Source organism: Coprococcus sp. AF102-57 (assembly GCF_027686195.1).
Taxonomy (GTDB): domain Bacteria; phylum Bacillota; class Clostridia; order Lachnospirales; family Lachnospiraceae; genus Allocoprococcus; species Allocoprococcus comes.
This window is the reverse complement of record NZ_JAQCSY010000005.1, coordinates 1-115,343: the sequence shown is the minus strand read 5'-3', so window position 1 is coordinate 115,343 and position 115,343 is coordinate 1. Positions and strand designations below refer to the sequence as shown.

General features: G+C 42.5%; 94 protein-coding genes, 1 tRNA gene, 7 pseudogenes and 1 riboswitch (1 of these 103 running past the window's edge). Of the genes and pseudogenes, 28 read left to right on the top strand and 74 right to left on the bottom strand.

Annotation, left to right across the window (positions count from 1 at the left end):
* Together PGZ10_RS04940 and PGZ10_RS04935 are read right to left on the bottom strand one after the other, a co-directional pair.
* Positions 1–134 carry the beginning of an acyl-CoA dehydratase activase gene (locus PGZ10_RS04940; protein ID WP_117836348.1) on the bottom strand. It extends 1,558 nt beyond the left edge of the window, so 134 of the gene's 1,692 nt are visible here — the first part of the coding sequence; the start codon lies at positions 132–134; its stop codon lies beyond the left edge, outside the window.
* The gene (locus PGZ10_RS04935; RefSeq protein WP_008368701.1) at positions 115–1,440 is read right to left on the bottom strand and encodes a 2-hydroxyacyl-CoA dehydratase subunit D; all 1,326 of its coding nucleotides are present in this window, start codon (positions 1,438–1,440) and stop codon (positions 115–117) included. The genes PGZ10_RS04940 and PGZ10_RS04935 overlap by 20 nt, the downstream gene beginning before the upstream one ends.
* Positions 1,441–1,765: 325 nt before the next feature.
* On the opposite strand from PGZ10_RS04935, the gene PGZ10_RS04930 reads away from it, so the two are divergent.
* On the top strand, positions 1,766–2,686 hold the full coding sequence (locus tag PGZ10_RS04930; protein ID WP_270540834.1) for an aldo/keto reductase: 921 nt from the start codon (positions 1,766–1,768) through the stop codon (positions 2,684–2,686).
* Positions 2,687–2,786: 100 nt separating this feature from the next.
* On the opposite strand, the gene PGZ10_RS04925 is transcribed toward PGZ10_RS04930, so the two are convergent.
* The 4 genes from PGZ10_RS04925 to ilvD form a co-directional block, all read right to left on the bottom strand.
* Complete coding sequence (locus tag PGZ10_RS04925; protein ID WP_270540833.1) at positions 2,787–4,130, bottom strand: MATE family efflux transporter; 1,344 nt, start codon at positions 4,128–4,130, stop codon at positions 2,787–2,789.
* Positions 4,131–4,143: 13 nt separating this feature from the next.
* Positions 4,144–5,529 (bottom strand): alanine/glycine:cation symporter family protein, encoded by a 1,386-nt coding sequence (locus PGZ10_RS04920; protein WP_270540831.1) that lies wholly within the window; start codon positions 5,527–5,529, stop codon positions 4,144–4,146.
* Between the two features lie 120 nt (positions 5,530–5,649).
* Positions 5,650–6,636 (bottom strand): ornithine cyclodeaminase family protein, encoded by a 987-nt coding sequence (locus PGZ10_RS04915; RefSeq protein ID WP_270540829.1) that lies wholly within the window; start codon positions 6,634–6,636, stop codon positions 5,650–5,652.
* A 31-nt stretch (positions 6,637–6,667) separates the two neighbouring features.
* A complete protein-coding gene (gene ilvD, locus PGZ10_RS04910; RefSeq protein ID WP_008368759.1) occupies positions 6,668–8,350 on the bottom strand; it encodes a dihydroxy-acid dehydratase in 1,683 nt (560 codons plus the stop codon).
* Positions 8,351–8,697: 347 nt separating this feature from the next.
* Here ilvD and PGZ10_RS04905 point away from each other — a divergent pair, with 347 nt between their 5' ends.
* On the top strand, positions 8,698–9,573 hold the full coding sequence (locus PGZ10_RS04905; RefSeq protein ID WP_117557860.1) for a LysR family transcriptional regulator: 876 nt from the start codon (positions 8,698–8,700) through the stop codon (positions 9,571–9,573).
* A 108-nt stretch (positions 9,574–9,681) separates the two neighbouring features.
* On the opposite strand, the gene PGZ10_RS04900 is transcribed toward PGZ10_RS04905, so the two are convergent.
* The 19 genes and pseudogenes from PGZ10_RS04900 to PGZ10_RS04810 all read right to left on the bottom strand — a co-directional run.
* Positions 9,682–10,932, bottom strand: coding sequence for a saccharopine dehydrogenase family protein (locus tag PGZ10_RS04900; RefSeq protein ID WP_118198688.1), 1,251 nt, complete (start codon positions 10,930–10,932; stop codon positions 9,682–9,684).
* 411 nt (positions 10,933–11,343) lie between these two features.
* Positions 11,344–12,264: a TDT family transporter gene (locus PGZ10_RS04895; protein WP_270540826.1), complete on the bottom strand. Its 921-nt coding sequence runs from the start codon at positions 12,262–12,264 to the stop codon at positions 11,344–11,346.
* Between the two features lie 47 nt (positions 12,265–12,311).
* Positions 12,312–12,836 carry a C-GCAxxG-C-C family protein gene (locus PGZ10_RS04890; RefSeq protein WP_022220060.1) on the bottom strand — a complete coding sequence of 175 codons (525 nt, stop codon included), beginning with the start codon at positions 12,834–12,836 and terminating at the stop codon, positions 12,312–12,314.
* Positions 12,837–13,095: 259 nt separating this feature from the next.
* A complete protein-coding gene (locus PGZ10_RS04885; protein ID WP_270540823.1) occupies positions 13,096–14,004 on the bottom strand; it encodes a LysR family transcriptional regulator in 909 nt (302 codons plus the stop codon).
* A gap of 88 nt (positions 14,005–14,092) precedes the next feature.
* Positions 14,093–14,362 carry a hypothetical protein gene (locus tag PGZ10_RS04880; RefSeq protein WP_270540821.1) on the bottom strand — a complete coding sequence of 90 codons (270 nt, stop codon included), beginning with the start codon at positions 14,360–14,362 and terminating at the stop codon, positions 14,093–14,095.
* Positions 14,363–14,547: 185 nt separating this feature from the next.
* Positions 14,548–15,078, bottom strand: coding sequence for a hypothetical protein (locus tag PGZ10_RS04875; RefSeq protein WP_270540819.1), 531 nt, complete (start codon positions 15,076–15,078; stop codon positions 14,548–14,550).
* A gap of 23 nt (positions 15,079–15,101) precedes the next feature.
* Positions 15,102–16,301 (bottom strand): sirohydrochlorin cobaltochelatase, encoded by a 1,200-nt coding sequence (locus PGZ10_RS04870; protein WP_270540818.1) that lies wholly within the window; start codon positions 16,299–16,301, stop codon positions 15,102–15,104.
* Positions 16,302–16,509: 208 nt separating this feature from the next.
* Positions 16,510–16,702: riboswitch (cobalamin riboswitch) on the bottom strand.
* A gap of 43 nt (positions 16,703–16,745) precedes the next feature.
* Positions 16,746–18,083, bottom strand: a complete 1,338-nt coding sequence (locus PGZ10_RS04865) for an MATE family efflux transporter (protein ID WP_270540815.1) — start codon at positions 18,081–18,083, stop codon at positions 16,746–16,748.
* A 19-nt stretch (positions 18,084–18,102) separates the two neighbouring features.
* On the bottom strand, positions 18,103–19,410 hold the full coding sequence (locus tag PGZ10_RS04860; protein WP_270540814.1) for a Na+/H+ antiporter NhaC family protein: 1,308 nt from the start codon (positions 19,408–19,410) through the stop codon (positions 18,103–18,105).
* Positions 19,411–19,436: 26 nt separating this feature from the next.
* The gene (locus PGZ10_RS04855; RefSeq protein WP_270540813.1) at positions 19,437–20,624 is read right to left on the bottom strand and encodes a MalY/PatB family protein; all 1,188 of its coding nucleotides are present in this window, start codon (positions 20,622–20,624) and stop codon (positions 19,437–19,439) included.
* Positions 20,625–20,837: 213 nt separating this feature from the next.
* Positions 20,838–21,812, bottom strand: coding sequence for a calcium/sodium antiporter (locus tag PGZ10_RS04850; protein ID WP_022220053.1), 975 nt, complete (start codon positions 21,810–21,812; stop codon positions 20,838–20,840).
* 127 nt (positions 21,813–21,939) lie between these two features.
* Positions 21,940–22,569 carry a flavodoxin family protein gene (locus PGZ10_RS04845; protein WP_117824198.1) on the bottom strand — a complete coding sequence of 210 codons (630 nt, stop codon included), beginning with the start codon at positions 22,567–22,569 and terminating at the stop codon, positions 21,940–21,942.
* Positions 22,570–22,820: 251 nt separating this feature from the next.
* Complete coding sequence (locus tag PGZ10_RS04840) at positions 22,821–23,381, bottom strand: GtrA family protein (RefSeq protein ID WP_117835221.1); 561 nt, start codon at positions 23,379–23,381, stop codon at positions 22,821–22,823.
* A 23-nt stretch (positions 23,382–23,404) separates the two neighbouring features.
* A complete protein-coding gene (locus tag PGZ10_RS04835; protein ID WP_270540812.1) occupies positions 23,405–26,173 on the bottom strand; it encodes a glycoside hydrolase family 3 C-terminal domain-containing protein in 2,769 nt (922 codons plus the stop codon).
* A 189-nt stretch (positions 26,174–26,362) separates the two neighbouring features.
* The gene (locus PGZ10_RS04830) at positions 26,363–27,685 is read right to left on the bottom strand and encodes an ATP-binding protein (RefSeq protein ID WP_173825934.1); all 1,323 of its coding nucleotides are present in this window, start codon (positions 27,683–27,685) and stop codon (positions 26,363–26,365) included.
* Positions 27,682–28,392 (bottom strand): LytR/AlgR family response regulator transcription factor, encoded by a 711-nt coding sequence (locus PGZ10_RS04825; RefSeq protein WP_117557884.1) that lies wholly within the window; start codon positions 28,390–28,392, stop codon positions 27,682–27,684. The genes PGZ10_RS04830 and PGZ10_RS04825 overlap by 4 nt, the downstream gene beginning before the upstream one ends.
* A gap of 96 nt (positions 28,393–28,488) precedes the next feature.
* Positions 28,489–30,885, bottom strand: a complete 2,397-nt coding sequence (locus PGZ10_RS04820; protein WP_270540811.1) for a glycoside hydrolase family 3 C-terminal domain-containing protein — start codon at positions 30,883–30,885, stop codon at positions 28,489–28,491.
* 528 nt (positions 30,886–31,413) lie between these two features.
* Positions 31,414–31,486: transfer RNA gene (locus PGZ10_RS04815), tRNA-Ala, on the bottom strand.
* Positions 31,487–31,677: 191 nt separating this feature from the next.
* A pseudogene (locus PGZ10_RS04810) lies at positions 31,678–32,340 on the bottom strand (transposase); the annotation flags it as partial.
* 51 nt (positions 32,341–32,391) lie between these two features.
* On the opposite strand from PGZ10_RS04810, the gene PGZ10_RS04805 reads away from it, so the two are divergent.
* The 12 genes and pseudogenes from PGZ10_RS04805 (at position 32,392) to PGZ10_RS04750 (ending at position 44,624) form a co-directional block, all read left to right on the top strand.
* Positions 32,392–32,766 carry a TnpV protein gene (locus PGZ10_RS04805; protein WP_001129922.1) on the top strand — a complete coding sequence of 125 codons (375 nt, stop codon included), beginning with the start codon at positions 32,392–32,394 and terminating at the stop codon, positions 32,764–32,766.
* A gap of 383 nt (positions 32,767–33,149) precedes the next feature.
* Entirely contained in the window at positions 33,150–35,069 is a 1,920-nt protein-coding gene (gene tet(O) / locus PGZ10_RS04800; RefSeq protein ID WP_270540810.1) for a tetracycline resistance ribosomal protection protein Tet(O), read from the top strand.
* A gap of 50 nt (positions 35,070–35,119) precedes the next feature.
* Positions 35,120–36,340: a tetracycline efflux MFS transporter Tet(40) gene (tet(40), locus tag PGZ10_RS04795; RefSeq protein WP_109215034.1), complete on the top strand. Its 1,221-nt coding sequence runs from the start codon at positions 35,120–35,122 to the stop codon at positions 36,338–36,340.
* Positions 36,341–36,939: 599 nt separating this feature from the next.
* Positions 36,940–37,449, top strand: coding sequence for a sigma-70 family RNA polymerase sigma factor (locus tag PGZ10_RS04790; RefSeq protein ID WP_105116765.1), 510 nt, complete (start codon positions 36,940–36,942; stop codon positions 37,447–37,449).
* Positions 37,450–37,543: 94 nt separating this feature from the next.
* On the top strand, positions 37,544–37,969 hold the full coding sequence (locus PGZ10_RS04785) for a sigma-70 family RNA polymerase sigma factor (RefSeq protein WP_000323895.1): 426 nt from the start codon (positions 37,544–37,546) through the stop codon (positions 37,967–37,969).
* Positions 37,970–38,052: 83 nt separating this feature from the next.
* Positions 38,053–38,527: pseudogene (locus PGZ10_RS04780) on the top strand (RNA polymerase sigma factor).
* Between the two features lie 154 nt (positions 38,528–38,681).
* A pseudogene (locus PGZ10_RS04775) lies at positions 38,682–39,714 on the top strand (AAA family ATPase).
* 517 nt (positions 39,715–40,231) lie between these two features.
* Positions 40,232–41,197: a MobV family relaxase gene (gene mobV, locus PGZ10_RS04770; protein ID WP_001820668.1), complete on the top strand. Its 966-nt coding sequence runs from the start codon at positions 40,232–40,234 to the stop codon at positions 41,195–41,197.
* A gap of 8 nt (positions 41,198–41,205) precedes the next feature.
* The gene (locus PGZ10_RS04765) at positions 41,206–42,060 is read left to right on the top strand and encodes a ParB/RepB/Spo0J family partition protein (RefSeq protein WP_000743700.1); all 855 of its coding nucleotides are present in this window, start codon (positions 41,206–41,208) and stop codon (positions 42,058–42,060) included.
* Between the two features lie 45 nt (positions 42,061–42,105).
* Positions 42,106–42,336, top strand: a complete 231-nt coding sequence (locus PGZ10_RS04760; RefSeq protein ID WP_001206986.1) for a YdbC family protein — start codon at positions 42,106–42,108, stop codon at positions 42,334–42,336.
* A 71-nt stretch (positions 42,337–42,407) separates the two neighbouring features.
* Positions 42,408–42,599 carry a hypothetical protein gene (locus tag PGZ10_RS04755; RefSeq protein WP_001820669.1) on the top strand — a complete coding sequence of 64 codons (192 nt, stop codon included), beginning with the start codon at positions 42,408–42,410 and terminating at the stop codon, positions 42,597–42,599.
* A gap of 54 nt (positions 42,600–42,653) precedes the next feature.
* On the top strand, positions 42,654–44,624 hold the full coding sequence (locus PGZ10_RS04750) for a recombinase family protein (protein ID WP_270540808.1): 1,971 nt from the start codon (positions 42,654–42,656) through the stop codon (positions 44,622–44,624).
* On the opposite strand, the pseudogene PGZ10_RS16925 reads toward PGZ10_RS04750, so the two are convergent.
* The 3 genes and pseudogenes from PGZ10_RS16925 to PGZ10_RS04735 all read right to left on the bottom strand — a co-directional run.
* A pseudogene (locus tag PGZ10_RS16925) lies at positions 44,511–45,428 on the bottom strand (transposase); the annotation flags it as partial. The gene PGZ10_RS04750 and the pseudogene PGZ10_RS16925 sit on opposite strands and share 114 nt — an antisense overlap.
* A 117-nt stretch (positions 45,429–45,545) precedes the next feature.
* Positions 45,546–47,627: a polyphosphate kinase 1 gene (gene ppk1, locus PGZ10_RS04740; RefSeq protein ID WP_270540807.1), complete on the bottom strand. Its 2,082-nt coding sequence runs from the start codon at positions 47,625–47,627 to the stop codon at positions 45,546–45,548.
* A gap of 182 nt (positions 47,628–47,809) precedes the next feature.
* Positions 47,810–48,316, bottom strand: coding sequence for a phosphatase PAP2 family protein (locus tag PGZ10_RS04735; RefSeq protein WP_270540806.1), 507 nt, complete (start codon positions 48,314–48,316; stop codon positions 47,810–47,812).
* Positions 48,317–48,428: 112 nt separating this feature from the next.
* Between PGZ10_RS04735 and PGZ10_RS04730 the strand changes: the two are divergent.
* Positions 48,429–48,725: pseudogene (locus PGZ10_RS04730) on the top strand (recombinase family protein); the annotation flags it as partial.
* Positions 48,726–49,260: 535 nt separating this feature from the next.
* On the opposite strand, the gene PGZ10_RS04720 reads toward PGZ10_RS04730, so the two are convergent.
* From PGZ10_RS04720 to PGZ10_RS04690, 7 genes are all read right to left on the bottom strand, one after another.
* Positions 49,261–50,892: a glycoside hydrolase family 13 protein gene (locus PGZ10_RS04720; protein WP_270540804.1), complete on the bottom strand. Its 1,632-nt coding sequence runs from the start codon at positions 50,890–50,892 to the stop codon at positions 49,261–49,263.
* 72 nt (positions 50,893–50,964) lie between these two features.
* Positions 50,965–52,719, bottom strand: a complete 1,755-nt coding sequence (locus tag PGZ10_RS04715) for a glycoside hydrolase family 13 protein (RefSeq protein ID WP_117824204.1) — start codon at positions 52,717–52,719, stop codon at positions 50,965–50,967.
* Position 52,720: 1 nt separating this feature from the next.
* The gene (locus PGZ10_RS04710) at positions 52,721–54,676 is read right to left on the bottom strand and encodes an amylo-alpha-1,6-glucosidase (RefSeq protein WP_270540803.1); all 1,956 of its coding nucleotides are present in this window, start codon (positions 54,674–54,676) and stop codon (positions 52,721–52,723) included.
* Positions 54,677–54,696: 20 nt separating this feature from the next.
* Positions 54,697–56,634, bottom strand: coding sequence for a type I pullulanase (gene pulA, locus PGZ10_RS04705; protein WP_270540859.1), 1,938 nt, complete (start codon positions 56,632–56,634; stop codon positions 54,697–54,699).
* 8 nt (positions 56,635–56,642) lie between these two features.
* Positions 56,643–57,515: a sugar ABC transporter permease gene (locus PGZ10_RS04700; protein WP_270540802.1), complete on the bottom strand. Its 873-nt coding sequence runs from the start codon at positions 57,513–57,515 to the stop codon at positions 56,643–56,645.
* Between the two features lie 2 nt (positions 57,516–57,517).
* Positions 57,518–58,897, bottom strand: a complete 1,380-nt coding sequence (locus PGZ10_RS04695; protein ID WP_117824206.1) for a carbohydrate ABC transporter permease — start codon at positions 58,895–58,897, stop codon at positions 57,518–57,520.
* Positions 58,898–58,909: 12 nt separating this feature from the next.
* Positions 58,910–60,151, bottom strand: coding sequence for an extracellular solute-binding protein (locus PGZ10_RS04690; protein WP_117824207.1), 1,242 nt, complete (start codon positions 60,149–60,151; stop codon positions 58,910–58,912).
* 272 nt (positions 60,152–60,423) lie between these two features.
* Here PGZ10_RS04690 and PGZ10_RS04685 point away from each other — a divergent pair, with 272 nt between their 5' ends.
* Positions 60,424–61,428: a LacI family DNA-binding transcriptional regulator gene (locus tag PGZ10_RS04685; RefSeq protein ID WP_117557908.1), complete on the top strand. Its 1,005-nt coding sequence runs from the start codon at positions 60,424–60,426 to the stop codon at positions 61,426–61,428.
* A gap of 117 nt (positions 61,429–61,545) precedes the next feature.
* On the opposite strand, the gene PGZ10_RS04680 is transcribed toward PGZ10_RS04685, so the two are convergent.
* From PGZ10_RS04680 to PGZ10_RS04615, 14 genes and pseudogenes are all read right to left on the bottom strand, one after another.
* Complete coding sequence (locus PGZ10_RS04680) at positions 61,546–62,397, bottom strand: AraC family transcriptional regulator (RefSeq protein WP_270540801.1); 852 nt, start codon at positions 62,395–62,397, stop codon at positions 61,546–61,548.
* 8 nt (positions 62,398–62,405) lie between these two features.
* On the bottom strand, positions 62,406–63,728 hold the full coding sequence (locus tag PGZ10_RS04675) for an MATE family efflux transporter (RefSeq protein WP_117824209.1): 1,323 nt from the start codon (positions 63,726–63,728) through the stop codon (positions 62,406–62,408).
* Between the two features lie 189 nt (positions 63,729–63,917).
* A pseudogene (locus PGZ10_RS16775) lies at positions 63,918–64,031 on the bottom strand (helix-turn-helix transcriptional regulator); the annotation flags it as partial.
* A gap of 119 nt (positions 64,032–64,150) precedes the next feature.
* A pseudogene (locus PGZ10_RS16770) lies at positions 64,151–64,270 on the bottom strand (recombinase family protein); the annotation flags it as partial.
* Between the two features lie 17 nt (positions 64,271–64,287).
* On the bottom strand, positions 64,288–65,133 hold the full coding sequence (gene dinD / locus PGZ10_RS04660) for a DNA damage-inducible protein D (protein WP_055247963.1): 846 nt from the start codon (positions 65,131–65,133) through the stop codon (positions 64,288–64,290).
* 53 nt (positions 65,134–65,186) lie between these two features.
* On the bottom strand, positions 65,187–65,465 hold the full coding sequence (locus PGZ10_RS04655) for a helix-turn-helix domain-containing protein (RefSeq protein WP_008368854.1): 279 nt from the start codon (positions 65,463–65,465) through the stop codon (positions 65,187–65,189).
* Positions 65,466–65,886: 421 nt separating this feature from the next.
* Entirely contained in the window at positions 65,887–66,123 is a 237-nt protein-coding gene (locus PGZ10_RS04650; RefSeq protein ID WP_044998564.1) for a hypothetical protein, read from the bottom strand.
* A 237-nt stretch (positions 66,124–66,360) separates the two neighbouring features.
* Entirely contained in the window at positions 66,361–68,790 is a 2,430-nt protein-coding gene (locus tag PGZ10_RS04645; RefSeq protein ID WP_270540799.1) for an ABC transporter permease, read from the bottom strand.
* Complete coding sequence (locus tag PGZ10_RS04640; RefSeq protein WP_006426335.1) at positions 68,787–69,461, bottom strand: ABC transporter ATP-binding protein; 675 nt, start codon at positions 69,459–69,461, stop codon at positions 68,787–68,789. Before PGZ10_RS04640 ends, PGZ10_RS04645 begins: the two co-directional genes overlap by 4 nt.
* A 172-nt stretch (positions 69,462–69,633) precedes the next feature.
* Positions 69,634–70,899, bottom strand: a complete 1,266-nt coding sequence (locus PGZ10_RS04635; RefSeq protein WP_270540797.1) for a sensor histidine kinase — start codon at positions 70,897–70,899, stop codon at positions 69,634–69,636.
* The gene (locus PGZ10_RS04630) at positions 70,875–71,564 is read right to left on the bottom strand and encodes a response regulator transcription factor (protein ID WP_008120506.1); all 690 of its coding nucleotides are present in this window, start codon (positions 71,562–71,564) and stop codon (positions 70,875–70,877) included. Before PGZ10_RS04630 ends, PGZ10_RS04635 begins: the two co-directional genes overlap by 25 nt.
* Before the next feature lie 117 nt (positions 71,565–71,681).
* Positions 71,682–73,085: a 23S rRNA (uracil(1939)-C(5))-methyltransferase RlmD gene (rlmD, locus tag PGZ10_RS04625; protein WP_330672590.1), complete on the bottom strand. Its 1,404-nt coding sequence runs from the start codon at positions 73,083–73,085 to the stop codon at positions 71,682–71,684.
* Positions 73,086–73,116: 31 nt separating this feature from the next.
* A complete protein-coding gene (locus PGZ10_RS04620; protein ID WP_055297414.1) occupies positions 73,117–74,058 on the bottom strand; it encodes a 3'-5' exoribonuclease YhaM family protein in 942 nt (313 codons plus the stop codon).
* A gap of 56 nt (positions 74,059–74,114) precedes the next feature.
* The gene (locus PGZ10_RS04615) at positions 74,115–75,398 is read right to left on the bottom strand and encodes a S1C family serine protease (protein ID WP_270202946.1); all 1,284 of its coding nucleotides are present in this window, start codon (positions 75,396–75,398) and stop codon (positions 74,115–74,117) included.
* 158 nt (positions 75,399–75,556) lie between these two features.
* Here PGZ10_RS04615 and PGZ10_RS04610 point away from each other — a divergent pair, with 158 nt between their 5' ends.
* Genes PGZ10_RS04610 through PGZ10_RS04600 form a run of 3 tightly spaced genes read left to right on the top strand, consistent with a single transcriptional unit; the run spans position 75,557 to position 80,063 of the window.
* Entirely contained in the window at positions 75,557–77,932 is a 2,376-nt protein-coding gene (locus PGZ10_RS04610) for an endonuclease MutS2 (RefSeq protein ID WP_270540795.1), read from the top strand.
* A 17-nt stretch (positions 77,933–77,949) separates the two neighbouring features.
* On the top strand, positions 77,950–78,651 hold the full coding sequence (locus PGZ10_RS04605) for a response regulator transcription factor (RefSeq protein ID WP_008368880.1): 702 nt from the start codon (positions 77,950–77,952) through the stop codon (positions 78,649–78,651).
* The gene (locus PGZ10_RS04600; protein WP_195251402.1) at positions 78,651–80,063 is read left to right on the top strand and encodes a sensor histidine kinase; all 1,413 of its coding nucleotides are present in this window, start codon (positions 78,651–78,653) and stop codon (positions 80,061–80,063) included. Before PGZ10_RS04605 ends, PGZ10_RS04600 begins: the two co-directional genes overlap by 1 nt.
* 106 nt (positions 80,064–80,169) lie before the next feature.
* Here PGZ10_RS04600 and PGZ10_RS04595 read toward each other — a convergent pair whose 3' ends face one another.
* Positions 80,170–81,390, bottom strand: coding sequence for a substrate-binding domain-containing protein (locus PGZ10_RS04595; RefSeq protein WP_270540791.1), 1,221 nt, complete (start codon positions 81,388–81,390; stop codon positions 80,170–80,172).
* Between the two features lie 346 nt (positions 81,391–81,736).
* On the opposite strand from PGZ10_RS04595, the gene PGZ10_RS04590 reads away from it, so the two are divergent.
* A complete protein-coding gene (locus PGZ10_RS04590; protein WP_008368888.1) occupies positions 81,737–81,907 on the top strand; it encodes a DUF362 domain-containing protein in 171 nt (56 codons plus the stop codon).
* A gap of 234 nt (positions 81,908–82,141) precedes the next feature.
* Positions 82,142–82,753: a helix-turn-helix domain-containing protein gene (locus PGZ10_RS04585; RefSeq protein ID WP_117557964.1), complete on the top strand. Its 612-nt coding sequence runs from the start codon at positions 82,142–82,144 to the stop codon at positions 82,751–82,753.
* Between the two features lie 60 nt (positions 82,754–82,813).
* On the opposite strand, the gene dnaB is transcribed toward PGZ10_RS04585, so the two are convergent.
* The 10 genes from dnaB to srtB form a co-directional block, all read right to left on the bottom strand.
* Positions 82,814–84,169 (bottom strand): replicative DNA helicase, encoded by a 1,356-nt coding sequence (gene dnaB, locus PGZ10_RS04580; RefSeq protein WP_117824222.1) that lies wholly within the window; start codon positions 84,167–84,169, stop codon positions 82,814–82,816.
* 13 nt (positions 84,170–84,182) lie between these two features.
* A complete protein-coding gene (gene rplI / locus PGZ10_RS04575) occupies positions 84,183–84,629 on the bottom strand; it encodes a 50S ribosomal protein L9 (RefSeq protein WP_270540789.1) in 447 nt (148 codons plus the stop codon).
* A 1-nt stretch (position 84,630) separates the two neighbouring features.
* On the bottom strand, positions 84,631–86,679 hold the full coding sequence (locus PGZ10_RS04570; RefSeq protein ID WP_022221099.1) for a DHH family phosphoesterase: 2,049 nt from the start codon (positions 86,677–86,679) through the stop codon (positions 84,631–84,633).
* 113 nt (positions 86,680–86,792) lie between these two features.
* A complete protein-coding gene (galE, locus tag PGZ10_RS04565) occupies positions 86,793–87,809 on the bottom strand; it encodes a UDP-glucose 4-epimerase GalE (RefSeq protein WP_022221100.1) in 1,017 nt (338 codons plus the stop codon).
* A 142-nt stretch (positions 87,810–87,951) separates the two neighbouring features.
* Positions 87,952–88,875 (bottom strand): sugar phosphate nucleotidyltransferase, encoded by a 924-nt coding sequence (locus PGZ10_RS04560; RefSeq protein WP_270540788.1) that lies wholly within the window; start codon positions 88,873–88,875, stop codon positions 87,952–87,954.
* A 148-nt stretch (positions 88,876–89,023) separates the two neighbouring features.
* The gene (rpsR, locus tag PGZ10_RS04555) at positions 89,024–89,287 is read right to left on the bottom strand and encodes a 30S ribosomal protein S18 (RefSeq protein WP_008368909.1); all 264 of its coding nucleotides are present in this window, start codon (positions 89,285–89,287) and stop codon (positions 89,024–89,026) included.
* A gap of 21 nt (positions 89,288–89,308) precedes the next feature.
* Entirely contained in the window at positions 89,309–89,749 is a 441-nt protein-coding gene (locus PGZ10_RS04550) for a single-stranded DNA-binding protein (RefSeq protein WP_055155542.1), read from the bottom strand.
* Between the two features lie 13 nt (positions 89,750–89,762).
* A complete protein-coding gene (gene rpsF / locus PGZ10_RS04545) occupies positions 89,763–90,050 on the bottom strand; it encodes a 30S ribosomal protein S6 (RefSeq protein ID WP_008368913.1) in 288 nt (95 codons plus the stop codon).
* Between the two features lie 100 nt (positions 90,051–90,150).
* Positions 90,151–90,345 carry a DUF951 domain-containing protein gene (locus tag PGZ10_RS04540; protein ID WP_022221102.1) on the bottom strand — a complete coding sequence of 65 codons (195 nt, stop codon included), beginning with the start codon at positions 90,343–90,345 and terminating at the stop codon, positions 90,151–90,153.
* A 15-nt stretch (positions 90,346–90,360) separates the two neighbouring features.
* The gene (srtB, locus tag PGZ10_RS04535; protein WP_055262095.1) at positions 90,361–91,191 is read right to left on the bottom strand and encodes a class B sortase; all 831 of its coding nucleotides are present in this window, start codon (positions 91,189–91,191) and stop codon (positions 90,361–90,363) included.
* Between the two features lie 221 nt (positions 91,192–91,412).
* Here srtB and PGZ10_RS04530 point away from each other — a divergent pair, with 221 nt between their 5' ends.
* The 5 genes from PGZ10_RS04530 (at position 91,413) to PGZ10_RS04510 (ending at position 95,632) form a co-directional block, all read left to right on the top strand.
* Positions 91,413–91,808, top strand: a complete 396-nt coding sequence (locus PGZ10_RS04530; RefSeq protein WP_022221103.1) for a hypothetical protein — start codon at positions 91,413–91,415, stop codon at positions 91,806–91,808.
* A 21-nt stretch (positions 91,809–91,829) separates the two neighbouring features.
* A complete protein-coding gene (locus tag PGZ10_RS04525; RefSeq protein WP_270540786.1) occupies positions 91,830–92,549 on the top strand; it encodes a J domain-containing protein in 720 nt (239 codons plus the stop codon).
* A gap of 20 nt (positions 92,550–92,569) precedes the next feature.
* Positions 92,570–93,100 carry a flavodoxin family protein BilS gene (gene bilS, locus PGZ10_RS04520; protein ID WP_173825982.1) on the top strand — a complete coding sequence of 177 codons (531 nt, stop codon included), beginning with the start codon at positions 92,570–92,572 and terminating at the stop codon, positions 93,098–93,100.
* A 182-nt stretch (positions 93,101–93,282) separates the two neighbouring features.
* Positions 93,283–95,118 carry a Na/Pi cotransporter family protein gene (locus tag PGZ10_RS04515; protein WP_270540784.1) on the top strand — a complete coding sequence of 612 codons (1,836 nt, stop codon included), beginning with the start codon at positions 93,283–93,285 and terminating at the stop codon, positions 95,116–95,118.
* 28 nt (positions 95,119–95,146) lie between these two features.
* Positions 95,147–95,632 carry a gamma carbonic anhydrase family protein gene (locus tag PGZ10_RS04510; protein WP_270540782.1) on the top strand — a complete coding sequence of 162 codons (486 nt, stop codon included), beginning with the start codon at positions 95,147–95,149 and terminating at the stop codon, positions 95,630–95,632.
* 92 nt (positions 95,633–95,724) lie between these two features.
* Here PGZ10_RS04510 and PGZ10_RS04505 read toward each other — a convergent pair whose 3' ends face one another.
* Both PGZ10_RS04505 and PGZ10_RS04500 read right to left on the bottom strand, forming a co-directional pair.
* Entirely contained in the window at positions 95,725–96,927 is a 1,203-nt protein-coding gene (locus PGZ10_RS04505; RefSeq protein WP_270540781.1) for a class I SAM-dependent rRNA methyltransferase, read from the bottom strand.
* Between the two features lie 42 nt (positions 96,928–96,969).
* Complete coding sequence (locus PGZ10_RS04500) at positions 96,970–97,437, bottom strand: HAD family hydrolase (protein WP_022221108.1); 468 nt, start codon at positions 97,435–97,437, stop codon at positions 96,970–96,972.
* A 116-nt stretch (positions 97,438–97,553) separates the two neighbouring features.
* On the opposite strand from PGZ10_RS04500, the gene PGZ10_RS04495 reads away from it, so the two are divergent.
* Entirely contained in the window at positions 97,554–98,264 is a 711-nt protein-coding gene (locus PGZ10_RS04495; RefSeq protein WP_270247477.1) for a gamma-glutamyl-gamma-aminobutyrate hydrolase family protein, read from the top strand.
* Between the two features lie 232 nt (positions 98,265–98,496).
* Here PGZ10_RS04495 and PGZ10_RS04490 read toward each other — a convergent pair whose 3' ends face one another.
* Both PGZ10_RS04490 and tig read right to left on the bottom strand, forming a co-directional pair.
* Entirely contained in the window at positions 98,497–99,138 is a 642-nt protein-coding gene (locus PGZ10_RS04490) for an HAD family hydrolase (RefSeq protein WP_118219474.1), read from the bottom strand.
* A gap of 120 nt (positions 99,139–99,258) precedes the next feature.
* Entirely contained in the window at positions 99,259–100,383 is a 1,125-nt protein-coding gene (gene tig, locus PGZ10_RS04485; RefSeq protein WP_270540779.1) for a trigger factor, read from the bottom strand.
* A gap of 237 nt (positions 100,384–100,620) precedes the next feature.
* On the opposite strand from tig, the gene PGZ10_RS04480 reads away from it, so the two are divergent.
* Entirely contained in the window at positions 100,621–101,061 is a 441-nt protein-coding gene (locus tag PGZ10_RS04480) for a hypothetical protein (RefSeq protein ID WP_117557988.1), read from the top strand.
* Between the two features lie 52 nt (positions 101,062–101,113).
* Here the strand turns inward: PGZ10_RS04480 and PGZ10_RS04475 are convergent, their stop codons facing one another.
* From PGZ10_RS04475 to PGZ10_RS04430, 10 genes are all read right to left on the bottom strand, one after another.
* Positions 101,114–101,587 (bottom strand): DUF1934 domain-containing protein, encoded by a 474-nt coding sequence (locus PGZ10_RS04475; protein WP_055247913.1) that lies wholly within the window; start codon positions 101,585–101,587, stop codon positions 101,114–101,116.
* Positions 101,588–101,611: 24 nt separating this feature from the next.
* Complete coding sequence (gene pfkA / locus PGZ10_RS04470; protein ID WP_055247911.1) at positions 101,612–102,589, bottom strand: 6-phosphofructokinase; 978 nt, start codon at positions 102,587–102,589, stop codon at positions 101,612–101,614.
* Between the two features lie 85 nt (positions 102,590–102,674).
* On the bottom strand, positions 102,675–106,154 hold the full coding sequence (locus PGZ10_RS04465; protein WP_270540777.1) for a DNA polymerase III subunit alpha: 3,480 nt from the start codon (positions 106,152–106,154) through the stop codon (positions 102,675–102,677).
* Between the two features lie 411 nt (positions 106,155–106,565).
* The gene (locus tag PGZ10_RS04460) at positions 106,566–107,534 is read right to left on the bottom strand and encodes a glycoside hydrolase family 43 protein (protein ID WP_118199551.1); all 969 of its coding nucleotides are present in this window, start codon (positions 107,532–107,534) and stop codon (positions 106,566–106,568) included.
* A 140-nt stretch (positions 107,535–107,674) separates the two neighbouring features.
* The gene (locus PGZ10_RS04455) at positions 107,675–108,664 is read right to left on the bottom strand and encodes a LacI family DNA-binding transcriptional regulator (protein WP_270540775.1); all 990 of its coding nucleotides are present in this window, start codon (positions 108,662–108,664) and stop codon (positions 107,675–107,677) included.
* 100 nt (positions 108,665–108,764) lie between these two features.
* Entirely contained in the window at positions 108,765–110,273 is a 1,509-nt protein-coding gene (arfA, locus tag PGZ10_RS04450) for an arabinosylfuranosidase ArfA (RefSeq protein WP_270540773.1), read from the bottom strand.
* 14 nt (positions 110,274–110,287) lie between these two features.
* On the bottom strand, positions 110,288–111,133 hold the full coding sequence (locus PGZ10_RS04445) for a carbohydrate ABC transporter permease (protein WP_117558001.1): 846 nt from the start codon (positions 111,131–111,133) through the stop codon (positions 110,288–110,290).
* A 4-nt stretch (positions 111,134–111,137) separates the two neighbouring features.
* The gene (locus PGZ10_RS04440) at positions 111,138–112,022 is read right to left on the bottom strand and encodes a carbohydrate ABC transporter permease (protein ID WP_173825988.1); all 885 of its coding nucleotides are present in this window, start codon (positions 112,020–112,022) and stop codon (positions 111,138–111,140) included.
* A gap of 68 nt (positions 112,023–112,090) precedes the next feature.
* Positions 112,091–113,392 carry an extracellular solute-binding protein gene (locus tag PGZ10_RS04435; RefSeq protein WP_118199742.1) on the bottom strand — a complete coding sequence of 434 codons (1,302 nt, stop codon included), beginning with the start codon at positions 113,390–113,392 and terminating at the stop codon, positions 112,091–112,093.
* Between the two features lie 480 nt (positions 113,393–113,872).
* Positions 113,873–115,276, bottom strand: coding sequence for an alanine/glycine:cation symporter family protein (locus PGZ10_RS04430; protein ID WP_117824798.1), 1,404 nt, complete (start codon positions 115,274–115,276; stop codon positions 113,873–113,875).
* Positions 115,277–115,343: the final 67 nt, after the last annotated feature.

Here is a 115,343-nt window from a genome sequence, read left to right as displayed (position 1 = left end):
AAGCCGCACAGATTTGCGTGTGCGATCTGATCCGACATTTCAAAGTTCTCCGGCATTTCCTCCAGTACGGCACACTCTTCTCCAAATGCATTCAATAACTCTACCGGCGTATATTTACAGACATAATGTATCATCTGACCCAGCCCCCTTTCCGTGATTTGCGGCATATTTTTCTGCTTTATTTACCTTCAGCATCTCCATATAAGCCTGAAGTCTTGTAGAAATCTGTCCATCACTGCTGTTTGCCGGATTACATCCATCTCCATCAAGGATCATGGTCGGGATCCCTGCTTCCTCAAGCGATCCTTTGATCAGACTGGAAGCTCCGATCGTACCTTTGCATCCCCAATGTGTAAAAAGGATTCCTCCATCCACATTTGTCTGCGCCGCAAGCTCTTTTGCCTTCTGGATTCTCTGCTTGACGCTTCCATTGTAAATGCAGTTCACCATCTTTTCTGCCATGGACTCATACGGATCTTCATAATGTGTCTTCTGAAATCCGTCTGCCACAAAGTCACAGGCACTGATATGAATCTGGTCACTGTAATTGAAAATATCCTTTACCGGTTCCTGCAAAAATGGCATCATATGCATCCAGAGAATATGCAGACCTTCGCTCTTCGGTGCCTTTTTCACATCTTCCAGAAGCAATTTCGTATACTTGACTGCCTCCTGCGAACCCGCCATGAGGTGGCACATGAAAATCGCGTACAGCTCATTGGTCAGGCTCGTGACCGGATCATGTTCTTTGCGCAGTGCCAGCTGTTCATGATAATATGCGGCTGCCTGGTTGCTGTTATTGACCGCCTGCCGTACTGCCTCTTCGGAAATCTTCTTTCCAGTAACATCTTCTAAAAATGCTTTCAACTCCCGGAGCTGATCTGCCACATATTTTACAGAATCTTCGTTCTTGTCATACGGTACATCTATAAAAAATCCCGGAAGCATATTTTTCTGCTTCAGATACGGGAAGGTCATCATATTGCTGTCACATGCCAGATTTGTGTAGATCATACATTTTGGCTTTGGCACAAGTCCGGATAGTGCCGCTCCAAGGAAAACTCTGTGATAGGAGCACATCGTTTCCGGAAATCCCTCTTCTTCTGTTTTTCTCAAAAATGTCTGCTCACATCTTGTTCCTGCGATAAAGCAGGACATTGCTTCTACCGAATACGGAGTCAGCCCTGCCGCCGTCAAAAGCTCTCCCGGAACAAAGATGCTGACCATCGCTGAATTTTCAGGCTTTGAAAGTGCCTGGATGATATTTTTCATAACAATTCTTGCTACATACTGTCCCGACTTGGGCAGCTTTTTATCTGAAAAAAAGAGCAGTCGTTTCTCCTGAAGTCGATATCCTGTAAGAAGAAGCCTGCGCGCCTTCCCGGGATCCTCCAGAGACATACTGCTCACTGCGTTACCAAATTTTTGTATAATGTCCATTATAGAATTCCTCTCTGTTTTGCCTTTACTTGCTGTCTGATATATTATAGCAGTTGTGTCGGGAAAGTAAAGAGGAATCTATTGACTTCAACGGAACCAATGGAACGTACTTTTTTCAAGATATAATATCTGCTCTTCTATCTCTTACTCAAATTTAATAGCTATCTCAAGAAATTTTCATTGACCCTCGAGTGCGCTTCTATGATATGATGATACCATGGTCAAAAGTATAACAATTATTATTTCTTTACTTCCGGACTTCTTCCATACTTGCTTTACGGAAAAATTCCGCGAATATCAAATCATTACAAAGGAGATTTTTATCATGAGAGAAACTATTTTAGGCAATCATCTGCAAAAAATTCCTTCCATTGCAGTCGGATGCATGCGACTTTCTGAAAAATCGAAGAAGGAAATGAACCATTTCATTCACTCTGCATTGGAACAGGGCGCATATTTCTTCGATCATGCGGATATCTATGGCGGCGGTATGAGCGAGACTGTGTTCGGCGAAGCCTTTGCCGGCGATCCATCCCTGAAACGGGAAGATATTTACCTGCAGTCAAAATGCGGCATCCGGCAAGGTTATTATGATCTCTCAAAAGAGCACATTTTGAAATCCGTCGATGGTATTTTAAAACGGCTTCAGACAGATTATCTCGATCTTCTGCTGCTTCACCGTCCGGATGCACTCGTAGAACCGGAAGAGGTTGCTGCCGCATTTGATGTTCTGTTTGAGAGCGGAAAGGTCCGCCATTTTGGTGTTTCAAACCACAAACCGATGCAGATTGCACTGCTGCAGAAGTATGTCTGCCAACCGCTCGTTGTCAACCAGGTTCAATTCAGCATTCCGGTTTCCAATCTTGTTGCAAATGGTATGGAAGTCAATATGGAAACCCCCGGTTCAATTGACCACGACGGAAGTCTGCTCGACTACTGCCGCCTCCACGATATCACCCTCCAGGCCTGGTCACCATTTCAGATGCCGGCATGGAAAGGATGCTTTCTCGGAAGTGACGAATACCCGGAGCTGAATCAAAAGATTCATGTACTGGCTGAAAAATATAATGTCAGCGACACTACCATTGCGGCTGCGTGGATTTTACGCCACCCGGCAAATATGCAAATCATTACCGGAACTGCAAGCGAAAGCCGCCTGAAAGAAATTATCGCAGCATGTGAGATAACACTGACTCGCGAAGAATGGTATGAGCTGTACCTGGCTGCAGGTCATCCGCTTCCATAAGGATTTTCGGCATTATATTTCTGATTTTATATTCTTGCTGACTTATGCTATTACCCGCACCGTTGGTGCGGGTAATTCTATTTCCGGAATAAACAGACAGTTAGCAAACTGAAGCTGCTTTATCAGTTGGCCACGATTTTCTAAGTGCCACATAGGAAATCACAAAATTGGCAAACCAGCCAGCCGGTACGGCAAGCCAGACAAATTCGATACCAAAACGAGGTGCAAAAATCAAAGCAACTGTCAGGCGGATTGCAAGGTTTACCATATTGGCAACGAGAAACGGGCGCATAACACCAAGTCCACGGAGGACTCCATCTGTTGCCATCTTGATACCCATAAAAATGAAAAAATAACCAAGCCATCTCATATAATCCCCGGACACCTGATATGCCAGGGCAGTTCCGTCTTTTCCCAGGAATAACGAGGAAATCTGGGTATGCAGCGTTTCAATGACTATAAAAGCAAGAACTGCAAAACATAAATCCAACACCAGTGCCGCATGATATCCTTTTTTGATACGTTCCATTTTCTTTGCGCCAAAATTCTGGGAAACATACGGTGAAACTGCATTTCCAATGGATACAAAGATCAGTGAAAAAACGTTCTCTACCCGCATCGTTGCCGAATAACCGGCAAGTGCCTGTGTACCGAATGGATTTACAACTGCCTGTACGATCATCATGCCAATTGACACTGTAGACTGCTGAAGAACAGATGGCACAGCGATCCGAAGCATGGAATGCAATTCCTTCCCGTCAAACCAGTCAAAATGACTTTTATATCGACGCATCCGGCTAAAGAAAATCAAAAGTGAAAACACTGCCGAAATCCCCTGCGCAATGAGGGTTGCAAGAGCTGCACCAAATACCCCCAAACCAAGTCCGGCCACCATCCAGAGATCCATAAAAATATTCAAAATAGAAGAAAATATCAACAGTCCCAATGGAATCTTTGATTCACCGATCGAGGTAAACATCGTTGAAAGGATGTTATACATAAACAGAAACGGAAATCCCACAAAATAAACACGAAGGTACAGTACTGCTTCATCCAGTATATCAGCAGGTGTATGTAATAAACTCATCATCGAATGGGAAAAACAAAAGCCAAATACACCCAGAAGTACGCTTAGAATCAGGAAGCTGATCAATGATGTTGACACGATTGTTTTCATTTTACTATAATCTCTGGCTCCAAAATAACGGCTCACGAGCACTCCTGCACCTACACCGGCACCCAATGCTATACAAATGAAGACATTCGTAAGTGCAGCGCAGGCACCGACTGCCGCCAGTGCAGACGAACCAACAAACTGACCTACGATAATAGAATCAGCCATATTATATACTTGTTGAAAAAAGCTGCCTAAAATCATAGGCATTGCAAAAACAGTTAATGCTTTAAGAGGCGCATCTGTAATTAAATATTCATCTTTTGACATTCTCCAGTTCCTCCTACTGTTTATTTTTTTCGTACTTCCTCAATTCCTCCAGTGCCTCTCCACCCATAGGATACAAAGTCACAATATTAAAAATCGTCATAAGTCCGATTCCCACATCGCCAAGATCCCATACAATATGATAAGCCGCAATTCCTCCGATAAAGAGCATCACAAGTGCGAGGATTTTATATGCTGTCTGCCAGCACCACTTATCCCCTAAAAGATATGCCACATTTCCTCTTGCATAAAACAGGATTCCAAGAAACGTTGAAAAGCTGAAAAGGAACAACGTAACCGCAATAAAGATCACGCCAAATTTACCGAGATGATAATTCATTGCTGTCTGCAAAAGCTCCATTCCTTCCAGTCCTGCTATCATCTTTTCTGGTACAAGAAGCATGATCATCGCCGTACAGCTGCAGATCACAATTGTATCTATAAATACACCCAATGCCTGTATAAATCCTGCTTTTACAGGCGTATCACATTCTGCAGCCGCAGCTGCGCATGGTGCTGATCCCGAACCCGCTTCATTGGAAAATAACCCTCTTTTTACACCATTCATAAGAACTGCTCCGAACCCTCCGGCTGCTGCCTGACGGATCCCAAACGCTTCCTGGATAATCCGCTCAAATACACCCGGAAGGCTTCGGATATTCAACAAGATAATGACTATCGTAATCACAAAATAGCAGACTGCCATAATTGGAACCAGAATATCCAACACCTTTACTGTGGCATTTTTTCGCAGTACGATCACTGTCGCAACGGCTACCAGAATCACCGTCGTAAAAATTGGTGGAATCTCAAATGCATTTTCAAAAGAAGATGCAACCGAATTACTGATCACCTGACTGATCCCGGCCCAGCAGATAATCCCTGAGATTGCAAAGAGCACCGCAATACAGACATGTTTCTTTGTCTTTCCTGTCCGTCTCTCTACATAATGATGCATATAATATGCCGGACCTCCGCGGTAGCCTCCGTAAAGCGGATCTTTCTCTTTATAAAGCTGTGCCAGCGTTGCCTCGATAAATGCGGTTGAAGAACCGATGACTGCTGTGATCCACATCCAGAATACCGCACCGGCACCGCCTGCGGAAACGGCAGCGACTACTCCAACCAGATTTCCCATTCCGACTCTTGTTGCAGTTGAGACGATCAGTGTCTGAAAAGTCGACAGACTGCCATCTTCCTTCTTTTTCCCGGTAAGCGCGCGAACCATATCTCCAAAAAGACGAACCGGCAAAAATCTTGTTCTGATCGTAAAATAGATTCCTGTGGGAATCAGTAAAATAATAAGCAGTGACACACCAAAAGAGGAGCCTCCCGGAAGTGGTATCCTGAAAAGATCTCCCCATAAAAATTGGTATACTGCCTGAATCCATGTAGTTATCATTTCTCTTGTTTCCTTTTCTTTAAATTATTGTTCTCGTTTATCTTATCACAAAGCTATTCTTTAAAATACAAAAAACACGGAAATATTCCGTGTTTTTTGTATTTACATCCTCTTTTTAGATTATTCTCCCCAGCGAAGTCCTTTTCCGGCTTCTACCGCCTTATCATAAATCACTTTTGCTGCTACCAGATCCTGCGCAGCAACTCCTACAGTTTCATATACGATAATTTCTTCGTCATTTTCACGTCCTTTGATCTTTCCATTGATCACATCTCCAAGACTTCCAAGCACATCCTCTTCTGTAATGATTCCGTCTGCGATCGGAATCAGAAGATCCCCCGTCTCTGAAAGCGCCGCCTCTTTTGAATCACAGATAATCTTAGATGCTCTCGGTAAAACTGCCGGATCCAGCTCATGCTTATGGGACTCATAAGTACCTACGCAGCTGATGGTTGCACCGGCTTTTACCTTTGTTCCGTCAAATACCGGTTTTGCCGAAGGCGTCACTGTGATGATCAGATCTGCATCTTCGATACAGTCATCCGAATCCTTTGCCGGTATGATTGTTGCACCGTATTTAGCCTGTTCCTTCTGCATTTCTTCGGCAAATGCTTTGCATCTTTCTTCATTCAGGTCAAAGATCTTTACTTCTTCCAGCTTTCTTGCTGCGAGCATTGCCTCAAGCTGAGCTGCTGCCTGTCCCCCTGTACCGATCATTGCACCTTTTTTACATTCCTTTTTTCCAAGCAGATCAAATGCTGCACCGGAAGAAGCCCCCGTACGAAGCTGTGTCACATAAGTTCCATCCAGCATCGCGATCACATATCCTGTCTTTCCGTCGATCAGCATGGTCTGCGCCGGTGATGTCATCAGATTGTTATCGATATTGTGTGGAAAAATGTTGATCACCTTCATGGCTGCTGCATCTAATTCCGGAGCATAGGCCGGCATAAACAGAAATGCGCCGTCATATTTTCCATTGATGACTGTACGAAGCGGTGTATCTACCGTACCATCGACAACCATCTTAAATGCCTGCTTATCCGCTTCGATCATATCTTTCATTGTAATTACACTTTTAATATCCTCTTTTGAAAGCAATAACATACCCGTTCTCTCCTTATCCATACCAATACTTTTATTCGTGATGATATCCGTAGTCTGCATCCAGTGCCCATGGCTGCATTGCACCGCCTTCTTCTGCCGGTCTGCAGTTCTGTGCGTAAATATTTAAAACACCCTTCTGCTGCTTAAGCGGCGGACGTACCCAGGATTTTCTTCTTTCTGCTAAAATCTCATCGGATACGAGAAGATTCACGGTTCCCCCTGCAATGTCCATCTCAATTTCATCACCATTTTCGATCAAAGCGATCACACCGCCGTCATAAGCTTCCGGAGAAACATGTCCGACGATTGCTCCGTAGTTGAATCCAGAGAAACGCGCGTCTGTGATAAGCCCGACCTTTTTATCAAGTCCAAGTCCGATCAGCGCATCGATACTAAGCATCAGCTCTTTCATACCCGGTGCTCCTTTACAGCCTTCATAGCGAATAACAAGAATGTCCCCCGCAACAATCTCGCCTGCCATAATGGCTCTATATGCATCCTGATCGCATTCATACACTTTTGCCGCACCTTTGATGTATTTTACTTCTTCATATACTGCTGTCGGACGTACGATCGCTCCTGCCGGAGAAATATTTCCCCGCATGATTTTAAGTCCCGGTTCTTTTGCTACAGGATCTTCCAGCGAATGAATGACTTTATTTGGCGCGCTTTTCACAGAATCGAGGAGTTCACCCCAAGTTGTATCCCCGTAAATCGTCGGCGCATCGGTATGGATTTTACCGGCAAGCTGCTTCATGACCTGCTTTACACCGCCGGCATAATGAAAATCTACAACTGTATACGGTCCGCTTGGAATCACTGCATTGATGCAGTAAATTTCCTTCGCATACTTTTCAAAATCTGCCAGTGTAAGCTTGATACCAAGTTCATATGCGTATGCCAGGATATGCAGTACCGCATTGGTTGATCCTGCAACTGCCATATCAAACATGATCGCATTTTCCAGAACATCTTTGGTGATCAGATCTTTTGGTGTCTTTCCGGACCTGGCAAGCTGTACCATGTATTTTCCTGCTGTTCTTGCAGCACGAAGTCTTGCATTATCTGATGCAGGAATCGTAGATGTTCCCGGCATAACAAGGTTCAATACCTCACCTAACATCTGCATCGTATTGGCTGTTCCCATAGAAGGGCATGCACCGAAAGACGGGCAGACGCTTTCTTCCATTTCAAATAACTCAGCTTCGGAAGCACCTGAGAATCTTGCCGCATCCAGATCTGCCTCTACAACTGTCTTACCACAGTAATTTCCGGCCTGCATTGATCCCCCGGTCACTACCAGAGCCGGAATATCCAGTCTGCACGCTGCCAGATAACATCCGGCAATGATCAGATCACAGGATGCCACACAGCAGATCGCATCGAAATTATGTATTCTGGATACAAATTCGATGGACATTGCCACGATATCTCTTCCTACCTGCTCATACTTCATCTCATCCGCACCATTTGCCACATTTCCGCAAGTAGCCGGGATTCCGAATTCTACCGGGATCCCTCCTGCTGCCCAGATTCCCTCTTTTACAGCTTCTGTCACCTGGCGAAGATGTGCAGTTCCGGGAGAACCTGCCATGTAAGAATTCGGTATTCCGATATGCGGTTTCTGACGGATATCTTCATCCGAATATCCTGCCGCCTTCATCATAACACGGCGGTGTGCCGCTTCTGTTCCGTTCCAGTAATTGTATCCCATTATTCTTCTCCTTTAATTCATGATACACTTAAACTCCTTTGAATTTCATTCCCCTGCTTCTATGCTATTCCAGTTTCCGGTCATTGAAAAGTCTGTAAAACTGATATCAGACTTCACTTTTTCTTAATACATTGTTAACTCTTTGATTTGCGCTTATATTTTCACTTTTTCTTATGTTTGATTTTAAAAAAATTTATGTAACTGTTCAGAGCCAACCTCCAAAATGCTACGCATTTCGTCGGTGTGGCGTATCCGCCAAATAAAATCCCGCGGATATTGATTATCTTCCTTATATTAAGTAAGATAGTAAAAGAGCATTGTTTATCAACACCACGGGAGGTTTCATCATGTCTAAATACGATGTGATTCTTGATGTCTATGAGAATCAGAGCATCTCTAAAGCTGCTCAAAAACACAACTACACACAATCAGCTGTCAGCCAGACCATTCGCAATTATGAAAAAGAGATTGGTCTCAAGCTGTTCAAGCGTTCAAAAAACGGAATGGAAGCGCTTCCCGGGACAGAACCCATCTTTGAAGAACTTATGCATATCCGCTCCGCCAATACACGGATCAATCAGATTGTCTCAAATATCAACAATCTGGACAGTGGTTTTATCCGCATCGGAACGGTGCAGAGCATTGCCTATAACTGGCTCCCCGGAGTACTGAAAAATTTTTCTGCCGAATACCCGAATATCACCTTTCGGCTCTATGTTGACGGATTTCAGAACCTGACGGAAAAGCTTCGCAAAAAAGAACTGGACTGTATCTTTGTTTCGCAATATGTCGCAAAGGATTTCCCAAATCTGCCTGTCGGCACCGACGAACTGGTTCTGGTTACTTCCCTGGACCATCCTCTTGCCGATCAGCTGACGGTATCTTTTGCCGATATTGACGGACAGGATTTTGTTCTCTCCGCCGATGATTTTGATTATGAAACCGGAAAATTATTCCGATTAAACCATATCACGCCTAACGTAAGATTTCGGATCAATGAAGACTATACCGCGATTAAAATGGTGGAACAGGGCTTTGGCATCACTGTACTTCCCAAACTTCTGCTTCATAATATTCCATTCAACGTCTGTGTCCGTTCCTTTACCGAACACTTCCGCAGGAATCTGTCCGTAGCCTATCTGGATACACCTGAACTCTCTCCTGCACTTGATAAGTTTCTTACCTTTGTCACCAAATGGGCCAAAGAATGTAAGCTGATCTGATTTCCTGTCACGTACAAAACGGCACAAAGTTCTTCTATGACTTTGTACCGTTTCTGTGCGTAACTTTATTTTGTTTATTTTCTCAGACCATCTCTGAGCGCATCCAGATTATTTCTCTATAATTCCGTATTTATAACCACTTTCTTTCATTAATTCAAGGTATGGTTTCGGATCAAAATATTCCGGTGCATAGACTCCAGCTTCTTTCCAGATTCCTCTTCCGATCAACTCCAGTGCAAGTGCTGCTCCAAATCCTGTCTGGGCGGTAACAGCCTGGGTTCCCCATCTTTCGATAGACTCCTGATTATCAAATGGCTGATACAGGAAGTATTCTTTTTCCTTTCCGTCTTTCTTTCCGATACACTGTACTCCGACCAGCATTTTTCCGGTCATCTCATCTCCGATATCTTTTGGCTGTGGTGCACACGCTGCAACCACATCTCGTGGAACTACTTTCACATCCCCTACCTGCACTGGCTTGATACTGCGAAGTCCCAGCTTATCCAGCACCTTAAGTGCCGTGATCAGATTCTCATCAAGACTGATCTTGAAGGTTGCCTTTTTCAATCCATACTGGCTTAAGTAGCGTGCCATCGTCACAACTTCCTCATGCTCTACCTTTACCAGGGTATTTTTTCCTACTCCTTCCGGCATCTCATAGACTTCCTGCCCTGCAAATGCTTTTTCTACGATAAATCCGCCCTTCTCCTTATCATACTCAACATTCGGGTTCATTACCTCATCCAGCACGGTCCACACGTTGAATCCAAACATAATGTCATCCGGATCTGCACCCGGAACAGACAGATTTCCGCCGTCTTTTACATGAACTTCTGTTATTTCATCCAAAAGCTCTGTCGCCGCGTATTTTGCAAATACATTTACAACACCCGGATCGATTCCCATACAGATCACAGCCATATTCCCCTGCTTCTTCCAGGCTTCATGACGGTCAAAATTGTATTTTGTCATCGGTTCAGTATAGCTGTTCTCAATACCAAGTCCGTAAGCCGGATCTTCCATCGGAACCGACCAGGTTCCCATGCTTCCGTAATCTGCACCCGTTTTAAATGCAGCGTCAAAAATCATATTACTTGCAAAAGGTGGTGCTGCATCCATCACAAAATCAATCTTATGCTCCCGGATCAGTTCTGCCATTTTCTCTGTATTTGTCGCGTCGATCTTAGAGGCTTCAAAACGGGAATCCCCCTTCAGCATACCGACAACTTCCTCTGCTCTTTTCAAATCATAGTCACAGACCAGCACATATTTCAGCCATTCTCCCTTTGGGTCTCTCCACTGCATTACTTTTAAAATACTTTCACCGACAGCACCGGCTCCTACAAGCATCATTCTCATCTTTTTTTCCTCCTGCTTTTTCTTTTCTTCTGTCAAATTTTATTCAAAAAATGCCCTTTCCCTTCTTCCTCGGATATTACTTTTGTATGCCACCACGTACCCCTGCTAACAATCCCATCTCATATAAGTGCCCATATAAAAAGGACAGAAAAACAGACGCACGAAATAAATCGTTCATCTGTTTTCTCTGTCCTTTTACCAGTTGGTTCTAGCCTCGTAGGTGGTGCTCTCTTTGCACACTCTCCAAAGATTCGTCAGGTCGCCTTCCTTTTTGCCTGTCAGTTTCCACGAAAGGAAGATGTTACCTTACGCTTTGCTTCTTCGGCCCCTTGCGGTGTCTAGGGCGTCCCTCATCCGACATATTCTTGATAAATTTAAGTTTACCCTTTTTTATCTGTCCGGTCAAATCTTTTATTTCTTTCCTCCGAAAATAGCCCCCATAAAGCGGATATAAGTATATACCACCAGTACCACTGCAATGATTGTCTCAATCAAAACAATATATTTGAGGAATGGCATCGGATGTCCCATATTTGCTGCACAGGCCATCGTCTGTTTCGTTGCGATCGCACTGATAACAAACGGGAATGTGAAAGCTGCATAGCTTGGGAAGAATGGCATCTTCAGATAGCCTGCTGCTTTTATCAGGGCAAAAATATAAATAACCGTTGCAACTACGAACATTGCCATCAGGAAACCGTATGATTTCGGTGTTACGGACTGTACATAACCTGCAATACACAGGCTGGTCGGTGCTGCGTAGATACAGATCAGCGGTTTTGCCGGATCCGGTACTTCTTTGAACTTTACATAACGATAGGTTACAAATACAAGAAGTACGATCAGTGTTACAAATCCAAACCAGAATGCTGCGGTTCCGATTCCAAGCTGCTCATAAGCCGGTGCTGTAACAGCCGCTACAGCGATTCCTACATATACAATATAATAGCTTGCAAATACTTTCGGCATCTGAAGTTTCAGAACAAACTTCACCGTAAAGTATATGATCAGAATGATGTGAAGAATGATTGCCAGAAGCCATATGTAATAAGCTGCCTTTCCGATAAACGGTTTTACATAAGTGCTGAGAATCATGAGTGCCATCGGAAATGTTCCTGATACGCTTGCCATGATCGGATTTCCCATATCTTCTTTCACTGCTCCCGGGAACATGATCAGCTTCAAAAGCACCAGTATCAGAAGAAATGCTGCGAATATACCGCATACATAACGGATTCCTTCTGAATAGCTCTGAAGTAAATTTCCAAGTGCTGCCGCGCCAAGCATGACTCCACAAAGCGGAATCGGTACTTTCTTAATTACGTCTTTCATTGTTTCTTTCCCTTTCTCTCATCAAGCGGCTGTCGTTACCACTTCATTTAAATATCTGCAATTTTTCTTCTTTCGCATGGTTCATCAATTTCATCTAAGTTTTTGATGCCAAGTTCACGACAGACAATCTGTGCGACCTTCCATGCACAAAGTCCTGTAAAATATATACACTGCTCTTTATGTTCACCTTGTCCCATATTAAATTCTTTCGTAAGAACTCTGCAGCAGATCGCATTTTTACCATTTGCCTTCTTGAACCAGTCATGAAGTTCGTGTGTAAGCTCCATACATTTGATACTCTTCGGGTTAGTCGGTCCATCCTGCTCGGTACGTCCAAAGAACATTCCAAGTGCAAGAATTCCTCCGTTAAATGCACCGCAGACACATCCTGATTTTCCTGCTCCTACTGCCATTCCGGATGCCATAGCTACAACTTCTTTCGGTACATCCAGTTTAAATTCATCACGAATCGTACTTACCAAAGCTTCACAGCAATAGTATCCGTCTTTAAAACACTTTTCTGCCTTTCTCTGCACTTCTCTTGGACTGATTTCTGTTACTCCGATATTCATTTTCAAAACCTCCTGTAAAATTGTATTTGTGCCGGCGCGATTATTTGTATATTCCGCCAACATCCATGTATTACTATTATATTCTTTTGTGCATTTTATTCAAATTCATTATTTCTATAAATATTCCATTATTATAGTTATTCTCTATTTTTATATAATTGTCGACAAAAAAGTCACAAGCTATACTCTGCTTTTTCATGCATTCTGTATAGTTTGTGACTCGCCTGCAACTTTTCGTTACTTCTTAGCAACTTTTTTCTTATCGTGTAATCTCTCCCGAGCGGATCTTTTGCAGCCATTCCTGCACGTGTTTCCGGAAACACTGCACGCCTTCATTCTCTTCTTCATCCCGTCTTGTGATCATGCAGGCTTTCCATTCATATCTTCCATCAGAAAACGGGATCAGCTTCATTCCGTCTTCCCGCATGTCATCATAAATAAAATCTACTGCCACAGAAATCCCTTTATTTGCCTTTACCATCTTGTGACACAGACTGAAACCGCTGGTCTGAAAAATAATATCCGGCTCAAAACCGGCTTTCTCACATTTTTCTACGATCAGATGATAGATATGAAACTGACTGCTCTCAATAAACATCGGCTCTCCCTGCAAATCTTCAATCGTAACACTTTCTTTCTGTGCAAGCGGATGCTTTTCATTTACCAGAAGCCTAATTGGAAATGTTTCCAGCGGCACAACCTGATATAAATGCTCATCAAAATCTCCGATGGAAAATGCCACATTTCCTTCATTACCGGCAAAAAGCTGTTCGACTGGAAGATCCGGATATTCTCGGTAATGGAACTCAATATCCGGATACTTTTCCTTGAATGCCACAAGACAGTCCGGCGTAAGCAGACGCAAGATTCCATATGCTGACAAAAGATCTACAACCTTCTTCTGTCTCTGCTCAATATGCAGAATATCTTTCTTTACCTGATAATAATCGTCTACATCCTTCAGCGCATACTCGCGGAATCTCTCTCCGCTTTCCGTAAGTTGCATCCCGGACTTATCCCGGATAAACAACTGACATCCCATCTCTGTCTCAAGGTTCTTCAGTACCTTACTTGTTCCCTGCGGTGTCATATAAAGGATTTTGGATGCTTTGGAAACACTGCCTTCCTGCGCGATTGTCAGAAATATTTTCAAATCATGAATATCCATCTATTTTCTCCCTCTTTTACTCATATTTCTATTATAATATACTCTGTTTGTTCATCCTGACCACCAGTGAACAATTTTACCTGAAAAATTAAATCCAATTGCAATCTCCACCGGTAATCGCAAGACTGAGAAGTCCGTCCATCTTCTCAACCTCTTCTTCACCAACGATCTTTTCCAGTAATTCTGCTGTATCAAAAACGTCTTCCATGGATTCGTCCGGTCCGATCTCATAGTCGATCTCTGCCTCACATTCCGGACAAGGGATCCGGTTCATTGTCTGTAAGGATAAGAAACGGTTCCCACATTTTTTACATTCATAAAATCCACACTCTTTTGTGCCATCTGGTACGTAGTACATCGTATTTTAACTTCCTCTCCACATTTTAGTTTTTATATACAAAACATTCTCTCTTTTGTATGATCTTCCACTGCCTAGTATACACTATTTGACATATAAAAGTATAGTGTTATCCAGTTCATGCCCAAGCAAAAAAAGGACCATTTCCCATTTCTCAGGGAAACAGTCCTTTCACTTATCTTCAATTATTCTTCGACTTTCACCGGATTGGTCACACTTACCTTATGATCATACCAGACTCCTTTTTTTCCGATAAGAGCAACATCAAACTCTTTGTCCAGCTCCGGAACCGGAATATCAAATCCATAAACTTCTTCTGTTGCACCGTCGCTATAGGTTACCGTATCTGTTGTAGGTTCCAGAAGTTCTGCACCATCTTTCTGTGCATCTTCGGATGTTCCTTCAAACAGGTTGACGATATTCTTAGAAACCAGACTGACATGAATCGTCATCTTTCCGTCTTTTACGGTAAGTGTTCCTTTTCCGTCATTCGCTTCATTTACATGAAACATTCCGCTGTCGGTATTGAATTCTGCCATATAGGTTCCATCTTCAAGTTCACATTCTACAGTTTCCTGTTCTTGATCTTCTACAACTGAAACATCTTTTGTTGCCTCTGCTTTTGAATCGGACGCCTCATCTTTTGCACCGCATCCGCTCATCATTCCCACTGCCATTACAGCAGATAATACCAATACTAACAGTTTCTTTTTCATCTTATAAATCCCTCTTTTTTTATTTATTCTGCATCAATTGCAGCCTGTGTATGTGCCACATAAAGCTGCTGGATCGCATCGATCTCACCAAGACCTGCAATCTGTGTATCAATACTGTCAAATACTCCGGATGCTTCAAACTGGCTCTTCCAAGAATCGTCATCATCGCCTGCCATATCGTTGTTTGCATGATCTCCTGCTACAACCATCAGTGGACGAAGGATTACTTTCTTGTATCCTGCATCTTTCAGCTTTTCAATTACTGCTTCACAAGCGGTATCTTCCGGTTCGCCTTCTACGGTTCCGATAAATACATTCTCATAACCAAGCTGTTCCATCTGTGCCTGCATCTGAGAATAGCTGATCTTTGCTGTATGAGAAGTTCCATGTCCCATAAATACAAATGCGGTTCCCTCTTCTTTTGCCGCATCCAGGCTGTCAAATCCAGCTGTCTTTACAGCTTCTGCTGTAATTGCTTCTGCAACAGCTGCTTTATCCTCATTGATCGCTGTTTCATCCGCTCCGACTTCACCGAGAAGTGGTTCTGCAATTTTTACAGATTCAAATTTATCTTTGTAGTTCTCAACTGCTTCTGTCAGTTCATCATACTCGGCACCATGCATCAGATGTGTCGGCTGTACGACCAGGTTCTTAACCCCGTTGTCGACTGCTCTTTCCAGTGCCTGATCCATGTTGTCGATCTTCTCATCATCACGGGCCTGTACATGGTTGATGATGATCTGTGCTGTAAATGCTCTTCTTACAGACCAGTCCGGATATGCTGCCTGAAGTGCTTTTTCCACACCACCGATATCCTCTGCACGGCTGTCATTGAAAGATGTACCAAAGCTTACAACCAGAATTTCTTTTTCTCCGATGTTATCTTCGTTCAGCGGATCATCTTTCGATGCATCGCCTGTATCCCTTCCAAAATAATCCGGATCAGCGTTCTCGCCTTCTACCAGTTCTTTCTGTGCATCAGTAAGCTTATCCCAGGCTTCTTTTGCAGCCTTACACTGTTCATCTGTCTTGTCTGTTCTTTCCTGTACATAAATGTCATCGATCAGCTTTGCCACTTTGTCTGCTGCCTCCTGATCGCTGTCTTCGGATGTTTCTTCTGTCTTTGTAGAAGAAGTGTCCTCTGTCTTCTTGCTTCCACATCCAGTCATCATAGACACCGTAAGTGCTGTTGCCAATAATGCTACTAATACTCGTTTCTTCATCTTGATCCTCCCTGACTTTTTTGTCATACTTTCAGGAATCGGAATGATATTCATTACACTTTACAGCATATTTTTTGTAAGCAAAAAAATCCCCCGTATCTAAATTTAACGAGGGCGTACAAAAAAGAAACTGACATTTTGCCCTCTGCAAAATCAGTCTGAAGTTTCTATCTTTCGTACTGCCAGTTACTCGTGGCATGAACTTTCCGTTCCTGTACTGCGAAAGGCAGGTCTCCCGACTGATTGCTCAGACGCTTGTGGCTTTCCTTCCCGGTCTCCCAGTGGTATGACAGCCTAAGCTTGCAAATTACGGTGACGAGTTCATACAGGACTTGCACCTGTTTCCCTTTTCACCAATCCAGACGTTCCGTCTGATTGACACCTTACGCATCTGTATTTATTTTTCTGAAACAAGCCTATTCTAGCACAGGCGTATGAATAGTGTCAAGAAAGGCTTGTCTGCTTCAGCACCGGCATCCGGAAAATCTGCACGATCAGCGGAATCACCATCACAAACCACACAATCGGCTCCGCAATGATAACCCCCGTGTATCCAAGATGTGGAACCAGTGTAAATGCGATCACAATTTTTCCAAGCATCTCAAGTGTACTTGATACGATCGGTGTAATATGGTCATCCAGTCCCTGCATGGCATTTCGCACAATGCAGATTACTGCTGTTACATAATAAAACAATGTATCAAATTTCAGATATCTGGTCGCATTTAAGATCACATTTTCATTATGTGTACCTGTTACCAGATAGACCAGTTTATCTCCAATCGTGTAGCTTGCCACGATCACAAGTGTACACCAGATACAAGTATAGAAAATCGCAAGCCAGATCCCTTTTTTGATCCGGTCGATCTTTCCTGCTCCAAGGTTCTGTCCACAATAGGTCGCCATTGTATTTCCAAATACTGTAAACATGATCATGAACATTTCGGTCAGCTTCCGGGCCGCTGTCTGTGCTACGATATAATCATTTCCAAGTTTATTGATCGCTGTCTGAAGCGTCAGGGAACCGATATTGATCAGAGAACTCATGAATCCCATGGACATTCCCGCACCCAGCATATTTTTCACCATAACCGGATTCGGATCTTTGAAATCTTCCCGGCTAAGTCTTAACAGTTCATATCTCTTTACCATATAAATCCAGCACACAACAAAGGCGATTGCCTGCGCCAGTACCGTTGCGATCGCAGCTCCCCGCACTCCGCTTTTCAGCACTACGACAAAAAGCAGATCCCCAACAATATTCAGTGCAACTGAGATTGCCAGGATCACAAGAGGCGTCACGGTATCTCCGAGTGACCGGAGTGCTGCCGCACATGCATCATAGAGAAATGTCGCCACAAGCCCTGCGATGATCACGAAAATATAGCTTTTCGCCGTCGCCATCAGATCTGCCGGAACATTCAGTATATTTAAGATCGGTTGTAAAAATAACAATCCGAACACCGTAAAAAATATTGCAATTCCTGTACCCATGGTCAGCGACATTGCGAATGATTTCTTCACATTTTTATAATCTTTTGCGCCAAATTTCTGTGCGATGATAATGGCGAATCCACCGGAAAGTCCCTGCAGAAATCCTACGATCAGATTACTTAAGGTTGTGGTCGCGCCGACAGCCGCCAGCGCGTCCTCTCCCAGGAAAGTTCCGACAATTCTGGTATCCACAAGACTGTATGTAAGCTGCAGAAGATTTGCGAAAAAGATCGGCAGCGCAAAAGCCAATATCAGTGTGGATGGTTTTCCTTTTGTTAGATCTTTCATATTTTAAATTTCATCCTGTCTAATTTTCCTTGTCCATCAATCCGAACTGTATCGTAACGCAGGTCGCAATAATCAGTCCAAACATATAGAACGAATATTTCAGTACATTAAGCGGTGATACATCAGCAAGTGCCGTAATCATCAGCATGCCACCATCATGTGGCATCAGTGCAATAAATGCGCAGGCAAAGATATCCACCAGACTGGCAAGTCTCTTCGGTGCGATCTTATATTTTTCCCCGATTTCTTTTGCAATCGGACAGGTAACAATGATTGCGATCGTATTATTTACCATAGCTGCGGAAAGGATACCTGACATCAGTCCGATTCCATATTCCGCACCACGTCTGTTCTTGATCTTGCTGCTGATCGTACCCACCAGCCATTCAACACCGCCATATTCACGTACAAGACCGATGATACCGGATACAAGAATGGCAACGATACTGATACTGAACATATCACTCATACCACTTCCAATTGCCTGGATCCATTCAAAAAATCCACAGCTTCCGACACAAAGTCCAATGATACCGGATGCAAGTATTCCGACAAAAAGGACTACCGCAACATTAACTCCCATAAGTGCCGCAATGAGAACTATGAAATACGGAAGAACTTCAATAATATTGTAACTTCCTGCTTCAATCGCCCCACTTCCTACTCCGCCAAAAATCGAGTACAGGATTATTGCCACAATTGCCGCCGGAAGAGCAATGAAAAAGTTCATTTTAAATTTGTCTTTCATCTCAGAACCACATCCTTCTGCTGCGGAAATAGTTGTATCTGAAATCATGGAAAGATTATCACCAAAATATGAGCCTCCGATCACTGCCGCACCGACTACCGCAACATTTAAATGCGCTCCCTGTGCCACATTGATCGCAATTGGAGCCATCGCTGCAATCGTTCCCATGGATGTTCCGATCGATGTAGAAATAAAGCAGCACATCAAAAATACACCCGGAACCAAAAGCTTCACCGGAATAAAATGCAGACAGAGATTTACAACTGAGTCTTTTCCTCCCATTGCCGCCGCTGCTCCCTGGAATCCGCCGGCCATCAGATAGATCAGAACAATCATCATAACTCCTGAATTTCCCATATTTGTCGTCATAATATTCAGTTTATCTGCCACATTCATTTTTCTGTTCAACAGCAATGCTACTGCACAGCCTGCCAAAAGGGCCACGTGACGCGGAAATTTTCCAAATGGTTCCGTGACTCCCATTAGTGTAAATGTAATTCCACACCCTACATAACATGCAAGAAATACAATCAGCGGAAGAAATGCTGCTGCTCCAAGATTTTTCTTTTGTTTATCCATCTTACTTGTCCTCTCATCCTTTTTTTCTAATTTGCCAAATGTTTATCCAATGCATCCTTAAGCTGAGTCAGTGCCTGTTCCAAAGTCACACGCGGGCAGGCAACATTGAATCTCTCGAACTGAGCGGTCTCCGGTCCGAAGATAATTCCCGAATCCAGCCACAGTTTTGCCTCTTCAAGCATCAGATGTTCCAGTTCTTCATTACTAAAACCATAACCAGAGAAATCAACCCATACCAGATAGGTTCCTTCCGGCTCTACCATCTTCGCTTTCGGGAAATTCTCTTTCACGAACTTGCTCATATATTTTACATTTTCATAAATATACTGCACCAGTTCATCTACCCACTCAGCACCTTTGGTGTAACATACCTTGACTGCAAGCTGTCCCATCAGACTTCCCTGACTGTAAGCTGCCTGTGTATTTGCCCACTGGTATTTCTTCCGCAGCTCTTCATTTGGAATGATGATATTTGCCGGCTGAAATCCTGCTACATTGAATGTCTTTCCAGGGGAGCTGTAAAGCGCAAGGATCTGACGGTACTTTTCGTCCAGATTCATACAGCTTGTGAAGGTATGTCCCGGGAAAATGAAATCACAATGCATTTCATCCACCATCCAGATTACATTGTATTTCAGACAGATTTCTGCAACTCTTTCCAGTTCTTCTCTTGTCCAGACCCTGCCGACCGGGTTGTGCGGATTACAGAAGATCAGCGCTTTTACGCCTTCCTCCTGAATCATTTTTTCCATCTTTTCAAAATCAATTGAATAATGATTATTCTCATAGCGAAGCTGGCAGTTTACCAATCTTCTTCCGTCATTTTTTATTACTTCACTGAATGGATAGTAAACCGGCTGCATAACCATCATGGCATCTCCCTCTTCGGTAAATGCTCTTACGCTGGTTCCAAGTGCATAGACAATCCCAGCACCAAGTGTTACCCACTCCGGTTCGATCGTATATCCATAACGTGTGGAGAACCAATGGTTCATTGCTGCAAAATATTCATCCAGCGGATCCGTATAACCAAAGATTCCATGGTCAATTCTCTTGTGGAATTCATCCAGAATTTCATCCGGCAGACGGAAATCCATGTCTGCCACCCAGAGCGGAAGCAGATCATCTCTTCCCTTTCGTTTCATTTCAAAATCATATTTCAGGCAGTCCGTTCCATGTCTGTCGATTACTTCATCAAAATTGTACTTTCCCATCTTATGCCTTTCTCCTTGTCGCAAAATTCTCTCGTTTTTTATACCTCTTTTTGTTAGACATGTCAATGTTTTTTCTATAGAAGTATAAAATAGAATGTACACTGACCCAATAAAAATAGCTGTGGATTGAACCGACTTCCAATCGTTAGAATTTAGGTCTAACTTTTGGGGCAGGTTTCATCCACAGCCATTTTTCCTTATGATTCTTTTATTTTATCGTATGCAAATATATGCCATATACACTGCATACATTCCAAGCATCGTAGCGCCTTCTCTTCGGTCGATCATTTTTGAAGTCCATGCAAACACCAGAACAACAAGACTCATCGCAATCAGTACAACCGTATCAATGATATTATCGGTAAGAAATTTCACTGGACTGATGGCAGCTGCAACTCCAAGTACCAACAGGATATTGAAAATATTAGAACCGATCACATTTCCGAGTGCCATATCCACTTCATTCTTTCTTGCCGCAACAATCGATGTTACAAGTTCCGGAAGACTGGTTCCCATCGCAACGATGGTAAGTCCGATAAGTGTCTGACTGAGTCCGAATGCGCTTGCAAGTGCTGAAGCACTGTCTACAACAAAATCACCGCCAAACTTGATTGCGATCATGCCGCCAACAATAAATAATGCACATTTCCAAAGTGGCAGGATCTGAATTTCTTCGTCTACTAATTCTCCCTCTTCGAGCATCATCTGACTCTCTTTGTGTGCTGCTCTTGCTTTCTTGGCAGAACCAATCATCCAGATCAGATAAGCTGCAAAAATAAGGAGAAATACACCGCCATCTAAATGTCCTAAAAGCATCCCGACATATCCAAGCACCATCAGCAAGGCCGCACAGATAATTGATAATGGAAACTCTTTTTTCAATGTATCTTTTTTTATCGTAAGAGGTGCAAATAACGCACAGGCTCCACAAACAACCATCAAGTTGAAAATATTCGATCCGACAACATTACTTACCGCAAGTGAGTTATTTCCTGTCAGGGATGCCGTTACACTGACCGCACATTCCGGAAGGCTGGTTCCCATTGCAACGATGGTCATACCGATGATCATCGATGGAACATGAAGCTGCTTCGCAACAGAAGAACTTCCTTCTACAAAATAATCTGCTCCTTTCATCAATAGAGCAAACCCTATAATTAAAATAATGATTGATTTTATAAGTGCCATGACCAAAACCTCTCTTTTAAATACTTCCTACCAAATTGCAACTTCCACTATAAAACAAGAAAATTTGGCTGTCAACTCTAAAGGCAGGGATTCGTGATATTTCACAAATCCCTGCCTTTTACTTGTTCTACCGAATAAAATTTGTCGGAATCTTTGCTTCTTTTTCCGGAAGTCCAAACTGCTCTTTTCCAAGTGCAATACTCTTCATAAGGAAAGTCATATTTCTTGCAAGTGTACGCATCGTCTGCCTTCCTTCCTCATCCTTTTCGGCCTCTCCCGGTGCTGCTCCATGGATGCTGTTCCAGTACTGGCTGGATGCAACCGGCATTCCGGAAATGGTAAAATATTTGTTCAGCTCATCAAATGTCGCAGAACATCCGCCACGTCTTGCACAGGCAACGCTTGCTCCCACTTTCATCGTTTTATCAAAATGACTGCTGTAGAACAGTCTGTCAAGACAGGCGATCAGAGTTGCATTTGCAGACGCATAGTACACCGGACTTGCGATTACAAGACCATCTGCTTCTTCAAACTTCGGAGCTAACTCATTCACTACATCGTCAAAAACACATTGTCCTTTTTCGTAGCAAGAACCACAGGCGATACAGCCGCGGACTGCTTTGTTACCGATAACAACTGTCTCAACTTCTACTCCGTTTTCTTTGAAAATATTCTCCATCTCTTTTAATGCAATGGCTGTGTTTCCGTTTGCTTTCGGGCTTCCGTTGATCATAAGTACTTTTAAATTTTCTTTCATGATAATGATTCTCCTTTTCTGACAATTTACTACTTCTATTCTATCACTTTTTTTGGGTTTTGCAGAAAATGTTGTCAGGCGAATAAGAAAATAAAACGAGACAAATCCAATTGTTGTGCAATGGAGAGAAGACTCAGAAATTGTGGAAGCCTTTGCTGACACAATTTTCACTCTCAGAGGCTTCTCGGAATGCCCTGCGCAACGGATTTGTCCCGTTTTATTTTCTTATTCGCCGTCAATCCTGACAACGCTTACTTTCCTTCCCCTTCCGGGAAAATAATCTTATTTACGAAGAAGAATACCACCATCGATACCCCTCCATTCAACACTGTCGTTCCAATATTGTATAACCATCCCGGCACAAACATCCCGGCTACCGCAACCCAGATACAGTTGATCGAGTTTACGATACAGGTAACAATACAGAATGCGATCAGATACCAGAATGCCTGATACCATACTTTTCCTTTACTGCGAAATACAAAATTTCTCTGGATCGGAAAGTTAATACACTCTCCGACTACCATCGCGATCATGTACGCACAAAAATAAGGAAGTCCGCCATGTGCGGCGTCATATCCGATGATGTTCCACTTGAAAGTCTCACCGAATAAAGTAATGTCAATTCCCGGAAATCCGAAATCTACTTTTGGAAGTCCTGCAAATGCCAACGGCAGGAACAACAAGAGTAAATATTTGAGCACTGTGATCAGGTTGCTGACGATCACGAACAGACCGCCCTCCCGGATCCATTTGGAGGCTCCGGGATGCTTGTCTGCGAAGTGCTGCCATGAATTTTTAATACTGTCTATCATATTGCTGCCCTTTCACTTTTCTACTTTTCTACTTCTTCTTTCTGCTTCTGTGAAGCTTTCCATTTTGTCATTTTTTTATGACGTTTTACATAGTAAAGCACAAATAATGCTGCAATAATTATATCAACCACAATCAAAACTTTTTCAATAGTCGGCATAGATGTGCTTATATAATTCAAAGAATCACCATTTACAATCATGTAGAAAATATTTTTTGTTGCTCTGCGAAGTGCCTGTTTCTGAACTGGTGTATCTGTTAAAATCTTAAGCTGTCCAAGAACAGTAAGCTGCAGATCATTTCCGGCAAGTAAAGACTGGTTTACATCCTCTGTCGTACAAGCCATAACACAGTCTGTAATTACACACCCTTTGAATCCCCATTCATTTCTGAGAACGGTAGTTAAAAGTGGATAACTTTCTGCTGTCGGTACTGTACCAATTCGGTTAAATGAAGACATGATTCCCATTGCTTCGCCTTCCTTAACAGCAACTTCAAATCCCTTAAGGTAGATTTCTCTCATTGCCTGTTCATTTACCCACGTAACCAGACCGCCTGCATCACGATTCGTTTCCTGATCATTTACTGCAAAATGTTTATTATAACAATTTACGCCTTTTGACTGGATTCCGATAACTTCTGCTGCTGCCATTTTTCCGGAAAGAAAACCATCCTCTGAATAATATTCATAGTTTCGACCACTGAATGGGCTTCTGTGGATATTCATAGCCGGTCCATAAAGACCTGCAATATTGTATTCGACACATTCCTGTCCAATGCTCTCTCCCATTGTTGTAGCCAGACTTGTATTCCAGGTCTGTCCTAATACACACTGTCCAGTAAAGTTATTTCCGTTTACACCGGAGAATTTGTTTGCCATCAGGTTATTGATACCATTCGGTCCATCACATTCTGTCATAAACTGCTTTCCAACACTCTTAACCGGCATTGTTTCCCATCCACCATTTCCGATAAGAAGTTTCATTTCTTTGACAGATACCTGTTCCATCAATTCATCCCATTTAGGGTCATCATAATCAAGACCTTTCATATCTTTCAACTTAAGTCCATGATTCTTTACTACAATATCATCTACATCATCATCAATATCAAACTGCGTGCCATTCTCCAGTGCTGCCACCTGTTCTTTGGTTGCTTCTTTACTCTGTACTGCACGTTCTTTTGGCATTGTTCCTTCCCAGTCCGCTCTGCTGACATAAGTCAGATTATCCCCAAAGCTTACATCATCAAACTGATTGGTAGCTGCAATTTCATCTGAGCTTCTCGCACCGTCATTTGCCTCATTGTAAATATAATCCCGGTCGACTTTCATCTTTCTGCTATCAATCACATTATGACTGTCTTTCTGCAAGTTAATCTGATATTCTCCGGCTTCCAGTACATACGCACCTCCATCTGCCTTAATACCAGAATAATCATAGCTTGCCATATCTTCATAATTCCATGAAACAGTTACGGTCTGACTCTTTCCCGGCTCTAACGAATCTGTCTTTGTAAATCCACCTAAAATAACCTGTGATTTTTCAATACCACCTTTGTTATATGGTGCAGAATAATATAATTCTACTACGTCTTTTCCTGCTACATCTCCTGTATTCGTAACTTTTACATCTACAGAAACGGTCTTTCCATCTGCTTTAAAATCTGTAATTTCTTCTGAAAAATCAGTATAACTGAGTCCATATCCAAACGGATACTGAACCGTCTCATCATAATTGATATATCCATCAGCAGCCGCTGTCTCATAATATCTGTATCCTACATAGATTCCTTCTACATATTCTACATAATGATATGGATTATCACCGGTTGCAGCCGTTCCTGTTCCTGCAAACATAGAAGCATTTGCATATTTTACATTTGTGTAATCATATCCACCAAAATTATAATAGCTTGGTGCACTTTCCACTTCATATGCAAAAATATCCGTTGTACGTCCACTGGGATTTACTACTCCACTAAGCACTTCTCCGATTGCATTACATCCGACACTTCCCGGAAGTCCTACCCAAAGAGCTGCATCAATCGCTTCATCTTCAAGGAATCCAAGTTCCATCGCATTTGGGCTGTTTAAGAGTACGACAACATTTTTAAAATTATCTTCTACCATCTGAAGCATCTCAATCTCATCATTCTGAAGCTCCAGATAATGTTTATCTGCGTCCCCGCCATAATCTTCCATGCTCATCGGACAGTCATCGCCTTCTCCACCGCTTCGTGAAATAACTACGACTGCTGTATCACTAAACTCTTTCGCATCTTTCAAAAGTTCATCAGAATAATCCTTTACAGGAATTTCATTGATTGCGAAATCATTTCCGACCATACCTTTGTCTTCTCTGGCAATACTTTTCTCTGCCGTAAATTGTTCCAGATCTTCATTTACCTGAAATCCGGCATTCTTAAGTCCATCATAAATAGAAACATTTGCACTTGTATCGCCTGAACCAGAACCGGTTCCACCGAACGTAAAATTAGCTGCTCCATTTCCAAATACATTGATTTTTTCATCTTTCAGCGGAAGCGAACCATTATTTTTCAATAATACAATTCCCTCTTCTTCGATTGTCTTTGTTACTTCTGCTGATGCAGCAGTTGCTTCTTTTGCTTCATTGCTTTTCGGTGCTTCTGTAAGGAAATTCTGGATGAATCCAAAATACGGTGACACCACATTTGTTATTACCACATTGAGCACCATAAATATGATGAGCAAAAATGATACAAAACAAAATGCAATTCTATTAGGTCTGCGAATCTTTTTTTCCTTCATAAGTTTTCTCTCCTCCATATGATTTATCTTATGTTCCTATCCTATCACATCATTTCTCCCCTGGTAAAAATCTGCATAATCTGCACTTTTTCCGCACAAACGGTTTCTGTGCTATAACTTTTCCACAAAATAAGCGCCATGTTTTTATGCATTTTCACATAACCATGACGCTTTTTTACAAAATCTTTTTTAATTCTCTTTTTTATTTTCTTTCATCGGAATCAGAATTTTCAGGTCAAACCAATGATCCTTCGTATCAATACTGACCGCACCTTCATATTTATTGACCGTATACTTAATACTCTTCAGTCCATATCCATGAGATGATTTTTCTTTTTTGGTTGTGATCAGCGAACCTTCTTTATACTGCAATTCCTCTTCATAATAATTCTCAAACCGGAGAATCAGAAAACTTTTCTGCCTTGATACCGTCACATGAATCAGGCGTTTCTCCTTTTCCGGGATCTTCATTTCGCACTCGATCGCATTGTCAAGTGCATTCCCGAAAATGCTGCAGATATCCATGACATCCATAAAATCCAGAAGTGTTCCGTCTGCCACACAGGTGAATATAATCCCATGCTTGTTGCAGTACAGGCTTTTCGTTGTAAGTACCGTATCCAGAACTTTATTTCCCGTCTTGTTCTGCGCTTCATACTGGCGGATTTCCTCCTCCATCCGGTTCAGGAATTCTTCTCTTTTCTTCGGATCTTCCTCACTTCTGAGTACTGCGATCTGGTGTTTCAGATCATGATATTTGTAATTGATCAGGTCAATGCTTTCTCTGGACTGCTTATACTGCACATACTGGTTCTGAAGGACATTCTGCACTGCTTCCAGCTCCTTTTTCACACGCAGTTCCCCACACTGGATCAGATGCGCATACAGAATCGCAATTCCTCCGATATCGACTAAAGTTCGGATATTTCCGATTTCAAAAGAATACGTTCCGGAAAATGGTGTATTACTTGTCAGGAAACTCAAATTACTCACTGCAAATACCGCAATAGCAATCAGCTGTGCAGAAAATAATTCTTTCGGACTGATATTCATTTTCCCGTCTTTCGGCAGATGTGTCTGCATGATTTTCAGCAAAACAAATGCAATGCATCCATAAATTCCAATCAACAGTAATGCCCTGATCCAAAGTGCCGGCATCTGTCCCTTCCAGATAAAACACACGACCTGCCATTCGATTGATGCCAGGAACTCCGCCACTACAAACGCGATCATCCCAAAGTAAATTGCATCTGTACTGCCAATATCACAGCATCCATAAATAAATCCGATCATCAAAATTACCGCAATGACCATACACGGAATCCAGAAATAAATCATCAGATTCCCTGTCACAACAAGGAACACGCTCTGAACCACCAGTGCCCCTGCCATCAGCGGAATCGTCTTCTTAGCCATTCTTTTCTTCAGTGGCAGAATGAAAATCATACATGCCAGCCACTCCGCAAGTGCCGTATAAAACCGTGGGATATCCGGCATTATCGTATCCATCATTTTACAATCTCTCCCCAGTATTTTGTCAGTTCTTCCATAAATTCTTTTTTCCGGGCACGGCTCAGCACCAGCTGTTCCCCTTTTACCGTCGCACATCCATCCTGGATCCCGTCCACATGCTGCAGGTTGATCAGATAGCCTTTATTTCCACGGCAGAAATTCATCCCCTTCAGTTTTTCTTCCATTTCCTTCATCGTTCCGCTGGTCTCATAATCTCCCAGGATCGTATGCAAGATCAGAGTATGTCCCTGACTTTCGATATAGTAAATATTAGCGATATTGACGCGCACGGCACCGCCTTTGATATTCACCATGATCACTTTCTGTTCTCTCTTCTTCATTCGTCCGATCGCCCGGTTCAGGCGCTGGGAAAAGGCAAAATAAGAAACCGGCTTCAACACGTAATCCAGGGCATCCACTGCATATCCACGGATCGCATACTGTGCCATGTTCGTGATAAAAATAATGACAACCTCGGTATCCATCTTGCGGATTTCTTCTGCCGCAGACATACCATCCATGAATTTCATTTCCACATCCATCAGGATCAGGTCGTACTGTGACTGATATTTGTGTACGATCTGGTCTCCATCTGTGTAAACTGTAATATCAAACAATTCTCCGTTCTCTTTTTCATACTGATGCAGAAAACCCTGTAACTGCTGCGCATACAGTGCTTCATCTTCTACGATTGCAATCTTTATCATTGGTTTCCCTTCTCCTTTCCCATTAAATACGCCAAAGGGGGACTTGCACTTAAAATTATTTTAGTACAAGTCCCTGTCTATTTCTACTTTTTTCTTTTAGTCTCGCTTTACTGCTGCCCGGATCAGATGCCCTGTTCCCTTAATCCGGTGTCCGTTCGCCATTTCGGTCAACGCTTCTGCCATTTCCATCGTCACAAATCCACCGGTCATCTTTGCGTATCCACGGATCGGCATATTATAGTTAAACAGTACATTTAAGTTTGGTTTACCCTGCCATTCGCTGATCTTCAGCAGGATTCTCAGTACACCATAGAACAGCTTTCCAAAAATCCCTTTTCCATAATACAGTTGGCACACAGCATCGTTCATTCGGATCTCGCCGCTCCAGCTTCCATCCGGAATCTCTCTTCCGTAAAGACGGGTAAATTCTTCATCCGAAATGTCTTTGATCTGTCCACTGAAATATTCCGGCATTTCTTCTTTTTTGTAGCCGCCATTTTCTACAGTTCCCACTACATCCAAAGTATCTTCCAGAAGCATATGTTCAGCGTTCTCACCGATCATGATCTGATAAGTTCCGGATTCAATTTCCCAACTGTCCGTTCTGGTATCATAGAACCGGAAGCTATTATCATCAAATAAAATCTGGACTTCTTTTTCCTCTCCCGGTTCCAGTTCCACTCGCTTGAAACCTTTCAGCTCGCGGACCGGACGGAAAATGGTATCGGATTGCTTTCCTACATAAAGTTGTGTGATCTCAGTTCCTGCCACATTTCCTGTATTCTTAACAATAAATTTCACGCCTTCGGAAGATACCTTCAGATCCTTATACTCAAAATTCGTGTAGCTGAGTCCAAATCCAAATGGGAACCGTGTCATTTTTCCAACCGTTGTATAATAACGGTATCCCACATAAAGGGATTCTCTGTATTCACTGCTCCGTTCCTTGCTCGGATAATAAGCATATGCCGGCGTATCTTTGTAATGAAGCGGATAAGTCTCATTCAGCTTTCCGGACGGATTTACCTTACCTGTCAGCACATTCATCATCGCAGAGGCGCCTGCCTGTCCACCCAGATATCCATGTACGATTCCTTTTACATATGAGTACCATGGCATTTCAATTGCAGATCCTGCGGAAAGAACAACAATTACATTAGAATTGACCGTCGTTATTTCATCCAGAAGCGTATCCTGCGCATATGGCATATCCATATGAGTACGGTCAAGTCCTTCCGATTCACTGATCTCATCCAATCCACCGAAGAAGAGAACCACATCTGCCTTTCTTGCCGCTTCAATTGCTGCTTTCATCAGCTTTTTATTCGGTTTCCTATTACGGATATACCCCTGCTCGTAAGCAATGACATCCACGCCGCTCTCACCGATCACGTCCATGATTGCCTCCGGCTGTTTGGTCGGATTCACAAGGGAAGAACCTGCTCCCTGATATCTTGGTGTCTTTGCAAAATCTCCGATCACGGCAACTTTTGTCCCCGGTTTTAATGGAAGGATCTGATCCTCATTTTTCAGAAGAACAATGCTTTCCTCCGCTGCTTTTCTTGCGAGCTTATGATGTGCTTCTATATCAAACTGCTTTCCTTTTGCATCCTCAGTTGCCTGATGGGTTGCAAAGATTACATTTAACAGCTCATCCAGTCTCTGGTCCAGCACAGATTCTTCCAGATCTCCGTTCTCCACTGCACGGATAATGTCACGCATACCGGATTTCCCGGTTCCCGGCATTTCCAGATGACTTCCGTTCTTTACACCCAGCGCATGATCGTTGCTTCCACCCCAGTCAGAAACTACAAAGCCATCAAATCCCCATTCATCCACAAGGATTTCCTGTAGCATATGGCTGTTTTCATTTGCATAAATACCATTCACTTCATTATAAGAAGACATGATCGATTTTGATTTTCCTTCTTTGACTGCAATCTCAAATCCGGTGGTATAGATTTCACGGAATGTTCTTTCATCAACTACAGAATTATTCGCCATACGGCGAAGCTCCTGGCTGTTTGCCGCAAAGTGCTTTGGACATGCGGCGATTCCTTTACTCTGGATTCCACGCACATAGGCTGCTGCCATCTTTCCTGCGTGATACGGATCCTCTGAAAAATATTCAAAGTTTCTTCCGCACAGTGGACTTCTCTTGATATTCAGTCCCGGTCCAAGGATCACATTGACTCCCATGGTAACTGCTTCTTCCGCAAGTGCCTCTCCGATTTCTTCTCCAAGTGCCTCATCCCAGCTGTTTGCAACGCCTGCTGCCGTCGGGAAACAGGTCGCCGGAAGGCTGGCGTTTAATCCAAGATGATCCCCTGCTCCTGCCTGCCTTCTCAGCCCGTGAGGCCCGTCTGACATTGTCATCGATGGAATTCCATATTTTTCAAAATCTACCGTCTCCCATGTATTTTTACCTGACATCATCCGTGCTTTTTCTGCTAATGTCATTTGTTTTATGATATTCTCATACTTCATTTTCATTTTGAAACCACCTTATTTATTCTATCTCTGTTTCTTTTCCTGCTGAAAATAGCATAACACAGAAAGCAGGCTGTAAAAGCCTGCTTGCATAAATGGTTGAAAATTCTTCACGAACTGCATTTTTAATTACATTTTTCAGTTATAACTTTTTTATATTTTGCTTTACTGCGCAGTTGAAAAATGATAATATTTATCAACATAATACATTTAACCGGGAAGCCGGGGGACGTGCTGCACCCGCTCCGAGCCTGTCGGAGGTGGTGCTAATGAGTACATATGAAGAATTACAACTCATCGTATCCGTTGCGGTACTTATTGTTGCAATACTTAATTATACACATAAAAAGTAGCCGTCCTAAACTTTTGGCGAGTTGACGACTACTTTCTAAACTAGATTATTTTCGCCGGAGTGGGTAAATTGCGGTTACCTTCCGACTTTCCTGTTAAGTGTATTATAAAGCACATATATAAATTTGTCAAATACACAAAAATAGTGCAATAGCAATGCTACTACACTATACACTAAAGTGGAGAATACGAGATTCGAACTCGTGACCTCCTGCTTGCAAGGCAGGCGCTCTCCCAACTGAGCTAATCCCCCATATGACGTTTGCGACTTAATTAAAATATCACAAACGTCCCTCTTTGTCAACTGTATCTGCTGATTTTATAGGGCGTGTGAAAAAACGAGAGTTTTTTCATGCGTCCTTTTGCTTATGGTTATAATAATAGTTATATTGCATAAAAAAGGGTATAATTCCCCTTACCCCATAAGAATGCTATTATGAACTCCTATGCGGCAGCTGTAACTTTTTTCTGTTTGTTGTGATATTTATAAAGATTGTGTCCGATAGAAACGAGAAATACTTCAAGCAATACAGATTTTATTCCTCTTCGGACAATTCTTTTGTACCACCGGTCGTTTTTCATGATACCAAAGGTACCTTCTGCCTGAATGGATCTGTTCATCCTTAGAAGCGCTCCCTGGATACTTTCGAGATTTTCTATCACTTCCTGATGCATCGCTGTAAGTTCGCGGTTGATCCGAACAGTACGGTTTTTGTCTGTCTTTTTACATTGTTCTGCGTATGGACAGCCGGAGCAGTCTTCACACTGATACACTTCTTCCTGTCGCCCATACTTGTTCCCTTTTACGTTTTTTCGATACTGAAGATAAAAGTTTTTCCCGTTTGGGCAACGCATGATTCCGTCTTCCCCGATTGGAAAATTTACTGCACGAAATGGATCTTCATGGTATTTCTTGTCAGTAGTCTCTTTCTTGAACATGGGAAACTTCATATATTTTTCTATTCCTTGCTGTTCACAGAAGATGTAATTGTTGTAAGAACCATATCCGGCATCTGCTACTGGGTACTTCGGATAGAAGCCATATGTAGTATAAAACTTATTCATTAATGGAATAAAACAATCCATATCTGAGCGATACTGATGTAGGACGGATTTTGCGGACATTCAAAATAAAAAAGAATGTGGAGGTAACAGACAATGGCAAAATCATTATTTGAGGAACTGGGCGGCAAATACGAAAGGCAAGGGGATTATTTGATACCGTGCTTAACTGTACCCGCCGAAGAAGAACAGGCAATAGGCATCTGGGGGCAACGGCATTTAGATTATCTAAAACAGTACCGTAAAGTTACATACACCAATCTTCTTACAAGCGGCAGGCTAAACGCCTACCTTGCCGACATCAACAGACAGGCACAGGAACGCTTTGAAAGGCTCATAGAGGGTATGAAACAGGCACAGGGCATAACGGAACAGCTAAAGGCAGAAAACGCCTTAGAATGGACAGGATGCCTCAATAACATAAGGGCTTGTGCGAGGGAGATTGTGGAAAAGGAAATTATTTTTGCATAAACAGATGATTAGTGGCAGGGGGAAATCCTGCCGCTTTTTCTGCTTTAGTTTGTCAGCTTGACAAATAAAGGGTCTTGACAAATAAAGGGTTAAGGAATATAATTAGATTCAGTATTATACAAGGAGTTAATAAATATGCGGCAAGGTATTCTTAAATAAACTGTCAATTTGATAGTGGGAACAAAAAGTAGCAGTCTCGTTTCACTTTTAATATGGGGCTTAGTTTTTTGTACCCAGTTTAAGAATACTTTTATCATGTAATTTTATATGCCCGAAAACATATAAGTGTTTTGGGGCTATTGGAGTTATTTACCCAGTGATAGGAGTATTTATCACTGGGTATTTTTATGCCCTTTTTTGGGTGTTGATAGGAGGAAAATCACATGAAAATAATTAACATAGGCATTCTGGCTCACGTTGACGCAGGAAAGACAACATTAACGGAAAGTTTATTGTATACCAGTGGTGCAATTGCAGAACTAGGGAGCGTAGATGAAGGCACAACAAGGACAGATACAATGAATTTGGAGCGTCAAAGGGGAATCACTATCCAGACAGCAGTGACATCTTTTCAGTGGGAGGATGTAAAAGTCAACATTATAGATACGCCAGGCCATATGGATTTTTTGGCGGAAGTATACCGTTCTTTATCCGTATTAGACGGAGCAGTATTATTAGTTTCTGCAAAGGATGGCATACAGGCACAGACCCGTATACTGTTTCATGCACTACAGATAATGAAGATTCCGACAATTTTTTTCATCAATAAAATTGACCAAGAGGGGATTGATTTGCCAATGGTATATCGGGAAATGAAAGCAAAGCTTTCTTCGGAAATTATAGTGAAGCAAAAGGTTGGGCAGCATCCCCATATAAATGTAACGGACAATGACGATATGGAACAGTGGGATGCGGTAATTATGGGAAACGATGAACTATTAGAGAAATATATGTCAGGGAAACCGTTTAAAATGTCAGAACTGGAACAGGAAGAAAACAGGAGATTCCAAAACGGAACGTTATTTCCCGTTTATCACGGAAGCGCTAAAAACAATCTGGGGATTCGGCAGCTTATAGAAGTAATTGCCAGTAAATTTTATTCATCAACGCCTGAAGGTCAATCTGAACTATGCGGGCAGGTTTTTAAGATTGAATATTCAGAGAAAAGGCGGCGTTTTGTTTATGTGCGTATATATAGCGGAACATTGCATTTGAGGGATGTTATTAGAATATCTGAAAAAGAGAAAATAAAAATCACAGAGATGTGTGTTCCGACAAACGGTGAAATCGTCCCGGCTGACCATGCCTGTCCGGGAGAAATTGTTATTTTAGCTGATGATACTTTGAAACTGAACGATATCCTGGGAAATGAAAAACTCCTGCCTCACAAAACACGGATTGATAATCCCATGCCATTACTTCGGACAACGGTAGAGCCGCAAAAGCCGGAGCAAAGGGAAGCCCTGTTAAATGCCCTCGCAGAGATTGCTGATACAGACCCTCTTTTGCATTTTGACATTGATACTGTTACCCATGAGATTATGTTATCTTTTTTGGGGAATGTGCAGATGGAAGTCATTTGTGCCATCCTTGAGGAAAAATATCATGTGGAGGCAGAAATAAAAGAGCCTACTGTTATATATATGGAAAGACCGCTTAGAAAAGCAGAATATACCATCCACATAGAAGTCCCGCCAAATCCTTTCTGGGCTTCTGTCGGGTTGTCCATAGAGCCGCTCCCTATTGGAAGCGGAGTGCAGTATGAAAGCAGAGTTTCACTTGGATATTTAAATCAATCGTTCCAAAATGCGGTTATGGAGGGGGTTCTTTATGGCTGCGAGCAGGGGCTGTATGGATGGAAAGTGACAGACTGTAAAATCTGTTTTGAATATGGATTGTATTATAGTCCTGTAAGTACCCCCGCAGACTTTCGGCTGCTTTCCCCTATCGTATTGGAGCAGGCTTTAAAAAAAGCAGGGACAGAACTATTAGAGCCATATCTCCACTTTGAAATTTATGCACCGCAGGAATATCTCTCACGGGCGTATCATGATGCTCCAAGGTATTGTGCAGATATTGTAAGTACTCAGATAAAGAATGACGAGGTCATTCTGAAAGGAGAAATCCCTGCTAGATGTATTCAAGAATACAGGAACGATTTAACTTATTTCACAAATGGGCAGGGAGTCTGCTTGACAGAGTTAAAAGGATACCAGCCAGCTATTGGTAAATTTATTTGCCAACCCCGCCGCCCGAATAGCCGTATAGATAAGGTTCGGCATATGTTCCACAAGTTAGCTTAACAGCTTGCAAAAGTCATATAAAATGAGATTTGAAAGGAGAATGTAACTTCATGTTTGCTAAAAATTCAAAGGCATATTCTGTCTACCTGCTGTTCCGATTTGTCTGTTCCCTGGCGGTTTCTATGTCCACAGTGCTTTCCATCGTGTACCACCTGGAGGTGGTGCAGCTGGATGCTTTCCAGCTTGTCCTGGTAGGGACGGTTCAGGAGACCTCCTGCTTTCTGTTCGAGATGCCCACCGGTGTGGTGGCGGATTTGTATAGCCGTCGGCGCTCGGTGCTGATTGGAATGTTCCTCTACGGCCTGGGCTTTCTGATGGAGGGTGCGCTACCGTGGTTCGCGCCGGTTCTGCTGGCCCAGGTTGTCTGGGGTTGCGGTGATACCTTCATCACCGGCGCTCTGGAGGCGTGGATTGCCTCGGAGGAAGAGGACAAACCCATAGACAAGGTGTTCCTGCGGGGCAGTCAAATGGGGCAAATCGGCGGCGTTCTGGGCGTGGTGCTGGGCACACTGCTGGGAAACATAAACCTGCAAATGCCTCTCATCTTGGGGGGCAGTTTGTGCTTGTTGTTGGGGCTGGTGATGGTTCGCATCATGCCAGAAACCAACTTCTCCCCTGCTATTGAGGAACGGCAGGGCTTGCTTAAAGACTTTGTCTGCCTGTTCAAGCTCAACCTGGGCTTTGTGAAAGGCGCACCTGTGTTGCTGGCGCTCTTAGCAATCACACTATGCGGGGGACTTGCCAGTGAAGGCTTTGACCGGCTCTCCACCGCTCATTTTCTGGATGACACGGTAATACCCGTTATCGGGCCGCTGAACAGCGTCACTTGGTTCGGTGTTATCAGTCTTATCGGCAACGGCTTAGGTATTCTGGCTTCTCAGTTGCTCATCGCCCGCATGGAGAAAAAAGGGACTGTCAGCCGAACCAGTGTGGTCATGTCCACCAGCGCCGGGTATATCCTGTTCCTGGTTCTCTTCGCGGTGGGGCGGAGCTTTTGGTTCATGTTGTTGGTGTTCCTGCTGGCGGGGCTTATGCGCACCATCAAGGAGCCTGTGCTGGCCGCCTGGATGAACGACCAAGTGGATGAGAAAATGCGCGCCACAGTCTTTTCCACCAGCGGACAGCTGGACTCTTTCGGGCAGATCATCGGCGGGCCTATTGTGGGGCTGGTAGCCCAGCAGGTGTCCATACCCTGGGGGCTGGTCTGTACCGCTTTCCTGCTGTTGCCCGCGCTGTTCTTAGTGCCGGTGGCGGGAAAGAAGCGGGATTGATATGGCATAGTTAAGTTTACTGACGAGCGGGAGATTACTTCCGCTCGTCTTCATTTAGTAGCGCAAAATTTGAGGACTCTTTATTTCCTTATTCGGTATAGCGGAGGCGGCTGTCAATTCGACATAATTTTCTTGTGATACTTTACCGTACATGAGCATTTGTTTCGTATTTGAAAGAACAAACTCACCAAATAAAAAAAACGATATTCGGGTGGGTTATTTTGTTATACCCTAAATTACCCTCTGAATTTGTTTTTAAATTTGGAGGGATTTTTTTATGTCCTTTTTTCGGGCAGTTATCTATCTGCTCATACGAAGCAAAATTTATCAATACATAGCATATCAGAGAACGGCAGGAAACCAGTTAAAAAAATTTCTGCCAGTGCAACGGTACTTCTCACCTTGAAAGTAGAAGTACAATCTCCATACAATAGAATTACTATTTCCTATAACCGTAAAGGTCACAGAGCCTTTGCGGTTTTTCTTTTGTCGATTTTTGTTGGAAAGTGCCGTAGGGCTGTTTCTGATATGCGGTGTCGTTCTCCGCCTCTCCATCTGGATTTTTTACATTTCAAAAATTCAGATGGGAGGTATTTATGGTGAAATATGCACCAAGAAAGGTATATATCAGAGAAAGTGGCGGCTATGTGGAATTATCCTACACGGAGTTCTGCCGTTGCAGGGAATCCGACCAGACCTATATGGACAAGCTGTTTATCCCCATTCAAGGCTGTCTGCTTGAAGTCGTGAGGGAGCAATACACAGACTTCTACCGTGACAAGGAACGGTGGCGTTATCTGCAAAAATTAGATACAAAGAATAGACTGCTATCTCTCGACGGATTTACGGACAGCGAGGGGAATCCTCTGGACTTTATCACTGATGAAGCGGTGGACATTGCAGAAACCGTTGTCAATGCGGTCATGGTGGACAGGCTGAAAGCCGCCCTGCCTTTGCTGTCGGATAGTGAACAGGAGCTGATACAGGCAATCTTTTTTGACGGACTTTCCGAGCGTGAAGTCGGGGCGAGGTTGGGCATAACCCAGAGCGTTGTAAACAAACGCAAAGCCAGAATCCTAATAAAACTAAGAAAGATAATAGAAAATTAAAATTTAAGGCGTTCAGCCCCCTTGTTTTTTCCTTTGGGAAGATGAGGGGGCTTTTCTCTGCCCTCTCAATCAATTCTGATTGGAGGAAGTAAGAATGGCATACAACCACGGACGGGAGGACAGGAAATGGCGTATCTGGAAAGAAGCGGAGGAAAAGCTGCTGCGTGAGTGCGGCGTTGATGAAGCGACCATTGAGCAGATACGCATGGCGGACAGGGCAGACTTCAATTCCAACAGGCGGTTTTACCGATGGACGAATGACGTTGCGGAATATCTTGAGGACATGGCAGGCAGGGAGCGGCAGGCGGAAGTGGGTACGGTTGCGGAGTTACTGGAAGAGATTGAGAGCGAAAATCTCTATCAAGTATTAGTCACGGTGGACGGGCGTACCTTGAAAATCGTCCTGCTGAAAATGCAGGGGTATTCCACAAAGGAGATTGCCCCGCTTGTGCATTTGACGACTGGTGCCATCTATGCGAGGTTAGACCATCTGCGGAAGAAGCTGCGGAAAATTTTATAGCTTCTAAAACAGCCTGCCATCCTGCGGGCTACTGGGTGAGGGATGGAAATCCCCTCACTCATTTTTTGCAGGAGGACAACAGGATGGCATACAGGGTTAAGGCATACACGCTTCGGGAGGAATCCACGGAAAGCGGCACAAGGTATTTTATCAGCTTTAAGGACGGGCAGGGCAAATCCCACGAGTTGGAAGTGTCGGAACAGTTCTTTATGGAGTTTCGGCAGATGGAGCGCAGGAACAGGAATCTTTTCTAATGGGACGAGCGGCACAGGGAGTTTAACGAGGTATGGGACGAAACCCTTTACAGACGGGCGTTGCGTGTGCCTAAGAGCCTTGATGAACGCATGGTTGAGGAAGAACGGAATGAAACGCTCTATAAGGCGGTTGGGAGCCTTCCAGAGATACAAAGGCGGCGTTTCCTGCTCTACTACGAGTATGAGTTCAATTTTTACCAAATCGCCGCTATGGAGCATTGCACCGCTTCGGCAATACAGAAATCTGTTGCGATTGCAAAGGAGAAAGTAAAGGCGGAAATTGAAGAAATATCTCCAACCGTGACCGACACCGCCCGAAAAAGAAATCTGTTTTTTATTTGTGTGGGATTGGCGGCATTACATACTCTCACTTTTTTCCGTGGGAGTAAATCTATTTTTAAGGAGGTCAACGCCTATGTGCAACGAAAACAAAGACACCGCCCGAAAGGAGGAAAGCCATGCAGAAGTTACAGACAGTCAACGCCGAAACGCTCCTTTATGAACCGCTTGAGAAACCATCCTTTGTGGTGGACAGCCTTATCCCGACAGGCTTATCGCTGTTCTGCGGCTCACAGAAGATAGGCAAAAGCTGGCTCATGCTGAAGCTATGCTTATGCGTGTCGCAGGGAATCCCTTTATGGGATATGCCGACAATGGAGGGCGATGTGCTTTACCTCTGCCTTGAGGACACGTTCTGCCGCATACAGGACAGGTTATTTCGTTTGACGGACGAAGCAAGCGGGCGGCTCCACTTTGCCGTGGCAAGCTGCAAGCTGTCAGACGGTCTTATCGTGCAGCTTGAAGATTATCTGAAAGATTACCCAGACAGCAGGCTCATTGTCATTGATACCTTGCAGAAAGTCCGTACAGCTTCAAAAGACAATGCCTATGCAAGCGACTATGGGGACATCTCCCTCATCAAAGACTTTGCCGACAGGCACTCTCTGGCGGTCATTGTCGTACACCACATCCGAAAGCAGAATGACAGCGACGTGTTCAACAAGGTGTCTGGGACGACAGGATTAACGGGGAGTGCGGACGCTACCTTTGTTCTGGAAAAGGAGAAACGTGCGTCTGACACCGCCAAGCTGTATGTGACGGGCAGGGACACGCCTTATCAGGAATACACGCTGCGTTTCCGTGATTGCCGTTGGGAGCTTGTGGAGCGGAAAACGCAGGAGCAGCTTGCGAAAGAAACGATACCAGATGTCCTTTTTCGGTTGGTGGATTTTATGAGGGATAAGGAAGAATGGATAGGCACGGCAACGGAACTGTTAGCCGCTATGGGGGAAACGGAAACCATACCCACGGTGATTACGAAATGGCTGAATGAATACCGCACCACATTTTTAAGCGAGAACCGTATCTGCTACCAGTACAGCCGCAGGAAAGACGGCAGGCGGATTGCCCTTGCAAGGAGGGCGGGTGACAGCGGTGATGGTGGTGACAGCGATATTAGGATGCCCCCCTGTTACTGTCATTGACGCTTAAAGCCATGTAAAGCTGGCGGCTCTGCCCTGCGGGTGACAGCAGTGACGGTGGTGACAGTGATTTTAGGATACCCTGCCGCTGTCATCCCTACGGGAGAACACCCCGTAAACGCAAAATGCAGGCGTGAGATTTACTCGCCCTTTTCGGTCGTGTAAAACCACCCCTGCGGTCAGAAAAATCATTCCGATTTTTCCGACTGCGTTTACAGGGTGTAACACACTACACTTTGCCCTGCAAAGTCGTGTGCCAGACGTTCCCTCTGGACTCCCTTAAGGCAGGGCTGTGCCCTGCTATCCTACGCCTTACGGCTTCGGATAAAAGAATGGCGGCATGACGGTGACGGCTCTTGCGAGGGGGGTATCCCAAAAACACCGTCATCATCGACATGACCGTCATGCAGGGGGTGAGGGTGACAGTTGCGGCAGTCGGCAGGGGGTATCCCAAAACTGCTGTCACCACCGTCACCGCTGTCACCCCAAAGGACGGTCACCCGCCGAAAGAAAGGAGGAATCCGCCTATGCCTTATGCAATCCTGCGTTTCCAGAAACGAAAAGCGGGCGGCGTTGCGGCTTGTGAACGCCACAACGAGCGGAAGAAAGAAGCCTACAAAAGCAACCCAGATATAGATATGGAACGCTCTAAAAACAATTACCATCTCATAGCACCACCAAAGTACACCTACAAGAAAGAGATTAACCGCATGGTAGCCGAAGCGGGGTGCAGGACAAGGAAAGACAGCGTGATGATGGTGGAAACGCTCATCACAGCTTCACCAGAATTTATGAACCAGTTACCGCCCGAAGAACAAAAAGCGTATTTCCAGACGGCTCTTGACTTCATTTCGGAGCGTGTTGGAAAGCAGAATATCCTCTCCGCTGTCGTCCATATGGACGAGAGAACGCCCCATATGCACCTCTGCTTTGTGCCGATTACGCCAGACAATAAGCTGTCAGCGAAAGCTATCTTAGGCAACCAGAAATCATTATCCGAGTGGCAGACCGCCTACCATGAGCGGATGTCCTCACGGTGGAATCAGCTTGAACGGGGGCAGTCCTCAATGGAAACCAAGCGGAAACACGTCCCCACATGGCTCTATAAATTAGGCGGCAGGCTTGATAAACAGTATGAAGAAATCGTGTCTGCCCTATCCGACATCAACGCCTTTAACGCAGGGAAGAAAAGGGATAAAGCGTTAGATTTACTCTCTGCATGGCTGCCAGACGTGGAGAAATTCTCTAAGGAAATCGGGAAACAGCAGGCGTATATCGACAGTTTGAAAGAGAGAATTGGGCAGGAATCAGACTATGCGGGGCGTATGCGTGATGAAAAGTACGAGCAGGAACTAAAGGTGCAGAAAGCGAATCAGAAGATATTTGAATTGCAGAGAACCAACGAGCAGATGGGGCGGCTGCTGTCAAAAATACCGCCCGAAGTGTTGGAAGAATTGCAGAAAAATCATAGAAGCAGAGCGAAAGAAAGGTAGATATGTGAATGAAGAAACAGGATTTTAAGGTGTTAAAGACCAAAGACTTGTACCCGTTCCCCGACAATCCGTTTCATGTGGCAGAAGATGAAACACTGTCAGAGTTAGCGGAAAGCATCAAGGAATTTGGCATTGTCACGCCGATAATCACACGCCCGAAAGAGGACGGGGACGGTTATGAAGTGATTGCAGGACAGCGGCGTGTCCGTGCTTCTGAACTTGCAGGGATAAATACCGTGCCTGCGTTTGTCCTGCCCTTAGACCGTGACCGAGCCATCATCACCCTTGTAGACAGCAATTTGCAGCGTGAGAATATCCTGCCATCGGAGCGGGCGTTTGCTTACAAGATGAAATCCGAAGCCATGAAGCGGCAGGGTTTCCGCACAGACTTAACCTCGTCACAAGTTGTGACGAAGTTGCGGACGGACGACAAGGTGGCACAGGGCTTCGGCGTGGGCAGGATGACCGTGCAGCGTTTTATCCGCCTGACGGAACTGATACCGCCGATTTTGCAGATGGTGGACGAGGGGAAAATCGCCCTCACGCCTGCGGTGGAACTGTCCTTCTTGAAGAAAGACGAGCAGGAAAACCTCTTTGCCACGATGGAGAGCGAAGAAGCAACGCCCTCACTCTCACAGGCACAGCGGATGAAACAGTTAAGCCAGAGCGGGCGGCTTGACATGGATACGATATTTGCGATTATGACGGAGGAAAAGGGCAACCAGAAAGAAACCTTGAAAATCAACACAAGCAAGCTGAAAAAATACTTTCCGAAGAACACAACGCCGAAGCAGATGGAGGAAACCATCATCAAACTTTTGGAGCGTGAGTTGCAGAGGAAACGCAACCGTGACAGCCGCTAATCTTCTTTTTTCGGGAAGTAAATACAGAGAGTTGAGGTATGGAGAATGAGAGAAATCCAGTATGAAATCGTAAAGGAAATCGCAGTATTGTCTACGGGCGACAGTGGCTACACAAAGGAAATCAATCTCATTTCATGGAATGGGAAAGAGCCGAAGTATGACATCCGCAGCTTTTCCCCGAACCGTGAAAAGTGCGGCAAGGGAATCACGCTGAACGCTGATGAAGCGGCGGCACTCCTTAAAGCATTACAGAAAGAATTAAACAGCGAGGATTAATGGTATCTGATTGGCAGGGCGGGGACATTTCCAAACTCTTCCCTGCCCTGTCTGGAAAGGAAGATTTAAGTATGGGCGAGGATAAGAAAGCAGATAAAAAGAGAAAGCGTATCGTGCCAAAAGCACCAGTGCAGATGATAATCAGCCGTGAATATGTCGGCACACAGACCGTTACAGAAGCGTTTGTCCCGATTATCTCCGAGGATATTCGGAAGAAGATTGCCGAGGGCGACACCTTCGACAATGAGGGGCTGTCCGCTTAGAATGTACGCAATGGGACATGAAAACAGATAGGACAGATACGGAGGTTTTACAGTATGGCAGGAATCAAAGAAGAAAAGAAAATCTATTTAGTCGGCATTTATTGCCGCTTATCTAAAGACGATGGTACGGATAACGAGAGTGCGAGCATTGCGACACAGAAATCCATCCTCACGGATTATGTGAAAAAGCAGGGATGGCACATAGCAAAAACGTATGTGGACGATGGTTATTCTGGTACAAATTTCCAAAGACCAAGTTTCCAGAATATGATAAAAGACATTGAAAGCGGTCTGATAAACTGCGTGATTACGAAAGATTTATCCCGTCTGGGGAGAAACTATCTTGATTGTGGACTGTATCTGGAAGTGTTTTTCCCAGAGCATAATGTGAGGTATATAGCGGTCAATGACGGCGTGGACACGCTCAATAAATCCGCTATGGACATCACGCCTTTCCGCAACATCCTAAACGAAATGTATTCCGCCGATGTGTCGGTCAAGATAAAATCGGCGTACCGAGCGAGGTTTCAGCAGGGGAAATTCATGGGGACGACAGCACCATACGGTTACGTCAAAGACCCCGCCGACCACAACCATCTGCTGATAGATGACAAAGTTGCCCATGTGGTAAGGGAAATATTTGACCTTGCGTTAGCGGGCAACGGAATCGCCAAAATCCGCAAGCACATCAACAAACAGCATATCTTACGCCCCGCCGCTTATGCGGCGGAGCAGGGGGCAACAGGCTATGAGAGGTATTTTGAGGAGAATGAGGAGAACCGTTATATTTGGAGCGAGAACAGCGTAAGGGGCATTTTAAGAAGCCCGATATATGCGGGAAACCTTGCAGGCTACAAGCGGATTGCCGCCAACATGAAAAGCAAGAAACGCCCCTCTAAGCTGCCCGAAGAATGGGAAGTGATACCAGACACCCATGAGGGGATAGTCACGCAGGAGGAATTTGATACCGTACAGCAGCTTATTACAAGCCGCAGATTACCAGAAAACAAGGGCGGCTTTGAGAACATCTTTGCAGGCGTTATTAAGTGTGCGGACTGCGGCTATGCGATGCGGGCTATGAGTGCCAACAGGAGGAAACGCCCCGACATCATCGACTGCGTACAATATTCCTGCAATAATTATGGCAGATACGGTAATATCATGTGTACCGCACACAGCATTGAAGCGAGGGACTTGTTCAACGCTGTCCTCACCGACATCAACCGATTTGCGGATATGGCAGTCAATGATGAAAAGGCAGTGAGGGCGATTGAAAAGCGGCTCACGGAAACAGACCAGAGCAAGGCAAAGGCACTGGAAAAGGAGCAAAGAAAACTGAACAAACGCCTTGCAGAACTGGACAGGCTGTTTTCCTCACTCTATGAAGATAAGGTGATGGAGCGTATTACCGAGCGGAATTTTGAGATGATGTCGGGAAAATACCAGAAAGAACAGCTTGAAATTGAAGCAAGGCTGAAAGAGGTAACGGAAACGCTCAGCGACAGCTATGAGAAGACGCAGGGTGTCCGTGATTTCCTCTCCCTAATCCGCAACTATCAAGGCATTAAGGAACTGGACGCAACCATCATAAACGCACTTATAGACAAGATACTTGTTTCGGAACGTGAGAAACTTACAGACGGAATGGTGCGGCAGGAAATCAAGATTTATTATAAATTCATCGGCTTTGTCGGTGAATTACATATCACACCGACAAAGCGGTGGACTGCGTTAAAGCCTAAGAATTGTACGGTGTGCGGTGTTGAATATGTTCCCCGCTCTGGCATATCGAAGTATTGTCCTGCTTGTGCCAAGAAGATACAGAGGGAGAAATCAAACGAGAGCAAACGCAGGAGCAGGGAGCGAAACAGACAGGCATGTATTGAACTGTCCGCAAAAAATGACCGACTGATTTACATCAACAACAGCAATGTATTCATCTGCAACACCAACCTGTACATTATAAGCTGGAAGCAACTGGTCATTTCCCATGTAGTCTGTCTTGATTCGCATAAAAGTGGCTGAATGATCTGTTCTCGAGTAGCTGTTGCGATCTTCTCCACAGATTTTGATTTTTTCCACGTATTCTTCCAACTTAACAGCATACTCTTTGAGTTTCTCATAATGACGTTGTTGTGTAGTTTTGCGATGTCCCCTGCCATGAACAAACATTGCTTCATTAATCTGCCAGACTTCTGCATACTGTTCAGCAGCTTCCTTCAGATACTCTGGTGCGTACTCACTATTGATACAAAGTTTCATACCTGTACATGAAAGTTCCTCATTGATTTCCTCAAATAGTGTAGTGATCTTACCAAAGAGACGGTATCTGGATTTTTCGGTTGCTTTTTTCCATACCCAGGAGTATTTATTCGCATTTGCTTCAAACTTGGATCCATCAATGTATAGATGTTGAAGATCCACATGCTCTGTCTCGAAGATTTTTTTGTTTATATCTTGAAATATTTCTTCAATGGAATCAGCAAGTACTTCGTTGATGAAGTAGCCGAAAGTACGATAAGAAGGTGCTTGATGATCCATAAGATACATGAAACGGAGATTGACTTTACATTGATCCTCCAGTTCACGTAATGATATATAGCCATTCGCCATAAATCCAAACAAAACTGTTTTCAGCATGCTGACCGGGTCATACCTGAGTCTTCCTGTATCATGTTGAGGAATATTTTTCAGATATTTCTCCAGTTCGATTTCTCCCATAAATCTATCAAAAGTCAGCACTGGATCACAGATGTCCAAATAATCTTGAATTAGCATTGGCAAAACTACCTGTTTTGGGTTAGAATAGATTATGTTATTAATTTTCATTGCAAGTTAATTATAACAGAAAGAAAGACCTTGAGTTCATTATAAACTCTTGGTCTTTCTTTTTTGGGGGAGTATTCTTTTTTCACAGCCCCGTTTATTTTGCTCAAATATTCTCTACTATTTCTTTTCCGTATTTTTATACGCCGTCTCATAGAATACTTCCTGTGAATCCAGCTTTTCTTCATTGATATCACGATCTACATAATCGCCATCTGCAGTCAGTTCTTTTCCTTTTTCATCATCCTTCATCATGGTGTCAAACATCCAGTCCAGTCTTTCACGCAACGTATCATCCAGAACCGGAGCTGCAACCTCCACACGTCGGAGCGTATTTCTCGTCATATAATCGGCCGATGCAATATACACTTTTTCTCTGTCCGGCGTTCCGAAACGATAAATACGGGAATGCTCCAGAAATCTTCCGACAATGCTGATTACTTTAATATTTTCTGTGTATCCTTTGATACCAGGAATCATACAGCAGATTCCACGGACGATCATTTCAATCTTCACACCCACCTGTGATGCTTCCACAAGCTTCTCAATGATCACTTTATCAGTCAGTGAATTGATCTTGATTCCGACATACGCATCTTTCCCGTTCTTTGCGTGACGTATTTCCTCATCGATCATATCGAGTACTTTATTCTGGAGACATTTCGGTGCAACCAGCAGGATGTGCGTTTCCTCTATCGTCTCACCGCGCAGCAGACATGCAAATACTTCTGCCGCTTCTTTTCCGATTTCCTGCTTTGCTGTGATCAGTGACAGGTCTGTATATAAAGTAGAAGTCTTTTCATTATAGTTACCGGTTCCGATCTGAGTAATATATTCCAGACCTTTATCTGTCTTTCTGGTGATCAGGCAAAGTTTTGAATGTACCTTGAATCCATTCAGACCATAAATTACACGGCATCCGGCTTCTTCCAGCTTTCTGGAGTATTCAATATTGCTTTCCTCATCAAATCTTGCTCGAAGTTCTACAAGTACCACAACTTCTTTTCCATTTTCTGCCGCTTCAACCAGTGCATCCACAACCTGACTACGGACAGCCAGACGGTACAAGGTCATCTTGATGGACACTACAGAATCGTCTCTTGCCGCTTCATAAAGCAGGTTGGTAAATGATTTAATATTTTCAAATGGATAAGATAACAGAACATCTTTCTGCTCAATCTGTGCGATCAGACTTTCTTTTTCTTTCAGCTGCGGTGTCATTCGCGGACTCCTCTTCTGATAGAACAGCTTTTCCTTTTCTGCTCCTTGCATTCTCAGATAATTCTGGATTGCAAATACAAATGATAAATCAAGTGGTACTCTCGACATAAATACGTGGTTTTTATCCATATGAATATATTTGCAGATCTCTGCGATCAGCTTTTTGTTGATCTTTCTGGAGAATTCCATGCGGACAGGATTCATACGTTTTCTCTGCTTTACCAGATTTTCCATGGCATCTCTGTAATCCATATCTTCATCATAAATGGTTTCTGTATCAATATCCGCATTTCTCGTAATTCTCAGGAGAGATTTTTCTTTGATTTCATATTTTTTAAATAATTTCGGCAAAAAATGAAGAATCAGTTCTTCCGAGAGCATAAAGGTTCCCGGTCTGGTCGGAATGTCGATCAGACGCTTAAATACATTGTTACTGCACGGAATGATCGCCGTTTTTGTCTTTCCACCCTTCGTTGCAAGCAGTGCAACCGCATAGATCTCTTTATTCTGTAAGAATGGAAACGGCTGCTGTTTGCTGATGATATTCGCAGACAGATATGGTGCAATTTCATTATCAAAGTAAGTTTCCAGTAATTCCCCTTCTTTTCCTGAAAGCTTGTTGAAATTGATAACCCGGATTCCCTGCGGCTCTAGTTCTCCCATTAACTGCTCGTAAATAACTGCTTTCTTTATATCAAGCTCTCTTGTTGCATCAATGATCGCTTTTACCTGCTCTTTGCTGGTCATATTGGTTTTATTCTCACGGACTACTTCCGATGATTCCATCTGATCCATCAGTGTACCTACCCGCACCATATAAAATTCATCCAGATTAGATTGATAAATAGACGCAAAAGTAAGTCGTTCTGCTAAAGGTACTCTCGGATTCCCTGCTTCATTTAATACTCTCTCATTAAATTTTAACCATGACAGTTCCCTGTTCATCATATATGGTTCTGGTTTTAACTGCTTCTTTTTCATTTGTCTACTTATCTCCTTTTGCTAATTTGAATATTTTATAGCTACGCTTAAGAATTAATTATACATCTGAATACACTTTCATATCTACCTTCTTAAAGAACTGTTTTTGTAAAATCCATGTAAAATGATGCTTATACCAACTGACTTCCATATAATTCTCGGTCGGTAATCTTTGGTCATCTTCATTTCAATACTTTGCGATATCCTAAATATCCTGAAATCACACCGAACAGAATTCCTCCAAGAACATCTGTCGGATAGTGTACATACAGATATAACCTCGATATTGCAATCAGACATGCCAGCACAAGCGCAAATTTCCAAAGCTTTTTTTCACCTGCCAGGTACAAAGCTGTTACCGAAGCAAACGAAGCTGCCGTATGTCCGGACGGAAAAGAATAATCATGAAGCTTTGCTACCAGAAGGTGTACACCTGTATTCACATCATATGGTCTTGTCCGTGCTACAAGATTTTTCAAGACAATATTGCAAAGTAATACATCTACTACTAAAGCAACCACCATAACCGCACCGCTTTTTCTCGTTTTAGGAATCAGAAGCAATACTATGCTCAACACAATCCATATAATTCCTGCATCCCCAAATCTTGTGATAAATACCATGATTTTATCCAGAAAAGGCGTATGCAACGTCTGGATCCAATCCAAAATACTTAATTCAATGTTCATAAATTTCCTCCTGCTTTCTTCATCAGTATTTTTACTTTTCTATAGAATAACATAGATTACAGTTTATATGAATTTTTAGAATTACAAATTTTTTACAAACAATCTTTTGAAAAATGACGGTTACACAGGGCGTAACTTCAATCGTCCCGGATTTCAGGCAATGCTTGCAGAAGCCGAAGCCTGGAAAATCGGCACAATTATCGTCAAGGATATGAGCCGTTTCTGCAGAAACTATCTTGAGGTCGGCTTTTATACTGAGATTCTGTTCCCCAAGAAGCAGATACGCTTTATTGCAATCAATAACAGCGTGGACAGTGACAAGCCGCAGGATAACGACTTCACCCCGTTCCTCAACATAATGAACAGGTGGTATGCCAAGGACACCAGCAACAAAATAAGCCGAACAAGAAGCGGTGGAAAAAGCCGACACCGTAACGGCGAAGCTGAAAGACGATTCCAAATCTCCCCAGACCGGCGATACAAGCAACCTTGCACTGTGGATTGCCCTGCTGTTTGTCAGCAGCGGTGCTGCCATTGGTACAACGGTTGTCAGCAGAAAGAAAAAGTACAACAGATAATTGAATAGCGTTCCCTTGCTCCAGCTTCCGGGCAAAACAAAAGCGTCGTAGCAATACGGCGCTTTTTTGTTACCCGGAAGTGACAAACAGCGGCTTTTGAATGGTTGGCGGTAAAGGATACCGCCGTCAAAACAAAGCCGCTCATATCGAAAGAAAACGCCCAAAATCGCCCCGAAACCATACAACGGGAAACGGTTTTGGGCATTTCTGCGTTTCGGGAACAAATCGGCAATTAGGCAGCACAAAGGAGGTGTCTCTATGCCCCGTATGCCGAAATACCTCAAGGAAGAATGGGCGTTCTTTCTTGATGAGCGTGGCAGGAAGAAATATAGTAAGTGAATTTTGATGCCAAAAAAGAAACTCAATCTATTTGCCAGTAAATGCAATTATCACCGCCTCATAAGGACGCAATATATTTCCTTCTCTGCCGTCCTCATAATTCTGGATCCAGACTTCCCCGTCTTTCCACTCATCAAGCAATGGGCAGCTAACTTCCTCATCCGTAAAGTTTGTACATACCAGCATCTTTGTATGCTCATCTGTTCTCGTATAGGCGAAAATTCTCTCATCTTCCGGCAGAAGAAGTTCAAATTTTCCATTCACGAATACTGGATTTTCTTTTCTTAACTGAATCAGCTTCTGATAATAGTAAAATACCGAATTTTCATCCTCCAGTGCCTCTTTCGCATTAATCCTGATATAATTTGGATTCACTGCAAACCATGGTTCTCCTGTTGTGAAGCCTCCGTTCTTCTCACTGCTCCACTGCATCGGAGTACGGGCATTATCACGACTTCTTGCGTAAATAGAATGCAGGATTTCTTCTGGCTGATATCCTTTTTTCAGACGCTCTTTGTACATATTCAATGTCTCAATATCTTCATATTCTTCAATGCTGTCAAACTGCACATTCGTCATTCCCAGCTCTTCTCCCTGATAAATGTAAGGAGTTCCCTGCATTCCATGAAGCATTGTCGCCAGCATTTTTGCCGACTCTTTTCTGTATTTTCCGTCATTTCCCCAGCGCGACACGATTCTAGGAAGATCATGGTTATTCATGAACAGACTGTTCCATCCTACCTGATATAAAGTATTCTGCCACTTTGCAAGGCATTTTTTTAGCTTTACCAGATTCAATGGAATAGTGTCCCATTTTTCCTTTCCTTCTTCCTGATCAAGCATAATGTGCTCAAACTGGAAAACCATGGAAAATTCACTTCCATCCGGATTACTATATTTCTTTGCAATTTCCGGTGTTGCTCCCCAGGCTTCTCCTACAGTGATCATGTCGCCCTTCTGAAATGTTTCCCTGCTTAATTCACGCAGAAATTCATGCAACTTTGGTCCATTATTTGTGATCTTAAGATCTGGCTCTTTTGCAATCTGATCAATTACATCCAAACGAAATCCGCCTGCCCCTTTTTCCATCCACCAGAGAATCATATCATAGAGCTCTCTTCTCACTTTCGGATTCTCCCAGTTCAGATCCGGCTGTTTCACTGAAAATTGATGAAAATAATACTGTCCCAATTCTGGAACCCACTCCCATGCCGGTCCACCGAATACAGAATTCATATCGTTTGGATAAACGTCTTCTTCTCCGTCACGCCACACATAATAATCATGATACGGATTGTCTTTACTTTTCTTTGCTTCCAAAAACCATCTGTGTTCATCTGAAGTATGATTCAATACAAGATCCATCATAATTCGGATTCCGCGTTTCTTTGCCTCCACAAATAACTGTTCCATATCTTCCATTGTTCCGAACATTGGCTCAATATCCTGATAATCTGAAATATCATATCCATTGTCATCCTGTGGAGAACGATACACCGGCGAGAGCCAGATTGCATCTATTCCAAGTTTTTTCAAATAATCCAGTCTGCTGATAATTCCTGGAATATCACCTATTCCATCTCCGTCCGAATCTTGAAAGCTTTTCGGATAAATCTGATATACGACTGCATTTTTCCACCATTTATTCTTATTTTCCATACCCAATTTCGATATCTCTCCGGCAGATTATCTGGTTCTACCGGGACATCCTCTCCTTTCTTTACATGCTCTCTAAATTCTACGAATGAGTGTTCCGTTCACACCAAGTATCTCTCCATCAAATTCTCGAGCAAAAAGAATTTTTCCATTTCCTTTTACTTTTATTTCTTCCTCCGATGCATTTAATAGAACCTCAATTTTATTACCTTCTTCATCTAATTTTATATATTCTACACATCGATCATTTTTGTACGTATCCGGAAAATGGAAATGCGGGCTTCTGCACATTTCCTCGTTTCTTCTAAGCATGATCAGTTTCCGCATCATTGCAATTTTTTCCTGATTCTCTTTGCTTTCGATCTCGCTCCATGGCATACATCTTCTGCAATCCGGGTCATGTGCACCTTCCATCGCAATCTCTGTTCCGTAGTAAATACAAGGACTTCCCGGAAGTGTGAAGAGAATTGCAAGCTGCTGATAGAATTTATCCAGATTATGAAAACGGTTCATAAGTCTCTCTGTATCGTGGGAATCCAGCAGATTGAAGAGTACATCGTTATTCTGCTGCATATACATAGTATAACAACGATTTACCATATATTCAAATTCCTCTTTTTTCATCGTTTTATCTAGAAAAAAGTCATGGATTCCACTGAGCAGCGGGTAATTCATAACGGAATCATATTCATCTCCTTGCAGCCACTGGCTTGCATCGTGCCAGATTTCTCCCAACAGATAAATGTCCGGTTTTATCGTTTTTAAATGTTCTCGCATCCGCTTTAAGAACCGATGTGATACTTCATTTCCCACATCAAAACGGATTCCGTCTATATCAAATTTTTGAATCCATTCCTCGCAGACCTTACAAAAATACTCAATTACTTCTTCATTATTCGTATTTAATTTTGGCATCGTATCTGCAAATGCAAAAGAGTAAAAGCGCCTGTCTCTTGTGTCTGCTCGTTTTCCGATCTCTTCCCAGTCTTCTATCATAAACCAGTCCGCATAACGGGAATCTTTCCCATGCTCCAGTACATCCATCCACGGCGCGAATTTTCTTCCGCAGTGATTAAATACTGCGTCAACCATAATACGGATTCCTTTTTCGTGCGCTTCCCTGCAAAGTGCTTTCATCATTTCTTCATTGCCGAAAGCCGGATCAATCTTTGTATAATCTGTAGTATCATATTTGTGGTTAGATTCTGCTTCCATGATCGGATTCAGATAAATTCCGGTAATTCCCAGCTCCTGAAGATACTGTAGTCTCTGACGGATTCCCTCCAGATTTCCTCCGAATTTTTCCTGATTTGTCACTGTTCCGTGATTTCTCCACGGTGTGATATCATTTCCATTCTTTTCCGGTGTCCCATTGCAGAACCTGTCCGGGAAAATCTGATACCAGATCGTATCATTCACCCATGCAGGTGTGCGGTTTATATCTGCTGGATTCATCCATGGTACAATAAAACACTGCTGCATACGGCCATCCATCTGAAGCTGTTCTTCTGTCAGGAAACCGTCTTCAAAATAATACCAGACTTCCTCTTCTGTTCTCAGCTCAAAATAATATTTGCATCTTTTATATGCAGGAAGAAGCGTTGTTGTCCACCAGATTTGATAAGGCAGACGTTTTTTATAAATAATTTCCTCTCTTTTTCCTGTCCATTTTTCATTTCCACCCAGAATCCCGGCCTCATAAGGATCTCCGTAATGGATAAACACCTGTTTTACATCATACCCGGTCTTAATATTTACAATCAGTCTGTCCTCATCCAGAGGATAACTCATCTGCTCTGATGTTTTATGATATACACCGGTAAATTCCATCTTATTCTTCCTCCAATTTTTCATAAACACGCAGGATTTCCCCTACACTCCACGCCTGTGCAAAACATCCTTTTGAAGAAACCGGAATCTCTCCATCATAAATTTCAGGGAGCTGGCCAATACATCCTTCACGCATTGCACTTTCCAACACTTCCAACTGCTTTGCCACAATCTCTTTTGCTTCTCTTGAATCTTTATTTACTTTTAGATAGGCGAGATAATATCCACCCATCGGAAAAGTCCAGACAGTTCCCTGATGATAAGCAAGATCTCTTTTTATCATCTCTCCACCATAACTTGCATGAAACTTCTCGTCTTTTGGATCTAATGTCCGAAGTCCATAAGGCGTATACAACCTTTCAAACACTGTATCTACAATCTGTCTTTCTTTCTCTTCGTCCAGCATAGTAAACGGCATAGACACCGCCCATATCTGATTACAGCGAATTTGTGTATCTGCCTTTGTTTCTGAGATTACATCCTTCAGGCAGCGTTTTTCCTCCATCCAGAATTCTCGTGCAAAAGATTCTTTCACTTTCTGTGCGAGTTCTCCATATTTCTGCTCTTCATTTTTCTTCAAAACTTCAGAAAACTTTTGCATGATACAAAGTGCATTATACCAGTAAGCATTGATCTCCACCGGTTTCCCATGTCTTGGTGTCGGAAGGATTTCTCCCACACGTACATCCATCCATGTCACCTGATCCAACCCCGCTCCGGCACTGATAAGACCGTCTTCTTCCATATGGATATTGAAATTTGTTCCTCTCTCATAACCGGAAATAATCCTTTGCATTACCGGATACATTTCCTCTACAAATTTGATGTCCTGAGTTTTTTCATAATATAACCACACGCAGTTGATAAATAATAGTGCCGCATCTACAGTATTATAAAGTGGCTCATTCTCCCCCTCTGGGAACAGATTTGGCATCAATCCATCTTTTTCATAAAATGCAAATGTCCGCAAGATTGATTTTGCACTTTCAACTCTTCCTGTGGAGATGCAGATTCCCGGAAGTGCAATCATTGTATCTCTTCCCCAGTCTTCGAAAAATGGAAAGCCGGCAAGGATGGTCAATCCATCCGTAGACTCTCTTTTTGAAAGGAACTTGTCTGCACTACAAACCAGTGTCTGTGCCAGTTTATTTTTCAAACCTGAAGTCTTTATAAGCTTCTCTTGATAATGGATCTGCTCTTCTTTTATTTTATCAAATATTTTTTTTGCGTCTATACCTTTCAGACTTTCCATCGAATAAATCACTGTTAAATCTGTCTCTTCCCCTGGATTTACTCGTTTTTTAATCTGATAAACTGCGCCTGCTGTTCCATTTTCCCGTCTTCCATCACATTCATCGTAGCTATAAAAATACGTCTCTTTCTTTTCTGTGAATCCTTCTACTTCTCCATTTGTTTCAAAGAAAAGAGCATACTTTCCATCGGTAATCTTTTGCTCTTGTCTTGAAAATATCTTATCTTCTTTCAAATCTTCCCCTTTGGGTTCAAATTGAAAAAACGGAGTTACACAGAGAGCGGCCTCTTTCTGACCACGGTTTTTCAGATGATAATTCACTGCAATCTGATTGCTGCCCTGTGCCATCACAATCTCTTTTTCTATCTCTATTCCGTTTATCAGATAACGCCACGAAGGAAGAATTTCAAAAGAAAATTCTGTAAGATAACGGTATCCTTCTTCTTTTGTTCCATCCGCAAATTCCTGAGTTGAAAGAACATACTTTGATTCTCCAATACCCAGTTCTTCTTTTATACGATGAACCATATTTACTCTGTGATTTGGAGCTTTCGTACATACCATGAATACTGAATGATCATTTCTTGCCACAGCTCCGGTCATCGTAAGCGAAGAAAAACCTCCCAGACCATTAGTTAAAAGATAGCAGTTTTCAAGTCCTCTCTCCAACGTTTTCCAATCCTGTCTGCCATAGATCCACTTCATGCATTACTCCTCCTTAATCATTATTTACGTCCAAGTATCAACACGCTCTGCGGTGCAGCTTCTATCTGTCTGTCTGCACAGATTCCTTTTTTCCAACACCAGCTATCATCTGCATCGCTTAAGATTTCCCAGCCGTCATCCAAATATTTCACTTTATAACTACTTTTTTTTGCATTGTAAATTATCTTCACCTGACTCCATCTTGATGCTTCATCATTGAGCACAGTAAAACCTACTACGTCTTTTTCTTTCCACATATCCGTGATTTGTTTATAACTGTCTTTTGATTTGTCACAAAGTCCGGAGAGCTGTTTTCGAAGTGCAATCAATCCCTGATAATAATGAACCAGTTCCCTATTTTCCCATGCCTTTTCCCAGTTGATACGATTCAGGGAAATCGGTGATTTAAAGGTATTATCCTGTCCATCTTTTGTACGGGCAAATTCTTCTCCTGATAAGAAAAACAATGTTCCCTGACAAGTCATATAAACTGCCGCTGCCATTTTATTCAGCCTCATACATTCATTTTCCTCTACGACTGTCTCTTTTAATTTATCCCATAATGTATGATTGTCGTGTGCCGATACATAAGTAACAATCTGCGAAGGTGCTTTCACATTTTCAAAACCTTCTGCTTGATAAGGATTTGCACACCACGCTGTCACACTTGCAAGCATTTCATCTTCTTTTCCTTCTGCGCCGTTTATAAACCCTGCTTTCTTTGCACGTAGTGCGGAACCTTTGATTCCATCTCGGGTGCTGTCACAAAAAGCCCCGATATTTTCATCCAAAAGTCCGATATTTTCTTTTGCTGCCAGTTTTTTATTGCCTTCTACAGCTGTCTTATCCGCCGCCCATGGCTCTCCGTAAATGATCTTCTTTCCTTTTCCGTATCTCTGATCCAGTTCACTTCGGATCCGATTCATCAGATCTACATCCAGAAGTCCCATCAGGTCAAAGCGGAATCCGTCAATATGATATTCCTCTGTCCAGTAAAGCACTGATTCCAGAATATATTTCGCACACATCTCTCTTTCGCTTGCAACATCATTTCCACATGCAGAACCATCGGAGATCTTCCCATCCGGAAATACCCGGTAAAAATACCAAGGTACAGTTCTCTGAAACCAGGAGTCCAGTGAATAAGTATGGTTGTAGACAACATCCATGATTACACCAAAACCAGCTTCATGAATTGCCTGGATCATTTCTTTCATTTCCCGAATTCTAACTTCACCATGTCTGGCATCTGTCGCATAGGAGCCCTCCGGCACATTGTAATTGACTGGATCGTACCCCCAATTGAATTCAGTATCTTCCCCTGCTTCATTTACAGAACCATAGTCATACATCGGCATGATCTGAATGTGTGTCACCCCGAGTTCTTTTAAATAATCCAGACCGGTCGGATGAATCCCATCCTTATTCAAAGTCGTATGTTTGCACGTAAATGCTTTGTATTTCCCACGATATTCTTCCGGAAAACCACCCGCCTTATCCCATGAAAATTCTTTTACGTGAAGTTCATATACGATTCTCTCCGGTCCTTCTTCTGGTGTCTGATCTTTTTCCCATCCTTTTGGATTGGTCTTTTTCAGATTCACTGCCATGCTGCGCAATCCGTTAACTCCGCATGCCTTTGCATATGGGTCTGCTGATCGGACTTCTTCGCCATTGCGTGTAATCAGATAATCATAATAAACACCGTGAAGTTCTTCTTTGCTCTCCCAACTCCACACACCCTTTTCTTCTTTTTTCATCGGAATCTGCTTGTATGCATTTCCTCCATCTCCTGTCTGATACAGGTTTAAACTAATGCATTCCGCCTGTGGTGACCACAGGCGGAATGTCGTTCCTTCTTCTGTACATTCTACGCCAAGATTATTTTCCTCATAAATATAATTTTCAAGAAACTCTTTTGTAGAATAATATTTTTTTAATTCTATTTTATCTTTCATCATCTTTCTTATCCTTTCACTGCACCTGATACTCCATCTACATAGTATCTCTGCATGAACAAGAACAGAATCGCAATCGGAATTGAAATCAGAACTGCCCCAGCTGCAAAACTGGTGTACCAACTGTCAATATATTCTTTTTCCAACATTTTCCAAAGTCCAATTGCAATCGTATACTGGTCTGAGTTTGCTCTGCAGATTACCTTTGCAAAAATGAAATCGAGCCACGGAGCCATGAAAGATGTCAGCACTGTATATACAATGATCGGCTTACTAAGTGGCAGTGTGATCTTGCTGAAAATCTGCCATCTGGTACATCCATCCAAAAGTGCAGCTTCATCAATTGCAACCGGAATTGTATCAAAGAATCCTTTTGCAATCTGGAAACTCAGTCCTGCACCACCGGAATAACATAAGATCAGAGCCAGTTTAATCAGGTTTCCTTCTGTAAGTCCCATCGCCTTTAAGATAAAGTACACAGCGATCATGGACATAAATCCCGGGAACAATCCCAAAATCATTGCCATGTTCATATATGGTTTTCTCATTTTAAATTTCAGTCTGGACAAACAGTAGGAAACTGCCAGCACATAAAATGCTGATAAAATACAGGAACAAATTGCAATAAACAATGTGTTCATAAACATCTGCGGGAAATTCAAAATGGATGTATCAGTAAACAGTTTTATATAGTTGTCAAGCGTAAATGCTTTCGGGAAGAAGGTTGATACGTAAGAGCCTTTTTCCGCACGGAAGCTCGTCAGAATTACCCATGCAATTGGGAAAAGCCAGATAATTGCCAACACCGCAAGAACAATATGTACGATCGTATTGTTGATCATTTTCTTCTTTTTTGCAGATTGTAATTTCTTTCCTGCCATGATTAAAATCCTCCTTCTTCTTTATAGGATTTACTGTTACGGTATGTAAGAAGGCAACCGATTGCCAGAATGATAAAGGTCATAATTCCGATTACCGCACCAATGTTATAGTACTGTTTATCAATTGTCAGTTTGTAAAGCCATGTAACCAGAAGGTCTGTCTTACCTGCAGTTGAAGAAAGGTTTGTTACCGGATCTCCTCCTGAAAGAAGATAAATGACATTGAAGTTATTGACATTTCCCGTAAAGGTTACAATCAGATACGGTGTTGTCACATACAACATATATGGCAGCGTGATCTTTGTAAATGTCTGGAATGCATTTGCTCCATCCACTTTTGCGGCTTCATAAAGTTCTCCCGGGATGTTCTGAAGTACACCTGTCAGCTGAAGCAGTGTATACGGTACTCCTACCCAGACATTGATGATGATAACAGTCACTCTCGCCCATGTCGCATCTGTAAAAAACGGAAGGCTTGCATCACTTGCAATCAATCCAATATTTCTGAGAAGTACGTTGACCGCTCCTTCCGGCTGCAACATGGTACGCATGATCAAAAGAGATACAAACATCGGCACTGCACAGGAAAGAACAAAACAAAATCTCCAGAATCCTTTTGCTTTTGTTCCCTTTCTGTTAATCAGAAGGGAAAGGATCATTCCAAAAATATAATTGCTGAAAGTTGCAAAAAACGCCCAGATGATCGTCCATCCCAAAACAGACCAGAAGGTACTTCCAAGAATACTTTCGGAATCAAACAATGTCTTGAAATTATCAAGTCCCACCCAGTCAAACAGCATCAGATGGTTGCCGATACGGCTGTAATTAGTAAATGCCATACAGATCATGAACACCAACGGAAGTACAGTAAACACAAAGATGAATGCCGTTGGTGGCGTCATAAACAAGCGATACAGATTCTCATGCAGAAAGGATTTCAGATCTTCTGCAAATGTATTTACATGCATTCCCGCTTTCTGAATACATTCTGCTTTATATGCACTTCTTAAGGTTCCTCTCCATACAAGGATCATAAGAATTGTCAACAAGATTGTCGCCACACCATAAAGTAAAATCAGAACGGACTGATCTCCTTTTGTGTAAATATAGATTTGCTTCGCTTCATCCCATACTTCTTGCTGCTGCACAGTTCCAAGTGTCCGTAAACCACCGATAAACCCAATTCCATTTACTGCCATAAAGACGATGTAGGCAATTTCAACTGCCAGATACAAAAGTCCTTTGATAATCTGACCATGTACAATGTTTCCAAATCCCATCAGAATCATGGAAAGCTTAGTCTCTACTCCACCTTTTTTCACTGCATTTTTGCAGGTATATGGCGTTGGAAATTCATTGATTTTTTTCTTAAACATACTCATTCCGCTCACCTCTTAATTAATTCCATTGCTGTTCATTGCTTCATTCATTGCTTCCGTCTGTTCTTCGGCATTTTCGTGTGTCACACTCTTGTTACGAATTCCTTTTCCCATATTCTCGACCGGTGTCCAGCAATTACTCATGGACGCCACGAACGGCTGGAGTATTGATGTATTATTAAAGGTATCATTCTGTGCCTGAACAAGAGGATCGGATGCAATATCCTTTTCTTTCAGAAGTTCTGTATTACATGGAATCACGGTTCTCATCTCGTAGTGTGCTCTCTGTGCATCACTTCCTCCCAGATAAACAGCAAGTGCAACTGCCTGTTCCATACATTCACTATGTGCATTAACTCCGATTGCCTTTGAACCGGCATATGCAAGCATCTGCTTCTCTTGTCCGTTAATTGTATAGGTCGGAAGCGATGAAACTCCCATATTATCTCCAAGTGCTTCTTTTATTGCATTTGCATCCCACGATCCGGTAAACATTGCCTTTACACTGCCATCACGAAGTCCTGCAAGTCCTGATCCATCTGCGTCAATTTTAAAATTTGGATTTGCTGCCAGATCAATTGCATAATTGGTTGCATCCACTGCCTTTTCTCCTGCAAAATCAACTCCTTTTGACTCATCTGTTCCATCTCCAAACAAGGTGCATCCATTTCCCAGATAGAATGCCGGAAGATACCACGAATTAGTGAATGGGAAGGATACTGTTCCTTTTTCCAGCATCGTATCCAGATTTTTCACATCTTCTTCTGAAAATACAGACTTGTCATAAAACATATACCAGGTATTAGTTGTAAACGGAACCCCGTAAAGTTCTCCGTCAACCGTCAACGAATCTAGAAGCTCTTCCGAGTTGGTTGATTCAATCTCTTCTTTATACTTTCCACCAAATTTTGCTACTGCATCCGCATCTGTAAGCGATGTGATCCTATCATTTGCATACAAAAATACATCTGCGCTTGCTTCCGGATCCTGTGCCACCTGATCTGCGGCAGTCGCTTCGTCAGCTACTCCATAGACAAATGTAATATCCCATTCCGGGTGCTCTTTTGCAAAATTGTTACACATTGTCTGAAGCCATTCACCACTGTCTTTTGACTGATCTTCGGATGGAGACCATACCATCAGTCTGACTTTTTCTGACCTTTTATCCGCCGTACTGCTCCCGCATCCGGTTAGTGCTGCTGCCACCAGCGTTACAGTCATGATTCCTGTTAGAAATGTTGCTAGCCCTCTTTTCATCGTCTTTCTTCCTTTCATTTTCTGTTTCGTATTGTTTCGTTAAACTTAATATACGTCTTTTTCAATTTTTCGTCAATCTCTTTTCAATCCGCTTCTTTTTTTTGTTATTTTTTCACATTTCCCACCTTGTTTTTTTGTGCATTATTTTTTATTTTCTTGTTTTCGAAACTCGTCTAAACTTTTATTCTTCCTATAGTTCATTGCTTTTTACTATATCATTGTATATAATAAAATAAGATTTATTTTCCTACTTCATGAAAGGATCACATATTATGACTACAATCCAAGATATTGCTGATAAGATGAATGTTTCCAAGAGTACTGTATCCAAAGCACTCAATGATGCACCTGATATCAGCGAAACTTTACGGAAACAGGTTTTAGAAACTGCTGTAGCCCTGGGTTATACTAAACTACGTCGTTATAAGAAACCCGTAAAAAAAATCTGTATTATAACAGAAAAAGAGAATATACAATACGAAGAGCCACATCATTTTGCCTATGACATTCTGCTTGGTTTTCGCCAAATGGCTGAACCAGCCGGTTTTGATATTGAAATCGTACCTGTGGACGTTCAAATGCAACGGAACCAACGTTATGATGTTTTTATGTTGGAGCATGATTACGTAGGAGCTTTTGCAATCGGCTTTTCCCTGAACGACCCTTGGATTCAGGATTTTAAAACCAGCCACACTCCTGCCGTGCTTTTCGATAACTATATTATTGGGAATCCTTCTACTGCTTATGTAGGTATTGATAATGATGAGGGAATGGAACTTGCTGTCTCTTATCTTGCCGGACTTGGTCATCGTAAGATTGCCTATCTCAGCGGTTCTCTTGGCTCTCAGATTCTTCAGATACGACATGCAGCCTTTCTCCGTGCCATGCACCAGCATGGACTGAAGACTTCTTCTGATTCTACCGGCTGCTCTTATTATTTGTCTGAATGTATGGAAAAGCACCTGCCTCGGTTTCTGGAAAAAGGAATGACTGCTATCATCTGTAGTCAGGACACTCTTGCCAATTCAGCCCTTATCCAGTGTCAACAACTAGGATACAAGGTGCCTGAGGATGTCAGTATTATTGGATTTGATGATATTCCGATTGCAGCATATACGTCTCCTCCATTGACTACAGTCAGACAAGACCGGCTTGAACTTGGGAAAAGCGGGTTCTTTGCACTATCAAGCCTGCTTAATAGCATTTCAATCAGTACATTTTTGTTACATGCGCAGCTAATTGAACGAAAATCTACGGGAGAAGTTCCTGTGACATAATATTTATCTAATTATTTTTATACAAAAAGGTTAGGAAACTCCCTTTCGGTTGTTTCCTAACCTTTTTTGATGGCATCTTTTATATTTTCCCAGTCCTATCCTAACCATATACCCAGCTTATTTTTTTCTATATTTTAACGGAGAAACTCCATATGTTTTTTTGAAGCTTCTGATAAAATAGCTTACATTCTGATATCCACTCTGCATTGCGATCTCTGTAACAGGAGTATCCGTATCTTGTAACAGCTGTTTTGCATGCTCTAACCGTAAATGTGTTATATATTGCGAAAGTGTAATATGAAAATGTTCCTTAAAATATCGCGATATATATTTTTCCGAAAGATGAAACTGCTCACCGAACTCTTTTAATGATATCTTTTCCATAAAATTCTGCTGTATATATGAAATCATTTCTTTTTCTATCGTATTTCTCCCGCTTTTATCATTTTCGATTACAAAGCCCCTCTCCCACATTTCAAGAATAAATTGTAAAAGAATTATTTTTGTCTTTATCTGAGCAGATATTATGGACTCAGTTTTCTTATTTTTTGCCACATATATTTCAACCAACTGCTCACATAGTTCTTTTGCTGTATCTTTTACTCTTGGACTTATCATCAGATGACCATTTTTTAACGGCTCCAGTAATTTAGCATCCAACATGTCATTTATACAAAAAGATATGTATTTTAACGGAAAAAGGAAAGTAAAATAATCCACTGTACCAGTCTGTGAACCCATAAAATGCAGATTACCCGGCGACACTACAAAAGCATCCCCGGGGGTTCCAATATAATTTTCTCCTGATATACTAACAGTCAAAAAACCACTTTTTATATATATAATTTCCAGTTCATCATGCCAATGAACCGGTATCTGAAATGATCGTTCTTCATTTTTTATATGATATGTACTAAACGGATCATCCTTTGTACCATGTGGTTTATTTTCCTTTAATTCAAAGTACATAATCTCTCCTATACTTCTATAAGACCTTTACTTTTCCATTTTCCACTCTTCCATCTAAGTACCATTCCCACTGCTCTCGCACATTCGTCACCTGCCATAGCAATATATGCTCCTACAGCCAGAAGTCCCATGTGTATTCCGAGAAAATAGGTTCCGCCAACTGCAAACAAATACATAAATATCGCACCTAATATAACCGGAAAAAATGCGTCTCCGCTCGTTTTTAACGCCTGCCCATATACAAGGTTTGTTACCCTTCCAAGTTCAAGAAATATATCTACTATTAACAACTTTACCACAAGATTTATCATCTGTATATCATCCGTAAATATATGCACGATAAAATGTCCGGCAAATGCAAATGTCACGGAAAAGCATGTCGCTGTGATGATACCATATATCGCAGCTTTTCTCGTCCCCCTGTTACATTCCTCAAACTCTTTTGCTCCAATTCTCCAGCCGGTCATAATTGCATTTGCCTGAGCAAGGGCAGCTCCCACGCAATACGAGAAATTTGCAATCTGTATCGCATATGAACGCGCTGTAACATTCATTCCATCCACATCCATCTGATTCATAAAACGCACTATAAATGTCATTGCGATGTTGTAAAGTGCTGTTTCAAGCGCAGAAGGAAAACCAATCTTAACAATCTGTGCAAATATCTTTCTTGATGTAATTCGCTCAGGACTCTGCTTTGCTTTTATAAGTACAGCCCCCATGCCGGCTACAATAATAAGATTTACAACTCTCGAAATAACCGTGGCAACAGCAACTCCCATCACACCCCAGTTGAATGCAAATAAAAATACTGAATTAAGTATTATATTGAGAACATTTCCAACAACCGTTCCTATCAAAGAATGTTTTGTATATCCAAACACTCTCAAATAACTGGAGAAAATAGGAATCAGTGCATTTAAAAAACATGTGCCGCCAACAATTCTAAGATATATTTCAGCCGGCTCAAGCAAAGCCGGAGCAATACTTACGATTCTAAGTATCCCACCAGAAAAAGTAGCAAGAACGACAGACATTACGATACCTATCAATGCGTTGAATATAAGTCCAAGTTGCCTTGCCTGATATGCTATCCCCGGTCTTCCAGCTCCGATATTTTGTGACATAACGGCTATCATACCCGATGATATTACTCCAAACATAATAATAAAAACACCTATATATGTATTTGCTGTTCCCACTGCTCCTACAGCCTGATCACTTACAGATGATAGCATAAGCGTATCAACCATACCTGAAAGCATATAAAATAAAGTTTCTAAGCATATTGGCACAGATAGCTGTGTTAATGTTTTTCTTTCCGCTGCCATAGTTTTTCTCCTCACATACAATTCAAGAATACTATATCAATAATACGATATATTTCTATGTAATTCTTGTATAATATCATGTGAAAATTGCACTATTTCTACTTTATCTTAAAGAATACTGGGTGCGAGCTATATGGAATAAAAGAAAAAGACTACAGTTTATATTCTGTTCAATACATTTAGTCGGCGTTATAACAATTGATTACTCATGCTTACAAGGATTTGCAAATCAGGATAACTTTTTCCGTTTTCCCACTTTGAAACAGTTTGCCTGGTAACATGAAATAATTTACCAAACTCCTCTTGTGTTAATTGATTGTCTTTATTCTTTTAACACCAGTTCTTTTTCTTATTTTCTATACAGTTTTCCAGTCTTCTACACTAAGGATTGCTTCATGTTCGCGTCCACCTGCATGGTAGTAGATATCCTGAAATTCTGCATATTTTTTTAGTTTGTCCTTCTGTGCATCCAAGCTGTAACCATCAACCTGAATTGCTGTTGATACACGAGTATATATGTAGCATTTTGTTTTCTTTTTCAATAACCTAACCTCCCAGTTTATTCATTTGTCAATTTTCCCGACTGCTCAGCTAACTTCTTTTCTTCTCTCTTTACCCTACGTTCTAATTTTTTAATATCTTCTGATGCGGGCAAATTTTCTGGCTTAATCCCCCTCTGCCCCAGCATATCCCTAACTGACGTATTATTTTCAACATGCTCAACAGTAATAGCCGTCTCACCCTGTAAGTCTTTTTCTTCAACATTATAATTTGTCATTTCAGTTGCAAGGTTCTTTGCAGCAATAGTAAGTGTTGGTAAAAAATCTGCAAGCGGCCTTTTATCTTGCACTCCTAAACGTTCTTTCATTTGTTTTGTAGTGAATCCTCCAAATAAAGCCTGATCCCCCTTAGATCGGATACGTCCAAATCCAGCATCATCAACTCCACGTTCATATATATTTTGAGACAGTCGTTTTTCAGATTCTCGAAGCTTTCCTCTTGCCTCAGTTCTTTCAATATAAGAAATCCTTTCTTCTATCAATTCCTGTTTTCTTGTTTGAACTGCAAAATAGCTTTGTGCAAAAGCGATCTGTTCTTTACGAGGATCTCCGTTCTCTGCAATAAGATAACATGCATAACGTGTAAGCATATAATCTTCTACTTCTCTATTTGCGCCACTTCCCAGAATAACCATTTTACTGGCATCAGCAAAATGGTCCTCTACTACAATGCCATTATTTGCGCAAGCAACTTTTGCCTTTAATAAAACATTTTCAAAATTTTGCCATTTTGAATAATCTAGCAAATGCATTAATTCACGTGCATACCAAAATTCAACTCCGTTTTCTTCATGCCTAATTTCATCAAATCTTTTCTTATAATTCATTATCATTTTCTTTTCCATATTAGACTTTCTCCTCCCACATTAAACCATTTTACTGACGTCAGTAAAATGGTCTATTCCTCTTTTTCCCTCAGTTTGTCATAATACGCTTTATACCTATAAATCGTCCGCTCACTGACATTGTTCCTCTTCGCAATTTCTACCATTGTCATGCCGCTCTCATACCCAACAACAAAATCATTATAAATTGCCATCCACTTGGCGTTATGTTTCTGACGACCGCTTAACTTACGATTTCTGTAATACTCCAATTCCTCCCGAAGTTCTGCATTCTCTTTTTCCAACTCCTCAATTCTTTTTAATGCCTCTTCAAGTGTTACAGTTTTCTCCATTACTCTGTCCTCCGTTCATGTCATTTTCGTTTTGTCTATATTATAAATACCTATGTCACTTTAGTCAATTCGATTATGTCATGTCGTATCATTTTTTACAATAGCTTTCATACAATCGAAATACCACTGATATCTTTTACAGGCTAAACTTCTCCAAAAGCAGTCATCCTGTATGTTTTTTATCCAATCACGTAAAATCCATTTTCTTTTTATTGCCGGTCCATATTTTAAGATCAATGCTGTCACAACATCCACACATCTCTCAAATCAGTCTTAATACATCAGTATTATTACCTTGTCCCTTGAACACTTCCATATCTGCAAAAAGGACATCCCCTGACCTATAAAATCTATAGTTCCGGAATGTCCTTTTTTCCATACTTTACTATATTTTTAACACATGATGCTGCTTATCCACAATCTATATGATTCCAAAATGTCTAAACGCCTGCATAATTGCATCTTCCTTCTCTGGTGTACACTGTGGCTGTCTCGCATTCTCTGATTTAGCCGGATTGAAGTTCTCACCGACATCTAATCCACACTTCTTCTTAATCTGTGCGATATACAGTGATGAAACCTTCAGTCCTGTCTTTTCAAGTACATATGCCTTTATCTGCTCATAAGTTGCTTTTCCCTTAAATTCAGATAAATCCATATCCTCCAGAGAGAAGTCCACTTTCACTTTTCTGCTATCGACCATTCCCTTGGAAAGCAAGACAACCGTCTCACAGAACATATTTTATCGCAAGGCTTTTAAAAATGGAATAGATTTTACCAAACGACAGTTTTCAAAAAACTTATATCGGTTGCATTTTGTCAAAAGCACAAAACCTTTTGAAGCCAAGTGCTTTTAATTCCTGTTATGATACTGAGGATATCCCAGCAATACTTGCTATCCCTGATACCTTATTCTTTCTACCAGCGTTTCCTTTTTCAGATTACTGCTTAAAACACAGGAAAGCACAATTTGTAGAATACCAACCAGAAGAATCATAACAAGAATCGGGATAAGAGGAACGTGATAAACGTTCATTCCAAAAATCCCATTATGCTTCGCATAGGAAAACAGTGCATAGCCAAGGGGCAGACCGGCAGCAAGTGCGACGCAGATGGTGCCAACCGTAAAAATCAAGCCCTGTATTTGTAAGCTCAGATTCAACTGCCTATTGGTCATGCCTACCGCTTGCAGCACACCGTATTCCTGCTTCTTCGTGGTGATATTGATGATCATGGTGTTTGCCAGATTCATAAACCCAATGAGACCGACAATAGCCATAAACAGATAGCAGCCAAGCTTCATCATACGGCTTGCGTATTCTGCAGATTGTAACTGTGCATGATAAGTATCCATTTTTATATGCGAAGTATTAGAAATCAAAGTATTCAGACTTTGTTCTACAGATGCCACATCTTTTTTATCACAGTCCACCCACAGATAGCCATAGGCTGTTCCTCTCGGATTCATGGAACGATATACACCTTCCGGAATGACAAGATAAGTGTCCGCACTTACAAAAGATCCTGCAATCTTTCCCTGATAAGTATAGGTTCCACTTCCATTCTCAAAGTCAAATGCAATGGATTCACCCGGAGCATATCCATCTTGTTCCATCCACGTTGACCAGCCAAAGAAAATATCACCATTCTTTACCGCCTGATCATAGTCCATAGAGCCAATATCCCCGTCTTGGCGCATAAAATCAAAATCATTTTTACTCACAATAGTAGCCGGAAATCTTGTTCCGTTCAGATTTACAGAGACAATCTCTCTCGTCATGACATCTGTCACTCCTGGAATGCTTTTGATTTCTTCAATCATTGAATCATTCAGTGGGTTGTTCTGTAGGATTGTGTCCAGATTATTCTCCGAATAGGATTCATCATAATTCTGGGAATAATCCAACTGCAACTCAAATTGTCCATGGTTGATTGCAATCCGCGCCTCGTGCTCCGTGTCAATATTTCCAACATAATTAGAGATAATTACAAACAATACACAGGAAAGCCCCATGGTAAGAATCGTAGCAATGGCTCTTTTCGGATTGCCTGTCACATTTGCCATTGCCATGGAGAAAACGGTGACATCTTTTCTGCCTTTTCGTCTGCCCTGTTTTTGCGTTTTGGAGCCGTCAAGATACCGTGTCGCTTCGATGGGTGAAATCCGGGAAACAATTTTCATGGGTTTGCGCAGAGCCAAAACGACCGTAAGAAACGATACAAAAATGCAGATGAGCATAATTGTCAGTGAAAACAGAGGCACCTGATGGTTCTTGATTCCGGATGATACCAGATTTCCCTGCTCCACCAGCCAGTTGAAGCTGACTTTTGCAATCAGGAAACCAAACAGCAGACCCAGCGGTATCGAAGGAACCGCCAGAAGAATGCCCTCACGAAAGATCAACTGCTTCATCTGCTTTCTGGTTGCACCCAGCGCCTTGATTTTTCCGTACTCCTGAACCTTCTGGGCGATCCCGACCTGGAAGATATTATAAATGACCACAACGGAAAACAGCACGATTCCGAGGATCAGGGTTCCACAAACCACAATCATTTCATAGCTCGGCTGCAATACCCACTGCAGGTAGAGGTCATTGATGATCACGTTTTTCTGGTCAATGCCACAGGAATCCGCGATTTCTTTTATAACAGGCGCAACATTATTCATAGATACATTTGCAGAATCGCTCAAGGTAAAATAGATATTATATTGCCTGTCACCCTCCGCAACACGCTCATTATAAAAATCCTGCGAACCGAATACAACATAGGAAGCCTCGATGGTATACTCATCCCGATCATATAGGATTCCGCTGACAGTAAATTCCACCGGTGCGTATTCCGACTGCATGCCGGAACGGTACTCCAATGTTACGGTGTCTCCGACCTTTACATCATGGTATCCCTCTGCATCAAAGAAAGCGCGTCCTGCGGCAATTTCCTGCGCCTTTTCCGGATAGGTACCTTCCTTCAACACATATTCCTGATTATAGGGAAGCATTTTCCTGACCGTTTCATCCGCACTGACAAAGCCGCCATTTTCATTTCCTTTCAGGATGCCCTCCGTACACATGATGCCAATATCAGATATCTCAGCTCTGCGTTCCACTTCTTTTAATTGCGTACCATCTGCGGCGATAAACAGGCCATAATTGCTTCCATATGAGCCTGCCGCCTGACTTTTCTGTAAACGGATCATTCCATTTCCCACAGTACTGATAATCACAAGCAGCATCGTAGTCAGACATATGGACATCATAATCAGTATACTTCTTGTCTTGTTCTTTTTGTCATTGCTATATGCAATTCTGCTTATTGTCTTCATCTGAAATCCACCACCTGTCCGTCCTCAATCACCAGAATACGGTCAGCGACCTGTGCAATTTCGTCATCATGGGTAATCATTACAATTGTCTGTCCATATTTTTTTGCTGTCATCTTAAGCAGGGCGATCACCTCATCACTGGTCTTGGAATCAAGATTTCCTGTCGGCTCATCTGCAAATATAATTTCCGGACGATTCACCAGTGCTCTTGCAATTGCTACTCTCTGCTGCTGTCCTCCGGATAACTGATTTGGCAGATTATAAATCCGGTTTTCAATCCCCAGAGTTGCAATAATATCATTTACATACGCTTCATCCACTTTTCTTCCATCCAGCCCCAGTGGCAGTACAATATTTTCCCAGACATTAACAGATGAAACCAGATTAAATGCCTGAAAAACAAATCCGATTTTTCTTCTGCGGAAAACAGCAAGGGCATCTTCCTTCATCCTGTATAAATCTTTCCCTGCTAAAGTAACACTGCCTTTTGTCGGGGTGTCTAGCCCTCCAAGCATATGAAGTAATGTACTTTTACCGGAACCTGACTTTCCAACAATTGCGACAAATTCTCCCTGCTCAATCTGAATGTCCACCTGATTGACCGCTTTGACCTGATTCTCACCTGCGCCATAAAACTTACAAAGCTGCTTGGTTTCTAATATCACACTCATGTGTTGCCTCCTTTTCAATTCTGTAAAGCGTACCTTTTCAGCACGCTTTCTTTGCCTGTTTATATATCATTTTTCAACCTACATGCTGATTGTAGCAATATAATCTTTCATTTCACTTTCAAAAAGTGGGCAGAAGTCTTACAGAATTGTAAGATTTCTGCCCAATTAAAATTTAACCAACATATGGTAATTGAATCACAAACGTACTTCCTTTTTTCTTTTTGCCGGAGATTACCGTGATCATACCTCCGTGTTTTTCGATAATTTCTCTCGATAGAAAAAGTCCGATTCCCGTGCCACTCTCTTCCCTGACCTCCCTGGAACCTCCTCTGTAAAATCGTTGAAAAATTTTGTGATACTCATTCTGCGGAATACCGATTCCCTGATCCTCAATTTCCATTCTTACAAGATCGTTTCTTTTTTGTAACCGGATAAATATTTTTGAACCACCCGGACTATACTTGATTGCATTATCCAAAACGTTGATCACAGCTTCACCAAGCCACCTTTTATCCTGCATAACCATGCATGTTTCCAGCTCTTTTGCATAGTCAAAAACGAATTCAATTTCTTTCTCATCCGCTTTTGGATAAGTACGGTTCACAGCAGATATGACAGTATCCATTAGTGGAAGTTTTTTCTTATTAATCTGAATCAGTCCGGTTTCCATCTTGGATATTTCAAGAAGCGACTGCAATAATGTCTCCAGTCCATCCAGAGCGCTCCGACAACGGATGCGAAACTCCTCCTGTTCTGTGGCACTTAAGTCATTCTGCATCAGCACACTAAAACATGTATCCAAAGCTGCAACCGGTGTCTTTAACTGGTGAGAGATATCAGAAACCATTTCTTTCGTGCTCTCTTTTTCTTCCCGTGCTTCTTCCTTTAGCAACTGAATATGATGTCCGATTGCTTCAATCTGGTCATTCAATTTTTCCAGTTCAGCGTGATTTTCTGTTTTCAGTAAATCATCAAATTTATTTTCACGGAATCTGATCAGAATTTCTTCTAACTGGTCTAAAATTTTCTGATGACACGCATCTTCTTTTTTCTTCCAATAAAATAAAAAAGTCAATAGAAGCACACATATCACAGTGCTTACAGCACCGGTCACCATAACCTGATGCCGGAATTGCGAATAAAATGCATTCCCTTTATTCCCCCAGTATCCATATTGCTCCAATAATCGCCTTCCCTGTTCGTTCGTTTCAATATCCTTATCCTTAAGCAATTCCGAAACAGCATCCAGCCCGGAAAATTCTTCCTTTGCAGCAATCTCTGTCATAAGATTCATTTTATATTTATAATCTTCATAAAACACATACGTGGTAAAGCAATTTAATATTGCAAACAATAATATGACAGGTAATACCAAGGAGAGCACTACTGTAATCTTCTTGCGATATCTCTTTGTCACTGCCTTACCTCCTGATTCCATATATACCCAAGACCTCTGATATTCTTTATATAGACCGGTGCAGCCGGATTGTCTTCGATTTTCTCACGGAGTCTTCTGATATTGACAGCGATTGTATTTTCATCCACAAAATCCCCTTCCAGATCAAACACATTTTCCAATATTTGTGTTTTTGAAAGAATCTGTTTCGGATTCTGAAGAAAAAAAGTCAGCATTTTCAACTCCGTTTTTGTCAGACTGATTTCACGACTCTTTATCAGGACTTTCATTTCTCCTGCGATAAATACGATATCTCCCGAAATCATCTTTCCGGCTTCCGTTTTCTCCTGTCTGCGGCGGAAATGTGCTTCTATTTTCAAAAGAAGTACCGAAAGACTAAACGGCTTTGTAATATAATCATCTGCCCCTGCTTCATATCCCATGACCTGATCCATCTCCTGATCTAGTGCTGTAAGACAAATAATGTATGTATTATAATTGCATCTCATCCACCTTACAAATTCCAGTCCATTCCCATCCGGAAGATTCACATCACAAATGGTAACATCCACATTATTATCACTTGCAATTCTTTTCGCTTTTTTCACTGATTCTGCTGAAAAAACCTCATATCCGGATTTTTTCAGTGAAAATGTAATTCCACGATTTAAATTTTCATCATCTTCAACCACGAGTATACCTGGCATAGCATATGCACCTCTCTTTATTAACTATTCATCTTAAAATGCTTCAATGCCTCCACAATTGCACTCTCTTTATCTTCTGGACACTGCGGTTGCCTGCTATCTTCATTTTTAGGTAAATTATTTTTGTTTCAGTTGGGACAAAAGAACAACCGTCTCCACATGCACACTCATCGGAAACATATCTGTCGCCTTCACCTTCCTAATCTCATACCCATTCTCCCGCAGATACTTCACATCCCGAGCCAAAGTCGCTGAATCGCAGCTCACATATACGATCCTCTCCGGCTCCATCTGAACCATCGTATCCAGTACGCTTCTCTCACATCCTTTTCTCGGTGGATCGACTACGATCACATCCGCTCTCGCATGCTCTCCCGGATGCTCTTTTGCATAATCCGCATAATACTCCGGCAGCACTTCTTCTGCCTTTCCTACAAAAAACTCCGCGTTTGTAATCTCATTGATCTTAGCATTATGCTTTGCATCTTCAATTGCCTGCGGCACGATTTCCACGCCGTAAACTTTCTGTGCTTTCTGCGCAAGGAAAAGGGAAATCGTTCCGATACCACAATACACATCCCAAACCGTCTCTTTTCCAGTAAGCCCGGCGTATTCCAGTGCGGTTCCGTAAAGTACCTCTGTCTGTACCGGATTCACCTGATAGAAAGACAGCGGTGAAATCTGGTATTTGACATTACCGATATAATCGGTGATATACGTCTGTCCCCAGAGCGGACAAACCTTTGATCCCATGATCACATTCGTCTTTTCTTTATTGATATTATAAGTAATACTTGTCATTCCCGGAATCTTTGTCAGCTTTTTCAACAATTTTTCACTGCTAGGAAGCTTATCCCCATTAATGATCAGACAAACCATGATCTCTTTTGTTGTAAATCCATACCGGACCAGGACATGGCGCACCAGCCCTTTGTGCCGTTCCTCATCATATGCAGAAATCTTCTCTTCCCGCATGTAGTCCAGAATCTGATCCAGGATCACTTTATTCTCCGGTACTCCAAGTACGCAGTCCCTGTTCGGAACCGGGATGATCTGATGGGTTCTTCCGGCATAGAATCCGGCAATCAGATTCCCTTCTTTATCCACTCCGATCGGGAACTGTGCTTTATTCCGGTAACGGAACGGTTCCTCCATTCCTGCGATCGGCTCCATGATCTGATCCAGCAATTCTTCTTCCACACTGCCAAGACGGATCAGGTTATTTCTTACTTTTGTATTTTTAAACTCCAGCTGTTTCCGGTAATCCATCTCCTGAATCTGGCATCCGCCACAGCGTCTTGCCTCCGGACAGCGTGCAGATACACGAAATGCGGATTCTTTTACAATCCGCATTAATCTCGCATATCCGTAGTTCTTTTTTGCTTTCATTACTTTTACTTCAACGGTATCTCCAATGACTGCATCCTTGATAAACAGAGTATATCCATCAACCTTTCCGATTCCTTCACCGCCGATTCCGATATCTGTAACTTCTACCGTCACTACGTCATTTTTCTTCATTTTTATACTCATCTTTCTTTCAGAACTTCTCTTAGATACTGGTCTTTCTTAAGTTAGATTCAAACAGACGGTTATAACCTAACCAGTCCTTTGTATCTTTTGCCTTAAAAATCTCTGTCAGTGTCTGCATCTTTGCATCAGCATTATCTGCACAATTAAGTGCCATTGCCTCAGCAAGCGCCGGTTTCTTCGGCGAACCGTATTCGAGTTCTCCGTGATGCGCTACGATACAGTGCTTTAATTCGCTGGCAAGCTTCTTTGGGAAATCCGGGATCTCACGAATTGCATCATCCAGCATTTCCACACCGATCACAATATGACCGAGCAGCTGCCCATCATCGGTATAATCATTATCCGGGAATAGGGAAAGTTCCTGTGTCTTTCCGATATCATGACACATTGCCGCTGTATACAGAAGATCCTTATTCAGGATCGGATATGCCCCTGCCATATATTCACAGAATTTCACTACGCTTAATGTGTGCTCCAGAAGTCCTCCGGCAAATCCATGATGTACACTCTTTGCTGCAGAATGTGCCTTGAAACTCTTGATAAACTGTTCATCATTTACAAAATAATACTGGATCACCTGCTGCAGATACGGGTTCTTCACCTGCTTTCCATAACGCATCAGTTCTTCATACATTCCATCCACACTTTTCTCGCTGGTCGGCATATAATCCGCCGGATCGTATTCTCCCTCGTCTGCTACACGGAGCTGCTTGATGTTCATCTGAAGATTGCCGTTATAGCTGATGATCTCCCCGTAAACTTCAATAAAATCTTTTTCGCTGTAATCTGCAATTCCATTTGAATTCGGATCCCAGATCTTTCCATCTAAAGTTCCTGTCTTGTCCTGAAGGATCAGGTTGTCATATGGTTTTCCATTCCTTGTCTCCGCACTTCTTTTCCCTTTGCAAAGATACGTATTTCTGATTGTCTCGCCTTCGTGTAATGTCTCAATATATCTCATGTCATTCCTCTTCCTGCTCTATATTTTAAATTTATGGTTGCTTTTTATCTGCAAATCTATTCTTTACTTCCAACTGTCACATCAAATGTTACATCGACATAACCATCTGCGCCACGCCTCTGCCCTTTGATCCTGATCTGTGTACCGGTTCCGGCTTCTGCGATCTGTTTATGAAGTCCTGCTATACCGGTGATATCTGTCTTGTTAATCTCTGTGATCACATCACCATTCTGGATCCCCGCCTGCATCGCAGGCGAATCAGCCTCTACTTCCCTGACATAAATGCCTTTCGGGATTCCCTGTTCGCCGGCAAGCTTCTCCGTCACTACAACTCCGTGAACGCCAATATACGGAACTCCCTGTCCATTTGCCAGAAGTTCGATCTCTTCCTTGATATCCGAAATCGCATAGGCACTTACAAGATTTCCGTCTCTCTGCAGTTCTGACTGGTCACAGATTCCAATCACTTCACCCGCCGTGTTAAACAGAATTCCGCTCCCTTTTTCACTTCCTGCAATATCTGTATCAAGCAGTCGGTATTGCCCGTCCGCCACTGTCCGGTAATTTCTGGTGGAACTGATGATCCCATACCCGACACCACCTGCATATCCAAACTGCTCACCAAGAACGATCACGCCGTCCCCACGGTTCACTGCATTAGAATTACCAAGCATCGCCGTCTGGATCTGGTTCCTCGTACTATCCGACAGATCTGATCTCTTAATCGCAATGATCGCAAGTCCAAGATTCCGGTCCTGCTTTTTCAAAGTTGCGTTATATGTAGTATTGTCTGAAAATGTGGCTTTCAGTGCTTCTGCATCTTTTACAATTCTTGCCGGTGCCGCAATCAAAAGATCTGCTCCATTATCCCAGAAAATAACTCCCGATACAGCCTGCTCCCCTGCATTCTCCCAGCCTTCATCCCGGTGCACGGCATAGATCTCAACCACACTTTTTCCTGCTGACAATGCCACCTGGTATAATGCATGGTTCATCTCCTGATAATCTTCGACAGTCAGATCCGGATACTGAATCTCTTCCTCCTGTGCTTCCTGATCCTTGGTATCCGTCTCATTCTCAACCGGAGTTTCCTCCTGATCCAACGGAATCGTTACCTTCTCTCCGCCCAGATGTGTCATCGCCCATGGGCGAAGGGCATAAAACGCAAGACCTGCTGCAAGTCCAAAAATCAGTCCTCTTCCTGCAAGCCTGCACAGATTTCCCATGATTCCTTTTTTACTTCGCTGTTCATCTTTTACTGTTTCCTGCAAAAACGAATATTTTTCTTCCTCACTGTCGTGCGGTTCTTCGTTATGCTTATTCTCCCGATTATCAGACATTGTGCTTCTCCTTAGGCCTCCGGAGTGCTTTCAGCCACACCTAGTTTTAGTATACATGATTCCCCGCAAATGTTCAACGAAATTTCACCTTTCCACTTTCATTTAGACGGTAAATAAGTTAGAATAGAACCAGACAAAATATGAGGTATAAATGTATTATGAATCAAAAATCTTTAACAAAATTGGAATTTCCAAAAATTATAGAGATGCTGACCGATCACGCTTCTTCCCCTGGCGGAGCTTCATTCTGCCGACGGATCAAGCCGATGACCGACCTTAACAAAATCATCACTGCACAGGAACAGACTGCCGCAGCATTTACCCGCATTGTAAAGAAGGGAATTCCTTCTTTCAGCGGCTGCTATGCTGTCTCCGACTCTCTTAAGCGCCTGGAGATCGGAAGTGCCTTAAGCGCACCAGAACTCCTCCGGATCTGCAAGCTTCTTCAGACAACCGCCCGGATCAAATCCTACGGCCGTCATGAAAATGCAGACGATCAGGCAGATTGTCTGGATGTATATTTTGAACAGCTTGCGCCGCTTACACCACTTTCTGCCGAAATTGACCGCTGTATTCTTGGTGAAGATGAGATCAGCGATGATGCCAGCAGCAAATTAAAGCAGATCCGCCGCAGTATTAACGGCATGAATGACAAGATCCATTCTACCATGACCGGACTTTTGAACGGTTCCATGCGCACCTATCTCCAGGATGCCATTATTACCATGCGTGGCGACCGTTACTGTCTCCCGGTAAAAGCCGAGTACCGCAGCCAGGTAAATGGTCTGATCCATGACCAGTCAGCAACCGGCTCCACACTTTTCATTGAGCCGATGGCCGTTGTCAAACTGAACAATGATCTGAAAGAATTATATGCCCAGGAGCAGGAAGAAATCCAGGTGATCCTTGCCCGCCTCAGTGTGGATGCAGCTGAATATATTGAAGAAATCCGTCTGAACTACAAAGCACTTGTAGAACTGGATTTTATTTTTGCAAAAGGTGCACTGGCACTGGATATGAACGCCAGCCGCCCAGTCTTTAACACCGAAGGCCGGATCCGGATCCGTGAGGGAAGACACCCTCTTCTGGACCGTAAAAAAGTTGTTCCGATCAGTCTGACACTTGGAGATACCTTTGATCTTCTCGTCATAACCGGTCCGAATACAGGTGGTAAGACCGTTTCCCTCAAGACTGTGGGGCTTTTTACCCTCATGGGCCAGGCAGGTCTGCACATTCCTGCACTTGACCGTTCAGAACTTGCTGTATTTAACCAGGTTTATGCTGATATTGGTGACGAACAGAGTATTGAACAGTCTTTAAGTACCTTCTCTTCTCACATGACAAATGTGGTTTCTTTCCTAAATCATGTGGATGAGAATTCATTAGTCCTTTTCGATGAACTTGGTGCGGGAACCGATCCGACTGAGGGTGCTGCACTCGCTATCGCCATTCTGTCACATCTGCATAACCGTGGAATCCGCACTATGGCAACGACACACTACAGCGAACTGAAGGTATTTGCTCTTTCTACTCCGGGAGTAGAAAATGCCTGCTGTGAATTTGACGTGGAAACATTGAGTCCGACTTACCATCTTCTGATCGGTATTCCTGGAAAAAGTAATGCTTTCGCGATTTCCGAAAAACTCGGCCTTCCGGATTATATCATCCAGGATGCCAAAACGCATCTGACCGAGGAGGATGAATCTTTTGAAGATCTCCTTACTGATCTGGAACAAAGCCGCAAGACCATCGAGAAAGAGCGGGAAGAGGTTGCTTCTTACCGCCGCGAGATGGAGCGTCTCAAGTCCGAACTCAAGAACCAACAGGAAAAGCTGGATACACAGCGCGACCGGATCATTCGTGAGGCAAATGCCAGAGCAACCGACATTGTTCAGGAAGCCAAAGATTTTGCTGATGAGACGATGAAGAACTTCCGCAAATTCGGCAAAGCCAGTATTTCCGCTTCCGAGATGGAAAAAGAAAGAGAACGGATCCGCAAGCAGCTTTCCAAAACTGAAAATAAAAACCGTCTGGAAAAGAAAAAACCTTCCAAAGCTTACAAGGCAAGCGATTTCCATCTGGGCGATTCTGTAAAAGTACTGAGCATGAATCTGACCGGAACGGTAAATTCACTACCGGATGCCAAAGGCAACCTGTTTGTCCAGATGGGTATTCTCCGGTCACAGGTCAATATTTCCGATCTCGAACTGATCGAAGAACCGCTTACGGTTACTGCAAAGCAGATGCGCAGAACCAGCAGTGGCAAGATGAAGATGGGCAAATCCATGCATGTCAGTCCGGAGATCAATCTTCTTGGCAAGACAGTCGATGAAGCAGTTGCCGAACTTGACAAATATCTGGATGATGCCTATATCGCACACTTAAGTCCGGTACGAATTGTACACGGGAAAGGAACCGGCGCACTCAGGAACGGGATCCATCAGTATCTGCGCCGCCAGAAACATATCAAATCCTTCCGGCTGGGAGCTTTCGGGGAGGGCGATGCCGGTGTAACTATCGTAGAATTCAAATAATCATTGGGGGAACTATCATGGTGACTAAACAGAAAATCTTAATTGTAGATGACGACGAGAATATTGCAGAACTGATTTCTCTCTACCTTACAAAGGAATGCTTCGATACGATGATCGTACACGACGGGGAAGAAGCTCTTACCGCATTTGAATCCTATCAGCCAAACCTGATGCTGCTCGACCTGATGCTTCCGGGCATCGATGGCTATCAGGTCTGTCGCGAGATCCGCAGTAAACACAATACCCCAATCATTATGCTTTCCGCAAAAGGAGAAGTATTTGACAAGGTGCTCGGTCTGGAGCTTGGTGCTGATGATTACGTCTTAAAACCATTCGATTCCAAGGAGCTTGTCGCAAGAGTAAAAGCGGTACTCAGACGCTATCAGCCTGCCAAACCAGAAACTCCTGCCGCCAGCCGCGGAAAGGTTGTTGACTATCCGGGAATCGAGATCAATCTTACCAATTACGCAGTAACCGTTGATGGTAAGAATGTAGATATGCCACCAAAAGAACTGGAACTTTTGTATTTCCTCGCCTCTTCACCAAACCAGGTATTCACACGCGAGCAGCTCCTTGACCAGATCTGGGGCTATGAGTATGTCGGCGACACCCGTACCGTTGATGTTCATATTAAGCGTCTGCGCGAGAAAATCAAGGATCATCCTTCCTGGGGACTTAGTACCGTCTGGGGAATCGGTTACAAATTTGAGGTGAAGTAATGAAAAGTACTCTTTACCTTAAATTTATCCTCTTATATATTATTCTCGGATTTTTAAGTATTTTTACAGTGGCATCCCTGTCATCCACATTGACAACCCACTATCTGGAAAGCAGCATTTCCGGCAATATGTATCAGTCGGCGAATCTGCTTGCATCCAATTATCTGCCGGACTATTTTTCCAAAACCATTACTCTGGCAGATGTTTATACACAGCTCAATGGTATGAGCGATTACCTGAATTCAGATATCTGGTTTGTTGATAATGAGGGATCTTTGCTTGCATCTGCCAAATCCGGCGATGTATCGTATGCCCCTTCCCGGATTGAAAATTTTGATCCTGCCGAATCCGGCGGCTCCACTTATCTGACCGGTGATTATCACGGGTACTTCAACTCAGAAATGATCACCGTGATTGCTCCGGTCACAGAGAATTTTTCAACCCACGGATATCTGCTTGTACATAAGCCTTACTCGCAGATCACAGACGCACATTCTGTTCTGATGCGTAACACGTATATCGTGATTCTGATCATTTATGTGCTCTCATTCATTATTTTGCTGGGTGTACATTTTCTGATCTACCGCCCGCTCGTCAAGATTACGAATGCAGCAAAGCAGTATGCTTCCGGCAATCTGGATGTTGTCATCCCGGTTAATACGCAGGATGAGATAGGATATCTTTCCGCATCTCTCAACTACATGTCTTCCCAACTGAAAGATATGGAGGATTACCAGAAGAAATTTGTGGCAAATGTATCCCATGATTTCCGTTCTCCTCTGACTTCCATCAAAGGCTATGTTGAAGCCATGGCGGATGGCACGATCCCACCTGAAATGCAGGGCAAATACTTAAATATCATCTTATTTGAAACAGAACGTCTTACTGACCTTACACGCGATCTGCTGACATTGAATGAATTTGATACGAAGGATCTTCTTCTTGATAAAACAGATTTTGATATTCACGAAGTGATCCGTAACACAGCAGCTTCTTTCGAAGGTACCTGCACTGCCAAAAAAATTTCTATCGAACTTCTTCTGGCAACTCGTACCCTGTATGTACATGCTGACCGGCACAAAATCCAACAGGTTCTATACAATCTGCTGGACAACGCGATCAAATTCAGCAATCCGGAGTCTACGATCACGATTGAAACCACACCGCGCGGTGACAAAGTATATACTTCCGTCAAAGATTATGGAATTGGCATTCCGAAATCAAGTATCAACAAAATATGGGAACGTTTTTACAAAAGCGATCTCTCCCGCGGAAAAGACAAAAAAGGAACCGGACTTGGGCTTTCGATCGTAAAAGAAATTATTCAGGCACACAATGAAAATATCAATGTGATCAGTACCGAGGGAGTTGGAACAGAATTTATCTTCTCCCTTCCACTGACGAAAAAATAGCAAAAAGAAACGGTTGTAGCCGGCATAAATAATATGTCACTCACAACCGTTTTTATATAAAAATGTCTGAAACCCATTTTTCACAGATTTCAGACATTTCTTCTTACTAATAAAGCATCTTCTTAATCGAATCTTTATTCATATTATCTTTTGTAACCCAGGTATATCCGGTACTTACCGTTGCTTCATTTCCCTGACCAAGCACTGCTCTTGCGCAGGCAACAACCGTTGCATAGCCGATTCCGTATGGGTTCTGAACGATCAGTCCATCAATCTTCCCATCTTCCAGAAGCTTCATCTGATCCTCCCCGCCGTCAAAGCTCACTACCTTGATTCGGTCTTCCCCCGTTATTTTGTCCATAGAGTCCAGAACATTCACCACAAGGTCTGCTACTGTTTCATTGGTTGCAAAAATTCCTTTTACATCCGGATACTTTTCAAGAAGATACTTGATTGCATCCTGCTGTGCCGTCTGGGTATCCCGGCTATCTGCGTTCTCTTCCTCTGCTTTTTGCACATTATCTGCAGTCTCCTGGGAATTCTTTTCAGATGAATCTGCATTGATCTCTTTCGAGATCGCATCCAGATCATCCAGATGCCAGATCTCTGCAACCGTTACATTCGGATCATTCTTTTCCACTTCCTGTACAAATCCCTGCTCTCTTTCTTCAGAAGAAGTAGACTTGGAGTCATGTGCGATTACAAGGATCTGACCACTCTCACCGATACTGTTGCACAGCTTACTTGCTGCTGTTGCAGCGGCAGTTGTATTATCTGTATCAATCATGGATACAATATTCTGATAATCGGTCCCGGAATCAAATGCTACGATCGGGATCCCATTCTCTGCAGCAAGATCAAACTGAACCTCACATGCCCCTGAATCAACTGCTGCGATCCCGACCGCAACCGGATACCGTGCAAGCTCCTCATCCAGAATATTTACCTGATCATCTACATCATTCTCTGTCTCCGGCGCAGAATAAACAAGCTTTACTTTATCATTCCCTTTATATCCCAGGTTTGTATTAATATCCGCTACCGCCTGCTTTGCACCTTCCTGAACAGCTTTCCAGTATGCGGAAGAACTTCCTCTTCCTATAATAGAAATCGAGCTTCCTTTCTCCAGATTCAGTCCCTGCACATTGCCATATGCAGATGGTTGTAAAACATCCAGGTTACTCTGATGCTCATTCTCTTCCCTTGTCTCATGACTGAATGTCTTCTCTTTTCCTGTACCTGCATCATTCTTGCTTCCAGTTCCACATCCACCAGTCAAAAGTGTCACACAAAGTACAGCCGAAAGTATACTCCACCGTTTTTTCATAAATCCACTCCACTTTCTCTATCTTAAAATCAGTTTCATTATTGGTTATAAAATGGTACAGTACCCACTATACACCAAATCGCCCGGGAAAGGTAGAAAAATTTCTTAAGATTTCATAAATTCTTTTTGTTTTCATTTGTAAGTTTTATATTACTAACCTCTTGGTTTTATATTTCTAACCAAAGAAATGCCCATTTCGCGCTATTAGTTTGACATTTCTAACTCAATTGTATCTATTTTTAAGCATAAATTCCTCTTGTATATTTTCAAGTTCTGTATTAGAATAAAGTTATGCGAAAGGCATATCGATTTTAACTTTTTCATAATAATAAGGAGGATACATATCATGGCACACGTAATTTCAGACGAATGTGTAAGCTGCGGAGCTTGCGAAAGCGAATGTCCAGTAGGAGCAATCTCTATGGGTGCAGATCATATGCAGATCGATGCTTCTGCATGTGTTGACTGTGGCGCTTGCGAATCAGCATGTCCTACAGGAGCAATCAGCGCTGAGTAATCAGAACACGTAGATTGAATAAGACAGTAAGAAAGAGACGGTTTTCATCTGAAGATCGTCTCTTTTTATGTATACGTCTGAACCAAATACAGATCCAGTAAGCATCATCCTATCTGACATCCTTCCCTCTGCAACATTTGTCGAACGATTTTTCTTTCCATCTCTTCTTCTTATGCTACAATAGACTTGTACTCAATCTATATCACATACTTATTTTAATAAGGGGGTTATCGTATGGGCGACGTTCATTACATGATCTCAGAAGCTGCCAAACACGTTGGCGTAGAATCACATGTTCTTCGCTACTGGGAGGAAGAGCTTGATCTTCCGATCGGACGCACTGAGATGGGACATCGGCACTATACGGAAGAAGATATACAGCTTTTTAGCTGTATCAAAGAACTCAAAGAACAGGGACTACTCCTGAAGGAGATCAAACAGCTCCTTCCGGACATGCTTCGCACAAAAGCACTTCTGAAGGCCAGAAAATCGGATGCACCAAAGGCTGCCGCTTCGATAAACGAAGTTGCTGACCCCCAGGATCCGGCTCTTTCTGTTTATACAGCAGACAACCTTTCTCTTTCTGTTTATCAGCCTCTGCTCGAAGAGTCTCTCCGAAAAATTCTTTTGGAAAACAACCAGATCCTGGAGGGGTCTCTCGGCAAATCCGTATCTGAAAAAGTAACAAAGGAAATGGATTTTCTTTTACAGGCAAAAGAACGCCTGGAAGAAGACCGTTACCGGAAGCTTGATCATTTACTTCGTCAGCAGCAGGCGCTCCGGAAAGAAGCTTCAAAATCTGGCGCCGGACATTACCTGCGGAAATTATTTGGCGAAACCACATAAAAGTCAAAAGACAGCGAACAGTTTTGATTCTGTTCCCTGTCTTTTTCATTTCATAATTTCTCATTCCCCATCCACAACTTTTCGTTCTGAATTGGCAAATTTCGTGTACTGCGGAAGCCATGTAAGCGTTACGGTTCCAATCGGACCGTTTCTCTGTTTGGCAATAATGATCTCTGCCTCATTGACATGTTCCGTATCCTTATTATAATAATCATCTCGATAAATGAACATAACCACGTCGGCATCCTGCTCGATTGCTCCGGACTCACGCAGATCAGAAAGCATCGGTCTGTGATCTGGTCTCTGCTCAACCGCACGGCTCAGCTGTGACAGCGCAATGACCGGCACGCTTAATTCTCGGGCAAGCGCTTTTAAGGAACGGGAAATATCGGAAATTTCCTGTTGACGGGACTCATTACGTCCACCAACACTTCCGCTCATCAACTGCAGGTAGTCGATGATGATCAGATCAAGATTATGTTCCATTTTATATTTTCTGCATTTGGAACGCATTTCCGAAATCGAAATACCCGGTGTATCATCAATGATCAGGTTCGATCTTCCAATTGTTCCGGCACCTTCGATCAGCTTTTCCCAGTCAGAATCCTTCAGATTACCGGTTCTTAAAAGCTGTGCATCTACATAGGATTCCAGCGAGAACAGACGGTTTACCAGCTGTTCCTTTGACATTTCCAGACTGAATATGGCAACTGTACGGTTCTGTTTAAACGCCACATGCTGTGCAATGTTCAGTACAAACGCCGTCTTACCCATAGAAGGACGGGCTGCGACCAGGATCAGATCGGAGGGCTGCAAACCGGATGTCTTGTAATCCAGGTCAATAAATCCAGTCGGAATTCCTGTAACAGTTCCCTTACTCTTAGATGCTTTCTCAATTTTCTCAAGGGCATTTAACACTACCTGCTTGATCGGCACGTATTCACCGTTTCCTCCGCGGTTCTGCACCAGCTCAAAAACCTGCTTCTCTGTCCTTTCAAGGATCGCCTCCAGCGGCTCCTGCCCCTGATAACATTCATCCGCAATCGCTTCATTCATCTTGATCAGACGCCTCAACGTTGCTTTTTCAGAGACGATCTCAGCATAATACTTTACATTTGCCGAGGTTGGAACTGCTGTTACCAGATCCCGGACAAATTCAAGACTACTGATCTCTTCCGGAACAGCTTTTTCACGCAGACGGTTCTGCAGTGTAATCAGGTCAACGGGTTTTCCCTCATTAAAAAGTTCTACCACTGAATCGAAAATTACACCATATGCCTTTTGATAAAAGTCATCTCCACAAATGATCTCGGCAGCTACTGTAATCGCATCCCGGTCCATCAGTATCGCTCCAACAACAGACTGCTCTGCCTCTATGCTGTGTGGCGGTACTCTCTTAATGAGTGCTTCATCCATGTCTCAGATCCTCCTAAGCTTCCCCAACGTGCACTTTTAATTCAGCAGTCACTTTCTGGTGAAGTTTGACCGGTACAAGATGCATTCCAGGTGTACGGATCGCTTCTTTGATCTGGATCTTTTTCTTATCAAGATCATATCCAAGCTGTTCTTTTACTGCAATTGCAATTTCCTTTGAAGACACAGAACCGAATGTTCTTCCGCCTTCCCCGGTCTTGATCTTGAGTTCTACTTTTGCTGCCTCTAATTTTTTTGCAAGCTCCTGCGCTGCTTCCAGATGCTCCTGTGCAACCTTTTCTTCATTCTGTTTCTGAAGCTTTAAGTCATTTAAATTCCTTCCATTTGCTTCCAGTCCAAGGTTTTTTTTGAAAATAAAGTTTCTTGCATATCCGTCACTTACATTTACAACCTCGCCTTTTTTCCCAAGGGATTTTACATCTTCCAATAAAATAACTTTCATCTTAAATATCTCCTTCTTCTATCATAATATCGATTGTCTTTTTCAGAGTTTCAATCGCTCTTTCCATATCGGAATATGGAAACTGGGCACCGGCAGTGTTGATATGACCGCCTCCGCCGAGCCGCTCCATAATGATCTGTACATTGATCTCATCAATGGAACGTGCACTGATGTAAATCTTACCATTATATTCAGTCAGTACAAAAGAAGCCTTGATCTCCTCAATATTGAGAAGCTCATTTGACGCCTGTGCTCCGATAATAGTGGGACTTTCAATTCCCAGATGTTCGCCTCGTGCGATCGCAAATACATCCCGATATACCTCAGCACTGCTGATTACTGCAGCTTTTGCCCGGTAAGATGCCATATCATCACGGAGGAGTTTTCTTACATAAGTAACATCTGCGCCACATCTTCTCAGGTACGCAGCTGCCTCAAAGGTCCGGACTCCTGTTCTGGACATGAAATTGTTGGTATCAACCAGAATACCTGCATACATACTGTTCGCTTCCATGGAATTCAAACGCAGATCATCGCCGATATACTGAAGAACCTCTGCTACCATCTCACACGCCGAGGAAGCATATGGCTCAATATACGACAGAACCGCATTCTCAATCACTTCATCGCTCTGTCTGTGGTGATCCAGAACTGCAATCGTCTTCGTCAGACGAAGCAGGCGTTCACATTCTGTCATCTTTGGCTTATTGGTATCAACAACAACTACCATTGTATTGTCATCTGCCAGTTCCTCCGCCTCATGGGAAGTCACAAACAGATCATCCGGATACTTCGGATCATCAGTAAATGCTTCATAAAGCGGTCTGAGTGTCACAGAAATATCGTTCAGGACAATATTGACTTTCTTTTTCATCGCACTTGCTGCCCGGTAAATACCGATTGCCGCACCAAATGAATCCACATCTGCCATCTTATGTCCCATTACGATCACACGCTCTTTTCCGGTGATAAACTCCCGGAGTGCTTCTGCTTTTACTCTTGCTTTTACTCGGGTATTCTTAGCAGTCTGCTCACGCTTTCCGCCATAATAGCTGATTCCCTTGTTATTCTTCACAACTACCTGATCTCCGCCTCTTGCAAGTGCAAGATCGATCGCTATACGGGCATAATTATATCCTGCAGCATAGGTATCTGTACTGAGTCCAAGCCCAATACTTAGTGTAACCGGAATCTGATTGCCGATACTGACTCCTTTTACCTCATCAAGTAAAGAAAAACGGTCTTTTTCCATTCGATTGAAGCTTTCTTTTTTAATCACAACAAAATATTTGTCTTTCTCAAGCTTCTTCACAATACCGGAAAAATCCGCAATATACTGGTTGATCTTACGGTCGATCAATGCCACCAGAAGAGACTGCCTTACTTCCTCGACACTTTCCATGACCTCTTCGTAGTTATCAATATAAACCAGTCCGGCCACCAGCCGCTGCTCTTCATTCGCCCGGATATACCGGTTCAGCTCTGTCACATCCTGAAGATGTATCGCAATAAAATATTCCTTTTCCTCCGGTATCTCCAGAAGCTGCTCTGTCTCACTGAAACCTTCGACCGATACGCACTGGATCTCAGCCTGATAATCTCTGTCAAGATAATTGAATTCCAGGCTTACCGATTCATTCTCTTCCTTTGGAAATACGCCCCGGTTCAACTCCGGAATATATTTACTCAGATAGGTATCCTTCCGGATAGTCGTCCCAAGGACTTCCCGGAACTGTGTGTTCGTCCAGATGATTTTTCCATCATCCAGTAAAATCGCATACGGAATCGAAAGTTCCTTCAGAAGTGTATTCTGGACAATCCCGTACTGCGCTGCAAACTCTACCATGTCTGCCAGAATCAGAGACTTGTTGTAAAAATACATAATGCCAATGACGACTGCATAAACCAGCACAAACGCACTCATAAGCAGCCCGGCCTTTCGATCCATCCTGAAGATCCAGATATTCATCAGGATAAGGAAAAGAATCATAATTCCCGGCCATTGCATATACAATTTCAGTTGTCCCTTTAACTTTATATCCTTTTTCATCTTTCAGCCCTCTTAAAACCTATAGATATTTGTATTATATCACCTTTCCGGATATTAGGGAACTAAAAAATGTGCCAGGGAACGTACACCCTGACACATTTTTCTTTCTTTTATTAAGCTTCGTATCCATTCGGATTCATTGTCTGCCATCTCCATGAATCCTCACACATCTTGTCGATTCCGCGTTCTGCAACCCATCCGAGCTCGTTCTTTGCTTTTTCTGCATTACAGTAGCATGTTGCGATATCTCCGGCTCTTCTTGGCTTGATCTGGTAAGGGATCTCTTTTCCACATGCTTTTTCAAATGCATGCAATACATCCAGTACTGAATATCCCACTCCGGTTCCAAGATTATAAATGCTTACGCCTGATTTTTCCTGGATCTTCTTCAGCGCCTTTACGTGTCCAATTGCAAGGTCAACCACATGGATGTAGTCTCTCACACCTGTTCCGTCCGGTGTATCATAATCATCACCAAATACCCCCAGGCATTCCAGCTTACCGATTGCAACCTGTGCAATATATGGAAGCAGGTTGTTCGGGATACCCTTCGGATCTTCTCCCATCAGTCCGCTCTCATGTGCGCCGATCGGATTGAAGTAACGAAGAAGGACAACATTCCACTCCGGATCTGCCTTATGCAGGTCTGTCAGGATCTGCTCAAGCATCCATTTTGTCCATCCATAAGGATTCGTACAGGTTCCCTTCGGGCATTCTTCTGTAATCGGGATAAATGCCGGATCACCATATACCGTTGCTGAAGAACTGAAGATGATGTTCTTCACATTGTGGTTACGCATAACATCACAAAGTGTAAGTGTACCTGCAATATTGTTCTGATAATATTCAAGTGGCTTTGCAACAGATTCTCCGACTGCTTTAAGTCCTGCGAAATGAATGACACATTCTACACTTTCTTTGTCAAAAATCTGATCCAGTGCTTCTTTATCTCTGATATCTGCTTTATAAAATGTAACGTTCTTGCCGGTGATCTTCTCTACACGTCTGATTGCTTCTTCAGAAGCATTGCAAAGATTATCTACTACAATAACTTCATATCCTGCATTCAGCATCTCTACACATGTGTGACTGCCGATAAATCCGGCTCCGCCTGTTACTAAAATTGCCATGATTTTTTCCTCCTGAAATTAGAATCATTTACTTTTCTTTACACACTATAGCACACATCCTGCCTATATGGAAGTGTTTTTACTAAATTATTTATATTTTTTAGTAAATCAAATGAACTATTTACTAAATTTCAACACATTCCTACTCTTCCCAGAGATTTTCCGGATAAAGACCTTCTTTTTTCAGATTGCGGATCGCTTCTACGACAACCGGTTTGTCTTCTTTATAAGTTACGCCGTACCATTTATCTGCCGACGGAAGAACCGCTGCTGTTGCGCGGTCTGCCTCCAGAAGATTGCTTACGACTGCCGGCAGGAAATATTCACACTTCATCGGATTTTCAGTAAGTCCTTTCTTCAGGAACTGTGGAAATTCTGCTTTCAGCTCGTCCAGTATGCTTCTCGTAAATCCCCACATATTCATGGAAACCAGTGTATCCTCTGGTAAATTTTCCCAGGTTTCTCCATCATTTTCAGTAAATGCAATCTTACCGTCACGCTTCTCAATGCGGGTTCTTTCGGTAATATTTACCAGTTCCCCTTCTTCATTGGTCGTACAGATTCCTCTTGCCACATGACCATTGTCTGTTACTGTATTCTTCAGAAGATATCCGACCATCGCATAACGATACTTATCATCATCCTCATGCTCAGACAGATAATTATAAATTGCTTCAAACGCATGTTTTCCATAATAATCATCTGCATTGATAACAGCAAATGGCCCGTCGATCTCATCAATGCAGCTGAGGACTGCATGTCCGGTTCCCCACGGTTTCACTCTGCCTTCCGGAACTTCAAAACCTTCCGGAATGTTGTTGATATCCTGAAATACATAAGAAACCTCCATATATTTTGCCATACGGTTTCCTACTGCTTCTCTGAAACTGTCTTCATTTTCTTTCTTTATAATAAAAATAACCTTCCCAAATCCGGCTCTTTTTGCATCAAACAGGGAAAAATCCATAATGATGTGTCCCTCTTTATCAACTGGATCGATCTGTTTAAGTCCGCCATAACGGCTTCCCATTCCTGCTGCCATAATTACTAAAACTGGTTTTTTCATAATTGATTCTCCAATTCTTTTTTAGATTTCAAAACTTTCTCTTTCTTATTCTAACCCCAAATGACTCCTTTTTCAATCGTCTGCCAGACAGAAAAACAGTAAAAAAACAGGACTTCCAAAATGGAAATCCTGTTCTGATCATATTCGATTAATCCTGAACGTATGGCATTAAAGCGATATGTCTTGCTCTCTTGATTGCTACTGTAAGAGCTCTCTGATGTTTTGCACAGTTTCCTGTGATTCTTCTCGGAAGGATTTTTCCTCTCTCAGAAACATATTTCTTTAATTTTGCTGTATCTTTGTAATCGATTTCGTTGTTTTCTTTACCACAGAATACACAAACTTTTTTTCTTCTGCGTCCGCCTCTTCTCTTCATTGGAGAATCCGGTCTGTTTCCTTTTTCGAATGCCATTGTACACATCTCCTTTCAACCTTAATTAAACGGTAACTCCTCATCAATTCCGTCTGGAATGTTCATGAAACCGTCACCTGCATCGGCGCTTGGCGCCGGTGCCGGGGCTGCCTGATAAGACTGTGTATTAGCACTGCTAGCATTCTTACTTTCTGCGAATTCCTGTTCCTCAACAACAACTTCTGTTGTATAGACCTTTACACCATCCCTGTTGGTATAGCTTCCGGTCTGGATTCTTCCGCAAACCACTACGCGCATTCCCTGACGGAAATAACGTTCTGTAAATTCAGCACTCTTTCCGAACACAACACAGTTAATAAAATCTGCGGTCTGTTCTCCGTCACGCTTGAATCTGCGGTCTACAGCTAATGTATATCTTGCAATAGCGAGAGCGTTCTCACCTTGTGAATATCTCACTTCAGGATCTCTTGTCAGACGTCCCATTAAAACTACTTTATTCATACGTTGCCTCTTTCTAAGCTTCCTGTTTCACGCATAAATATCTGATTACACCATCCATGATACGAATTCTTTCTTCGATTTCGCCTGGTGTTGTTGTTTCAGATTCAAAGTGAATGAAGTAGTAGTAAGCTTCTTTCATCTTCTGGATTTCGTAAGCTAATCTCTTCTTTCCCCATTCGTCAACGTCAGTAATGTTACCACCGAAACGTGTAACAAGTGCTTTCACCTTTTCGATTACTTCTGCTCTGGCGTCGTCTTCGAGTTTTGCGCTGACAACAACTGCTAATTCATATTTGCTCATGTCCTGCACCTCCTTATGGTCTTTTGGCTCCCGGATCCGCCGGGAACAAGGATAAATAATATATCACAAGTTGGTATGATATCATAATTCAGGCTTTGTTTCAAGCCTTTTTTCTTATTTCTTTTGTATTTTTTTCAACCAGTCTGCGCGGTACCATTACCTGGTGTCCGCATCCCTGACATTTCAGACGAAAATCCGCCCCTACTCTCAGGATCTCCCACTCTGAGCTTCCGCACGGATGCGGTTTTTTCATCCGGATCACATCTCCGACTTCAAATTTTGCTTCTGCTGCCATCGCTTTACTCCTCTTTTATTCTCCTGCCGGCTGTACATTTACCCTGACACCGTGTACGATCGTTCTGTCATCATTTCCCTCCCGTGTACAGGTGGACAACGTCACGATCTGCGAATCATTTCCCACTTCCACACCTGTATCATACAAAGAAGACGCCTTCGTTGCTTCAAGGAAGGATGCAAACGCCGCATCATCTGCGAACTGATATGTATAGCCTTCGGAAGTATCTTTTACCACTCCAACAGAATAAATCTGATAAGTAGCCACATTGCCATCCGGTGTATAAATATAGAAGGAAGGGTATTTTTCCCAGAAACTTTTTTCGTGATACTGCTCCAGCTCATTAAACATCGTTCCATTATACATATAATGTCCGTAAATGATCGTGTTTCTGTCATTAAAATCCGCATGATTATAAGCATTTACAAAAATCGTTCCTACGGTATTGTCATATCCTTTGAATGTCTTACTCAGATATTCTGAATTATCACTTCCTTGCACAACCGGATAATTGATCACCGCCGGTTCATCAAAACGGATCCATGCAACCACATCCGGATTGATCTGTCTGAGTGCATCAAAATCCACGGAAAATCTGCTTCCATCCTGATCGTCCGTCCCGTTCTCCTGTTCCCCCTTATCTTCCGTAACCGCAAGCTTTACCAGATCATCATACTCACTTTCCCCTTTGTGATATCCGTTAAAGATTTTATACAGCTGAAAGGCAGAAAATGCAAACACACAGATTGCAACGATCAAAATGACCGTACTGATGATTCCACCTTTTTTCTTGCGCCGGTCACGCCTGGAATGCTTTCCATACCGACCATGTCCTTTCCGTCCCATAATTTCCTCCTCTGCTTTTTATATATGATGTTCCCAGATTGCTCCATTGCCATGCAATCTCAGAAGTCCTATTTTCTTCCATATTTTCACGATATCAGCAGTATAACATACTTTTTAGAGTTTTTTAATAGAGAGTTTATTGATTTTTGTGTGTGCAGGCGTACAATGTAAACCATCGTATAGTATCATATTCTATAAATAAAAAAGATTGGGTGAACATTATGAAAGAAAAACTGATGCGTTTTATGTATGGAAGGTACGGAGTAGATACCTTCGGCAAATTTCTCTTATGGAGCGGCGTAATTCTGATGCTGATCACAAGCATCTTCCATTTTCGTATTTTTTATGTAATTGGGTGGGCATTCGTGATATACTCTTACTATCGCATGTTTTCACGTCAGACCTACAAGCGTGCACTGGAAAACCAGAAATTTCTCCAGCACACTTCAAAGATCCGTGGATTTTTTGCAAAACAGAAGTATATGGCAGCGCAGCGCAAGACACACCACATTTACAAGTGTCCAAACTGCAAACAGAAGATCCGTGTCCCAAAGGGAAAAGGTAAAATTGAGATCCGCTGTCCAAAATGCCAGACTACTTTTATCAAAAAAAGCTAACGATCAGGAGAATAATCAATTATGCAGGATCCTTACTCAATACTCGGCGTTTCACGGGATGCTTCCGACGAGGATATCAAGAAAGCCTACCGCAAATTAAGCCGTATTTATCATCCGGATGCCAATATCAACAATCCAAATAAAGATCAGGCAGAAGCCAAATTCAAAGAAATCCAACAGGCTTACCAGCAGATTATAAAAGAAAAAGAAATGAGTGCTTCCGGATATACCGGAACAGGCTCCGGAGGTTATGGCGATGCTGGAAGCGGATACGAAGGTTTTGGCGGTTTTGGTCCATTCGGCGGTTTCTACGGTCAGTATACCAATCAGAATCAGCAGACAACCGAGACAGAAGAAGATATTCATCTGCGTGCCGCCGCCAATTATCTGAACAGTGGTCATTATAAAGAAGCTTTAAATGTCCTTTCAGGAATCAAAGACCGTTCTGCCAGATGGTACTATTACAGCTCTATCGCCAATTCCGGCATGGGCAATAATGTCCTCGCCCTGGAGCACGCCAAAGAAGCTCTTCGTCTGGAGCCGTCCAACTATCAATATCAGTCTCTTGTCAGCCGTCTTGAAAATGGTGGAAGCTGGTATCGTACACAACAGACAATGTATGGCGGTACACCAACGATCAACAATGATTTCTGCGTGAAGCTCTGCATTGCCAACCTCATGTGCAATCTCTGCTGTGGCGGCGGTGGATTCTTCTGCGGTTCTCCTTATACATACCACTAAATAACAGGAGGAAATATTATATGTTAGATTATCTTGTTGTCTATGAGAGTGAGACAGGAAATACAAAAAAAATAGCAACAGAAATTTTTGCATCTCTTCCGGGGATGTCCAAAGATCTGATAAATCTTCATGAACGTACCGATTTCCCAGAGGCCAAAATTTATTTTGTCGGTTTCTGTGTTCACCGCGGAACCTGCAGCCTCGAGATCGGCAACTTCCTTTCCGGTCTGTCGTACAAATCCGTTGCTCTCTTTGGAACCTGCGGTGCCGGAAACAGCCTGGAATACTACAAAAAGATCGCATCCAGTGTCCGGATCTGGCTTGAAGACGACAATCGTTATCTTGGTTCTTTTATCTGCCAAGGGAAAATGCCACTTGCTGTCCGTCAAAAATATGAATCCTTGCTGAATACACCAGAAGATTGCGATTGCCAGCAAATCCGCCGGCAATTACAGAATTTTGACGAAGCAATGATTCATCCGACACGCACAGACCTTGAAAATGCGGCTCTTTTTGCTACCGAATGTATAGAAAAAGTTAAATCCTTGTAAAAAAAGTGTAAAAAAATATCGTTTCAGTCTACCTATGGAAACTTTCTTGTTATATAATAAGGGTGTCGTATAGCGTCACTTTGTGTGATCTGCATGCAGACTTTTCATATTTAAAGTAGCTGTACGATATTTTTTTTGCGACAAAATGTAAACTAATGCTTAAAGAAAAGGAAAACAAAATTATGGGAATTACAATGGTTTTGTCATTACTCAGTGGGGTAGCCCTGTTTTTATACGGTATGTCACTGATGGGCGACAGTCTGAAAAAAGTTGCCGGCAATAAGCTTGAACTGATTTTATACAGGCTGACCAACACTCCTCTGAAAGGACTTCTGCTGGGTACTGTCGTAACCGCTATCATTCAGTCATCCTCTGCAACGACAGTTATGGTAGTCGGATTTGTAAACTCTGGTATGATGAAGGTCGCACAGGCAATTGGTATCATCATGGGTGCCAACATCGGAACCAGTATCACCGGATGGATCTTATGTCTCTCCTACATTGATGGTTCCAGCGGAATCGCGCAGCTTTTATCAACCGCTACAATTTCTGCAATCGTAGCAATCATCGGAATTATTTTCCGTACATTCATCAAGAAAAAACCGTATTCTGATATTGGTGACATCATGCTTGGCTTTGCGATCCTGATGATCGGGATGCAGACCATGAGCGGTGCCGTCTCTCCTCTGAAAGAGAATCCGCATTTCGTCAGACTTCTGACCATGTTCACGAATCCATTTATGGGAATCCTTGTCGGGATCGTATTTACAGCAGTTTTACAGAGCGCTTCTGCTTCTGTAGGTATCCTCCAGGCACTGTCCATTACCGGATCGATCACCTTTGCAGCTGCACTTCCGATCACAATGGGTATCGGCGTTGGTGCCGCATGTCCGGTTCTTCTTTCCTCAATCGGAACGAACAAGAACGGAAAGCGTACTGCTCTGATCTATCTGCTGAACGATTTATTTGGTATGATTTTCTGGTCCATCGTATTCTATTCTGCAAATGCCATCGTGCATTTCCCATTTATGGGTGAAATTATGTCGCCTTTCCGTGTGGCACTTTTGAATACGGTATTCCGGCTTCTGACGATCCTTGTTCTTGCTCCATTTATCGGCAAGATTGAAAAGCTTGTCTTCTTCCTTATTAAAGATACCGATGAAGACAACGAAGAGCAGGCAGATTTCGATCTTCTTGAGGAACGTTTCCTCAATTATCCGCCACTGGCAATCACACAGAGCCAGCTTGCAGTCAACGGAATGGCAAAGAAAGCATACAAAAATATCCGTCGCGCCCTTGCACTGCTGAAAGATTTTTCAGATAATAAGTTCAACAAAATTCAGGAAAAGGAAAATCTGATCGACAAATACGAAGATAAACTGGGAACCTATCTGATGCAGCTCAATATGCATGACCTGACACCGGAACAGTCCAAACAGACCGCCAAGTTCCTTCATACGATCAGTGATTTTGAACGTCTGGGTGACCATGCAGTCAATATTTCCCGTGTTGCACAGGAACTTCATGAAAAATCACGTATTTTTTCAGATGCAGCCAAATACGAGCTTCATGTTCTTGAATCCGCATTAAAAGAGCTCCTTGATCTCACGATCAATTCATTTGTAGATGAAGACCTTGTAAATGCTGCCAAAGTAGAACCGCTTCGCGAACTGATCGGTATTTTATGCAACGATTTGAAAATGCGTCATATTAAAAGGCTCCGTAACGGGCAGTGTGATCTGAACACCGGATTTGCATTTAACGATCTGCTCACCAACTATGATCGTATTGCAGCCCACTGTTCTAACATTGCCGTTGCAATCCTGGAACTGGATTCTTCCAATTTCGATATGCACGAATACACTAAGAGTGTACGGAAATTGAAAGACAACAATTATGTATCCACCTTTGATTATTACGAGCAGAAATATAATATCAACGGTTATCAGCCGGAAGCGGAACAGGATACAAAAGCAACCACAAAAAACCCGGTCAAAGCTGTTGAAGCCAAAAAATAATCTTACAACGAGAAAGGAATCTGCTGTAATGTCTTCTTTAAATATTTCATCACAGGCGCACATTGCCAGTCAGTCCGTCATCCTAGGTGATGTCACCATCGGTGCAGACTCAAGTGTGTTCTATTATGCCGTTGTCCGCGGTGATGAATCGTCTATCACGATTGGCAAGCGAAGTAATATCCAGGATAACAGTACCGTCCATGTAGATTACGGTTTTCCGACCGTTATCGGTGATGATGTCACTGTTGGTCACAACTGTGTAATCCACGGCTGTACAATTGGTGACGCGTCTCTAATCGGGATGGGAAGTACGATTTTAAACGGTGCAAAGATTGGAAAGCATTGTCTGATCGGTGCAGGAAGTCTTGTCACTCAGAACACGGTCATCCCGGACGGAATGCTTGCCATGGGAAGCCCGGCAAAAGTAAAAAGACCTCTTACCGAGGAAGAGATCCAGTCAATTTATAAAAATGCTGCAGATTATGTTGCATTATCGGCTGCGCAGTTTGAATAAAATATCAAATCTGAAATATGTACACTATTAAAAAAAGTATCGAAAATCATTTATGTTTGATTTTCGATACCTTTTTTATCTACTACAACACTTTATTTTTCATCCACGATCTGGAACACATAGAATTTAAGATAATACGATTCTTCTGCAGACCACAGAATCGGATGATCCGGTGCCTGTGTCCGGTATTCTACCTGTCTGATCCTCTTATGCACATTCTGCGCTGCCTGGTGGATCGTCTTCGTAAAAAGCTCATAATCCATAAAATGCGAGCAGGAACAGGTTGCTAGATATCCGCCTGGTTTTACCAGCTTCATTCCGCGCATATTGATCTCACGATATCCCTTTGTCGCATTCTTGATCGTCTTACGGGATTTGGTAAATGCAGGTGGATCCAAGATTACCACATCATACTGCTTTCCTTCTTCTTCCAGCTTTGGAAGCAGGTCAAATACATCTGCACAGACAAATTCAACTCTATCCTCTAATCCATTGAGTCTTGCGTTCTCTCTTGCCTGTTCTATGCCAAGTTCTGAAGCATCTACACCTGTCACATGCTTTGCCCCTGCAATCCCTGCATTCAGCGCAAAAGAGCCTGTGTGCGTGAAGCAGTCCAGCACCTCTGCATCCTTGCAAAGTCTCTGGATTGCCAGACGATTGTATTTCTGATCCAGGAAAAATCCTGTCTTCTGTCCGTCTTTGACATCAACCATATATCTGACACCATTTTCCACAATCTCAACTTTGGTATCAAATTCTTCACCGATAAAGCCTTTGACTCTCTCCATGCCTTCATTCTGACGAACCTTTGCATCGCTTCGTTCATACACGCCACGGATCGTAATTCCATCTTCTGAAAGTACCGCTTTCAGAATGTCCACGATTTCTTCTTTCATCCGGTCAATTCCGAGTGCAAGAGACTCTACAACCAACACATCCGAGAATTTATCAATCACCAGTCCGGGAAGAAAATCCGCTTCCCCGAAAATCACACGGCAGCTTGATGTATCTACTGTCTTTTTCCGGTATTCCCACGCATCTCTCACCCGCATTTCCAGAAATGCATGATCGATCTCCTGATCCTGCTTTCTTGTCATCATACGGATCCGGATCTTAGAATTCATATTGATAAATCCTCTTCCCATTCCGTACCCGTCAAAATCATGGACGATCACAATATCACCATTCTCAAATTCTCCCATAATCGAATCAATTTCATTATCGAATATCCAGACGCCGCCTGATTTCAGCAGACGTCCCTCACCCTTTTTCAATGTCACTATAGCCTGACGCATCTTTTCTCCTTCCACATACTCTTACGTATTCTTCTGCAAATATTATCCACGGAGTCCTGCAATGATCCGACCTGGATAGAGCAGAAGATCCAGTCCATCCTGCATAGATCTGACACAGAGATCCGCATTTTTCAATAATTTCCCATAGACCCCTTCCCGGTCCATAACAGCGATGGAAAGCGCCGCCTCTTTCAGCATCCACTCATCGTTTCTGCCATTACCGATTGCCACACAGCGTTTTGCACCGGTTGCTTTTACCAATTCCCTTTTATACTCCTTTGCATTACCTGTCGGAAATGTCTCCAGGATCACCGGAAGCCCTTCGCACTGCGCTTTCGCATTTCCATGCGTATCTGCAGTCAGTACATAAATTCGGAACTGCTCTGAAAGTGCGATAAGACGTTCCTTCACACTCGGCGGGATCACGCCGTCCACAGCGATCGTCCCGTTCATATCTAAAAATATCGTATCAAGTTCTAATGTTTTATATTCCGGAATAACCAGTTTCATAGGAACTCCTTTCCTGCCATCTGGCATGTTGCTTTTTCTATTATAATACATATTTCATACAGACTCCACATATTTTGTAACAACTGATTTATCTGATAAAGAGGAGGATTGTAAATATGAAACCAGTTGTTGGAATCTTATGCTGTGGCTTCGACGGCAAAAACCAGTTTGTAACCGATACCTATGTGCGGGCAGTCCGCATTTCCGGAGGAATCCCCCTACTGATACCGATTCTTCCTCAGGACTTCCCGATCAATTCTTATCTTGACATATGCGATGGATTTCTGCTCCCCGGAGGAGGTGATTTTACACCGTTTCTCTTCAATGAAGATCCACTTCCAGGTGTAGGACAGACCAATCTTTCTGTAGATCTTTTCCAGATTCATTTTGCAGAGGAAATCTTAAAACGTCATCTTCCGGTAATCGGCATCTGCCGGGGTATGCAGGTGCTCAACGCCGCCTGTGGCGGAAGTATCTATCAGGATCTTTCCTGTCAGCCCGGAGATCCTTTTCTGCATATGCAGACCTCACAGAACCACAGCGATATGTGGCACCAGATTTTCATCGCCAAAGACAGCCATCTTCATGAACTGACCGGAGACACTCTGTATACCAATAGTTTCCACCATCAGTCCGTTCATCTGCTCGGAAAAAATGTCCATGCATGTGCACACACTTCTGATGGCACAGTTGAGGCAATTGAAATCGAAGGACAGCCTTTTGCACTTGGCGTTCAGTGGCATCCGGAATCCATGTTTTTTACTTCTCCATGTATGCGGGAATTGTTTTCGCTTTTCGTCCGGTCGATGCTTCCCGGAACAGATTAAATCCCTTTTGTCGGGCTGCAGACTCTGCTGTCTGCGATCCCTTCAGAATATATGCATAATATGTTCACAAACGTTCATAATTCTTTCAAATTATAAACACACTTTTTTCACAAGATACGAGTATACTAATAATTGTCAAAAGGAAATAAACCTTTTCACATAACAAAATTTTTCTTTTTCATAAACGCCGATATTCGGGAAACCGGATATCGGCTCTCCTCATTTTCAGGGGTTATTTCAGATATTCCAGAAGTCCTCGCAGGTCTGGAACGACATGATCTGCCATCTTTTTGACCTCTTCGTCTGCAGGTGTCAGATCCGGAACCATCGTCACATGGCAACCCGCCTGGTAAGCCGCATTTACCCCGTTCGGTGAATCTTCGACCGCCATGCACTCTTCAGGCTTCCGCCCGATCTTCTCACAGGCATAGAGATACACATCCGGTCTCGGTTTTCCCAATTTCACCATAGATGCACTGATGATCTCATCAAACAGCTCTTTAAATCCGACCATTTCCAGATAACGCACAGCCCTGTCTTCCGCTGTAGCCGTCACGACTGCCGTCTGATAACCACGTCTTTTCAGCTCCTTGATCGTCTCTTCCACATACGGTTTCTTCTCAATTCCGAAACGCGCAATATGATCACTCATCAGCTCCTGTCTGCGCCGTCTGAGCTCATCGTATGGGAAATTCTCTCCAAAAATTCCCTTCATCTGCTCTCTTGCAAATACGGATGCACAGCTGCGGAATTTGTATGCCGTTTCCAGATCCAACCGGTATCCCGCCTCCCGCATTGCCTTTTGTTTGTATACTGTCAGATATTTCTCTGTATCGATCAGGATGCCATCCATATCAAAAAGTACTGCTTTCATCTTGTCCTCCTGTAGTATATTTCATTTTGTAAAAACAATTACTTTCTATATCATACCATTCCCTTCAGGAAGAAAAAAGACGGAGATTTTATTCTCCGCCTTTTGAATGTTTGCTTATATCTATTTTGTACTTTCTGTGCTGCCGGTACTTCCTGTACTGTTTGAACCGCTTTCACTACTGTCAGATGAAGTACTTTTCACCTGCTTGCAGTTGTCTGCTACCCAGTCTTCTACGATATCCAGTCTTGCTGTCTTCTCCAGATTCTCAAGGTTTCCGGCATCTTCCAGTGCTTTTTTGAGTGCATCTACATCTTCGTATCCGTAAGCCTTTGCGTACTCCTTATACTTCTTCTCAAGCGTCTTATCTGACACATTGATCTTTGCTTTCTCAATGATCAGATCTGCCGCAAGGTTGGCCTTTACCTGATCCTTTGCAGCCTGAGTTGCCTTTGAATTAAAAGTTTCCTCATCCATATTCATATACTGTTTAAGGAAATCTGCAAAATCAACGTTATAATAAGATGCCATATTCTTATACTGTGTCTTGATCGAACTGATCATATTCTTCAGATCCTTCTTCGGATACTTGTTCACAGTTGTGTTCTCAAGTACTGCTTTCCATGCATTTTCCTTGATTGTATTCTGCTGGTTTTCTTTGCTGTTTTTTTTCAGAGATTTTTTAATTTCCTTTTTGTACTCTTCCACCGTCTTGGAAGTATCAGAAACACTCTGTACAAATTCATCGGTAAGTTCCGGTAGATCGGTCTGGCTGATTCCCTTCAGTGTAACGGTAAATACAACTGCCTGACCTGCAAGATCTTCATTTCCATAGTTCTCCGGGAAAGTCAGATTCAGATCAAAAGTATCGCCAATATTGTGTCCGACAACGCCATCCTCAAATCCGTCAATAAACTGACCACTTCCTAATGTAAGCTGTGCATCTGTCGCTGTTCCACCATCAAATGCCACACCATCTTTCTTTCCTTCGTAGTCGATCGTTACCGTATCTCCGGTTTGTGCTGCACGGTCTGTAACTTCTGTTGTAGTTGATTTAGACTGAAGTACACTGTTGATCTGTGCTTCTACATCATTATCCGATACCGCATCCGCATCTACTTTATCAATCTCCACACCTTTATATTTTGTAATTGTAACATAATCATTGGAAATCTCACTGGAGCATCCGGTAAGAAGTAATGACAATGCACAGATACCTGCTGCCAGTACTGTTAATTTCTTTTTCATTTTCTTTTACACCTCTTATATCTTCATTCTCTCTGACTGTCTGAATCACCCACATCAGAGCGCTACATATGATTATAACACATAATCTGTCATTGAAAAGGGATTTCCCAAAATTCACATTTATTTCAGATTTTCCATTACTTTCAAAAAGCCGCTAAAAACTTCAAATTACTTGCACTTGTCTACAAACAATGCTACAATAAGCTATGTGTAAATATGATTTGAGGAGGAAAACCCGTGAGTAAGATAACGATCGTATTACTGGTAATTCTTGCCGTACTGCTTATCGCCCTGGTTGTTCTGTATTTCCTCGGTAAGAAAGCGCAGAAAAAGCAGGCAGAACAGGAAGAGATGATTGCAGCTGCTGCACAGCAGGTCAACATCCTGATTATCGACAAAGGCAAGATGAAGCTTAAAGATGCCGGTTTCCCATCAGTTGTTCTTGAGAATACACCTAAGTATCTTCGTCGTTCAAAGGTACCGGTTGTCAAGGCAAAAGTCGGACCAAAGATTATGACTCTGATGTGTGATGCAAGCATCTATGATCTTATTCCAGTCAAAAAAGAAGTAAAAGCAACCGTAAGCGGTATTTACATCACTGCAGTAAAAGGAGTCAGAGGTTCTCTTGAGGCTCCACCTAAGAAAAAAGGATTCTGGGCAAGACTGCGGAACAAGTAACAATAAAAAGGGTAAATGATTCTGAGCCGATTGAATCATTTACCCTTTTTGTTTATTTTCCTGAAATTGCTTCCTCTGCCTGTGCTTTCGGTCTTATGCTCATTGCGATCCGGCAGTCTGCCGTCGCTTCATGATTCACATCAAGCCCGTACTCCACAGCAATATCAATTCGCTCATCATCCACATTCACATCCAGCTTCCGTGTATGAATTCCAACATGAAGCTGCCCATACGGTGTATCATAATATGTGACATTCATCTGATTCTTCTCAAATACCATATGTGCATTCGTAATTCCGCTCTTCATGATCTCCATCGAATCTTCACCGGTGATCTTGATCTTATTCTTAACCACCCCCGGAATCCCTTCCATTACTTCATCATAAAGAATATAATGCTTTCCGTTCTTCCAGTAATAGCTCGCCGGAGTGATCACTTCGATCGGCTCATTCTCTTCATTTTCTTCCGGATCTGCAAATGCCATATCATGCAGTCCGGAAATCGTCAATAATACATCCTGTGTCATACACGTCATCCAATCTGTCTGTTATTAGATGGCAAGCTGTTTTGCGATATCGTACTGGTACTCCGGAATTCCTTTCTGCATTGCCAGTGCTTCGTTGATATCGAAGTCAATATACTCGCCATGTTTGTATCCTACTACACGGTTTGTCTTTCCTTCAAGAAGAAGATCTACAGCAAGAGATCCCATGATAGATGCATAAACTCTGTCTTTTGCTGTCGGGCTTCCTCCACGCTGCATATGACCAAGAATAGTAGCACGTGTCTCCATACCCGTCTCTTTTTCGATTCTCTTTGCCATATTCATAGAATCACCGATACCTTCGGCATTGATGATAATGTAATGCTTTTTACCGCGTTTTCTGCTTTCTTTGATGTCTGCAATGATCTTTGCTTCATCGTAGTCATGTTCCTCAGGAAGAAGAATCTTCTCTGCTCCATTGGCAATACCGCACCACAGTGCAAGGTATCCCGCATCACGTCCCATAACTTCGATAACACTACATCTTTCATGTGATGTAGATGTATCACGTACTTTGTCAATTGCTTCCATCGCTGTATTAACCGCTGTATCGAATCCGATTGTGTATTCTGTACATGCGATATCAAGATCGATCGTTCCCGGAAGTCCGATTGTATTTACTCCAAAATCAGATAATTTCTGTGCTCCCTTGAAGGAACCGTCTCCTCCGATAACTACCAGACCGTCAATTCCATATTTCTTACAGATTGCTGCTGCTTTCTGCTGTCCTTCTGGTGTACGCATTTCCTCGCAACGGGCTGTCAGAAGAATCGTTCCACCTCTCTGGATCGTGTCTGATACATCTCTGGCACTTAAATCAATAATTTCCTCGTTAAGAAGTCCTGAATAACCTCTTCTGATTCCTCTTACCTTCAGTCCTTTTCCCAATGCGGTTCTTACAACTGCACGGATTGCAGCGTTCATTCCCGGTGCGTCTCCACCACTGGTCAATACGCCGATAGTTCTGATTACTTTTTCTGCCATGATATGTCTCCTCCGTCTCTTCTACTTTGTAACTTTACTATCCTTTTGCTTATTTTATCTCAATCCACACGTTATTGTATAATATTCACCCCTTCATTTCAATGGGTTTTTCTATTACTTTTACACAATCTTCTCCAAAATAATTCGTCAATCTGCTCAAAATTCCAGGTTCTACCTGGATATTTGCGTTTTTAGGAAGTCTTTTTACCGCTCTCTCCGCTTTGCAGAAGATTACAACCTGGTCCTCACCCTCACTTTCCGCGAGCATCCGGAACAGATTCTGCTCATCTTGAAGGTAACTCTGTTTGTCGGTATACTGGATCCACAGTTCTTTTTTCATCATCTCAAACGGAATCACCTCTTCACAGATTAGCTTACTTGCATTATCATCTTCTTCCGATACACGTCCCCGCACAAATACTTTGCTGTCCTCCTGCAGATACTGCTGGCTTTTCTCATAGCTCTGCGGGAAAATGACAACCTCTACCGTTCCAAGAAGATCCTCTACGGTAATAAATGCCATCGTTTGATTCTTCTTTGTATATTTGATCGTCTTCGATGTGATCATACCACCGATGATCTCCCTTGACCCGTCACGCACTTTTGTCCGTCCGGTCTCTTCATCAAGCTGAAAATCCAATGTCGTTGCGGAAATACTCTTGCGCCATTTCTCTTCATATTCTTCCAATGGATGTCCGCTGATATACACGCCGAGTACTTCTTTTTCAAATGCAAGCATCGTTTCCTTCTGGTATTCTCCCACATCCGGAAGCGTGACCTCAAATTCTTTTTTCTGTTCGTCATCTACAATATCAAAGAGCGACATCTGTCCGGCAAGCGAATTTTTCTTGTTCTGTGCTACCTGATCCATGATCTGTACATAAATGATCATAAACTGCTTTCTGGTCCCTTTCAGACTGTCAAATGCGCCGGATTTGATAAAGTTTTCTACCGCACGTTTATTGACTTCCTTACCGGAAAGCCGTTCCAGAAAATCCTTCAGATCACGAAACGTGCCATGCTCTTCTCTGTCCCGGATGATCTGCTCGATCACCGGTCTTCCAACCCCCTTGATCGCCGCAAGTCCGTAACGGATATTACCGTTATCTACAGAAAAATCACCAACCCCACGATTGATATCCGGCGGCAGGATAGAAATTCCCATCTGTCGGCAAGTGTAAATGTATTCGGCAACCTTTCCCGGATTGTCGATGACAGAAGTCATAAGCGCTGCCATATATTCTACCGGATAATAATATTTCAGATACGCTGTCTGGTATGAGACAACCGCATACGCTGCCGCATGTGATTTGTTGAACGCATACTTTGCAAAATCGATCATTTCATCATAGATCTTATTCGCAACCTTTTCATCGATTCCATTTTTGACACAGCCCGGAATGCCTTCTTCTTCATTACCATATACAAAATTCTGACGCTCTCTCTGCATCACGTCGCCCTTTTTCTTACTCATGGCACGGCGTACAAGGTCGCTTCGCCCAAGTGAATATCCGGCAAGGTCACGCACGATCTGCATAACCTGTTCCTGGTATACAATGCAGCCATAGGTCGGTGCCAGGATCGGCTTTAACTGCGGGCATTCGTAAGTAATCAGCTCCGGATGGTTCTTTCCTTTGATATACTGTGGAATGAAATCCATCGGACCTGGCCGGTAAAGAGAAATTCCGGCGATAATATCTTCCAGACTCTGTGGTCGAAGCTCCTTCATGAAGCTCTTCATCCCTGCACTTTCTATCTGGAAAATACCGTCCGTCTTTCCGGTTCCGATATAGTCAAGCACTGCTTTATCATTATAATTTAATTCTTCTGTTACCAGCTTCACACCGGTACTTTTTTCAACCAGTCTGATCGCATCCTGAATGACGGTCAGGGTACGAAGCCCAAGGAAATCCATTTTCAGAAGTCCCAGTTCTTCCAGTGTGGTCATGGTAAACTGTGTGACTACATTGTTGTCCGCTCCAAGTGCCAGCGGAACATATTCATCCACATCCTTCTGGCTGATCACGACTCCCGCGGCATGCATGGATGTATGCCGTGGCAGACCTTCCAGTCTCTTTGACATATCGATCAACTCTTTTACCTGTGGGTCTTCATCATAGAGCTTCTTCAGCTCATGGTTCATCTTCAGGGATTTATCCAGTGTAATATTCAGTTCTTTCGGAATCATCTTTGCAATTGAATCCACAAAAGCATACGGAAGATCCATAACTCTTCCCACATCCCGCAGCACCCCGCGCGCCTGCAGTGTACCAAAGGTTACGATCTGCACTACCCGGTCTTTGCCGTATTTACGTACAACATAGTCAATGACCTCCTGCCTTCTTTCAAAGCAGAAGTCCACGTCGATATCGGGCATGGACACACGTTCCGGATTCAGAAAACGCTCGAACAGCAGCTGATACCGGATCGGATCGATATTGGTGATCGCAAGTGTGTACGCCACAATGCTTCCTGCCGCAGATCCACGCCCAGGTCCAACCATGATTCCATTGCTTTTTGCAAAATGAATAAAATCCCATACAATAAGGAAGTAATCCACGTAACCCATGCTTTTGATAACGCCCAATTCATAATTCAGGCGCTCCACAAGGGCTAGATCCGGGTCTTCTCCATATCGTCTTTTCAGTCCGTCAAAACAGAGCTTATTCAAATATTCCCATGAGGTAAATCCTTCCGGCACATCGAATTTCGGGAGCTTTGTTACACCAAATTCAATCTCTACATGGCATCTGTCTGCAATCTTCTGTGTATTTTCCAGCGCCTCCGGTGCATATGGGAAAAGTGCTGCCATCTCTTCTTTGGACTTCACGTAGTACTGTCCGCCTTCATAGCGCATCCGATCCTCGTCTGCGAGCTTTTTCCCTGTCTGAAGACAAAGCAGGATATCATGTGGCTTTTCATCTTCTGCGTAAGTATAATGCACGTCATTTGTCGCCACAAGGTCGATTCCGATCTCCTGCGACAGACGCATCAACTGCTGGTTAACGGTGCGCTGTTCCGGGATCCCATGATCCTGCAGTTCCAGGAAAAAGTTGCCTTTTCCAAAAATCTGTTCATAATGAAGCGCAGCTTTTTTTCCTTCTTCATACATCCCTCTCGCCAGGTTTCTCTGTACCTCTCCGGCAAGACATGCACTGAGGGCAATGATTCCTTCGTGATAGGTCTCCAGAAGCTCATAATCTACTCTTGGCTTATAATAGTAACCTTCCGTAAATGCACGTGACACGATCTTCATCAGATTGGCGTAGCCTGTATTATTCTCGGCAAGAAGTACCAGGTGATAATATCGGTCCTCATCGCGTCCTACGGCTGTTTTATCGAATCTGGATCCCGGTGCCACATAGACTTCACATCCCAGTACAGGATTGATTCCTGCCGCTCTTGCGGCTCTGTAGAAGTCAATGACGCCATACATGACACCATGGTCTGTGATCGCAGCCGCTGTCATCCCCAGTTCTTTGACTCTGGCAACATATTCTTTAATTTTATTCGAACCGTCCAGAAGGCTGTATTCCGTGTGGACGTGCAAATGCGCAAAATTCATATTGTGTTCGCTCCTTTTCTCTGTGTTCCATTTTAGCAGAAATGAGGGGGATTTCCAACTGGTGTGGGGAAAATTTTATAGGTTGGTGGACGGCGGATTTCCAAATATATATACTCGGGTTCCCCTCGCCAAAACATTCCGATGAACCCCTGAAAGCGGGAGTCGTGTTCAGCAAGGGCTGCCACGATTCCTGGGTTTCATCTCCATTGCCTCGAAGGGAACCGGAGTATATATATTTGGAAATCCGCCTGTTCAACGGTATCGAATGATTTTCTGGATGTGTTGGAATCTGCAGGAAGAGAAATGTTCTGAAAATAAAGCAGTATGTTAATATCACAACCTCAAATAACAAAGGACTCAAAAATTTGAATCGCTCTTCCAAATTTTTGAGTCCTCTAATTGTTTCAGCATTTAGTAATTATTACAATAATCAAACACAGGTCTTCCCTGTTCATTCCATTTTATGCGCATGCGGTAAGCATGTCTGTTGGGATCATACAGTGGATCTCCGATTATTTCATCGTATGGTCTTGCATGATAGATCATAATATCTTCTTTTCCATCCTCCGACTTTACAAAAGAATTATGTCCCGGCCCGTAGATTCCTCTTTCTGCATCTGTTTTTAAGACCGGATATCGTTCTTTTTTCCAAGCCCTTGGATTCAGCAGGTCTTCTGTCTCTTCTATGCTGAGCATTCCCATACAATAGCATTCTCCTGTAGCACTTGCCGAATAAGTCAGATATATTTTCCCATCATGATGTACAACTGCCGGTCCTTCATTTACCCAGAAATCCACTCTTTCCCAGTCATAATCCGGTGAAGTCAGAAGAACCTGTTCTGTCGCAAGACTTGTTGGTGAATCCATTCTGGCAATGTATAAATTGGAAATCTTCTTTCCAACACTAACTTTTTCTGCCCATACGCAGTACCATTGTCCCATATTTTCAAACACGGTCATATCCAAAGAAAAGTCCTGGAATGAAAACGCGTCTTTTCGCTTTAACATTCCCATCTCTTTCCACGGATCCTTCAATGGATCGTCGCCTTCACACATCAACACATACGGTCTGATTGCCCAAATATCCTCAATATCTCCACCTGCAAAATAAATAAACCATTTATTATCCACATAATGAATTTCCGGTGCCCAAATGTGCACACTCATAATTCCGTTTTCATGCTTTCTCCATATGGTTACTTCTTCTGCCTGTGCCAATCCGTCGACCGTATTGCTTTTGCGAAGTACAATACGGTCATATTCCGGTACAGATGCAGTAAACCAATAGGTTCCATCAGAATGTCTGTAAACATAAGGATCTGCCCGCTGTATAATAAATGGTTTATTGTATTCTGTTTGTCTGTAATTTGTTTTATCCATAATCGTATCCTCTTATCTTTTCACTGCAAGTGTCAAAAATTTTTTTGCAACTCACCGTTGTTTCTGATTGCTCTATTGCCTTGCAATTTTTGCGATCTTACTTCACATTATTTCAAAATACAGAAGATATAGAAAAAACCTTACAATGTGTCCCGGTCAAGAATATGATAATTCAGATAAATAGATTTTGGCGAGTATTCTTTTGAATCAATCTGCTGGATCAGTTCCACAACCGCCGTTGATGCAACACCTTCCAAATTTGTTGAAACAGTTGTCAGTTTCGGCGTGATATACTGCAAAAGACTGATATCGTCAAACCCCATTAATCCAAAATCCTTTGGTATCATCAGACCTTTTTTTGTGCCCCATTGCATAATAGACAAAGCATAGCTGTCACCCGAACACAAAAAAGCAGTCTTTTCATGCAATCCTCTTGCACAGATTCGTTCAACCTCCGGGAGAAACTCTGTTTTCCCAATCATTTTCATTTTCAGTTCCGGGTGAATCGCCATTGCAGCTTTAAAGCCTTTTTCTCTCTGCTTATGTACATAAATATTCTGTGTTTCTTCCATCTCCAGCGGCGGGCAGACAAATACAATTTTCTTATATCCTTTTGATACAATAAGTTCTACCGCATCCATCGCTGCTGCCATCTCATTCACCTGTACCGTAGTGATCTTCTCGGACACCTGGTTTCCAATACATACGATCGGAATGTGTAATGATAAAAGAAATTCTTCAAATTCTTTTCCTTTATTGATCGGATTGATCAGTATACCTTCCATCTGCCTCTCTGCAAGCCCCTGTATCAGTTTTCTTTCCCATTCCAGGCTCTCGTCACAGACAACAATATTCGTAAAATAACCTCTTTTGTCTGCCTCTTTGTTAATCGTATTCAACGACTGTACAAAGTACATATTCTCAATATTGATTGTTACAACACCAAGGGACATTGTTCTGCCATGATTCAAACTCCGTGCCAGAAGATTGGGACGATAATTATTTTCTTTTGCGACCTGCAGGATTTTTTCTTTTGTTTCTTTTGAGACACTGCCACCATTTAGTGCACGTAACACCGTCGTTCTTGAAACCCCGCATTGTTCTGCAATTTGATTTACTGTAATCGCCATAATTACACCCCCGATCCTGATTCTACTCCGAGTATATCATAATCTCCCTGTATCGGCAATGAAGGTTCGCTTCTTATCTCTTCTGTCTCTCCTGTTCTTCTCAGACAGCTAACCGTACCATATTAAATGACAATGGTTGTAACGCAATCTGGCATCTGCCTGTTTCTATCTCAACATTTTTTTCTTTCTTCGGGATTACTGCATCATGCTGTTCCATGTTGGTCATTTTTTTATTTTCAGCTGTCATACAAATGCTTTCTATCACGTGTTGTATTTCAAAATCCTGCAGATCTACTTCTGCTTTCTGCAGTTCTTCTTCACTTCGGTTTACTGCAAAGATGACAAGCTCCTGATCTTCCTCATTCCACACAACAAGACTGTCCACATATGGAACCCCATCAAATTCTGCACAACTATAACACGGTCCTATACTTGCTGTTTTCAAAACAGTCCCTTTCGCATAGGTTGCAAAATAATGAAACGGATAGTATATCGTCTGAAGCCAGTATTCCCCATTTTTTTCAGTCATGATACATGCACTGATATTTGTAAGCAATGACTGGCATGCAATCTTGATCACATCTGCATTTCTCAGAATCACCATCTGCATCCCCGCAAATAGGAGTGCATCCTCCAGCGTATAAATCTGTTCACTGATCGCAGGTGCGATTCCCCATGGTTTCTGGTCAATTTCTGCATTTACGGTATTACTTGGGACTGCCCATACTCCCCATTCATCCACGCTGAACTTCATCTCTTTTTTAGACCGCTTTTTCTGCTTGATAACCTGTGCTGCCGAACGGATCGTACGGATATATTCTTCCATATCCAGCGTCTGCGCAAGAAATCCTTTGGTTCCCTTATCCTGCCCGGCATAATACTGATGAAGCGCAAGGTAGTCCGCAACATCATATGTTTTTTCAAGGACTTCCATATCCCATTCCGGATAAGTTTTCATATTTGACAAAGAACTTCCACACACAATCAGTTCGATTGTCGGATCCATCAGCTTCATTACTTTTCCGGTTTCTGCTGCCAGCTTTCCATAGTCTTCCGCTGATTTATGTCCGATCTGCCAGCTACCATCCATTTCATTTCCAAGGCACCACATTTTAATTCCATAAGGTTCTGCAACACCGTGCTCTTTTCTCAGATTACTGTACTGTGTTCCCTCCGGGAAATTGCAATATTCCAGATAATGTATTGCATCTTCAACGCCTCTTGTACCCAGATTTACTGTAAAAATCGGCTGTACATCCGCTTTTTTTGCCCATTTCATAAATTCGTTTGTCCCAAATTCATTCGTTTCAATCGCTTTCCACGCAAGATCCAGTTTACGAGGTCTTTTCTCTTTTGGTCCTACCCCGTCTTCCCAATGATACGCAGAAACAAAATTTCCACCCGGATAACGTACTGCTGTTACATGCATCTTCTTCACCTGTTCCAACACGTCTTTACGAAATCCATCCTCATCTGCGCTTTTATGATTTGGTTCATATATCCCTGTATAAATAACTCTTCCCATGTGTTCCAGAAACGAACCATAAAGTCTGGGATCTATTTTGCCTATCACAAATTCTTTATTACATATTATTTTTGTGTTTTCCATATGAAATAATTCTCCTATCCTTTCAGTCCACCACTACTCATGCCTTCAATGAAGTACTTCTGACCAAACATATAAAGAACAAACATTGGTAATAACGAAATCAGTGCTCCGGCAAATGCCGCTCCATATTCAATCGTATTTTGTCCAATAAACAAAGCCAGTCCATTTGCTAATGTACGCATTTCTGTACTACTTGTTACTATCATAGGCCATAATAAATCATTCCATGAGCCATTTACACTCAGAATAATCAAAGTAATAACCGCCGGTTTTACCTGTGGCATCATAATTTTCCAGAAAATCCCATATTCTGAAAGCCCGTCAATTCTCGCCGCTTCTGCCATTTCCTTGGGAATTCCGGTAAATGCAGCTCTCATCATAAAAATAGATCCTGCCACTGCAACTCTCGGTATAATCAGTCCCCAATAAGAATCGTACATTCCCATCTTATATACAACAAGGAAAAGCGGAACCATAATAACCTGAAACGGAACCATCATGGTTGCAAGAGTCATCAAAAACATTCCCGTTTTTCCTTTAAAGTCATAAAATGCATACGCATATCCAGCCATACAGTTTACAACAACCGCAAGTGCTGTCGTTCCTCCCGCATAAATAACAGAGTTCAAAATATATCGAAGAATATCAATACGGTCCTGTACATCTGTAAAGTTTTCCAAAGTAAATGAATTCGGTATAAATGTAGGCGGCCACGAAATAATTTCTTTTTCAGGTTTAAATGCACTGAATACCATCCAGATTACCGGAACAAGAACCAGAAGTGTCAGAATGATCAACATCACGGCAACCGGTATTTCCAAAACGACATTCTTGATCTTTATTGTCTTTTTCTTTTTCATTCCGCTAATCCTCCTTGTTCATTCTTCTGTACATCAAAGTCGTTATAAACATAATAACAACAAATAACACGACTGACATCGCTGATGCATATCCCATACTTGAATTAGATGAGAATGCTCTTGAATAAATGTAACTTACTGTTGATTCTGTTGTATAATTTGGACCACCGTTTGTTGTAACATAAATAATATCAAAAATCTGTAATGCCCCTGCAAATCTTGTCATCAGAATATACCAGAATGTTGGTCTGATAGAAGGCACTGTTATATGGATAAACTGTCTGATCTTCCCTGCCCCATCCATCTCAGCAGCTTCAAAAAGCGAAGGCGATACCTGTTGGATTGCAGTCACATAAATAATCGCTGATATTCCAAAACTTCTCCAGATAGAAATAAAAGACACAACAAATATAGTAAGTCCCGGTGTATTCATGAAATTTATTTTCCCAAATCCCATAGACTGCAATGCTGCTGTAATAAAACCAATATTAGAATGAAGGATCATTCTCCACATAATTCCGATTACAGTGGCAGAACAGATGACCGGTAAAAAGTATACAGCACGTAAAAATTTGTTTTTCAGATTATTCTTGCTGATCACAGCTGCAACAATTAAAGCTCCAAGCACCTGAATCGGAACTTCAAGTCCTGTAAATATTGCCGTGATTTTCAAACTGTTAAGAAAACGCGCATCATGAAAAGCCTCAATAAAATTATCAAAACCGATAAAGCTTGCTGTATTCAGCGTAATCGGGACATCAAAAAAGCTCAATCCAAACGCCATAATAAGCGGAATAACGTTAAACAATAACAGTAAAATAACGGATGGTGCTATAAAAACATACGCACTTCTGGAGGGTGTATTCCAGTATCGTCTTATTTTCTCCATTTTTTCCTCCAATCTCATTTGAAAAGGCGACTTATCCAAGCCGCCTCATTTCCCCGTTTAACAGCATTCTATTTATTGTACTTTTCTACAATCTTATCTGCTGAATTCTGTGCCTTTTCCAAAGCCTCATCCACAGAAGACTTTCCAAATGCCACTGAATTGATCATTTCCGGAATAACATCTGTTAATACAGAACTGATTCCTGGAAAATTAGAATCTACAATAAAATCTGTAGGTGCTTCCGGATTTGCTGCTGACATAGCACTTAATTTTTTATTTGCCTTGTATTCTTCATTGTCCTGTACAGAGTATGTATATGCCGGGAAACCATTTTCAAGTGACCATTCTAATGCCGGGCTTTTTCCATCTTTATCTGCTGTATTCCACCATTCGATGAATTTATATGCTGCTTCTTTTTCTTCTTCACTGGCTGCTGTCGTAATACCAAATCCAATGACTTCTACAGAATTCATATCTCCGGCATCTCCCTGTGGGATCAGGCTGATTCCATAATTTACACCGGCTGTATCAAGTCCGGTTGTTACCCATGGTCCGCCTATTGTTATTCCAATCTGACCGGCGCTTGCCATTGAATCTGTATCTGCTTCTAACGGATTATCACCATTATCAACCATATCTTTATACATATTCAGGAATTTTTCATATCCTGCATTGCCTTCAAAATTAGCTTTCCAGTTTCCGTTGTCATCTGTAACCGCAAGTCCTCCAAATCGCTGCATGATATGTGCAATCTGATAAGCATAATCATAAGAAATTCCCGAACCGTAAACATTCTTGTTTGCATCAGTAATCTTAGCTGCATCTTTCTGCCATTCATCCCATGTTGCCGGCGGTGTATCCGGATCCAATCCTGCATCTTTAAACAGATCTTTATTCCAGTACATATAATATCCAACTACCTGGAACGGAACAAAATACATCGACTCGTCATCGGAGCAGTAGTCCAGATAAGACTGAATAAAATCATCTTTGTCCAGATTCGTTTTATCAAATACATCACTTACATCCTGAAGATAATCTCCATAAGTAAAGCGGTATGCACTTGAACTAAGAATCATTGTCGGTCCCTCATTTGCAGCAAAGGCTGTTGATAACTGACTGTCAAGATCCGAAGAAATATCCATTTTTACTGTGATACCATCTTTATTCTCTTTGTTATACTTGTCAACCATTTTCACCAGCATATCTCCATCTGCACCGGTAAAACTATTCCAAAAAGTAATAGTTGTTCCTTTAGAATCTCCAGATTTCTTTGACTCTTTTTTGTCCCCTGAACCTCCGCATGCTGTAAGTGATGCAATCATCATCGCAGATAAACCTAATGCCGTAATTCTTTTCCACTTTTTCATATTGATTCCCTTTCTGAAACGTAGTAAATACTTTCCCTTCGTCAAGTTCAAGCACTATATTTTCTTTGCTTTTTCGCAATGTACACGTGTACGTTTTTTGTTCTAAGTAAAGGATATTCCTTCTCTTGTTAAAAGTCAAATGCTTTTTATATCTTTGTTAATATTACACATTTTAGAATTATATTTTTGTGCATTTATTCCTTGTTTCTGTGTCTTTTCTTTATGTTCTCGTGTACTCACATTATTTATTCTGACTATTCAGATAATTCCCACATTTTTCAAACGTGGTCTCATACCATCCGCATTTCACCACACCACTACATTTTTGAATTGAAATCGCCCGGATTTTTTCATTATCATCAATAATCTTGAGCACCGAATCAGCAAAAAGAAAGCACTCTGATTCGGTGTCACAACCTCATTCTAACGCAAAAATACCACCACATTGAAATTTTTCTCTCAATGCGGTGGTTTCTTTTCTTACTCCACTGCTTTTACCGCAGCAGACATTTTTTCTTCATTTCGTTTTGAAAAATACAGTTTTGTTTCCCCAATGATCACTTTTCTAAGTGCAATGATTGCGATCAGGTTTGGAATAATCATCAGCGCATTCGTGATATCTGCAAGAAGCCAGATTGGTTCCAGCGATAAAAACGGTGCCAGTGCAATCGCTGCAATGTAGATGATCTTATATGGTTTGATCCATTTCGTTGTGCCGGTCAGATAAACCAGGCAGCGTTCTCCGTAATAATTCCACCCCAAAATGGTGGTAAATGCAAAGAACATGATTCCTACTGCGATCAGATACATGCCTATATTGTGCGGCAGACACATGTTATATGCAGCTGTAACAAGCGTGCTTCCGTTCATATCCGAATTGTCCATCAACCCGCTGCTGATGATAACTAGTCCTGTCATGGAACAGGTCAGAATCGTAGTAACAAACACACTTGTCATGGAAAGAAGGCCCTGTCTTACACCGGAGTTCGTCTTCGCCGCCGCTGCAACGATCGGTGAACTTCCAAGTCCTGCCTCATTGGTATAGACACCTCTGGCGATTCCGGTTCTCATAACCGTCATAAACGTGATGACACCCGTTCCTGCAGTCCCTCCTATTACCGATTCTTTTGCAAATGCACAGGTAAAAATGGCCTTAAAAGCCCCCGGTACTGCAGCCCGGTTGATCACCAGTGCAACGATCGAACCCCCAAGAAATGAAAGTGCCATGATCGGCACAACGATCTCAGCAACCTTTGAAATACTTTTAATCCCGCCAATGATCACAACCGCCGTTAAAACGGTTACAATAATTCCTGCTACGATAATCGGTATATGGAATGTCACATTGACGGATTCCGTGATCGCATTCACCTGCGGAAATGTTCCGCATCCAAATAACGCTGTACACATGCCAAACACAGAAAAGGCTTTTGCAAGCCAGATAAATCTTTCTCCCATACCATTTTGGATATAAAACATCGGTCCACCGGCCATCTGGTTATTTTCGTCCGTCACTCTGTATTTTACCGCTAAAAGACTTTCTGAATATTTCGTCACCATACCAAGTATGGCTGAAATCCACATCCAGAATAACGATCCCGGTCCACCAATTCGAAGCGCCGTTGCAACTCCAACAATACTTCCCGTTCCTATGTCCGCTGCCATCGTTGTACATAGAGTCGCAAATGCCGATACATCTCCTTCTCCGCTTCCGGTCCCACTTTCTTTTTCAAAAATGGCCCTTACTGCACGTGGAAATTTTGTGATCTGCAGTCCTCTCAATTTGATTGTAAAGTAAAGCCCTGTACCAATCAGCAGCAACAATGTCGGAGGTCCCCATACATAACTTTGGATAGTCGTCAGCATCCCCATTAAACTACTCATTTCACTTCTCCTTCGCCTCTGTTATTGTTTTCCATCCATATTCTACTACAATATATTTATGGATAAT

Bases quoted from the DNA above. Each gene is read 5' to 3' on its own strand.
- PGZ10_RS04935 (WP_008368701.1), bottom strand. From the start codon at position 1,440: ATGGACATTATACAAAAATTTGGTAACGCAGTGAGCAGTATGTCTCTG.
- PGZ10_RS04930 (WP_270540834.1), top strand. From the start codon at position 1,766: ATGAGAGAAACTATTTTAGGCAATCATCTGCAAAAAATTCCTTCCATT.
- PGZ10_RS04925 (WP_270540833.1), bottom strand. From the start codon at position 4,130: ATGTCAAAAGATGAATATTTAATTACAGATGCGCCTCTTAAAGCATTA.
- PGZ10_RS04920 (WP_270540831.1), bottom strand. From the start codon at position 5,529: ATGATAACTACATGGATTCAGGCAGTATACCAATTTTTATGGGGAGAT.
- PGZ10_RS04915 (WP_270540829.1), bottom strand. From the start codon at position 6,636: ATGTTATTGCTTTCAAAAGAGGATATTAAAAGTGTAATTACAATGAAA.
- ilvD (WP_008368759.1), bottom strand. From the start codon at position 8,350: ATGGGATACAATTACTGGAACGGAACAGAAGCGGCACACCGCCGTGTT.
- PGZ10_RS04905 (WP_117557860.1), top strand. From the start codon at position 8,698: ATGTCTAAATACGATGTGATTCTTGATGTCTATGAGAATCAGAGCATC.
- PGZ10_RS04900 (WP_118198688.1), bottom strand. From the start codon at position 10,932: ATGAGAATGATGCTTGTAGGAGCCGGTGCTGTCGGTGAAAGTATTTTA.
- PGZ10_RS04895 (WP_270540826.1), bottom strand. From the start codon at position 12,264: ATGAAAGACGTAATTAAGAAAGTACCGATTCCGCTTTGTGGAGTCATG.
- PGZ10_RS04890 (WP_022220060.1), bottom strand. From the start codon at position 12,836: ATGAATATCGGAGTAACAGAAATCAGTCCAAGAGAAGTGCAGAGAAAG.
- PGZ10_RS04885 (WP_270540823.1), bottom strand. From the start codon at position 14,004: ATGGATATTCATGATTTGAAAATATTTCTGACAATCGCGCAGGAAGGC.
- PGZ10_RS04880 (WP_270540821.1), bottom strand. From the start codon at position 14,362: ATGTACTACGTACCAGATGGCACAAAAGAGTGTGGATTTTATGAATGT.
- PGZ10_RS04875 (WP_270540819.1), bottom strand. From the start codon at position 15,078: ATGAAAAAGAAACTGTTAGTATTGGTATTATCTGCTGTAATGGCAGTG.
- PGZ10_RS04870 (WP_270540818.1), bottom strand. From the start codon at position 16,301: ATGAAGAAACGAGTATTAGTAGCATTATTGGCAACAGCACTTACGGTG.
- PGZ10_RS04865 (WP_270540815.1), bottom strand. From the start codon at position 18,083: ATGAAAGATCTAACAAAAGGAAAACCATCCACACTGATATTGGCTTTT.
- PGZ10_RS04860 (WP_270540814.1), bottom strand. From the start codon at position 19,410: ATGGATAAACAAAAGAAAAATCTTGGAGCAGCAGCATTTCTTCCGCTG.
- PGZ10_RS04855 (WP_270540813.1), bottom strand. From the start codon at position 20,624: ATGGGAAAGTACAATTTTGATGAAGTAATCGACAGACATGGAACGGAC.
- PGZ10_RS04850 (WP_022220053.1), bottom strand. From the start codon at position 21,812: ATGGCACTTATAAAATCAATCATTATTTTAATTATAGGGTTTGCTCTA.
- PGZ10_RS04845 (WP_117824198.1), bottom strand. From the start codon at position 22,569: ATGAAAGAAAATTTAAAAGTACTTATGATCAACGGAAGCCCGAAAGCA.
- PGZ10_RS04835 (WP_270540812.1), bottom strand. From the start codon at position 26,173: ATGAAGGAAAAAAAGATTCGCAGACCTAATAGAATTGCATTTTGTTTT.
- PGZ10_RS04830 (WP_173825934.1), bottom strand. From the start codon at position 27,685: ATGATGGATACGATAATGCCGGATATCCCACGGTTTTATACGGCACTT.
- PGZ10_RS04825 (WP_117557884.1), bottom strand. From the start codon at position 28,392: ATGATAAAGATTGCAATCGTAGAAGATGAAGCACTGTATGCGCAGCAG.
- PGZ10_RS04820 (WP_270540811.1), bottom strand. From the start codon at position 30,885: ATGAAAATGAAGTATGAGAATATCATAAAACAAATGACATTAGCAGAA.
- PGZ10_RS04805 (WP_001129922.1), top strand. From the start codon at position 32,392: ATGGCAAAATCATTATTTGAGGAACTGGGCGGCAAATACGAAAGGCAA.
- PGZ10_RS04785 (WP_000323895.1), top strand. From the start codon at position 37,544: ATGGCATACAACCACGGACGGGAGGACAGGAAATGGCGTATCTGGAAA.
- mobV (WP_001820668.1), top strand. From the start codon at position 40,232: ATGCCTTATGCAATCCTGCGTTTCCAGAAACGAAAAGCGGGCGGCGTT.
- PGZ10_RS04765 (WP_000743700.1), top strand. From the start codon at position 41,206: ATGAAGAAACAGGATTTTAAGGTGTTAAAGACCAAAGACTTGTACCCG.
- PGZ10_RS04760 (WP_001206986.1), top strand. From the start codon at position 42,106: ATGAGAGAAATCCAGTATGAAATCGTAAAGGAAATCGCAGTATTGTCT.
- PGZ10_RS04755 (WP_001820669.1), top strand. From the start codon at position 42,408: ATGGGCGAGGATAAGAAAGCAGATAAAAAGAGAAAGCGTATCGTGCCA.
- PGZ10_RS04750 (WP_270540808.1), top strand. From the start codon at position 42,654: ATGGCAGGAATCAAAGAAGAAAAGAAAATCTATTTAGTCGGCATTTAT.
- ppk1 (WP_270540807.1), bottom strand. From the start codon at position 47,627: ATGAAAAAGAAGCAGTTAAAACCAGAACCATATATGATGAACAGGGAA.
- PGZ10_RS04735 (WP_270540806.1), bottom strand. From the start codon at position 48,316: ATGAACATTGAATTAAGTATTTTGGATTGGATCCAGACGTTGCATACG.
- PGZ10_RS04720 (WP_270540804.1), bottom strand. From the start codon at position 50,892: ATGGAAAATAAGAATAAATGGTGGAAAAATGCAGTCGTATATCAGATT.
- PGZ10_RS04715 (WP_117824204.1), bottom strand. From the start codon at position 52,719: ATGGAATTTACCGGTGTATATCATAAAACATCAGAGCAGATGAGTTAT.
- PGZ10_RS04710 (WP_270540803.1), bottom strand. From the start codon at position 54,676: ATGAAGTGGATCTATGGCAGACAGGATTGGAAAACGTTGGAGAGAGGA.
- pulA (WP_270540859.1), bottom strand. From the start codon at position 56,634: ATGAAAGATAAAATAGAATTAAAAAAATATTATTCTACAAAAGAGTTT.
- PGZ10_RS04700 (WP_270540802.1), bottom strand. From the start codon at position 57,515: ATGGCAGGAAAGAAATTACAATCTGCAAAAAAGAAGAAAATGATCAAC.
- PGZ10_RS04695 (WP_117824206.1), bottom strand. From the start codon at position 58,897: ATGAGTATGTTTAAGAAAAAAATCAATGAATTTCCAACGCCATATACC.
- PGZ10_RS04690 (WP_117824207.1), bottom strand. From the start codon at position 60,151: ATGAAAAGAGGGCTAGCAACATTTCTAACAGGAATCATGACTGTAACG.
- PGZ10_RS04685 (WP_117557908.1), top strand. From the start codon at position 60,424: ATGACTACAATCCAAGATATTGCTGATAAGATGAATGTTTCCAAGAGT.
- PGZ10_RS04680 (WP_270540801.1), bottom strand. From the start codon at position 62,397: ATGTACTTTGAATTAAAGGAAAATAAACCACATGGTACAAAGGATGAT.
- PGZ10_RS04675 (WP_117824209.1), bottom strand. From the start codon at position 63,728: ATGGCAGCGGAAAGAAAAACATTAACACAGCTATCTGTGCCAATATGC.
- dinD (WP_055247963.1), bottom strand. From the start codon at position 65,133: ATGGAAAAGAAAATGATAATGAATTATAAGAAAAGATTTGATGAAATT.
- PGZ10_RS04655 (WP_008368854.1), bottom strand. From the start codon at position 65,465: ATGGAGAAAACTGTAACACTTGAAGAGGCATTAAAAAGAATTGAGGAG.
- PGZ10_RS04650 (WP_044998564.1), bottom strand. From the start codon at position 66,123: ATGGATTTATCTGAATTTAAGGGAAAAGCAACTTATGAGCAGATAAAG.
- PGZ10_RS04645 (WP_270540799.1), bottom strand. From the start codon at position 68,790: ATGAAGACAATAAGCAGAATTGCATATAGCAATGACAAAAAGAACAAG.
- PGZ10_RS04640 (WP_006426335.1), bottom strand. From the start codon at position 69,461: ATGAGTGTGATATTAGAAACCAAGCAGCTTTGTAAGTTTTATGGCGCA.
- PGZ10_RS04635 (WP_270540797.1), bottom strand. From the start codon at position 70,899: ATGGAATCAGGAGGTAAGGCAGTGACAAAGAGATATCGCAAGAAGATT.
- PGZ10_RS04630 (WP_008120506.1), bottom strand. From the start codon at position 71,564: ATGCCAGGTATACTCGTGGTTGAAGATGATGAAAATTTAAATCGTGGA.
- rlmD (WP_330672590.1), bottom strand. From the start codon at position 73,085: ATGAAGAAAAATGACGTAGTGACGGTAGAAGTTACAGATATCGGAATC.
- PGZ10_RS04620 (WP_055297414.1), bottom strand. From the start codon at position 74,058: ATGAGATATATTGAGACATTACACGAAGGCGAGACAATCAGAAATACG.
- PGZ10_RS04615 (WP_270202946.1), bottom strand. From the start codon at position 75,398: ATGTCTGATAATCGGGAGAATAAGCATAACGAAGAACCGCACGACAGT.
- PGZ10_RS04610 (WP_270540795.1), top strand. From the start codon at position 75,557: ATGAATCAAAAATCTTTAACAAAATTGGAATTTCCAAAAATTATAGAG.
- PGZ10_RS04605 (WP_008368880.1), top strand. From the start codon at position 77,950: ATGGTGACTAAACAGAAAATCTTAATTGTAGATGACGACGAGAATATT.
- PGZ10_RS04600 (WP_195251402.1), top strand. From the start codon at position 78,651: ATGAAAAGTACTCTTTACCTTAAATTTATCCTCTTATATATTATTCTC.
- PGZ10_RS04595 (WP_270540791.1), bottom strand. From the start codon at position 81,390: ATGAAAAAACGGTGGAGTATACTTTCGGCTGTACTTTGTGTGACACTT.
- PGZ10_RS04590 (WP_008368888.1), top strand. From the start codon at position 81,737: ATGGCACACGTAATTTCAGACGAATGTGTAAGCTGCGGAGCTTGCGAA.
- PGZ10_RS04585 (WP_117557964.1), top strand. From the start codon at position 82,142: ATGGGCGACGTTCATTACATGATCTCAGAAGCTGCCAAACACGTTGGC.
- dnaB (WP_117824222.1), bottom strand. From the start codon at position 84,169: ATGGATGAAGCACTCATTAAGAGAGTACCGCCACACAGCATAGAGGCA.
- rplI (WP_270540789.1), bottom strand. From the start codon at position 84,629: ATGAAAGTTATTTTATTGGAAGATGTAAAATCCCTTGGGAAAAAAGGC.
- PGZ10_RS04570 (WP_022221099.1), bottom strand. From the start codon at position 86,679: ATGAAAAAGGATATAAAGTTAAAGGGACAACTGAAATTGTATATGCAA.
- galE (WP_022221100.1), bottom strand. From the start codon at position 87,809: ATGGCAATTTTAGTAACAGGCGGAGCCGGATTTATCGGCAGTCACACA.
- PGZ10_RS04560 (WP_270540788.1), bottom strand. From the start codon at position 88,875: ATGAAAAAACCAGTTTTAGTAATTATGGCAGCAGGAATGGGAAGCCGT.
- rpsR (WP_008368909.1), bottom strand. From the start codon at position 89,287: ATGGCATTCGAAAAAGGAAACAGACCGGATTCTCCAATGAAGAGAAGA.
- PGZ10_RS04550 (WP_055155542.1), bottom strand. From the start codon at position 89,749: ATGAATAAAGTAGTTTTAATGGGACGTCTGACAAGAGATCCTGAAGTG.
- rpsF (WP_008368913.1), bottom strand. From the start codon at position 90,050: ATGAGCAAATATGAATTAGCAGTTGTTGTCAGCGCAAAACTCGAAGAC.
- PGZ10_RS04540 (WP_022221102.1), bottom strand. From the start codon at position 90,345: ATGGCAGCAGAAGCAAAATTTGAAGTCGGAGATGTGATCCGGATGAAA.
- srtB (WP_055262095.1), bottom strand. From the start codon at position 91,191: ATGGGACGGAAAGGACATGGTCGGTATGGAAAGCATTCCAGGCGTGAC.
- PGZ10_RS04530 (WP_022221103.1), top strand. From the start codon at position 91,413: ATGAAAGAAAAACTGATGCGTTTTATGTATGGAAGGTACGGAGTAGAT.
- PGZ10_RS04525 (WP_270540786.1), top strand. From the start codon at position 91,830: ATGCAGGATCCTTACTCAATACTCGGCGTTTCACGGGATGCTTCCGAC.
- bilS (WP_173825982.1), top strand. From the start codon at position 92,570: ATGTTAGATTATCTTGTTGTCTATGAGAGTGAGACAGGAAATACAAAA.
- PGZ10_RS04515 (WP_270540784.1), top strand. From the start codon at position 93,283: ATGGGAATTACAATGGTTTTGTCATTACTCAGTGGGGTAGCCCTGTTT.
- PGZ10_RS04510 (WP_270540782.1), top strand. From the start codon at position 95,147: ATGTCTTCTTTAAATATTTCATCACAGGCGCACATTGCCAGTCAGTCC.
- PGZ10_RS04505 (WP_270540781.1), bottom strand. From the start codon at position 96,927: ATGCGTCAGGCTATAGTGACATTGAAAAAGGGTGAGGGACGTCTGCTG.
- PGZ10_RS04500 (WP_022221108.1), bottom strand. From the start codon at position 97,437: ATGAAACTGGTTATTCCGGAATATAAAACATTAGAACTTGATACGATA.
- PGZ10_RS04495 (WP_270247477.1), top strand. From the start codon at position 97,554: ATGAAACCAGTTGTTGGAATCTTATGCTGTGGCTTCGACGGCAAAAAC.
- PGZ10_RS04490 (WP_118219474.1), bottom strand. From the start codon at position 99,138: ATGAAAGCAGTACTTTTTGATATGGATGGCATCCTGATCGATACAGAG.
- tig (WP_270540779.1), bottom strand. From the start codon at position 100,383: ATGAAAAAGAAATTAACAGTACTGGCAGCAGGTATCTGTGCATTGTCA.
- PGZ10_RS04475 (WP_055247913.1), bottom strand. From the start codon at position 101,587: ATGACACAGGATGTATTATTGACGATTTCCGGACTGCATGATATGGCA.
- pfkA (WP_055247911.1), bottom strand. From the start codon at position 102,589: ATGGCAGAAAAAGTAATCAGAACTATCGGCGTATTGACCAGTGGTGGA.
- PGZ10_RS04465 (WP_270540777.1), bottom strand. From the start codon at position 106,154: ATGAATTTTGCGCATTTGCACGTCCACACGGAATACAGCCTTCTGGAC.
- PGZ10_RS04460 (WP_118199551.1), bottom strand. From the start codon at position 107,534: ATGGATAAAACAAATTACAGACAAACAGAATACAATAAACCATTTATT.
- PGZ10_RS04455 (WP_270540775.1), bottom strand. From the start codon at position 108,664: ATGGCGATTACAGTAAATCAAATTGCAGAACAATGCGGGGTTTCAAGA.
- arfA (WP_270540773.1), bottom strand. From the start codon at position 110,273: ATGGAAAACACAAAAATAATATGTAATAAAGAATTTGTGATAGGCAAA.
- PGZ10_RS04445 (WP_117558001.1), bottom strand. From the start codon at position 111,133: ATGAAAAAGAAAAAGACAATAAAGATCAAGAATGTCGTTTTGGAAATA.
- PGZ10_RS04440 (WP_173825988.1), bottom strand. From the start codon at position 112,022: ATGGAGAAAATAAGACGATACTGGAATACACCCTCCAGAAGTGCGTAT.
- PGZ10_RS04435 (WP_118199742.1), bottom strand. From the start codon at position 113,392: ATGAAAAAGTGGAAAAGAATTACGGCATTAGGTTTATCTGCGATGATG.
- PGZ10_RS04430 (WP_117824798.1), bottom strand. From the start codon at position 115,276: ATGAGTAGTTTAATGGGGATGCTGACGACTATCCAAAGTTATGTATGG.